The 115,343-nt window shown below is 44.6% G+C and carries 90 protein-coding genes and 3 tRNA genes (2 of these 93 cut by a window edge); 52 read left to right on the forward strand and 41 right to left on the reverse strand.

The features are described 5' to 3' along the window. On the forward strand, positions 1-1,105 hold the 3' portion of the coding sequence (locus HC752_RS01075) for an acetolactate synthase 3 large subunit (RefSeq protein ID WP_190333235.1). The gene continues 617 nt to the left of window position 1, outside the view; the window shows 1,105 of its 1,722 coding nt (coding positions 618-1,722); its start codon lies off the left edge, out of view; its stop codon occupies positions 1,103-1,105. A gap of 1 nt (position 1,106) precedes the next feature. After that, on the forward strand, positions 1,107-1,601 hold the full coding sequence (ilvN, locus tag HC752_RS01080; protein WP_190333236.1) for an acetolactate synthase small subunit: 495 nt from the start codon (positions 1,107-1,109) through the stop codon (positions 1,599-1,601). A 105-nt stretch (positions 1,602-1,706) separates the two neighbouring features. On the opposite strand, the gene HC752_RS01085 is transcribed toward ilvN, so the two are convergent. Next, positions 1,707-2,369, reverse strand: coding sequence for a GntR family transcriptional regulator (locus tag HC752_RS01085; protein ID WP_190333237.1), 663 nt, complete (start codon positions 2,367-2,369; stop codon positions 1,707-1,709). A gap of 196 nt (positions 2,370-2,565) precedes the next feature. Next, a complete protein-coding gene (gene pykF / locus HC752_RS01090) occupies positions 2,566-3,978 on the reverse strand; it encodes a pyruvate kinase PykF (RefSeq protein WP_190333238.1) in 1,413 nt (470 codons plus the stop codon). A gap of 437 nt (positions 3,979-4,415) precedes the next feature. On the opposite strand from pykF, the gene HC752_RS01095 reads away from it, so the two are divergent. Then, entirely contained in the window at positions 4,416-5,180 is a 765-nt protein-coding gene (locus HC752_RS01095; protein WP_190333239.1) for a DeoR/GlpR family DNA-binding transcription regulator, read from the forward strand. Between the two features lie 55 nt (positions 5,181-5,235). Continuing rightward, a complete protein-coding gene (gene glmS / locus HC752_RS01100) occupies positions 5,236-7,071 on the forward strand; it encodes a glutamine--fructose-6-phosphate transaminase (isomerizing) (protein WP_190333240.1) in 1,836 nt (611 codons plus the stop codon). A gap of 612 nt (positions 7,072-7,683) precedes the next feature. Here glmS and HC752_RS01105 read toward each other — a convergent pair. Beyond that, positions 7,684-8,754 carry a TRAP transporter substrate-binding protein gene (locus HC752_RS01105; protein WP_190333241.1) on the reverse strand — a complete coding sequence of 357 codons (1,071 nt, stop codon included), beginning with the start codon at positions 8,752-8,754 and terminating at the stop codon, positions 7,684-7,686. 363 nt (positions 8,755-9,117) lie between these two features. Here HC752_RS01105 and HC752_RS01110 point away from each other — a divergent pair, with 363 nt between their 5' ends. After that, positions 9,118-10,647: a hypothetical protein gene (locus HC752_RS01110; protein WP_190333242.1), complete on the forward strand. Its 1,530-nt coding sequence runs from the start codon at positions 9,118-9,120 to the stop codon at positions 10,645-10,647. A gap of 304 nt (positions 10,648-10,951) precedes the next feature. On the opposite strand, the gene HC752_RS01115 is transcribed toward HC752_RS01110, so the two are convergent. Together HC752_RS01115 and HC752_RS01120 are read right to left on the reverse strand one after the other, a co-directional pair. Continuing rightward, positions 10,952-12,100 (reverse strand): histidine decarboxylase, encoded by a 1,149-nt coding sequence (locus HC752_RS01115; RefSeq protein WP_190333243.1) that lies wholly within the window; start codon positions 12,098-12,100, stop codon positions 10,952-10,954. A gap of 182 nt (positions 12,101-12,282) precedes the next feature. Next, the gene (locus HC752_RS01120) at positions 12,283-14,082 is read right to left on the reverse strand and encodes a lysophospholipid acyltransferase family protein (protein WP_190333244.1); all 1,800 of its coding nucleotides are present in this window, start codon (positions 14,080-14,082) and stop codon (positions 12,283-12,285) included. Between the two features lie 820 nt (positions 14,083-14,902). On the opposite strand from HC752_RS01120, the gene HC752_RS01125 reads away from it, so the two are divergent. From HC752_RS01125 to HC752_RS01135, 3 genes are all read left to right on the forward strand, one after another. Next, positions 14,903-17,695 (forward strand): methyl-accepting chemotaxis protein, encoded by a 2,793-nt coding sequence (locus tag HC752_RS01125; RefSeq protein WP_190333245.1) that lies wholly within the window; start codon positions 14,903-14,905, stop codon positions 17,693-17,695. Between the two features lie 127 nt (positions 17,696-17,822). Further along, positions 17,823-19,439 carry a trypsin-like serine protease gene (locus HC752_RS01130; protein WP_190333246.1) on the forward strand — a complete coding sequence of 539 codons (1,617 nt, stop codon included), beginning with the start codon at positions 17,823-17,825 and terminating at the stop codon, positions 19,437-19,439. After that, positions 19,436-19,807, forward strand: coding sequence for a hypothetical protein (locus HC752_RS01135; protein WP_190333247.1), 372 nt, complete (start codon positions 19,436-19,438; stop codon positions 19,805-19,807). Before HC752_RS01130 ends, HC752_RS01135 begins: the two co-directional genes overlap by 4 nt. A 185-nt stretch (positions 19,808-19,992) precedes the next feature. Here HC752_RS01135 and HC752_RS01140 read toward each other — a convergent pair. The 5 genes from HC752_RS01140 to rpsU form a co-directional block, all read right to left on the reverse strand. Further along, positions 19,993-20,068: transfer RNA gene (locus HC752_RS01140), tRNA-Ile, on the reverse strand. 142 nt (positions 20,069-20,210) lie between these two features. Beyond that, positions 20,211-22,052, reverse strand: coding sequence for an RNA polymerase sigma factor RpoD (gene rpoD, locus HC752_RS01145; protein ID WP_190333248.1), 1,842 nt, complete (start codon positions 22,050-22,052; stop codon positions 20,211-20,213). A 129-nt stretch (positions 22,053-22,181) separates the two neighbouring features. Next, entirely contained in the window at positions 22,182-23,933 is a 1,752-nt protein-coding gene (gene dnaG, locus HC752_RS01150) for a DNA primase (RefSeq protein WP_190333249.1), read from the reverse strand. Between the two features lie 100 nt (positions 23,934-24,033). Further along, a complete protein-coding gene (locus HC752_RS01155; protein WP_190333250.1) occupies positions 24,034-24,477 on the reverse strand; it encodes a GatB/YqeY domain-containing protein in 444 nt (147 codons plus the stop codon). A 25-nt stretch (positions 24,478-24,502) separates the two neighbouring features. Next, a complete protein-coding gene (gene rpsU, locus HC752_RS01160) occupies positions 24,503-24,718 on the reverse strand; it encodes a 30S ribosomal protein S21 (protein WP_001145625.1) in 216 nt (71 codons plus the stop codon). Positions 24,719-24,926: 208 nt separating this feature from the next. Here rpsU and tsaD point away from each other — a divergent pair, with 208 nt between their 5' ends. After that, entirely contained in the window at positions 24,927-25,946 is a 1,020-nt protein-coding gene (gene tsaD, locus HC752_RS01165) for a tRNA (adenosine(37)-N6)-threonylcarbamoyltransferase complex transferase subunit TsaD (RefSeq protein ID WP_190333251.1), read from the forward strand. A gap of 153 nt (positions 25,947-26,099) precedes the next feature. Continuing rightward, positions 26,100-26,915, forward strand: a complete 816-nt coding sequence (locus HC752_RS01170) for an alpha/beta fold hydrolase (RefSeq protein WP_190333252.1) — start codon at positions 26,100-26,102, stop codon at positions 26,913-26,915. On the opposite strand, the gene plsY is transcribed toward HC752_RS01170, so the two are convergent. Next, the gene (gene plsY, locus HC752_RS01175) at positions 26,912-27,517 is read right to left on the reverse strand and encodes a glycerol-3-phosphate 1-O-acyltransferase PlsY (RefSeq protein ID WP_190333253.1); all 606 of its coding nucleotides are present in this window, start codon (positions 27,515-27,517) and stop codon (positions 26,912-26,914) included. The genes HC752_RS01170 and plsY overlap by 4 nt on opposite strands. Before the next feature lie 113 nt (positions 27,518-27,630). On the opposite strand from plsY, the gene folB reads away from it, so the two are divergent. Genes folB through HC752_RS01190 form a run of 3 tightly spaced genes read left to right on the forward strand, consistent with a single transcriptional unit; the run spans position 27,631 to position 29,281 of the window. Further along, complete coding sequence (gene folB / locus HC752_RS01180) at positions 27,631-27,990, forward strand: bifunctional dihydroneopterin aldolase/7,8-dihydroneopterin epimerase (RefSeq protein WP_190333254.1); 360 nt, start codon at positions 27,631-27,633, stop codon at positions 27,988-27,990. Next, positions 27,987-28,481 (forward strand): 2-amino-4-hydroxy-6-hydroxymethyldihydropteridine diphosphokinase, encoded by a 495-nt coding sequence (gene folK / locus HC752_RS01185; protein WP_190333255.1) that lies wholly within the window; start codon positions 27,987-27,989, stop codon positions 28,479-28,481. The genes folB and folK (HC752_RS01185) overlap by 4 nt, the downstream gene beginning before the upstream one ends. Further along, positions 28,478-29,281: an undecaprenyl-diphosphate phosphatase gene (locus HC752_RS01190; RefSeq protein WP_190333256.1), complete on the forward strand. Its 804-nt coding sequence runs from the start codon at positions 28,478-28,480 to the stop codon at positions 29,279-29,281. The genes folK (HC752_RS01185) and HC752_RS01190 overlap by 4 nt, the downstream gene beginning before the upstream one ends. A gap of 102 nt (positions 29,282-29,383) precedes the next feature. On the opposite strand, the gene can is transcribed toward HC752_RS01190, so the two are convergent. Further along, positions 29,384-30,049, reverse strand: a complete 666-nt coding sequence (gene can, locus HC752_RS01195; RefSeq protein WP_190333257.1) for a carbonate dehydratase — start codon at positions 30,047-30,049, stop codon at positions 29,384-29,386. 287 nt (positions 30,050-30,336) lie between these two features. Between can and HC752_RS01200 the strand changes: the two genes are divergently transcribed. The 3 genes from HC752_RS01200 to HC752_RS01210 all read left to right on the forward strand — a co-directional run bounded on the left by HC752_RS01200 (position 30,337) and on the right by HC752_RS01210 (position 33,809). Next, the gene (locus HC752_RS01200; protein ID WP_190333258.1) at positions 30,337-31,995 is read left to right on the forward strand and encodes a SulP family inorganic anion transporter; all 1,659 of its coding nucleotides are present in this window, start codon (positions 30,337-30,339) and stop codon (positions 31,993-31,995) included. Positions 31,996-32,122: 127 nt separating this feature from the next. After that, positions 32,123-33,034: an ABC transporter ATP-binding protein gene (locus HC752_RS01205; protein ID WP_190333259.1), complete on the forward strand. Its 912-nt coding sequence runs from the start codon at positions 32,123-32,125 to the stop codon at positions 33,032-33,034. Positions 33,035-33,038: 4 nt separating this feature from the next. Beyond that, positions 33,039-33,809: an ABC transporter permease gene (locus HC752_RS01210; RefSeq protein ID WP_190333260.1), complete on the forward strand. Its 771-nt coding sequence runs from the start codon at positions 33,039-33,041 to the stop codon at positions 33,807-33,809. Between the two features lie 142 nt (positions 33,810-33,951). Here HC752_RS01210 and panC read toward each other — a convergent pair whose 3' ends face one another. The 7 genes from panC to sfsA form a co-directional block, all read right to left on the reverse strand. Further along, positions 33,952-34,839 carry a pantoate--beta-alanine ligase gene (gene panC / locus HC752_RS01215; protein ID WP_190333261.1) on the reverse strand — a complete coding sequence of 296 codons (888 nt, stop codon included), beginning with the start codon at positions 34,837-34,839 and terminating at the stop codon, positions 33,952-33,954. A gap of 9 nt (positions 34,840-34,848) precedes the next feature. Further along, positions 34,849-35,643, reverse strand: a complete 795-nt coding sequence (gene panB, locus HC752_RS01220) for a 3-methyl-2-oxobutanoate hydroxymethyltransferase (RefSeq protein WP_190333262.1) — start codon at positions 35,641-35,643, stop codon at positions 34,849-34,851. Positions 35,644-35,666: 23 nt separating this feature from the next. Then, positions 35,667-36,152, reverse strand: a complete 486-nt coding sequence (gene folK / locus HC752_RS01225; RefSeq protein ID WP_190333263.1) for a 2-amino-4-hydroxy-6-hydroxymethyldihydropteridine diphosphokinase — start codon at positions 36,150-36,152, stop codon at positions 35,667-35,669. After that, positions 36,149-37,498, reverse strand: a complete 1,350-nt coding sequence (pcnB, locus tag HC752_RS01230) for a polynucleotide adenylyltransferase PcnB (RefSeq protein WP_342029446.1) — start codon at positions 37,496-37,498, stop codon at positions 36,149-36,151. Before pcnB ends, folK (HC752_RS01225) begins: the two co-directional genes overlap by 4 nt. Before the next feature lie 81 nt (positions 37,499-37,579). After that, on the reverse strand, positions 37,580-38,488 hold the full coding sequence (gluQRS, locus tag HC752_RS01235) for a tRNA glutamyl-Q(34) synthetase GluQRS (RefSeq protein WP_190333431.1): 909 nt from the start codon (positions 38,486-38,488) through the stop codon (positions 37,580-37,582). A gap of 53 nt (positions 38,489-38,541) precedes the next feature. Next, positions 38,542-38,991, reverse strand: a complete 450-nt coding sequence (dksA, locus tag HC752_RS01240) for an RNA polymerase-binding protein DksA (protein WP_190333264.1) — start codon at positions 38,989-38,991, stop codon at positions 38,542-38,544. A gap of 89 nt (positions 38,992-39,080) precedes the next feature. Then, a complete protein-coding gene (gene sfsA, locus HC752_RS01245) occupies positions 39,081-39,836 on the reverse strand; it encodes a DNA/RNA nuclease SfsA (protein ID WP_190333265.1) in 756 nt (251 codons plus the stop codon). A gap of 194 nt (positions 39,837-40,030) precedes the next feature. Between sfsA and hrpB the strand changes: the two genes are divergently transcribed. The 15 genes from hrpB (at position 40,031) to HC752_RS01320 (ending at position 59,674) form a co-directional block, all read left to right on the forward strand. Further along, entirely contained in the window at positions 40,031-42,493 is a 2,463-nt protein-coding gene (gene hrpB, locus HC752_RS01250) for an ATP-dependent helicase HrpB (RefSeq protein WP_190333266.1), read from the forward strand. Further along, positions 42,490-44,853: a penicillin-binding protein 1B gene (gene mrcB, locus HC752_RS01255; RefSeq protein WP_190333267.1), complete on the forward strand. Its 2,364-nt coding sequence runs from the start codon at positions 42,490-42,492 to the stop codon at positions 44,851-44,853. The genes hrpB and mrcB overlap by 4 nt, the downstream gene beginning before the upstream one ends. A gap of 82 nt (positions 44,854-44,935) precedes the next feature. Beyond that, on the forward strand, positions 44,936-47,218 hold the full coding sequence (locus tag HC752_RS01260; RefSeq protein WP_190333268.1) for a patatin-like phospholipase family protein: 2,283 nt from the start codon (positions 44,936-44,938) through the stop codon (positions 47,216-47,218). A gap of 249 nt (positions 47,219-47,467) precedes the next feature. Next, on the forward strand, positions 47,468-50,056 hold the full coding sequence (gene acnB, locus HC752_RS01265) for a bifunctional aconitate hydratase 2/2-methylisocitrate dehydratase (protein ID WP_190333269.1): 2,589 nt from the start codon (positions 47,468-47,470) through the stop codon (positions 50,054-50,056). 316 nt (positions 50,057-50,372) lie between these two features. Further along, positions 50,373-50,663 carry a hypothetical protein gene (locus HC752_RS01270; RefSeq protein ID WP_190333270.1) on the forward strand — a complete coding sequence of 97 codons (291 nt, stop codon included), beginning with the start codon at positions 50,373-50,375 and terminating at the stop codon, positions 50,661-50,663. 566 nt (positions 50,664-51,229) lie between these two features. Continuing rightward, entirely contained in the window at positions 51,230-51,520 is a 291-nt protein-coding gene (locus tag HC752_RS01275; protein ID WP_190333271.1) for a hypothetical protein, read from the forward strand. Positions 51,521-52,085: 565 nt separating this feature from the next. After that, on the forward strand, positions 52,086-52,376 hold the full coding sequence (locus HC752_RS01280; RefSeq protein WP_190333272.1) for a hypothetical protein: 291 nt from the start codon (positions 52,086-52,088) through the stop codon (positions 52,374-52,376). A 120-nt stretch (positions 52,377-52,496) separates the two neighbouring features. After that, on the forward strand, positions 52,497-52,634 hold the full coding sequence (locus tag HC752_RS25380) for a hypothetical protein (protein ID WP_190333273.1): 138 nt from the start codon (positions 52,497-52,499) through the stop codon (positions 52,632-52,634). A gap of 250 nt (positions 52,635-52,884) precedes the next feature. After that, a complete protein-coding gene (locus tag HC752_RS01290; RefSeq protein WP_190333274.1) occupies positions 52,885-53,178 on the forward strand; it encodes a hypothetical protein in 294 nt (97 codons plus the stop codon). A 249-nt stretch (positions 53,179-53,427) separates the two neighbouring features. Continuing rightward, positions 53,428-53,796 carry a UPF0231 family protein gene (locus tag HC752_RS01295; protein ID WP_190333275.1) on the forward strand — a complete coding sequence of 123 codons (369 nt, stop codon included), beginning with the start codon at positions 53,428-53,430 and terminating at the stop codon, positions 53,794-53,796. Positions 53,797-54,017: 221 nt separating this feature from the next. Beyond that, positions 54,018-54,356: a P-II family nitrogen regulator gene (gene glnK, locus HC752_RS01300; RefSeq protein ID WP_190333276.1), complete on the forward strand. Its 339-nt coding sequence runs from the start codon at positions 54,018-54,020 to the stop codon at positions 54,354-54,356. An 18-nt stretch (positions 54,357-54,374) separates the two neighbouring features. Further along, positions 54,375-55,604 (forward strand): ammonium transporter, encoded by a 1,230-nt coding sequence (locus HC752_RS01305; RefSeq protein ID WP_190333277.1) that lies wholly within the window; start codon positions 54,375-54,377, stop codon positions 55,602-55,604. Between the two features lie 164 nt (positions 55,605-55,768). After that, a complete protein-coding gene (locus HC752_RS01310; RefSeq protein ID WP_190333278.1) occupies positions 55,769-56,782 on the forward strand; it encodes a Fe(3+) ABC transporter substrate-binding protein in 1,014 nt (337 codons plus the stop codon). 241 nt (positions 56,783-57,023) lie between these two features. Further along, positions 57,024-58,646, forward strand: coding sequence for an ABC transporter permease (locus HC752_RS01315; RefSeq protein ID WP_190333279.1), 1,623 nt, complete (start codon positions 57,024-57,026; stop codon positions 58,644-58,646). Further along, positions 58,646-59,674, forward strand: coding sequence for an ABC transporter ATP-binding protein (locus HC752_RS01320; protein ID WP_190333280.1), 1,029 nt, complete (start codon positions 58,646-58,648; stop codon positions 59,672-59,674). Before HC752_RS01315 ends, HC752_RS01320 begins: the two co-directional genes overlap by 1 nt. A gap of 236 nt (positions 59,675-59,910) precedes the next feature. Here HC752_RS01320 and HC752_RS01325 read toward each other — a convergent pair whose 3' ends face one another. The 14 genes from HC752_RS01325 to hemL form a co-directional block, all read right to left on the reverse strand. Next, positions 59,911-61,323, reverse strand: coding sequence for a phosphoglucomutase/phosphomannomutase family protein (locus tag HC752_RS01325; protein WP_190333281.1), 1,413 nt, complete (start codon positions 61,321-61,323; stop codon positions 59,911-59,913). Positions 61,324-61,419: 96 nt separating this feature from the next. Continuing rightward, positions 61,420-63,825 (reverse strand): GH36-type glycosyl hydrolase domain-containing protein, encoded by a 2,406-nt coding sequence (locus HC752_RS01330; protein ID WP_190333282.1) that lies wholly within the window; start codon positions 63,823-63,825, stop codon positions 61,420-61,422. A gap of 84 nt (positions 63,826-63,909) precedes the next feature. Beyond that, positions 63,910-65,829, reverse strand: a complete 1,920-nt coding sequence (locus HC752_RS01335; protein ID WP_190333283.1) for a beta-N-acetylhexosaminidase — start codon at positions 65,827-65,829, stop codon at positions 63,910-63,912. A 5-nt stretch (positions 65,830-65,834) separates the two neighbouring features. After that, on the reverse strand, positions 65,835-66,719 hold the full coding sequence (locus tag HC752_RS01340; protein ID WP_190333284.1) for an N-acetylglucosamine kinase: 885 nt from the start codon (positions 66,717-66,719) through the stop codon (positions 65,835-65,837). Next, positions 66,716-68,497, reverse strand: a complete 1,782-nt coding sequence (locus tag HC752_RS01345) for a glycoside hydrolase family 9 protein (protein ID WP_190333285.1) — start codon at positions 68,495-68,497, stop codon at positions 66,716-66,718. The genes HC752_RS01340 and HC752_RS01345 overlap by 4 nt, the downstream gene beginning before the upstream one ends. A 181-nt stretch (positions 68,498-68,678) precedes the next feature. Continuing rightward, a complete protein-coding gene (locus tag HC752_RS01350; protein ID WP_190333286.1) occupies positions 68,679-69,674 on the reverse strand; it encodes an ABC transporter ATP-binding protein in 996 nt (331 codons plus the stop codon). A 44-nt stretch (positions 69,675-69,718) separates the two neighbouring features. After that, positions 69,719-70,702, reverse strand: coding sequence for an ABC transporter ATP-binding protein (locus HC752_RS01355; protein ID WP_190333287.1), 984 nt, complete (start codon positions 70,700-70,702; stop codon positions 69,719-69,721). Positions 70,703-70,704: 2 nt separating this feature from the next. Then, positions 70,705-71,730, reverse strand: a complete 1,026-nt coding sequence (locus HC752_RS01360; protein WP_190333288.1) for an ABC transporter permease — start codon at positions 71,728-71,730, stop codon at positions 70,705-70,707. A 2-nt stretch (positions 71,731-71,732) separates the two neighbouring features. Further along, entirely contained in the window at positions 71,733-72,719 is a 987-nt protein-coding gene (locus tag HC752_RS01365; RefSeq protein WP_190333289.1) for an ABC transporter permease, read from the reverse strand. 157 nt (positions 72,720-72,876) lie between these two features. Next, complete coding sequence (locus tag HC752_RS01370) at positions 72,877-74,556, reverse strand: ABC transporter substrate-binding protein (RefSeq protein ID WP_190333290.1); 1,680 nt, start codon at positions 74,554-74,556, stop codon at positions 72,877-72,879. Positions 74,557-75,451: 895 nt separating this feature from the next. Then, positions 75,452-78,829 carry an ATP-binding protein gene (locus HC752_RS01375; protein WP_190333291.1) on the reverse strand — a complete coding sequence of 1,126 codons (3,378 nt, stop codon included), beginning with the start codon at positions 78,827-78,829 and terminating at the stop codon, positions 75,452-75,454. Between the two features lie 236 nt (positions 78,830-79,065). Next, on the reverse strand, positions 79,066-80,097 hold the full coding sequence (rsmC, locus tag HC752_RS01380) for a 16S rRNA (guanine(1207)-N(2))-methyltransferase RsmC (RefSeq protein WP_190333292.1): 1,032 nt from the start codon (positions 80,095-80,097) through the stop codon (positions 79,066-79,068). A 91-nt stretch (positions 80,098-80,188) separates the two neighbouring features. Beyond that, positions 80,189-81,274, reverse strand: a complete 1,086-nt coding sequence (locus HC752_RS01385; RefSeq protein ID WP_190333293.1) for an AI-2E family transporter — start codon at positions 81,272-81,274, stop codon at positions 80,189-80,191. Positions 81,275-81,493: 219 nt separating this feature from the next. Next, a complete protein-coding gene (gene hemL, locus HC752_RS01390) occupies positions 81,494-82,786 on the reverse strand; it encodes a glutamate-1-semialdehyde 2,1-aminomutase (RefSeq protein WP_190333294.1) in 1,293 nt (430 codons plus the stop codon). Positions 82,787-83,007: 221 nt separating this feature from the next. Between hemL and erpA the strand changes: the two genes are divergently transcribed. The 3 genes from erpA (at position 83,008) to HC752_RS01405 (ending at position 87,854) form a co-directional block, all read left to right on the forward strand. Then, on the forward strand, positions 83,008-83,349 hold the full coding sequence (gene erpA, locus HC752_RS01395) for an iron-sulfur cluster insertion protein ErpA (protein ID WP_190333295.1): 342 nt from the start codon (positions 83,008-83,010) through the stop codon (positions 83,347-83,349). Between the two features lie 239 nt (positions 83,350-83,588). Next, positions 83,589-84,671 (forward strand): efflux RND transporter periplasmic adaptor subunit, encoded by a 1,083-nt coding sequence (locus HC752_RS01400; protein ID WP_190333296.1) that lies wholly within the window; start codon positions 83,589-83,591, stop codon positions 84,669-84,671. Positions 84,672-84,683: 12 nt separating this feature from the next. Beyond that, positions 84,684-87,854: an efflux RND transporter permease subunit gene (locus tag HC752_RS01405; protein WP_190333297.1), complete on the forward strand. Its 3,171-nt coding sequence runs from the start codon at positions 84,684-84,686 to the stop codon at positions 87,852-87,854. A gap of 159 nt (positions 87,855-88,013) precedes the next feature. Here the strand turns inward: HC752_RS01405 and HC752_RS01410 are convergent, their stop codons facing one another. After that, positions 88,014-89,297: a peptidoglycan DD-metalloendopeptidase family protein gene (locus HC752_RS01410; RefSeq protein ID WP_190333298.1), complete on the reverse strand. Its 1,284-nt coding sequence runs from the start codon at positions 89,295-89,297 to the stop codon at positions 88,014-88,016. A gap of 130 nt (positions 89,298-89,427) precedes the next feature. On the opposite strand from HC752_RS01410, the gene tyrS reads away from it, so the two are divergent. Continuing rightward, positions 89,428-90,633 carry a tyrosine--tRNA ligase gene (tyrS, locus tag HC752_RS01415; RefSeq protein ID WP_190333299.1) on the forward strand — a complete coding sequence of 402 codons (1,206 nt, stop codon included), beginning with the start codon at positions 89,428-89,430 and terminating at the stop codon, positions 90,631-90,633. 51 nt (positions 90,634-90,684) lie between these two features. Here the strand turns inward: tyrS and HC752_RS01420 are convergent, their stop codons facing one another. Continuing rightward, complete coding sequence (locus tag HC752_RS01420; protein WP_190333300.1) at positions 90,685-91,089, reverse strand: YbaN family protein; 405 nt, start codon at positions 91,087-91,089, stop codon at positions 90,685-90,687. A gap of 631 nt (positions 91,090-91,720) precedes the next feature. Here HC752_RS01420 and HC752_RS01425 point away from each other — a divergent pair. Beyond that, on the forward strand, positions 91,721-92,548 hold the full coding sequence (locus HC752_RS01425; RefSeq protein WP_190333301.1) for a magnesium transporter: 828 nt from the start codon (positions 91,721-91,723) through the stop codon (positions 92,546-92,548). Here the strand turns inward: HC752_RS01425 and dacB are convergent. Together dacB and HC752_RS01435 are read right to left on the reverse strand one after the other, a co-directional pair. Beyond that, entirely contained in the window at positions 92,514-93,917 is a 1,404-nt protein-coding gene (gene dacB / locus HC752_RS01430; protein WP_190333302.1) for a serine-type D-Ala-D-Ala carboxypeptidase, read from the reverse strand. The two genes, HC752_RS01425 and dacB, sit on opposite strands and share 35 nt — an antisense overlap. 109 nt (positions 93,918-94,026) lie before the next feature. Beyond that, the gene (locus HC752_RS01435; RefSeq protein WP_190333303.1) at positions 94,027-95,040 is read right to left on the reverse strand and encodes a porin; all 1,014 of its coding nucleotides are present in this window, start codon (positions 95,038-95,040) and stop codon (positions 94,027-94,029) included. Positions 95,041-95,574: 534 nt separating this feature from the next. Here HC752_RS01435 and greA point away from each other — a divergent pair. Next, positions 95,575-96,048, forward strand: coding sequence for a transcription elongation factor GreA (gene greA, locus HC752_RS01440; RefSeq protein ID WP_190333304.1), 474 nt, complete (start codon positions 95,575-95,577; stop codon positions 96,046-96,048). A 113-nt stretch (positions 96,049-96,161) separates the two neighbouring features. Here the strand turns inward: greA and yhbY are convergent, their stop codons facing one another. Beyond that, positions 96,162-96,458, reverse strand: coding sequence for a ribosome assembly RNA-binding protein YhbY (gene yhbY / locus HC752_RS01445; RefSeq protein WP_190333305.1), 297 nt, complete (start codon positions 96,456-96,458; stop codon positions 96,162-96,164). A 123-nt stretch (positions 96,459-96,581) separates the two neighbouring features. On the opposite strand from yhbY, the gene rlmE reads away from it, so the two are divergent. The 15 genes from rlmE to nlpI all read left to right on the forward strand — a co-directional run bounded on the left by rlmE (position 96,582) and on the right by nlpI (position 112,622). Then, on the forward strand, positions 96,582-97,211 hold the full coding sequence (gene rlmE / locus HC752_RS01450; RefSeq protein WP_190333306.1) for a 23S rRNA (uridine(2552)-2'-O)-methyltransferase RlmE: 630 nt from the start codon (positions 96,582-96,584) through the stop codon (positions 97,209-97,211). Between the two features lie 105 nt (positions 97,212-97,316). After that, entirely contained in the window at positions 97,317-99,254 is a 1,938-nt protein-coding gene (gene ftsH, locus HC752_RS01455) for an ATP-dependent zinc metalloprotease FtsH (protein ID WP_190333307.1), read from the forward strand. A 57-nt stretch (positions 99,255-99,311) separates the two neighbouring features. After that, positions 99,312-100,142, forward strand: a complete 831-nt coding sequence (folP, locus tag HC752_RS01460; protein WP_190333308.1) for a dihydropteroate synthase — start codon at positions 99,312-99,314, stop codon at positions 100,140-100,142. Between the two features lie 15 nt (positions 100,143-100,157). Then, on the forward strand, positions 100,158-101,498 hold the full coding sequence (gene glmM / locus HC752_RS01465) for a phosphoglucosamine mutase (RefSeq protein ID WP_190333432.1): 1,341 nt from the start codon (positions 100,158-100,160) through the stop codon (positions 101,496-101,498). Positions 101,499-101,765: 267 nt separating this feature from the next. Further along, entirely contained in the window at positions 101,766-102,110 is a 345-nt protein-coding gene (gene secG, locus HC752_RS01470; protein ID WP_190333309.1) for a preprotein translocase subunit SecG, read from the forward strand. 9 nt (positions 102,111-102,119) lie between these two features. Next, positions 102,120-102,203 (forward strand) — tRNA-Leu (locus HC752_RS01475). A gap of 56 nt (positions 102,204-102,259) precedes the next feature. Beyond that, positions 102,260-102,336 (forward strand) — tRNA-Met (locus HC752_RS01480). 234 nt (positions 102,337-102,570) lie between these two features. Continuing rightward, positions 102,571-103,026, forward strand: a complete 456-nt coding sequence (gene rimP / locus HC752_RS01485) for a ribosome maturation factor RimP (protein WP_190333310.1) — start codon at positions 102,571-102,573, stop codon at positions 103,024-103,026. Between the two features lie 18 nt (positions 103,027-103,044). Then, positions 103,045-104,532 (forward strand): transcription termination factor NusA, encoded by a 1,488-nt coding sequence (gene nusA / locus HC752_RS01490; RefSeq protein ID WP_190333311.1) that lies wholly within the window; start codon positions 103,045-103,047, stop codon positions 104,530-104,532. 21 nt (positions 104,533-104,553) lie between these two features. Next, a complete protein-coding gene (infB, locus tag HC752_RS01495) occupies positions 104,554-107,256 on the forward strand; it encodes a translation initiation factor IF-2 (RefSeq protein WP_190333312.1) in 2,703 nt (900 codons plus the stop codon). Between the two features lie 100 nt (positions 107,257-107,356). Next, on the forward strand, positions 107,357-107,752 hold the full coding sequence (gene rbfA / locus HC752_RS01500; RefSeq protein WP_190333313.1) for a 30S ribosome-binding factor RbfA: 396 nt from the start codon (positions 107,357-107,359) through the stop codon (positions 107,750-107,752). Beyond that, complete coding sequence (gene truB, locus HC752_RS01505; protein WP_190333314.1) at positions 107,752-108,696, forward strand: tRNA pseudouridine(55) synthase TruB; 945 nt, start codon at positions 107,752-107,754, stop codon at positions 108,694-108,696. Before rbfA ends, truB begins: the two co-directional genes overlap by 1 nt. A 191-nt stretch (positions 108,697-108,887) precedes the next feature. Continuing rightward, positions 108,888-109,157, forward strand: a complete 270-nt coding sequence (gene rpsO, locus HC752_RS01510; RefSeq protein ID WP_101113239.1) for a 30S ribosomal protein S15 — start codon at positions 108,888-108,890, stop codon at positions 109,155-109,157. Positions 109,158-109,427: 270 nt separating this feature from the next. Next, the gene (gene pnp / locus HC752_RS01515; RefSeq protein WP_190333315.1) at positions 109,428-111,551 is read left to right on the forward strand and encodes a polyribonucleotide nucleotidyltransferase; all 2,124 of its coding nucleotides are present in this window, start codon (positions 109,428-109,430) and stop codon (positions 111,549-111,551) included. Between the two features lie 192 nt (positions 111,552-111,743). Continuing rightward, a complete protein-coding gene (nlpI, locus tag HC752_RS01520) occupies positions 111,744-112,622 on the forward strand; it encodes a lipoprotein NlpI (protein ID WP_190333433.1) in 879 nt (292 codons plus the stop codon). Between the two features lie 56 nt (positions 112,623-112,678). On the opposite strand, the gene HC752_RS01525 is transcribed toward nlpI, so the two are convergent. The 3 genes from HC752_RS01525 to HC752_RS01535 form a co-directional block, all read right to left on the reverse strand. Beyond that, positions 112,679-113,557, reverse strand: coding sequence for a U32 family peptidase (locus HC752_RS01525; RefSeq protein ID WP_190333316.1), 879 nt, complete (start codon positions 113,555-113,557; stop codon positions 112,679-112,681). 16 nt (positions 113,558-113,573) lie between these two features. Further along, positions 113,574-114,587 carry a ubiquinone anaerobic biosynthesis protein UbiU gene (gene ubiU, locus HC752_RS01530; protein ID WP_190333317.1) on the reverse strand — a complete coding sequence of 338 codons (1,014 nt, stop codon included), beginning with the start codon at positions 114,585-114,587 and terminating at the stop codon, positions 113,574-113,576. Positions 114,588-114,733: 146 nt separating this feature from the next. Beyond that, positions 114,734-115,343, reverse strand: the 3' portion of a protein-coding gene (locus HC752_RS01535; RefSeq protein WP_190333318.1) for a sensor domain-containing protein. 1,430 nt of this gene lie beyond the right edge of the window; only the last 610 of its 2,040 coding nucleotides appear in the window; its start codon lies off the right edge, out of view; the stop codon is at positions 114,734-114,736.

Below are 115,343 nucleotides of genomic sequence, written 5' to 3' on the forward strand. Positions count from 1 at the left end.
GGCTAAGAAACCGGTATTATACATTGGTGGTGGTGCGGTGATTTCCGAGGCGCATGAGCATATCTTCAAACTTACAGAGGCATTGAATTTACCTGTAGTGAGTACGCTAATGGGGCTGGGGGCGTTTCCGGGAACACACAAAAATGCACTTGGTATGTTGGGAATGCACGGGCACTATGAAGCCAATATGGCGATGCATAACGCTGACCTTATCTTTGGTGTGGGTGTACGTTTTGATGATCGTACGACCAATAACCTTGAGAAATATTGTCCCGACGCCAAAATAATGCACATTGATATTGACCCATCTTCGATCTCTAAAAATGTGAAAGTGGATCTGCCCATTGTAGGTTCAGCAGAAAAAGTGCTGGAAACCATGGTCAAGTTGCTTGTTGAGCAAGATAAATCGAACGATGAAGCCGCGTTAAAGCAATGGTGGAGTGAGATTAAAGTATGGCAAGATAGGAACTGCCTCGCCTATGAAAAGTCACCGGAATGCATTAAGCCTCAGCAGGTCATTGAAACTCTGCACAAGCTAACAAACGGTGATGCCTATGTTGCATCAGACGTTGGTCAGCATCAAATGTTTGCTGCGCTTTACTATCCGTTTAATAAGCCCCGCCGTTGGATAAATTCTGGTGGCTTGGGAACGATGGGTTTCGGTTTACCTGCTGGAATGGGGGTTAAGTTTGCTTATCCAGATGAAGAAGTCGTTGTGGTAACGGGTGATGGCAGTATTCAGATGAATATCCAAGAGCTGTCTACAGCGCTTCAATATGGTATTCCAGTCAAAATTATTAACCTCAATAATCGATTCCTTGGCATGGTTAAGCAGTGGCAAGACATCATTTATCAAGGTCGTCATTCTAACTCCTACATGAGTTCTGTTCCCGACTTTGCTGCAATAGCAGAAGCTTATGGTCACGTTGGTATTCGTATCTCTTCTCCAGACGAACTGGAATCAGGCTTGCAGAAAGCTCTGGATATGAAAGACCGATTGGTTTTTGTCGATATCAGCGTCGATGAGACCGAACATGTATACCCAATGCAAATAAAAGGCGAGGGTATGGATAAGATGTGGCTAAGCAAAACGGAGAGAACGTAATATGAGACATATACTTTCACTACTACTGGAAAACCAGCCTGGTGCGTTGTCTCGTGTTGTGGGTTTATTTTCTCAGCGCGGATACAACATTGAATCGCTGACGGTTTCCCCTACCGATGATGAAACATTATCTCGTTTGAATATCACTACAACTTCCAGCGAAATGCAATTGGAGCAAATTCAAAAGCAATTGCACAAACTGATCGATGTTCTCAAGGTGCAAGAGGTGACTGACCTTGAACACGTAGAAAGAGAGCTCATGTTAATTAAGGTGAAGGCCGATGGCTTCGCGCGAGCAGAAGTTAAGCGAACAGCGGATATTTTCCGAGGTCAAATCGTTGATGTAACCGCCTCTCAGTACACGGTTCAAATGACAGGTACAAGTGAGAAGTTAGATGCCTTCATTAATGCTCTGGCGGAAGTAACGGAAGTGATTGAAGTTGCTCGAAGCGGTGTGGTAGGAATTGCACGAGGCAAGCATTCGCTGAAAGCGTAACCATTTAATGTCTTTTAAGAAAGCCACTTCTTTAAAGAAGTGGCTTTCTTGTTTTATAGGTCAATACAAAGCCACGAGAACCAATAGAGGGCTATTGGGAAGGGTTTATTCTTCTGGTAACACGGACTCAATTTTGCGCTGGGTATTATCCAAGTGCTTGTCCATAACTTGAAGTGCTTGTGCTTCGTTTTTCGCTAGAACCAGTTTCATTAGGTTTTCGTGCTCATCAATGTTGATGAAGGTATTTGACTCAAATTTTTCTGAGTTTAATGCGACATAACGGTAACGTTTTATTTGATTATCTAGCTCAAGGAAAAAACCATACATAGTGTGAGCATTAGAACCTTCGAGTAATGCGGTATGGAAGCGTTGATGACGTTCTTCCCATTCTGAATTGTCGAATGCATTTTCCGTGTGTTGAATACGGGAAAGTTTATGGAAAGCAGACAGAACCTCTAGTTCCCAATTCTCATCACCTTGCTGAATTGCTTTTTTAAGCAAATGAGCTGACGCAATTTTCATGCTTTCGAATAAATCCGATAGTTCACATCGAGTTACTGAAGAGACCCAGCAACCTTTTTGCGGTTCAAGTTGGACGTATTTCTTCCAAGAAAGCTGAACTAATGCTTCACGAATAGGGGAAGCTCCTACTGCATATTTGTCCTTGAGTTCCGCTACAACCAGTTTTTGACCAGGAACTAGAACGCCATTTAAGATATCTTGGCGAATCATTTTTGACACTTTGTCAGTCAGAGTGGGGCTAGACACGATATCCTCATTTGTACTTCATTGCATATTTAGTGTAGTAGGCTTTTCGTAATAAGCTCACATTTACATGTGTCTCATTTTTAACCACATACAGTTCAGTATGTTGAATAATACGTCATGCGGATTATTGGGGCAAGTTTGTTTCATAAAAAAAGAGGGCTAGGCCCTCTTTTTATCAGATGTTAACTTATTGATCTTACAGAACGTGTACAGATGCTGTGTTTGTTGTACCCGATGCAACTAGCGCACCTGATACCATCACAACGATGTCCCCTTTTTTACCAAGACCAGACTCAAGTGCCAGTTCTTTTCCACGTACATAAAATGCATCGGTATTGCTGATTTCTTCAACAACCATTGGTGTAACACCTTTAGTAAGAACAAGCTGAGCAGCTGTCTTAGTGTTCGTTGTCAGAGCAAGAATGTTAGCCGTTGGGAAGTACTTACGTACTGAACGAGCAGATTTGCCGCCTTCCGTTGCAACCACAATCAGTGGTGCCGCCAGCTTTTCTGCTGTGTCTACCGCGCCTTTACATACCGCTTCAGTGATGCGAAGGCGAGGACTGTCTAAACGAGAACCAAGCTCAGCTTCTAACGCTGAATCTGTACGGTTCGCGATTTGAGCCATGATCGTTACGGCTTCAACAGGGTATTTACCTTTCGCCGTTTCGCCAGAAAGCATCACGGCATCCGTACCATCCATGACGGCGTTGGCCACATCGCCTGCTTCCGCACGTGTAGGACGAGGGTTGTTGATCATGGAGTCAAGCATTTGAGTTGCAGTGATAACCATCTTACGAGCTCGGTTACACTTTTCGATCATCATTTTCTGAGCGAAGATGACTTCTTCTGCTGGAATTTCTACGCCTAGGTCACCACGAGCAACCATGATGCCGTCAGAAAGCTCTAGGATCTCGTCGAAGTTATCCACGCCTTCTTGGTTTTCGATCTTAGAGATGATGTGGATGTCCGCCCCACCGTTTGCGTTTAGAAGCTCACGGATTTCACGAACGTCTTCTGCTTTACGGATGAAAGATGCCGCAACAAAATCAACACCTTGCTCACAGCCGAACTTAAGATCGGCTTTGTCTTTTTCAGATAAAGCAGGAAGCTTCACGGAAACGCCAGGAAGGTTCACGCCCTTGTTTTCACCTAGAGCGCCGTTGTTCAGCACTTTACACTTAACTTCTGTTTCTGTTGTTGCGATTACTTCCATTTCGATAAGACCATCGTCTACAAGAATGGTGTTACCGACTGTCAAATCATTAGCGAAACCAGCGTAAGTCACAGCAACTTTGTCTTTGTTGCCAATCACTGTTGCGTCTGTAGTGAAAGTGAATTCTTGACCAGCTACTAGATCAACGTCGTCGCCGTTTTCTAGTTTGATAGTACGAATTTCAGGACCTTTGGTATCGAGAAGAATCGCTAATTGATTGCCAGTGTCCTTCATGACTTGACGGAAGTTGGTAATGCGGTTGCCGTGTTCTTCAAAGTCACCGTGAGAGAAGTTCAGGCGCATTACATTCATGCCTGCATCAACGAGTTCGCGTAGCTTCTCTACTGGTTCAGTTTTAGGGCCAATCGTACAAACGATTTTGGTCTTTTTCATGGAAAATACTCTCCGGTACGTATAGTTGCAATTTTAATTTGGGTGAACCAAAGGAAACGCTCATAAGAAAGAAAATGACAACATTTTCGTAAATTGTGACTTTCTGTAACTTTAGGTGTCAACACCCTTTGGTATCGCAAAATCTTTCAACAAGTTTAGTGTGTATCTGCCTAAACGATATTGATGTAAGTAAATTTTTGCTTATTTAAATCAGCCTAACTGAAATTGATTGCAAAAAAATAACGTGAATTTCTGTAATTTTTTTTCTTTTAGGGTGCGGATTCTACCACCGAATTTCGTCAATATCACGAGTCTAGGTTGTCTTAGAACAAGGTTTTGATGCAAATTGATTTATTTTTCGTTGTAAAAAAAATAGACAGTTATGTTTCAGATCGATTATATTTCTTTCATATTGAAACTTTAAATATCGATTCGAAATGTCAAAGCGAAATACACAACTCAGAAGACACGCCATTGCCAAACTGGTAGAAGAGTGTGGTGAAGTCAGTGTTGAAGATCTGTCTCATCAGTTTGAAACCTCGGAAGTCACGATAAGAAAGGATTTAGCTACGTTAGAGAAAAGTGGTCTTTTACTTCGTCGATATGGTGGTGCGATCGCGTTGCCAAAAGAATCGGTTCATGATGACTTTCAAAATAAAGTTTCAGTTCGAAAGGTTAAGTTGGCGCAGGCGGCTGCTAAATTAATAAGAGACCACAATCGAATTGTCATCGACAGTGGCAGCACGACAGGAGCATTAATTCAGCAGTTAAATGAAAAGAAAGGGCTGGTTGTCATGACCAATTCGCTCAATGTGGCCAATTCACTGAATGAGCTGGAAAGTGAACCAACGTTACTGATGACCGGGGGCACCTGGGATACGCATTCCGAATCGTTTCAGGGGCAGGTTGCTGAATCCGTTTTACGTGCCTACGACTTTGATCAGCTATTTATCGGTGCAGATGGCATTGATCTAGAGCGAGGAACAACCAGTTTTAACGAACTGTTGGGGTTGAGCAAGGTTATGGCGGAGGTGTCTCGGGAAGTCATTGTAATGGTTGAATCTGAGAAGATTGGACGAAAAATACCTAACCTTGAGCTTCCTTGGAAAGAGATTGATGTTCTTGTGACAGACGATAAGGTAAGTGCTGAGTCTGTTTCGGTCATCGAGTCCTACAACGTTAAAGTTATCCAAGTTAGCTAATTTGCTTGCTGGATCTAAAGATCCTAAAAAATACGATGAATAAATTGGAGTTTCTATGTGTGGAATTGTAGGTGCTGTTGCGCAGCGTGATGTGGCTGAAATTTTGTTACAAGGATTACAACGGTTAGAGTACCGAGGGTATGATTCGGCCGGCGTTGCGGTCATTGATGCCCATTCGAACATTCAGCGTTTACGCAAGGTTGGTAAAGTTCAGAACTTAGCAGACAGTATAGATGTGAATGCCTTTTCAGGTGGTACAGGTCTGGCTCATACACGCTGGGCAACACACGGAGAGCCTTCTGAAGCTAATGCCCATCCACACATGTCTAGTGAGCGCATAGCCGTCGTGCACAATGGGATCATTGAAAATCACCAAATACTACGAGAGACACTTCAAGCTCAGGGATATCAATTTCACTCTCAAACGGATACCGAAGTCATTGCGCATCTTGTTGATCTTGAATTGAAGCGAGCCAGTTCATTGGTTGAAGCGGTTCAATCTGCTGTTAAGCAATTGGAAGGGGCTTATGGAATGGTAGTGGCCGATCGAGAGCAGCCGGAAAGATTAGTCGTCGCACGGTCAGGCAGCCCACTGGTTATTGGTTTAGGGGTGGGGGAGAATTTTCTAGCGTCCGATCAATTGGCTTTGTTGAATGTGACGCGCCGCTTTATCTACCTTGAGGAAGGAGATGTCGCTGAAATCACGCGTCGTGATGTGAATATTTTCGATGTGGATGGAAATGCGGTCAAAAGAGAAGCAAATGAATCGTCAGTGGAACAAGATGTGGCCGATAAAGGTCAGTATCGTCACTATATGCAAAAAGAGATACACGAACAGCCCGTTGTTCTCAAAGATACTCTGGAAGGGCGAGTGACCGCGAGCTCTATTCTTCTAGAATCATTTGGCGCAAACAGTGTGGAAATGTTTAATCAAGTGGAGCATGTACAAATTGTCGCTTGTGGAACGTCATTCAATGCTGGAATGGTGGCAAAGTATTGGTGTGAATCATTGGCAAAAGTGAGCTGTGATATTGAAATTGCGTCTGAATATCGATATCGCCCATTTGTGACTCGACCTAATAGTCTTTTAATTACCATTTCTCAGTCGGGGGAAACCGCCGATACCTTGGCTGCGCTTCGCCTAGCAAAAGAGAAAGGCTATATGGCTGCGATGACCATCTGCAACGTACCGGGTTCGTCCTTGGTTCGTGAATCGGATTTTGCCTTTATGACGCGGGCAGGAGCGGAAGTTGGAGTGGCTTCAACGAAGGCATTTACAACTCAACTGGCGTCATTACTGATGTTTGTTACAGCGCTGGGCAAACAAAAAGGAACGATTGATCCGACCAAAGAAGCGGAAATCGTTAAGTCGTTAAATACTTTGCCCGTTCAGTTAGAAAATGCACTCACGAGCAATGCCGTTATTGAATCACTGGCGGAAGATTTTGCGGATAAGCATCACTCTCTATTTTTAGGGCGAGGCGAGTTTTTCCCTATTGCTGTTGAAGCGGCATTAAAGCTTAAAGAGATTTCCTATATTCATGCCGAGGCTTACGCCGCAGGTGAACTTAAGCACGGTCCTCTAGCGCTAATTGATGCAGAAATGCCAGTGATTGTCGTTGCACCAAGTAATGATTTACTGGAGAAGATAAAATCCAACATTGAAGAAGTTCGAGCGCGTGGTGGGCAATTGTATGTTTTTGCGGATGCGGATGCGGGCTTTGAAGAAAGTGATGGTCTGAAAATCGTCACCATGCCGCATGTTGATGAGGTGATTGCCCCCATTTTCTATACAGTACCCATGCAGTTGCTGTCTTACCATGTTGCCTTGATTAAGGGGACAGATGTCGATCAACCCCGTAACCTAGCGAAATCAGTGACGGTTGAATAGTGACACCTTTTTACTGGGTCGCTGACTGGGTTTCGCCAGCGACCAGTATGTTTTAGTCTAAAAAGCCAGTGCTGGTGGATTCTAGCGATCACCGTTTCTGTGCTTGAAGGAAATGCATCTTCTTTTTCTTGAATTTATTTTCTATGGGTTTTTACTTAAAAAACCAGTCATAACATTTAATGTTGAAAGTGTGGTATGACTAGCGTGGATGTGTGTCTATTATGGTTTTTTTAACGTATTTATGTATCCCAAATATAATTTATTGATTTGTTAAATTAGGGACTAAAATCTATATAAAATGGATTGCTCCTATTTTATTGTCTTTATTATTTATGCTTACTCCATGCGTATTCAGCTATCCCCCATCCCCCTTTCTTTTAATGTCCTGATATTTATAAGCTTATTCACTCGCTCAGCATTTATTGGTAATGTTATGGTTGGCTATGAAATGTTATCTAAACTTCAGCGTGACCTAGCGGCTGCGCAATATAAGTGATGTGTATTTTAACCAAGTCTAGCTCGCGATTGGTTTTTCTTTGCTATTGATATTCAACTTATTTATCGATAATAAAGGTTAAAAAAAGGAGCAACGAATGTCGCTCCTTTATGGTGTTATTCGTAGTTTATGTATGCTTTGAGAGAAATATCCGTCCAGTCTCGCATTTTTTTAAGGTAATTTGTCTGAGACTGAATGATCTCTTTGGCTAACTCATCTTTATTGGCTTGCTCTTGCAGTAATTCATCTGTGGCGTTGCGCATGGCTGCCAGTACTGAAGGTGGGAAGTCACGCACTTTGATATTTGGATATTCACTTTTCATGGTTGCCCAGCTATTGGCGTTTGCATCCATTGCTTGGGTATACATATCGAACGCCGTCACACGGAAGGCGGTTTCCAAAATGACTTGCAGATCTTTTGGAAGTGTTTCCCAGACCTTTTTATTTACAAGAAATTGAGTTTCACTTCCCGGTTCATGCCACGCAGAATAGTAGTAAGGTGCGATTTTTTGAAAGCCCATTCGGAGATCGAAAGCTGGACCGACCCATTCAAGTGCATCAATTGTCCCCCGTTCTAGCGAGGTATAAAGTTCTCCTGGTGCAATATTTGTTGGTTTTGCCCCAATTTTTGCCATAACTTCACCAGCAAAACCTGGAATTCGAATTTTCAAACCCTTGAGATCTTCTACAGAGTTGATTTCTTTTTTAAACCACCCACCCATTTGAATGTCGGAGTTGCCACCAGGGAAGGAAAGTAGGTTATGAGGGGAATACACTTTTTGCATGAGCTCCATGCCACCGCCTCGATAAAACCATGCGTATTGCTCTGTTGACACCATGCCAAATGGCATAGAAGAAAAGTACAGTGTATTAGGTACTTTACCCTTCCAGTAATAAGAGCTGGAATGCCCTAAGTCATATTGACCGGATTTGACCATATCAAAAATGCCTAAAGGGGCTTTGTGCTTATTTGCTGAATCCACTCGAATATCGAGGCGACCATTGGACATTTCCTTTGCCAATTTCGCCATATTTTGGGTGGCATCTCCAAGGATGGGTGTATTCGGTCCCCAAGTTTCCGCCAGTTTTAGTCGGTAGACTTTTTCAGCGCCATTCACGCTTAACGGTAAAGCGAGTGCAGCGACTAAGGTAATGAGGGTTTTGTGTAGACCTTGTTTTAGTTTCATTATTATTCATCCTGATGATTCATCCTACTCCATGGACGAATCAGCATAGAGACAAACAATGAAGAATAGAAATAGTAGGTTGGTTTCCCAACTGAGTGATTATGCTGTCGAGTGTTATTTTATGGGAATATTGATGTGACAAGGGTGGGAAATGTGAGTTATTCACCTAGGTTTCGTAATGTGGGTAGTCGGTTATTTGGTGCTTGAAATGATATACATATCACGCTTTCTTTTCACCTAACGTTGATTCAGTCATGACCTTTTTATTGAAAGATACAAGAGTTCTATAAAATGATTCTGCTGTTGTTTTTGAAAGTCTTTATACTCACTAGGTAAATAAGAATACGGTTAAGGAGAGACATTTTGGGGTTAGATACAGCTTATATACCAGTAGCGAAGCAGGACATCGATTTTTTTGTTGGTGATATTGTACAACAGCCGAATCTATTGGATAGCCGAATACAGTTACTTACTCAATCTAGAGAAGATATAGGGTTTCTAAGAGATAGCGTATACAGCAACATATTCGCTCAAAATGAAGAACAACCCTTTGATAAGTATTTGGGTTTCTCAGCTTGCGGCATTTTGGCTTATTTGCACCCTTATTATTATGATAGGGGGCAATCTCTTATGAACATTGCGTTTAACCATCGCAATTTTTCTGAGCCTCTTTTAGCTTTATTCGATGATTTTTCTTTGTGCTTTCCCACCGTGAAGCATTGTGGTGATTCTGGCGACGCCAACTATCGCTCTGGAGTCTACATTCGAGAAGAGAATGTTGGGGAGCTACTTCGACTGTTATCTCAAGGAGAATTAAAAGAGAGTTTAGAACTGGAGGAGCCAAATGGGTTGTTAGCTGCACTAAAATATGCTGATAAGCATCACACCGGTATTCTTGAGGTATTTGATATTCATGTTCCTATCTCTGGAGATTTTTACACCAGCACGTTTAACCTTCGGGCTGCTTATCTTAAGAATCTGGATGATGAAATCACGGAACGTGATTGTGATTATACTGGGTTCACCATAGGTATACCGGTGCCTTCTTCTAGCACTATAAGCTGTGATGATTTAGGTAAGATGGTCTATGAGTGGATGGACAATGAAAAGTTACTACCAAGACATGAAAAAGACTCGAGTTTTGATAGGAAAACCGCCGGTGAAATCAAAATGTCGATGATTTGTCAGGAACTTACACCGCTCATTATGATTGGAACAAAGCAGAATATTTTTTTACATGACTCTGATGATTATTTTGAAAAGCTAAGAGCTTCACTGTCTGAATACTTCACTCAACGAGGGGTAGAGGCTAATTTTTTCATTTCCTCTCATGATGAAAATGAAGTGCCAGAGGATATACGTTCGATCAAAAATGCGAGTGTTTTTTATAAAATGAAGCCGAGTTTTATACTAGGGAGCCACAAGTGGAGTTTCCAATTTGATGAGCAAAATGTAGACATGAAGCTTGGTTTAAAAGGAGAACTTGAAGTTGCTCTAAATGGTAGGGTAATCGATAAATTTAAGGTAAGTTTCTCAGACGTTCACAGAACAGTTTATTTTATTGATGGCAACTGGTACACCATCCGTGTCAAGAACACAAACCCAGTTGCAGGGGAGCTGGATATACAGCTTCATAAAGGACTATTCTTACAGGCTCAGTTTAAGTTTCTTCAGGGATCGGAAGTTTACTCTAAATTACACAATGGCATCTTAATGCTTGGAGAAGCGCTTACCATCTTCTTTGGCGTTATGGTTTTTATGTTTCCAAGGGCATACGTCATTCTTCCTCTATTCATGCTATTGAGCGCAATGTATAAATACAATAAGAGGCATCATTTTATGCTTCGACCAGTGTCAGTTGACATCACCGAAGATGAGGCTATTTCTGATTAGCTTATCTCTATGCTGGAGTGATCAAACTATTAATGCGTTGGTGTCTACTTATCTGTCAGCTATGTTATTGAAATATAGTGCTTTGCCTCTTTGAGGTAAGACATCTGCTTCGAGAACGGTTTATTTAGTGCCGATCTCGAAGCAGACAATAGCCTGAGTTATCCAAATCTGAGGTTAGTTAATATTCCATCCTATTGACTTGTAAAACAAAGCGTTGACCAAATCGGTATTGCTATAGCGTCGCTCTAAGTGAATGTCTCCACAATGGGTTTTAGTGATGCTAGGCTTACGCCCCAACCTTAATTTAGCTGCACATCGGCTGAAGTTTGGGAATATCTTCTGCCACATCTTCAATAAGCTGTTCTAACAAATCGGTATTATCAATCATGTGCCCTGTAATGATGAGGTGCGCATGCTTGGCGGAGTTCGCCAGCCCGTACTTACGCCACACTGCCTCTGTAGGCGTTGGAAATACCACAATCACTGAGTTGGGGTTACGCCAAGCCGCCACCCCTTTACTCTGAAGCTTCTCTACGGCGTATTCTGCTAACCTAAGGCAGCGCTTCACACGCAGTTCCTTTTCTTGCTCGGTACTGCTTTTTATTGCATGCCACATCATTAATGGAGTCAAACCATTGCGAGATCCGGTAATGGTTTTGTCGATTGCCACAATGTAATCCACGGCAACGCTAATATTTTCGACGTAAGACTTTTTGGTGAGCACGATGCCACAAGGAATCGGTGCCCCAATCATTTTATGACCAGAAACCGAAATCGAATCGATGTCATCAGAGAAGCAGTATGGTTGTGGAGTATCGACAAAAGGTAGGATCATGCCATGAAAAGCGGCATCGACATGAAGGTAGTATTCTTCCCTTTGGAAGCCTGCATTCGATAAGATGCGCTTAATTTTGACAAGATCATCCGTTGCGCCATACAGAGTTGTGCCAATATTTGCAAATATGATCGGATTGGCTTTTCCATTCGAAGCAATATGCTTTTCAAGGTCGTGATAGTCCATTTCGCCATTTGGCAGGCTTTTCACGACTCGGTGTTCGATTCTTAATAGTCGAACGATTTTGGCGACGGAGTAGTGTGTGTCTTCCGAGAAGTATAAGATGCCCTTAGGGAACATTTCACGTGCTAGGTAGCACCCGTACATGTTGCCTTCTGTACCGCCATTGGTTACGTATCCCCAAGCATCGTCAAAGGGCAATTGGAACTTATCTGCAAAATACGCCATCACTTCTTTTTCAAAGTGGAACGTATTTAATCGATAGTTTGAAGTTTCTGCCCAATCTCCACAGTTGTTAAATGAAAACTGCCAGAATGCTTCGAGCTCTTTGTAGTTAAAGTCGGCTGCAACAGGGTATCCAATATTGTTGTATTGGTGCGTTTTACAGTAATCAAAGAATTCTTGAAGCGTTTTCTGGTCTTGTGGAGATAATGACATTTATATACACCCAATTACATATCAATATACATCTAATGAAGATGCTAGCAATTGATGTTAGAGCGAACAATAAATGTAACTTGATTGACATATCTCATCTTAAGTTGGTTTTGTAAATTATTTTTTACGGCGCTTTGGTTGAACCCCAAGAATCCAATTTAATACTGATCTATTCGTGTTCGTTATACCTCATCACACTGATTAACGTTATGTTTTGTTAAGTAGCAGCGAGCTTTTTCTGCCCCCATGTATCTTGCTAATGTTTTTATTGGCACATTTCGAAGATCAACAAGAATAAGACCGTCGAGCGCGTTATTGAATGCTGGATCAACATTGAAGCTGACCAACTTTCCGTTAAGACCAAGATATTGACGCAGCAAGACGGGTAACGTTTTTCCGTCATCTATTCTTGCGATCACTCTAGAGAGAAGTTGAAGATCGCCAAGGGGCGTAAGCATGCTCGGGTTCCATCCATGGTCTTCACTTTTTAAAGGGTTAGTGGGCTTAACATAATACGCATTGGCTGAATCGTAATGGTGCATTGTCATCGTTTCAGTGAGTAACTTTCTTGTTGTACTGCTGTAATCACTACTGATGCTCACCGGACCAAAGAGATGAGTGTATTCTGGGTTTCTGTGAATGTACTCTCCTATCCCTTTCCATAACAACAATAGGGCGCTCATACTGCGCTGATAATCCTTGGCAATAACAGAGCGACCCATTTCAATGCACTTGCCAGTCTTGCTCATGTTTTGAATGAACCGGTGTTTGTATTGGAACAACGTTCGGGAATAGAGCGCATTAAGTCCCCCTTTTTGCATCAGATGATCCACAACGCCTAGGCGATATGCGCCAACTAAACACTTTTTATCGTTGTCCCAAACAAACAGGTGCAAATATTCCTGATCAAAAGCATCCAAGTCTAGAGCTCGCCCAGTACCTTCCCCAACTAGCCGGAAGTTGGCTTCCCTTAGCCGACCGATTTCATGTAAAAGGATCGGGATGCTTTTTGAGTGGCAGCAATATACGGAAAATTGATTGCTATCAAAAAGGTGCGCTTCGTCTGGTAGATTGTGTAGATCTTCCAGTAGTTCGTGTACTGGAAGTTGAGGTGCAATTGGGGTAGGCGGGCGGTACGTTGACTCGGTTTCTAATGGAGGAGAGTCATGCTTGATTGCCCTTGCTGGTTTTAAAAGGTAAGTATTTAGGCGCAGATAATTGATCAATTCAGAATCGCAAAGAGATTGAATTTCTTTGTATTGAATGGGTTCGCCAATATGGATTCCTATTTTACATTCGCGCTTGTTCAACAGCTCTCGTCCTAACATGAGCGTACGGAGTAAAGGGTGAATTTTTCCAACCATATAGAAGCGACGAGAGTTTTGACCATCAATAAAACACGGTACCGTCGTTGCTTTGCTCCTTTTGATAAGAGTGCTGACAGATCGGCTCCACTCTTTATCTTGCAAGTGTGTCTTTGTACGTTTTCTTTCTATGCGAGACACTTCCCCTGCTGGAAAAACGAGCAGTATCCCTCCATTGGTTAAGTGTCTATGTGCATTACGCAACGCTTTGAGATTCGCTTTGTGGGCTTCTCGGCCTTCAAATACATCGACACCAATGAAAAGTTTATCCAATTCTGGAACCGTTTTGAGGTACTGATTTGCCAAAATCTGAACATCGGGTCGAATGGTAAGAAGAAGCTCTGCCAATATGACCCCTTCGACACAACCAAGTGGATGGTTGGCAACCACAACCGTTGCTCCCGATTTTGGCACGCTGCCTAATGTGCCTTGCAGTAGCTGGTATCCGATCCCCAATTTCTCTAATGTGAAGCGCAAGAATTGTGCTGTATCACACCCCGCCGGACGCTGAGCATAAAATTGGTCGAGTTGTGTTAATCCTGTTGCCCATTCCGCAACGGCTTCGCCAATTCCAAATGGGGTTTTCCTTGGGATTTTGAATGGACTGCTGACTGTCATGCGAACCTCTAAATCATTATTGATAACTTAATTTTTCATTTCAACCATGTGAAATTAATGAGTTTTAATTTTTAGGCTATTGAATATTTTACTTATAAAGTTACGTGATTCGACTCACCTTATATCTACATTTTTATGAGTAGATAGCCCATATGCTATGACGAAGAAGTGACAGTTTGGCTTCGATTGCAAGTCGAATAGGTGACAATTGAGGTTAGATGTAAGCGTTAAGTCTGTTTTGGGTGATGGTTGGTCGGAAGTGCTCCCCAAAAAAGTGTATAGAAATGTAATAATGATAAATTTTGAAATGCTAAAAAATAACTCAGTCGCAAAAATCTTAACAATGCATCGCACTTATATTTGAATATGCTAATTTAGTTGTGTGGTACATGAGATAAGCCCATTACCACACTATTACAATATAATGATATCTCGCTTACTGCTGCTTGGATGGCGGGCATGTTAAGATTTCTTGCTCGCCAATTTACATCTTTTTTTCCTTATTTCCTTCTTTCTTTAGTTATCTATTTTTTATCAAAATATTAATTTTAAATATGCAAATGAAATTTAATTACATGTTTCTTTAGGCTTGGCATCTTTGCTTTTTAAATTAAAAAAATATGAGATAAAAATTTCTTAGTTAAAATATTGAGATTAAATAATTTAATTATTTTTTTGTTATTGAAATTTGGTTGTTAATTAGGGTTTTTATTTATTGATATTAATATTTTTATTGCAAGATGGTAAATATGATCTCATTATTTATATGTCGATAGAGATGTAAATGTTGGCTCAGGTAAGCATATGCAGCGGAGTGATCATGGAACGATTTATCAACAAGTTTACACTTTCAAATGTCATTATTGGCGCCCTTCTTTTTATTGGGTTAATTCCAGCTTTGATTTTAGGTTTATGGTCATCTGGCTTGGCAGAAGACGCGCTGAGAAAGCGTTCTTATGACCAGCTTGAAACGGTTCGAAGTATTAAGCAATCGCAGATCCAGAGTTTCTTTAAAGAGCGCGAAGGGGATATGGATGTACTCTCTGAAGTCGCGAATACTTTACAACTGGAAGCCTTTCGAAAGCTCAACGCTGTTAATCAGTCTCAGAAATCTCGGGTTATCGACTATTTAGATCAGTTAAAATCGGGTCTCTCTCTTCTCGCCGAATCAAAAATGGCGGAAGAAGCATTACAGATGTTTTCGCATGATTCGTATGGCGACGAAATGTGGGAATACCATGTCACCATGTTTCAAGATGAAATGAATGCCTATGTAAAACATTTTGGCTGGTATGACGTATTTATGATCACGCCAAATGGGCAAATTATATATACCAGTGCCCGTGAAAGCGATCTTGGCAAAAACGTAGACTCGAAGATGCTGGTTTATTCGGGGTTAACAAAGGCATTTCATCAAGCTGTCGATAAGAATATCGAAGAAGGTCAAATTGTTGTAGGGGATTTTACCCTTTACGAACCTTCTAATAATGAACCAGCTGGCTTCTTCCTCTCAGCTGTTAAAGACATTTCAGGTAACGTTGCTGGGTATGTCGCGCTTCAATTCCCAATCAGTAACGTTAACCGTATTGTTAGCCAGTCTCAGGGAATGGGAACGACGGGTGAAACGTATTTAGTGGGACCAGATAAGCTTATGCGTTCCGACTCCAAGCTGGATCCTAAAGAGTACTCCGTTGTTGCATCATTCAAAAATAACCGAAAAGTAGAAACCGATGCGGTAAAAATGGCGCTTAGTGGGCGTAACGGACAGGGCATTTTCAAAGACTACAACGGCAATTTGGTCTTATCTGTATGGGACATTATTCGCGTTTCAGATGAACTGAACTGGGTCATTGTGACTGAACAAGATGTTGCTGAATCGTTTGTATCCAAAGACCTTGATGGCGTGGAGTTTTATAGCAAGTACATTAAAAAATATGGTTACTATGACCTCTTTTTAATTGAACCAAACGGAGAGGTATTTTACACGGTAGCAAAGGAGCCCGACTATCAATCCAATATGCTTCATGGTGAATATTCTGATTCCAATTTAGGTAGACTGACACGGAAAATTTTGGATAACCAACAGTATAGTATTGCGGATTTTGAACCCTATGCGCCATCTAATGGAGCTCCAGCTGCGTTTATCGGTCAGCCTGTTCTAGATAGCCAAGGCAATCTCATCATGGTGGTCGCGCTTCAGTTATCGTTAGAGGCGATCAATAACGTGATGGCGCTAAGAACGGGAATGGGAGAAACAGGAGAGTCCTACTTAGTTGGGCAAGATTTTCGTATGCGTTCCGATTCGTTTTTGGATCCAGAGGGTCGAACGGTGAGCGCCTCATTTGCAGGCAATGTGCAGAATAATGGTGTTAAAACGGAAGCGACGATAGACGCATTGCAAGGCAAATCGGGAGGTAAAATCATTGAAGATTACAATGGCAATCGTGTTCTTTCCTCATTCGCGTCTTTGGATATCGGGGATTTCAAGTGGGCATTGGTTACCGAAATTGATGAATCTGAAGCCTTTTCTGCAGTGAAGTCGATTCGTACGAGTATCTGGACGTTGTTGGCTGGTACCGTCGTCCTTACCGTTGGCTTTGCCATCTATCTTGCGAATGCCATTAAGCGACCACTTGGCGGCGAACCTAAAGAAATGATTCAACTGGCTCAACAAATTGCACATGGTGATTTGACGTATCGTTTCGATCAGCAGACATCATCTGAGACGTTATATGGCGCATTGCGCGATATGTCTGAAAAGCTGACGGCGCTGATTGTTCATATTCAGCAGGCAGCAAATTCATTGTCTTCGACAGCGGAAGAAACGTCTATTGCATCAGAGCAAACTACGGCGGCAGTCAGTCATCAACATCAAGATATAGAAAGTGTTGCGACGGCGATCAACCAAATGTCGAGCACGATTGCGGATGTTGCAAGAAGTACCACAGGGGCGGCAAACGCGGCTCAAGAGGCACATGGAAAAAGCAACATAGGCCAGAAAGTATTAGTCGATAGTGAAACAGCTTTGAAGCAATTGGTTGACGATGTGAAATCCACGAATGAAAACATGATCGTGCTCAAGGGTAAGAGCGGTGAAATTGGTCATGTGCTTACAGTGATTCAAGAAATTGCCGGGCAAACCAACTTGCTCGCATTAAATGCCGCCATTGAAGCTGCGCGGGCAGGTGATGCGGGAAGAGGGTTTGCCGTCGTTGCAGATGAAGTCAGAACTCTTGCTCAGAGAACCCAAGCCTCTGCCTCGGATATTCAAACCATGATCACAGCCGTTCAGAGTGCCGCTGATTCTGCGACACGTAATATGGCGAAAAGTGAAGAACAGGCCACCATTACCGCGGAATTAGCCGATCGTACAAGACAGGCATTTATTGAGATAACAGACTCTATAGGACAAATAGATGACATGATGACGCAAGTCTCCGCTGCGTCTGAGCAGCAATCTCAAGTAACGGAGGAAGTGAACCAGAGCGTTTTACGCATCAGTGAGGCATCCACGCAAACCGCAGCCAGTGCCGAACAGCTATCTGGTGCCAGCCAAGAAGTTGCCCTATCCGCCGAAAACCTCAGTGAATACACGCATCAATTTAAGGTGTAGATTCTATGGATGGTTCCAACTTCATTAATTTTATTGTGGCAAGCGTGGTTATTTCTAGAACGCAATATGCCATTTCTGTCTCTTGTTGATAAATTCGATATGAAGATAAAAACATAGGGACAACAAAGTGAAATTAAAAAATACGGTTTTGGCTTTAGGAATCATAAGCGCATTTAATGCGGCGGCTTCTTCTGAGCTGCCAGTGAGAGTCCCAACCTCATCCTCACCGGAAAGAATTGTCGGTGGTACCAAATCCACTAAAGGTGAGTGGCCTTTTATGAGCGCACTGGTCGCTAAGGGAAAAGATGCCTATTCATCACAATCATGTGGTGGCAGCTTCCTCGGTGATCGCTATGTATTAACGGCTGCTCACTGCGTGGAGAACGTTAACCCAGAAGAGTTAGATGTAATCGTTGGGATATATGATCTTGCAAAGGAGAGTTCTCAAGGAACGAGAGTTGGTGTCCAGAGTATTTATACTCATGAGCTCTACAGTGATCCAACGAATAATTATGATGTCGCGGTTATTGAGCTCGATCAGGCAATCAACTCAGATGCTGTTTTATTGGCCGCGAACAACCAAGAACCTTTGATTGGAGAAATCGTTACGGTTATCGGTTGGGGGAATCTGCAGCCTAACAGTGACCTGAAAGGCATTTTTCCTTCGGAGTTGTACGACGTGGATTTGCCAATTGTTTCTCGTTCTACGTGCAAAGCAGCAGGTGACGATTACAGCAGTATTAATGAAGCCGCCATTTGCGCTGGCTTTAGCGATGGCGGAAAAGATTCATGCCAAGGCGACAGTGGCGGTCCATTAGTTCAAGATCTCAGTGGAACGCCGACTCAGGTGGGGATTATCAGTTGGGGTGACAGCTGTGCACAAGCGGGGAAGTATGGTGTATACACAAATGTTGCTTACTTAAATGACTGGATTACCGCTCAGATGAACGGTGTTAGTTATCGTCAGAATGTGTACTTTGGTTTTAAAGAAGTAGGAACCAAGATCCCTAAAACCGTGACGGTTAAAAACAATGAGATCACACCATTTCGTGTTTCGAGTGTCTCTTCCTCTGACCTTACCCAGGTGAGAATCATTGAGAATCAATGTGAGATGGTTGGCGATCTTCAGCAAGGCGAGAGCTGTAATGTTACTGTTGAAGTGACGGTTCCTTTAGGTAAAGGGGAGGCTGAAATTGTTGTTAACACCACTCATGCCGATAAAAGCGAACTGAAAACCACATTCCACTCCTACGGCTTGGTTGCCGCAAGTGGTGATGTGAAAAGTTTTGTAGGGCTAGGAGACGCGGTTTACGCCAATGCTTCACCATGGGAAGTCTTTTCTACTGATACGTTGAAAGCAGGGAGTACACCTAGAGGTCAAAGTTCTTTGCTACTAATCGAAAATGTAGGAAAAGGGGAACTGACTTTTGATGCCAGAGTATGGATACAGCAAGACACGGGTTACTTTAAAATGTACGTAAATGAGAACTTAATTATTGAGTTTACTGGGTACGATGAGAGTTATTACATTTCCAGTGTGAATCTGAGTCAAAACAGCAATGACATTATGTTTGTCTATGAAAGAGGAGCCATCGATTACTCATCAGATTACGATACCGTGTATCTTCAAAATATCAAACTGGTTACACCTGATTCAGGTTCTTCAGGTGGTAGTCTTTCATTCGGTTGGCTATTGTTGTTACTGCCTTTTGCCATGTTCAGAAACCGGAGAGCATACCAGTGAAAGTGATAAAGATACTACTCCTTGCAACAATTGCTTTTACTGGGCTTGTAAGCTGCGCGAGTGAGGCCACTCCACATGTGTCTGTGAATACCGTAGAAGGAAAAATTGAGCCGTTAGTGTCATCAAAGCGTTGGGAGCACTTACTGATATTTGTCGCGCAATCGACAGGGTGTACTGATGATAAAAGCTTTGAACTTCAAATAGACAAAGTGGAAGCAGGGAAAGTGAGTGCCAGCGTTATTCGAACGAAACCTGACTATTGCAGAAGAGCGCCAATGTTTGAGGAGTTTCAAATCTCGCTACCTAATGAATTAGATGATGTAGAGGTGGTCGTAATCAATCCAGAGGTTCCCCCTTCTGAAAAATAACGCGAGAAGATGACTGATTCAATCTCTATAAAAGCCATGCGACTGCATGGCTTTTTTCATTACGATAAAACTATCCTTGCTAAGTGGATATAGAAATGAATCTTCCGAGGGAAGATGTTATGAAAACAGGAAGCCAAACAGCAAAAAGCCTGAGAAGTGAAATCACTCTCAGGCTTTTCTGTATGTGGTGGCCCCTCGCAGACTTGAACTGCGGACCAATCGATTATGAGTCGACTGCTCTAACCACTGAGCTAAGGGGCCAGTAGGTGGATGATTATAGGGGAAGGCTAAGGGTGTGTCTAGATAGTGAGGGGGTAATTTATGTCTAGTTTTTGAGCACTTAGAACATTGGAAACAAAAAAGGTGAGCAAGTGCTCACCTTTTGTACATATTTGAGTTTGCATTACTCATCCAAGAAGCTACGAAGTGTTTCCGAGCGGCTTGGGTGGCGAAGCTTACGAAGTGCTTTAGCTTCAATCTGACGGATACGTTCACGTGTTACGTCAAATTGCTTACCCACTTCTTCCAGTGTGTGGTCGGTATTCATATCAATACCAAAACGCATACGAAGTACTTTTGCTTCACGAGGGGTCAGACCTGCCAGCACGTCTTTGGTGGCAACGCGCAAACTGGTTGAGGTGGCTGAATCCAAAGGAAGTTCAAGTGTTGTATCCTCAATAAAGTCACCAAGATGCGAATCTTCATCATCACCGATAGGGGTTTCCATCGAGATGGGCTCTTTCGCGATTTTAAGGACTTTACGGATCTTGTCTTCAGGCATTTGCATACGTTCTGCCAATTCTTCTGGAAGAGGTTCACGACCCATTTCCTGAAGCATTTGACGAGAGATACGGTTTAGCTTGTTGATCGTTTCAATCATGTGGACAGGGATACGAATAGTTCGTGCCTGATCAGCGATTGAACGTGTGATTGCTTGGCGAATCCACCATGTAGCGTAAGTTGAGAACTTATAACCACGACGATATTCGAACTTATCCACCGCTTTCATCAGACCGATGTTACCTTCTTGAATCAAGTCCAAGAACTGTAATCCACGGTTGGTGTATTTCTTCGCGATAGAAATAACAAGACGCAAGTTTGCTTCAACCATCTCTTTCTTCGCACGGCGGGCTTTTGCTTCACCAATAGACATGCGACGGCTGATGTCCTTGATGCTTTGAACTGGAAGAGAGGTTTCCTCTTCGATGTTCTTTAGCTTCAAGATGCAGCGGCGTATTTCTTCCTCGTTACGTTTGATCTTAGCGGCGTAGGGTTTGTCTGAAGACAGTATTTTGTCTAACCATGCTTCTGAAGATTCGTTACCAGTAAACAGAGCGACAAAAGATTTCTTTGGCATGTCACCGTATTCAACACATGCACGCATAATGAGGCGTTCTTGTGTGCGTACGCGATCCATAGAAGTGCGAAGCTCATTGACAAGGTAATCAAACTGTTTTGGAATCAAACGGAACTGACGGAAAATATCGAGCAGCTCTGTCGCCGCTTCACCCGCTAGAGCGATATCTCGGCCTTGTTCGTTGATTTCAAGTTGAAGGTTTTGGTAAGCGTTGCGTAGCTCAGAAAATTTCTCTGCGGCTAGCTCTGGGTCAATACCAGTATCTTCTTCTTCATCGTCGCCAGAGTCAGCGTCGTCTGTATCTTCGTCTTCTAGATCTTTTTCTGCAAGTTCTGAACCGATGTGTGTTGCCGTTGGTGCAGTCGTTTCTTCGTCGTTAGGATCAACAAAACCAGAAATGATGTCGGTCAGGCGCAATTCTTCAGCTTGAACTTTGTCGAACTGCTCAAGAACATAAGAAATGGTGCCAGGGTATTCGGCAACAGAACACTGAACTTGGTTAATACCATCTTCAATGCGTTTTGCAATATCGATCTCGCCTTCACGAGTCAACAGTTCTACAGTCCCCATTTCACGCATATACATGCGGACTGGGTCTGTGGTGCGACCAATTTCACTTTCTACGCTAGAAAGTGCTGCAGCTGCAGCTTCTGCTGCATCTTCATCGGTGATGTTTGTGTCATCGTTCAGGGCAAGATCATCAGCATCAGGAGCAGTTTCAACTACTTTGATACCCATATCGTTGATCATCTGAATGATGTCTTCTACCTGTTCAGAATCGACAATCTCTTGAGGTAGGTGGTCATTTACTTCGGCGTAGGTCAGATAGCCTTTTTCCTTGCCTTTAATAACAAGTAATTTTAGCTGTGACTGCGGATTTTGATCCATAGACGATATCCAACTTCAGGTCTGGTGATGAGTTTAGTTTTGCGAAATGCAAACCGCCAATTTTATCAAAAAAAATAGCTGGTGACTATGATAACTTAGCACATAATTTCACCGCTACATGGTGGTTATTTATGCCTTTAAGTCCAGCATTAGAGCGACGAGCTCTCTTTTTTCGTCGGGTGTTAGGCCGACACTTCTATCTTTCGCTTGTAGCGATTCAATTTGTTTTTCAACGCACTGGGCAATAATGTTATCCAGTGAGTCGAGGAAAATGTCTTCCTGATTATCGTCTTCGAGTGGTACTTCCCAACTGGCAAGTCTTGATAACAGTGATCCGTTTTTCTCGTTACGCCAATGCTCAAGTAGCTGGCCTGTGTTGATATTGGGATGAGAACGGCATTTATCAAGTACTTCCTCAAATAAACTTAACCCCGGTAAGTTAATGTGTCGCACACTGGTTAAATCCGGCACTAGCTCACAATAATGTGGGTTTTGCAGGAGTAGGGCGATCACTTCTCGCATGGGGGTGCGCTTGATTTCTTTATGTGGTTGAGGAGCGTTATATATGTGTTTTTTTCGTTTGACTCTATGCCCCATAAATCCAGTTAACTTATCAATTTTTTCATCTAATTCATCTTGAAACTCTGAATCAGGAATTTGATTGATTAACGCTGTTGCGAGATTACGTAGAGCTGATTTCCCTTCACTGCTCCCCAAATCGATATTGTGATGTTCGATCAAATGATCAATCAGATATCGAGATAGAGGACTAGCCTTCTTCATCTGTTCTTCAAACGCTTCCTTTCCATGTGCTCGAATGTAGCTGTCTGGATCTTCTCCATCAGGAAGAAAAAGAAACTTTAAAATATTGCCACTTTTTAAAAAGCTAAGCGCATTTTCTAAGGCTCTCCAAGCGGCTTCTCTACCCGCTCTGTCTCCGTCGTAGCAACAGATGACCGTATTGGTTTGCCTGAATAGGAGTTGCAAATGATCGCCTGTGGTGGAGGTACCCAGCGATGCGACGGAATAGTCTACGCCATATTGCGCTAAGGCAACCACGTCCATGTAGCCTTCAACCACAAGGATTTGAGGTGGCTCACGGTAGGCTTGAAGTACTTCATACAATCCATAAAGCTCTTTTCCTTTATGGAATATTGGCGTCTCTGGTGAGTTGAGATATTTCGGTGTGCCATCACCAATGACTCGACCACCAAAACCAATGACACGTCCGCGCCTATCTCGAATCGGGAACATGACTCGCCCACGAAAACGGTCATAGCGATTGCCATTATCGTTTTCGAGCAGCATGCCGCCAGTAATAAGCATGTCTTGATTGGTTTGGGATTGTCCGAAGTTTTTACGGACTAAGTCCCATTCATCGGCGACATAACCGATGCCGAACTTTTGAACGACTTCTTTTGAAAGACCGCGGTCTTTTAAGTATTCAATGGCCTGTTTGCTGTTCGACTGCTTTAATTGAGAGCGATAAAACTGAGCAATGCTGCCCATCATGTCATAAAGATTGCGCTTTTGCTCTGTGTTAGCTTTTGGAGCTGAGCTGAAGCCGCCACCGCTTCGTTGTTCTCTTGGAACATCTAATCCAAGGTAAGAAGCGAGCTCTTCAATGGTTTCAACAAACTCTAAACGTTCGTATTCCATCAAGAAGTCGATGGCATTGCCATGCGCACCGCAACCAAAACAGTGATAGAACTGTTTCTCTTGGCTGACACTGAAAGATGGGGTCTTCTCGTTATGGAAGGGGCAACAAGCACCGTAGTTCTTGCCTTTCTTTTTCAGTTTCACTCGTGCATCGACGATATCGACGATATCAAGCCGCGCGAGGAGGTCATCAATAAAAGAACGAGGGATCTGTCCTGCCATAAAAACCAGAATATTGAATCAAAGAAAAGAAGAGGCTTGCAGATACAAACAAGCCGTGCATTCCAGAGGGTAGCACGGCTTGTTGCAATTTGATTTGGGTTTAAGCCAATTTAGAGCGAACGAGTCCGCTGACTTTACCCATATCTGCGCGCCCTTGAATTTGCGGTTTTAGAACACCCATCACTTTACCCATGTCTTGCATGCCCGCAGGGTTCGATTCAGTAATAGCAGCATCAATCAATGCGGCTACTTCTTCTTCGGTTAGCGGTTGAGGCATAAAGTCCTCTAGTACCGTGATTTCAGTTCTCTCCGCGTCTGCAAGATCGTGACGACCAGCAGATTCAAATTGAGCGACTGAATCGCGACGTTGTTTAACCATTTTGGTCAGCACAGCAATAATATCGTCGTCTGACAGAGTAATCCGTTCATCGACTTCACGTTGCTTAATGGCTGATAGGGCTAAACGAATAGTGCCAAGGCGTAATTTGTCCTTGGCTTTCATCGCTAATTTTTGCTCATCTTTGAGTTTATCAATTAGAGCCATAACTTAATCCTTGTGGAGCAAGTTATTAGTACAGGCGAACGCGACGTGCGTTTTCGCGAGCTAGCTTCTTAGCGTGACGCTTTTGAGCTGCTGCTTTAGCGCGTTTGCGAACTGTAGTTGGTTTCTCATAGTGCTCACGACGACGCACTTCAGAAAGAATACCTGCTTTTTCGCAAGAGCGCTTAAAACGACGTAGAGCCACGTCGAACGGTTCGTTTTCACGTACTTTAACTACTGGCATATGCCTTTCACCTCAGGGGTTATTCGTTAATGCTGGTACCTTACCAACCCATCAGTCGTCTGAAGGGTCTTTAACCAGCTTGATCAAAAATGGTGCGGAATTTTAATCTGATCAGTTACCCTTTGTAAAGTATTATCGCCGTCAGAACTGGTTAATTTTTTTTCGTAGCGGTAAACTTGCTGCAATTCTAGCTAATACTGAGAACGTAATGCGCATTTTAGGTATAGAGACGTCCTGCGACGAAACAGGCATCGCGATTTACGATGACCATAAAGGACTTTTAAGTCACAAGCTATATAGCCAAGTGAAACTGCATGCCGACTACGGTGGCGTTGTGCCTGAGCTTGCCTCCCGAGATCACGTGAAGAAAACCATCCCACTGATCAAGGAAGCGCTAAAAGAAGCTGGCTTAACCTCAAAAGACATTGATGGCGTTGCCTACACGGCGGGTCCCGGATTAGTCGGAGCTCTGCTAGTCGGGGCTACAATTGGTCGCAGTGTCGCCTATGCATGGGGAGTGCCTGCCGTTCCTGTTCACCATATGGAGGGACACTTGCTGGCTCCAATGCTGGAAGATACCCCGCCTCCCTTTCCTTTTGTTGCTCTGCTGGTTTCTGGCGGTCATACCATGATGGTGGAAGTGAAGCGCATTGGTGAGTACCAGATTCTGGGTGAATCGATTGATGATGCAGCGGGTGAAGCGTTTGATAAAACAGCCAAGTTAATGGGGTTGGATTACCCTGGTGGTCCATTGCTTTCTCGTTTGGCGGAAAAGGGCACGCCGGGTCGTTTCAAATTCCCACGTCCGATGACTGATCGCCCTGGATTGGACATGAGTTTCTCCGGTCTAAAAACGTTCGCAGCGAATACGATAGCAGCGAATGATAACGATGAGCAAACTCGCGCCGATATTGCTTACGCGTTTCAAGAAGCGGTATGCGCTACTTTAGTGATTAAGTGCAAGCGAGCACTAGAACAAACGGGTATGAAGCGTATTGTTATTGCGGGTGGTGTGAGTGCCAATAAACAGTTGCGTGCCGATCTCGAAGCGTTAGCCAATAAAATGGGTGGGGAAGTGTATTACCCACGTACGGAGTTTTGTACCGACAATGGCGCCATGATCGCTTATGCCGGTATGCAGCGTCTCAAGAATGATGAAGTGGCAGATTTGTCGGTTTCAGCCAAACCACGTTGGCCAATTGATCAGCTAGAGCCCATTCATTCTTAGTCACTTAACATTTCATCCGTCACGACCTACCGATAAGTTGGTCGTTTCTGTCCTGTCAGTGCCCAAGTTTCCTTCAAACATAGTGTTACTTGCAAACATAATGTTACTTGCAAACATAGTGTTACTTGGGTACGCATTTTTTAAAGGAATTCTATGCCTACTTTCACTCGTCATGGTCAAACCATGCATTACCAAGATGTGGGCCAAGGCCCGGTGTTACTGTTTGGACACAGTTATCTGTGGGACAGCACTATGTGGGCACCTCAAATCGAGGTGTTGAGCCAGCAATACCGTTGCATCGTGCCAGATTTGTGGGCTCACGGTAAATCCCAAGCTTTGCCACAACAAACTTCCACGCTTCAAGATTATGCGGCAGATGTGCTGTCATTAATGGATAATTTAGACATTGGCGAGTTCAGTATTATTGGGCTGTCTGTTGGTGGAATGTGGGGGGCTGAACTGGTCACATTAGCCCCATCTCGAGTTACATCATTGGTGATCATGGATTCTTTTGTGGGGCTTGAACCCGAAATTACTCATGCTAAATATTTTGGGATGTTGGATGGTATTGCGCTCGCCCAATCGATTCCTGGACCTATCTTGGAGGCGGTCGTGCCTTTATTTTTTGCCAAAGACGCTGAAGTGGAAAATCCGGAACTGGTCGCTAATTTCCGTCAGTCACTTTCTCGCTTGCAAGGGCAAGCCGCCATTGACGTGGCTCAGGTAGGACGCGTTGTGTTTGGGCGTCGTGATCAGTTTGAAGATATCGAGAAGTTTGCTTTACCCACGCTCATTATGGTGGGAGATCAAGATAAGCCAAGACCTGTCTTTGAATCGTATTTGATGCAAGATGCCATTACAGGCAGTGAATTAACCGTTATTCCTAATGCCGGGCATATCAGTAACTTAGAACAACCAAGCTTTGTGAATGAGAAGCTGGTTAGTTTCTTAAATAAAGTCTACAGCTAAGCTTTGGAAGAGGAGGTGCGGTCGCCCACTTTGGGTTCCGTACCGTCATATAAACGCTTAATGTTTCGATGGTGACGTAAAATAATTAAACAACACAACATCGAAACAGGGAACGTGTATTCCGGCCTAAACCACCATGTATAAAGTGGTGCAATGAGTGCGGTCAAAATGGATGCCACAGAAGAATATCGGGTGAAAAAGACAGCCGTTACCCATGTTGCCATCAACATTCCCATTAAACCCAGCCCCATGGGCGCCATTGAGCCCAATGCCGTTGCAACACCTTTCCCCCCCCTGAAATGAAAAAACAGCGGATACATATGCCCTAGGCAAGCTGCGATTGCCACCATGCCCAAAATGACATCCTCGACGCCAAGGTACCAACTTAGCCATACAGGGATGGTGCCTTTGAGCATATCAATCAGCAAAACAGAGAGTGCCGCAACTTTAGAGCCACTTCGGAGTACATTGGTTGCCCCCGGATTGTGGGAGCCTGTCGTTCGAGGGTCGGGAATTCGGAATAAACGGCAAATTAAAACCGCACTAGAGATCGAGCCCAACATATAGGCAGAGATGATCATGATGAGTGCGGTGGGGGTCATGCTTGTCCTTAATTTGCCAAAAGTAATGCTGATTAGGCTGGGAAAATCGAGTATATTCTACGGGTTTTTACCTCAAATGGGTATCCGACCTGTAAAAAGACATAGGAAGAATAATGGCTTTAGATAAAGTATTCATTGAACAATTGGAAGTGATTACCACGATTGGGGTTTACGACTGGGAACAAGAAATAAAACAAAAATTGGTTCTCGATATCGAAATGGCGCACGATAACCAGCCAGCCGGAAAGAGCGATGATGTTGCTGATGCCCTCGATTATGCTCAAGTGAGTGGGGCAGTATTGGAACACATTGAGAATGGTCGATTTTTGTTGGTAGAGCGCGTAGCGGAAGAAGTTGCAGAACTGATCATGTTTAAGTTTTCCGTACCATGGGTAAGAATTCGCTTAGCGAAACCGGGGGCCGTTCCACAAGCGAAAAGTGTGGGTGTGGTGATCGAGCGAGGTCTCGTATGATCACCACCTACATAGGTGTAGGGTCAAACATAGAACCAGTGAAGCACGTCCAAGCTGCGGTGTCAGAGTTACGTCAAATCGGCGAACAATTGCGAGTTTCCACTGTCTATGAATGTGCTTCGGTTGGATTTGAAAGTCGTCCTTTCTATAACCTCGTTGTTGAGATGAAAACACCGTTAGAACTGTCTGATTTGGCGGTTAAGCTACGAGAAGCCGAAATACGTTGGGGGAGAAATCCTGACGCACAAAAGATGCAAGATCGTACGTTAGATCTGGACATCATTTTGTATGGTGATGTCGTTTCCAGTACACCATCTTTACCTCGCGAAGACATCTATAAATACGCGTTTGTTATTCAGCCTATGTATGAGCTCTGCCCTCATTTAGTGATTCCAAATGATGGAAGAACTGTCGCACAGGTTTGGCAAACAATGGATAATTTAGATTCACTGATTCCAGTGAATCCTTTAGATAGCGGTTTTAATCAATGAGTTATTTTGAAGCTTTTATGTTGGCTCTTATCCAAGGTCTAACAGAATTTCTTCCCATTTCCAGTTCTGCCCACTTAATTTTGCCTTCAGCTATTTTAGGGTGGGAAGATCAGGGCTTAGCATTTGACGTTGCCGTTCACGTAGGGACATTACTTGCGGTTGTGATTTATTTTCGCAAAGAAGTCGTCACTCTTTTTGCCGCATTGTTTGCGTCCATTTTTAAAGGCGACAGAAGCAAAGAAGCCAAACTGGCATGGATGATTGTGATTGCCACAATTCCTGCCTGCGTGTTTGGTTTGTTTATGAAGGACATCATCGAAATCTACTTGCGCAGTGCGTGGGTTATCGCAACGACAACCATCGTTTTTGCCTTGCTGTTGTGGTGGGTGGATAAAAAGGCTCCGCTGAAAAATGATGAATACGCAGCGGACTGGAAGACGTCCGTTTTCATTGGAGTATCGCAAGCCTTAGCGATGATTCCTGGGACATCGCGCTCAGGAGCAACGATCACCGCAGCGTTGTACCTTGGCTTTACTCGTGAAGCTGCCGCGCGCTTTTCATTTTTAATGTCGATTCCAATCATCACATTGGCGGGTGGCTATCTTGGTATGAAATTGGTCACCAGTGGTGAGCCTGTTCATATAGGGTTCCTGTTGACCGGTATTGTGACCTCGTTCATCAGTGCCTACATCTGTATCCACTTCTTTTTGAAACTCATTTCCAAAATGGGGATGACACCATTTGTTATCTACCGTCTGATTCTTGGTTTTGGTTTGATCGTGTTTCTATCAATGAACTAAAAAATAACTATTGAGTAATGCGTTATAGAAAAGCGGTTGGTAAGCCAACCGCTTTTTGTTGGTAATGAGGTTCGTTCAGTATTTACGCAGAAAGGATTTTGATCAGTCGTTGTTTTTGGTTTTCACGTTTAAAATTTTCGCAATAGATGCCTGATAAGACACTTCCAATGACTCTCTGCTGTGGCAACGAACGCCTAAATCGTTGAGTACGCCATCACCTATCCCGTAGATCCAGCCATGAATTTGAACGTCCTGCCCACGCTCCCACGCCGTTTGCATGATGGTAGAGTTACCCAGGTTGTAGACTTGCTCAGCAACGTTGATTTCACACAGCTTGTTTGCCCATTCTTCGCGAGGGAGGCAACCCAACCAGTTTCTGTGCTTTAGATACAAATCTCGGATATGCAGTAACCAATTATTAATCAGCCCCAGCTGAGGGTTTTCTATGGCTGCATTCACGCCACCGCAACCATAGTGTCCACAAACAATAATGTGTTTTACCTTGAGCACATCGACAGCGTACTGAACAACGGATAAACAGTTGAGATCGGTATGAATCACTTGGTTGGCGACATTGCGATGCACAAACAATTCGCCAGAAGTTAACCCCGTTAGCTGTTCGGCAGGTACACGGCTATCAGAGCAGCCTATCCAAAGATATTCGGGGTGCTGGGCTTCAGCTAGATTGATAAAAAACTCAGGTTTTTCAGACTTGATGGTTTGGGCCCAAGAAGAATTATTGTTAAATAGCTGTTTGATATCCGGCATGCGCATTTCCTTTTTATTTGCGCCACTATACACAAGCTTGACATCTCATACCTCTTTCAAATCAATGTTCTTGATGATTTTGTGACTGGTCTGATTAGCATTTTGTTAATTATCGAAATGTTTTATTACTCTTTTTTCATATCTCGTAAGCATTGATGCTAAACGTCTGCATTGGATTTATAAATTATCCGAGGTCGCATTCAGAATGACATGGTGAATTGGTCGTGTGATTTGAATCGCCCGATGGTAGAATTCGCCCGCATTTCTATTCATGCAGGAGCAATATTTTGACTGGAAATCGATTCGCGGATTGGAATCTAAAAGGGGATGTGTTTGGTGGTGTCACGACCGCTATTATCTCACTGCCACTGGCACTCGCATTTGGGGTTGCGTCTGGAGCCGGCGCTGAAGCTGGGCTTTGGGGAGCCATATTGGTTGGTTTATTTGCCGCTTTATTTGGTGGTTCATCGAGTCTGATCTCGGAACCCACGGGACCGATGACCGTTATTATGACGGCCGTATTAACCACCATGACCGCGAAATATCCGGAAAGCGGTATGGCGCTGACGTTTACCGTTGTCATGATGGCAGGCGCGTTTCAAATCATGCTTGGAACGCTCAAGTTGGGTAAATACGTTACGCTGATGCCCTACAGTGTCATATCTGGCTTTATGTCGGGCATAGGTGTGATACTCATCATTTTGCAGCTTTCTCCATTGCTTGGTCATCCTGCGCCATCGGGGGGCGTCACTGGTACACTGAGTGCCTTGCCCGAAATGGTGTCGGGAATGAAGTTCAGTGAACTGTTCCTTGGGGTGCTGACACTGAGCATCTTATTCTTCTTCCCTAAAAAATATCGTCGTTACGTTCCTGCTCAACTTGTTGCTTTGGTGGCGGTCACGCTGCTTTCCGTGCTCTTTTTCGATTTTGATAGCATTCGACGTATCGGTGAAATTCCGGCTGGTTTGCCTTCTTTTGTCATACCAACCATTAACGTTGACGTCTTTACCACCATGGTGATCGATGCATTAGTGCTGGGCACGTTAGGGTGTATTGATACCCTATTGACGGCTGTTATTGGCGACTCATTGACTCGTAAAGAGCATGACTCCGACAAAGAGCTGCGTGGTCAAGGGTTAGCCAACATGATTTCGGGCTTGTTTGGTGCATTACCTGGTGCGGGTGCAACCATGGGTACCGTGACCAATATTCAAGTTGGCGCACGATCACCTCTATCTGGTGTAATACGTGCGCTTGTCCTTGCGTTAGTGGTGCTGGTGGCGAGTGGGTTGACTGAACCGATTCCAATGGCGGTTCTGGCGGGTATTGCGGTGTATGTTGGCTTTAATATCTTAGATTGGAGTTTCATTCAGCGAGCCCACAAAGTCAGTGTGCAGGGGATGGCGATCATGTACGGTGTTATGCTCCTCACCGTGTTTGTAGACTTGATTGTGGCGGTAGGGCTTGGCGTTTTCATATCTAATATCATTATTATTGAAAGGCTGAGCCGTGAGCAGGCTCGTCAAGTAAAGGCCATCAGTGATGCGGATGAAGATGATGTGCCGTTGACGGACAGTGAGAGAAAATTGCTTGATAGCGCGAACAGCAAAGTTTTGTTCTTCTATCTGTCTGGTCCCATGATTTTCAGTGTCTCGAAGGCGATATCGCGCCAGCACAGCAGCATTTCCGATTATGAAGTGATGATTTTGGATTTGACGGATGTACCTATGATCGATGTGACGGTTGGCTTGGCGTTAGAAAATGCCATTAAAGATGCGAAAGATGCTGAGTGCGAGGTGTATTTGTTGTGTCCGAATGAACAGACTCGTCAGCAGCTTGAGAAGTTCCATGTGCTTGAATTGGTGGACGATGGCAATACGTTCTCGTTCCGTTATGAAGCTTTAAAATCGGCAGTGAAATACGTTCGAAAAGCCGAATATGAATAACCGAGTTGGAAACAACAGAGAAAAGTGCAGCCGATGAGCTGCGCTTTTTATTTGACCGATAGCCTTGAAATGTGGACACATCGTTAGCATTTCTTTTTGATTATCATTAGAAATGAGTGCGGTAAGCATGTATGCATTAGAAATAGAACAACTCAGAAAAACCTATGCAGGTGGGTTTGAGGCGTTAAAAGGCATCAGTTTGAATGTCGAGAAAGGCGACTTTTACGCACTGCTTGGTCCGAATGGGGCAGGGAAGTCCACCACCATTGGTATCATCTCGTCTCTTGTCAACAAAAGTTCAGGGAAAGTGAAAGTCTTTGGGCACGATATTGATTCACATCTTGAGTTAGCTAAGCAAAATTTAGGGTTGGTCCCGCAAGAATTTAACTTCAACCAATTTGAAACGGTTGAGCAAATTGTATTGCAGCAAGCGGGTTACTATGGCGTTAGCAAAAGCTTAGCCAAAGAACGCGCTAAAAAGTATCTGACAAAGCTTGATTTATGGGAGAAGCGTGAAGAGCGATCACGAAACCTTTCCGGAGGGATGAAGCGTCGACTGATGATTGCCAGGGCGTTGATGCACGAGCCTCAATTACTGATTTTGGATGAGCCCACAGCGGGTGTGGATATTGAATTACGGCGTTCAATGTGGGATTTCCTAAAAGAAATCAATGAACAAGGTATTACTATCATATTGACCACGCATTATTTAGAAGAGGCCGAGATGTTGTGTCGCAATATTGGCATTATCAATCGTGGTGAATTGATTGAGAACACCACGATGAAAGCGTTACTCAATAAGCTTCATGTCGAAACCTTTATTTTCGATTTAGAACATGGTGCTAAAGTGCCAGCACTTACTGGGGTTAATGCTCAGAAATTGGTGAACGATTCTTTGGAGATTGAATTAGAGAAAACAGAAGGGTTGAACCATGTATTCACTCAACTGACAGAAAGTGGTGTCCATGTGCTCTCAATGCGCAATAAAGCCAATCGACTGGAAGAGCTGTTTGTGACCATTGTAAGAGAGCAGGGGTAAGGAAATGTATCAACTGTATTGGACGGCGTTCCAAAGCCTGTTAGCAAAAGAAGTGAATCGTTTTATGCGGATCTGGATACAGACCTTGGTTCCGCCCGCCATCACGATGACGCTCTACTTCATTATATTTGGCAGCTTGATTGGATCCAGAATTGGTGAGATGGGGGGATTTTCCTACATGGAGTACATTGTTCCTGGTCTTATCATGATGTCGGTGATCACGAACTCCTATTCCAATGTCGCCTCTTCATTTTTCAGCTCAAAATTCCAAAGAAATATTGAGGAATTGTTGGTCGCCCCTGTACCTAATTATGTGATTATTGTCGGTTTCGTGATGGGAGGTGTGGTACGCGGCTTGTTGGTAGGGACAATCGTCACATTGGTTTCCCTGTTTTTTGTTGATCTGCAAGTTGAGCATTGGGGCATTATAATTGCCACCGTATTTTTGACCTCTGTTGTGTTCTCGCTTGGGGGGCTAATCAACGCGGTGTTTGCAGGTACGTTTGATGATATCTCAATTATTCCTACCTTTGTTTTAACACCATTAACTTATTTGGGTGGTGTGTTTTACTCGATCAGCTTGCTTCCAGAATTTTGGCAGGGCGTCTCTAAAATCAACCCAATTGTCTATATGGTGAATGCCTTTCGTTATGGTTTTTTAGGTGTATCGGATGTAGGCATTGCGACGTCTTTTGGGGTATTAGGTGTATTTATCATAGGATTATATGCGGTGGCACACTACGTCGTGGCGAAAGGGATTGGGTTGCGGAGTTAATCGGTAGATAGAGACTGCACCTGAAAATAGAGGTCGCACCTGAAAATAGAAATGACACCTGAAAAATAAGATAGAAAAACGGGTCGCCTGAGCGACCCATTTTTTGCTCTCGAATGAGCCTAAAGGTTAAGAGAAAAAGTGATTACGCACTTTTGTCTTCATTACTTTCTTTCGCATCATTTGTCAGTTCAAACACTTGATTGTCAATCAAGCGAGCTTTCCCTAAATATGCAGCCATTAAGATGACCGCCCGAGACGATTCATTGGTAATGGGCTGAAGCGTTTGAGCGTCTCGAATGAAAATATCGTCCGGCTGCAAATCGGCAGCACGCAGTTGATCGTTGGCATCTTCAATAATAGAGGCGTAATCATCTCGCCCACCACGAATTTGGCTGCTGATCCAACGCATGGTGCGAGCAACCACAGGAGCTCGCTGGCGTTCATCAATGGTGAGCAAAGAATTACGAGAACTCATCGCCAGTCCATCCATTTCCCGCACGGTAGGCACACCGATGATCTCAATGTCCATAGCAAGATCGGTCACCATTTGGCGGATAATGCTAAGTTGCTGGAAATCTTTTTCGCCAAAGCATGCGACGTCTGGCTGAACAATGTTGAACAACTTCGTCACAATGGTCGATACGCCTTTGAAGTGACCTGGACGAGAAGCGCCTTCAAGCATATGAGACAGCCCGGGCACTTCGACACAAGTTTGTTTATCGAGACCTTCCGGGTACATGATGTCTGGTGTCGGCGTAAATACAAACTCGACCGACTCGCCGTTTAGCTTACTCAAGTCTTCTTCAAGCGTGCGCGGATAGTTATTCAAGTCGTCTGTACGCTCAAATTGCATCGGGTTAACAAAAATACTGACCACCACAAGGTCGGCATGCTCACGAGCCTTTCGAACGAGCGTAAGGTGACCTTCGTGTAGGTTGCCCATGGTAGGAACAAAAGCAATACGACGACCATCGCGTTTGCATTGCTTGATTTGTTCTCTAAGGGAGGCAATATCAGTGAAAGCTTGCATTATATTTCCTTACTCAAAGGTGTGCTCGACACCCGGGAAAATCTGATTTTGTACATCGTCCATGTACTTCGTAATGGCTTTACGAATATCACCAGTTTCCGCTAGGAAGTTCTTAGAAAATTTTGGCATGTAGTTGGCGGCAATACCAAACATATCATGCATCACTAATATTTGACCGTCCGTATCTGGGCCGGCACCAATTCCGATCACTGGAATCGTTAAGCTTTCGGTAATGCGCTTGGCAAGAGAGGCTGGAACACATTCCAGAATCAGAAGTTGTGCTCCGGCGTTTTGGAGTGCGATCGCATCTTGCACCATTTGCTCGGCACGCTCAGCATCACGACCTTGAATTTTAAAACCGCCGAAAATATTGACAGATTGGGGCGTCAAACCAAGGTGGGCACAGACAGGGACAGAACGCTCTGTCAACATGCTGGTGGTTTCAGCGAGCCATGTTCCACCTTCAATTTTGACCATGTTTGCCCCTGCTTGCATCAGTTTCGCTGCATTTTCACAAGCTTGCTCAGGGGTCGCATAAGTCATGAAGGGCATGTCAGCCAACAGAAGGCTGTTTGGGCTTCCAGCGCGGACACAACGAGTATGGTAAGCCATATCATCAATAGTGACAGGCAATGTTGAGCTTTCACCCTGAAGTACCATACCCAATGAATCCCCAACCAAAAGCAGTGGCATTTCTTGTTCTTCAAACAATTGGGCGAAGCTGGCATCGTATGCTGTTGATGTCGCGAATTTTTGACCTTCTTGCTTCCAGGTCATTAGCGTATTTATAGTGACGTTTTTCATTTTATATCCTTATTAGGGGCAACTTACGATGACCAGATGTTGAGACCATTACGGTCAACTTGCTTCAACAATGTCTGCAGTTGCGTCCCATCAGGGAGAGTTAAACTAGGTGCGATTTCAGCGAGTGGGTAGAGAACAAATTCCCTGACCTTCATTCCGTAGTGAGGAATGGTGAGACGCTCTGAATCGATCACCTCATTGCCGAATAAGATGATATCCAAATCGAGGGTTCTTGGTCCCCATCGTTCATCTTTACGGACACGCCCTTGCTCAAGTTCAATTTTTTGAGTGCAATCGAGAAGTTCAATCGGCGTCAAACTGGTGTTTATTTCAACCACGGCATTGATGTAGTCGGGTTGATTTTTCGGGCCCATAGGCGTACTGCTGTAAAGGGATGAAGTGCTAACTAATTCAGAGTTTGGAATGTTTTTAAGCGCTTCGATTCCCTGTTTTGCCTGAGTGACCGGATCAGATAAATTGCTGCCTACAGCGATGTATACGGTAATCATTCCTGCGGCTTTCTTTTTTTGTTTCTGTACGTTTTGCGTCGGCTCTGCCCAGTATTTGAGCCACCTAATTCGTTGACCATGGCTTGGCGCATGTTGCGCCCTGCGTTTTGGTAAGTTTGCCACCATTTCGCCAATTCTTTGGTCTCACCTTGCTCAACCTCACCACGCATTTCAAGGAAATCAAAACCCGCACGGAACTTGTTCAATTCCAGTAAGCGCGTTGCTCGTTTACCATTACGTCTTGGTAAGCGCAGCTGGAGTTGCCATATCTCTCGAATGGTTGCGGTATGGCGTCTCGGTATCGCAAGGCTTCTAACTTGTTCATCTAGAATCATATTGCTGGCTTCCATGATGGCATCATAGTAAGCGAAATTGTGTTTTTCCATCAATCGGTTAGCCAGTTGATTCAGTGGGTACCAAAGTAACGCTGCGAACATGAAGGCAGGGTTAATTCGCTTACCATCTTGAATGCGCTTGTCTGTTGATTCCAACACCAGCTCAATCATTTTTTCGGTTGGGCTTTCTTGCTCTTCCGTAAATTCCCGAGCAATGTCAGGGAACAGGGGTTGGAAAAGGTCGTACTCACGTAATAAGTGGTAGGTTTCCAATCCGTAGCCTGATTGCAGCAATTTCAGCGATTCTTCAAACAACCGCGCAGCGGGGATGTCTTGGAGCAGATGCGCCAGTTCTTTGATTGGAGCGGCGGTGCCTTCGCAGATATCCATGTCCAATTTTGCGGCAAAACGAACAGCACGCAGCATTCGAACGGGATCTTCTCGATAGCGTGTTTCAGGGTCACCAATTAGGCGTATCAGTCCATCATCAAGATCATCAATACCACCGGCGTAGTCATGAATACTGTAATCGGCAATGCTGTAATACATGGCATTGACCGTGAAATCACGACGTTCTGCGTCTTCATCTATGGTGCCGTATACGTTATCACGAAGCAGCATGCCTTCTTTAGACTGCGCAGCAACGTTTTTCGCTGGTTCTTGATGATGGCCACGAAAGGTGGCAACTTCTATGATGTCTCGCCCAAACATAATGTGCGCTAGGCGGAATCGTCGACCAATTAAACGGCAGTTTCTAAATAGGTTTTTGATTTGTTCTGGTGTTGCGTTAGTCGCGATATCAAAATCTTTTGGCTGTTCACCGAGTAAAAGGTCTCGTACACCTCCACCTACCAGAAACGCATCGTATCCAGCATTATGCAGGCGATAGAGCACTTTCAGTGCGTTGTCGCTTATCTGTTTGCGAGAAATATTGTGCTCTTCTCGTGTAATAATATTCAGAGTAATTTCTCCGTTTGAGCGACTATTTTGTTGGTCTTTGCTGGTAAGAATTTTACGGCAAAAGCGAGTAACTTGACTAAAAATAGCCCACCTCTATTACGTTTGTGCTCAAAAATTGCGGCTAATAATAGCTTAGCTGCCCCTGTTTGAGAATGGGGATGTGATTTTGATCTTGTCTGGCAGCTGTTTTAGGTGCCAGTTTTCGATACCCCATTGCAGTATTTCACCTTGAGTAGCTTGCGTTAATTCTTTTTTAATATCAAAACCTAAGAAGCTCATTGCTAACAATGTTTCAGGTTTGGGATTGTCTTGGCTAATGCCCTCTGCACGATTCTGTTTTGAGAGCTTATTTCCTAAGTCATCAACGGCTAGCGGCAGGTGTAAATACTGAACTGGCGTTTTTTTGAGCATCTGATAGAGGCTGATTTGGCGACCTGTAGGTTCAATTAAGTCGGCACCGCGTACCACTTCCGTTACGCCCTGATAAATATCGTCTAATACAACCGCAAGGTTATAAGCAAATAAACCATCTCGGCGCTGAATAATAAAGTCCTCTCGCGCTAAAGAGGCAGGGATGGGGGTTGAACCGTGTCGCAAATCGTTGAACTCGGTTACGGGGTGAGTCATGGTCAGCCGCACAGCGCAAGGTGGGTTGTTGGTTAATTTTTTTGCTCTGCATGTTCCAGGATAAAAGCCACCCGCTTCTTTAATCTGTTTGCGGCTACATTCGCAGTAATAGGCCTTCCCATCTTTTAGCCACTGTTCAATTTGTGCCTGATAAGCATCGTGGCGTTGGCTTTGATAAATGACTTTGTCATCCCAAAATAGATGGTACTTTTCTAGGGTCGCAAGAATCAAACCAGCTGCGCCAATCATTTCTCTAGGCGGATCGAGATCCTCCATCCGAACTAACCACTTGCCATGTTGAGACCTAGCCTGGAAATAGCTGCCTAAAGCGGCAATCAGTGAGCCAAAATGAAGTGGACCCGATGGGGATGGGGCGAAGCGCCCTATGTAATTGGATTTGCTCATGGTATTCATCAAAAAAGGGAGCGACTTGGCTCCCTTTTATCCTTGCTTTTGCTGAGCTGATATTAGCCTTGCATTTGTCTTTCTTTCATTTCAGCAAGCGTTTTACAATCGATGCATAAATCGGCAGTTGGGCGAGCTTCTAAGCGACGGATGCCAATTTCAACACCACAAGATTCACAGAAGCCAAAATCGTCTTCTTCGATTTTATCAAGCGTCTTTTCTATTTTTTTTATCAAACGACGTTCGCGATCTCGGTTACGTAGCTCTAAGCTAAACTCTTCTTCTTGAGAAGCACGGTCAACAGGATCTGGAAAGTTTGATGCTTCGTCTTGCATATGATGTACAGTGCGATCGACCTCTTCCCTGAGCTGATTACGCCAAGCGCCTAAAATTTTTGTAAAATGAGCCATCTGTTCAGGTGACATGTACTCTTCACCTGCTTTTTCTTGGTAAGGCTCAACACCTGCAATTGCTAGGATGCCTAGCGTTTTTCTTTTGGTACTTTCTGGCATACAGCATCTCCTACTTACACCTTTTTGACTGACCAGCAGACAAATTAAGGCGGGTATCTATAGCAGAAAGAAAAGCTGGTGGCAATGACTCACAAGACTAGAGCTTTGTCATTGTGAAGATTGCAACATTTTTCATGATTGTTGATAAATTCAACACTTTGAGTCAGTTGCATTTCACGTTCAGAGAGTCTGGCTTTGTAGCACAATATCTCCACGCCACTTTCTTTCGCTTGATTTAACAGTTGTGAATATTTCGCATCTATATGGTGTGCTGAAGAGACTTTTTCAATACCGGTATGTAAAACAGTAAAAAAAAGTACGGCTCTGCTTCCATTTTTTGCGACTTCCATCAACTCGCGAAGGTGCTTTTGTCCTCGCGTTGTGACGGCATCTGGAAAATAGCCTTGTCCATTTTCCTCCAATAAAGTCACACTTTTCACTTCAATATAGCACTTCGGGCGATCTTCGCTTTCTAATAGAACATCAATACGGCTGTTTTCATTGCCGTATTTCACTTCGGTTCTTAATAAGTCGTATCCGGTTAACTCGGGGATTCGCCCCTGATTGATGGCTTCAACCACCAAAGCATTCGGTTTGGCGGTGTTGATGCAGATCAGATCGCCTTGAGCGTTTTGTGATAGCTCCCAGCTGCATGGGTATTTTCTTTTCGGATTATTGGAGGTGGAATACCAAATCGTATTGCCGGGATCGGCACAACCCGTCATTGCACCGGTATTGGCGCAGTGGATGGTGGTGACGGAACCGTCATCCAGTTCAATATCTGCCAGAAAGCGTTTGTATCTTTTGATCAGCGTGGCACGTTGTAAAGGTGAGGTAAATTCCATAAGTCGTCGTTTGGGGTTGGGTACTGTTATTATGTACAATGCTTTGGTGAGCACTCACATTATTCTAAAGTGCGTGATGTTAAAAGCGTGTGATGCTAAAAACGCATAATTAGAAAATACGCGAGTGTCATGTTTCACCTTGCATCAAGAATACGGTTTGCAGACCGAAGCCATTACAGCACAAGGATCGCCCATTGTCACAATCCTCTAAGTTACCGCTCCCAATAGAAACCGTTCTTCCTGAATTGTTGGTTGCATTAAACACACAACACCAAGTGGTGCTTAAAGCGGAACCAGGGGCAGGGAAATCAACCTACTTGCCTTTGCAACTGCTTAAGCAACACGTGGTGGAAGGCAAAATTATCATGCTGGAACCTAGGCGATTAGCAGCGAGGAACATTGCCACTTATCTTGCGAAGCAGCTGGGTGAAAAGGTGGGTGAGACCGTTGGCTACCGTGTGCGAGGGGAAAAGAGATCAAGCAAAAACACTCGATTGGAAGTGGTCACAGAAGGCATTTTAACGCGAATGATTCAGTCTGATCCCGAGCTGAATGGTGTTGCAATGATCATTTTTGATGAGTTTCATGAACGCAGTATCCACGCCGACACCAGTTTGGCTTTTTGCTTGGAGATCCAAGAGGTCTTTAGAGACGATCTCACATTGTTAGTGATGTCGGCGACCTTGGATGAAATGTCATTAAAGAAGCTCTTGCCCTCGGCGTCTTACATCGAATCGGAAGGGCGAGGTTACCCGATTGAATACCGCTATGCGCCGCTTTTGCCGAATGACAGGCTAGCCAGCGCGGTAGCAAAACAAATTCGTACTCTTCTTAATAGTGAATCCGGATCCCTCTTAGTTTTCTTGCCAGGGGCGGGGGCGATCAACCAAGTAATGGAATGGCTCGGCGAATGGGATGCTCACGTTGATGTTTTCCCGTTGTACGGTCAATTAACCTTTGCTGAGCAGCAACAGGCTATTTCCCCTCCTGAGCAAGGAAGAAGAAAAGTTGTGCTAGCAACGAATATTGCGGAAACCAGTTTGACCATTGAGGGGATTCGCATTGTTATTGACAGCGGGTTAGAGCGTTTTGCCAGCTTTCAGTTGAAAACAGGCATCACTCGATTAGAGCAGCAAAGGATTGCACAGTCCTCAGCTCATCAACGTGCTGGGCGAGCGGGCAGGCTTGAGCCTGGCATTTGCGTTCGCATGTACAGCGAACAACAGCTCCTACAGCAGCCCAAAATGCCAGAGCCTGAAATCCTTCGGAGCGATTTGTCTCCTGTGCTGCTTGAGATGCTGCAATGGGGGAGCGGAACCTTTTCCCACTCACATTGGCTTGATGTCCCGACAAAAGCCGCGGTTGTTTCAGCCAAAGAGTTGCTTAGTCAGCTTGATTTATTGAATGAATCCGGTGCGTTGTCTGACCTAGGGAAGCAGGCTCAGGCGTTGGGAACCGACCCAAGGACAGCCGCCATGTTATTAAAAGCCTATTCGAAAGGTTCAGCCTATGTTCAGTGTGCGATAACGTTAACGGCTTTGATAGAAGAGCCAGAGCGGCAAGGTGATAACGTGATGCATGCCTTGCAGCGTTTTAAAGACGGTCACCATCAAAAGCAAAAGACAGTGCAAACCAGAATGTCGAGTTTATCCTCTCGGTTGAACGTGGATATTAAAGGGCACGTTGATGAATCGCTTGCAGGTCTCTGCCTTTGTTGGGCGTACCCCGACAGAATAGCACGGCAAAGAAGGATGGGAAGTGAGCATTACTTATTGGCGAATGGTCATGGCGCGCAAGTCGATTCATTGTCTTCATTGCAGAAAAGTGAATATTTGGTCGTGGTGGATCTGATGAAAAGTCATCGTAGCGACAGCCAAATTTATCTTGCTTGTCCGCTGGATGTCGTCCCAAAACATAAAGTGAATCAAGTCACTTATGTGTATTGGGACGATAAGAAAGGGGAGCTGTTAGCAGAGGCAAGGCAGCAAATTGGTGCTATTGTGCTGGAAAGTAAACCGACCCAAGACATCACCGCACAACAAAAATCCAATGCACTGCTGGATTACATACGTGAAAGCGGCACGCATGTTCTGCCTTGGTCGGACAAATCTCAACGTCTACTTCAACGTATTCTTTGTTGTAAGACATGGCTTCCAGAAGAAGCGTGGCCTGACGTCTCAGATTCGGGCCTGATTGATAATCTGACAGAGTGGTTGTTGCCATTTATGAACGGTGTTTCTAACATGAAGACCCTAAAAAAGGTCGATATGCATCAAGCGCTCACTGCCTATTTAGGGTGGCCGTTGAACCAGAAAATCGATGAGTGGTTGCCAGAGCAATATACACTGCCTACGGGGCAAAGCCGCCAAATTGAGTACCAAGAAGGGAAGCCGCCAATGCTTTCAGTAAGAGTGCAGGAGGTGTTTGGAGAACAAGCTTCACCAACCATAGCCAATGGGCGAGTTTCAGTGGTGCTAGAGCTGCTTTCTCCGGCTCGAAGACCGATTCAAATTACGCAAGACTTGGCGGCATTTTGGCAGGGCTCGTATCACGAAGTAAAAAAAGAAATGAAAGGGCGCTACCCTAAACACCCTTGGCCGGATGATCCGGCTAACCATGTGGCGACAACGAAAACCAAACGACAGTTGAATTCATGACAGACAAAAAGAAAACGTCAGGGCGAACGACAAGAAAAACGACGGCTGAAAAGAGCGCGCCCAAAAAACACTCTCGCCAAAGTAAACCCAAAAAGAAAACGTCAAAAGGTTGGTTACGCACCCTTTGGGGACTGACGTGGAAAACAACGGTGGCCGTGTTTGCGGTGTTGGTGTTTGTCGGTATCTACCTTGATAGTGTTGTTCGCCAGAAATTTGAAGGGCAGCTATTTGATTTACCCACCGTCGTCTATGGACGAGTGTTGACGTTGAACCCCGGAAGCCCCGTGACATTACCACAGCTTCGCAAAGAGCTGGACGTACTCAACTATCGTAAAGTTCGTGCTCCTCGAAACCCAGGGGAGTACTCGTCTTCATCGACAAAAATTGAATTAATCCGTCGTGATTTCGAATTTGAAGATGGTCCAGAAGCCTCACGCCATGTGATGTTGTATTTCAATGACCAAGGTTTGGAGAGAATCCAATCGCTCGAATCCGAACGAGACATGGGCTATTTACGAATCGACCCCAAAATGCTTGGGATGCTAGAGGCAAATACGGAAGAAAACCGGCTTTTCCTTAAACGAGAGCAATTCCCTGAGGTGTTGGTCGACGCCTTATTGGTGACAGAAGACAGAGATTTTTACCAACATGAAGGCGTATCCCCGTTTGCGATTCTCCGAGCCTTGGTTGCAAATGTAAAAGCCGGCCGTACAGTGCAGGGGGGGAGCACTCTGACCCAGCAGCTCGCGAAAAACTTGTTTTTATCTCGTGAACGGACACTCTGGCGAAAAGTTCGAGAAGCTTATATCGCGCTTATATTGGATTATCGTTACAGCAAAGATGAAATCCTAGAAGCTTACCTGAATGAAGTGTACTTAGGTCAAAGCCGTGGTGAAGCCATCCATGGCTTTGGTTTGGCATCGAGATTGTACTTTGGCCAACCTTTGCAAGAGCTTCGTATTGACCAAATTGCCTTGTTGGTGGGGATGGTAAAAGGTCCCTCTTATTACAACCCAGTACGGAAACCTGAACGAGCGAAAGCGCGCCGAGATTTGGTGTTACGGTTGATGATGCAGCATGACATTCTGACGTCACATCAGTTTGACATGGCGGCCAGCCGCGACTTAGATACGCAAGATAAGCCGCAAATAGCCAGTCGCCAGCCGGCCTACTTTCAACAAGTGAGTCGTGAGTTAGCGCAAAAAGTGGGCGATGCATTTCAAAAGCAGACGGGGCTTAATGTGTTTACCTCTTTGGATCCCGTTTCGCAATTTGAGCTGGAAAAAGCCGTGAAAACCAAAATTCCTCAATTGGAGTTGCTCGCGGGGAAAGGGCTGGAGGCAGCGGGCATCGCCGTGGACAGACGAAGCGGAGAAATTCGCGCCATGGTAGGGGGTAAGCGAACGGGATACGACGGGTTTAATCGGGCGTTGAATGCGTCAAGACCCATCGGTTCTTTGGCAAAACCTGCCGTGTATCTCACTGCGCTACAAAACCCATCGGAATACACGTTAGCCACAACTTTAGACGATACGCCATTTTCTCTCAAAGGCAGTGAAGGGAGCGTGTGGTCACCCAAAAATTACGACCGAACGTTTCGCGGTGACGTGCCGTTGTATCAGGCCTTCGCGAAATCGTTAAATGTGCCCACGGTAAAACTGGGTCTGAAATTGGGTATCCCTGAAGTGATGGACACATTTGAAAAATTAGGCGTAGATAGACAGGAGATTCGTCCGGTGCCGTCGATGTTTCTTGGATCATTTTCTTTAACACCTTACCAAGTTGCTCAGATGTACCAAACGCTGACCAATTCTGGCAAAAAAGCGCCTTTGAGTGCGCTTCGAAGTGTCAAAGATTTGGATGGGAACGTCCTGTATCGTTCCATTCCAAAAGTCTCGCAGCGAGTCTCGCAACAAGCGGCTTGGTTAACGACTTATGCGATGAAGAAAGCGGTTGCTGAAGGGACGGGGCGGTTTTTGCAAGGTCAATTTAGCCGAATGATGCTCGCAGGAAAGACGGGCACCAGCAATGATACTCGTGACAGTTGGTTTGTGGGCGTCGATGGGCGTGAAGTGGTGACGCTTTGGCTTGGTCGAGATGATAACAAACCCACCAAACTAACGGGAGCAAGTGGTGCGCTGCGGGTGTACCACCAGTATTTGCAAAATCGCATTCCAGAGCCCTTAATTCTTCCGTGGCCAGCACAAATTACCACCTTAGGGTTTGCGCTTGAGCCGGGTGGAGAGTTAAAAGTCGATTGTGACAAAGCGTTCACTCTTCCTGTTTGGGATAAAAAAGGGGACGCACGTGAGGCTTGCAAAAGTGGACCGACAAAATGGCTGAGTAGCTTGTTTGACTAATAACAGTTGAGATTTAGGTTGTGGTATAGGGATATGAAATAAAGGAGTGCTTTTGTTTTTCTCTAAGTTTAATGGAATCGCAATGTTCGCTGTGATGGTGGTAACCGTAAGTACTGCGGTCTTACTGAGCCCTTTTGTTGTCGCGCAGGACACTGCTGAAGAAAAAGAGCGACCAGTTGTCGCTGTCGTTTTGGCAGGTGGCGGTGCAAAAGGCGCGGCCCATATCGGCGTGTTGAAAGCCTTAGAAGAAATGCATATTCCGGTTGATATCATTACGGGTACCAGCATGGGGGCATTTGTTGGCGGTTTGTATTCTACAGGGATGTCTGCGGATGAAATAGAGTCGTTTATTTACACAGTTGATTGGAGTAGCGGTTATCGTGATCGAGTTGACCGAGAGCATTTGTCCGTCCGCGAAAAAAACTATTTTGACCGATACCAGATCAACACAGGTTTAGGGCTACGTTGGATTGAAGTCTCTGTGCCACGTGGAGTAGTACAAGGGCAGAATATGTATAAGATCTTACGAGAGACAGCCGGAAACATTCCCCCCATGGCGTCATTCGATGAGTTAGCGGTGAAGTATCGTGCCGTCGCTACAGACATTGTTGAACTGGAACCCGTTGTATTGGACAGTGGTTATTTAACGGATGCCATGATGGCCAGTATGTCTGTTCCGGGGGCTTTACCACCATTTTCTTTAGGGGGGAGGCTGCTGGTTGATGGCGGGGTAACCAATAACATGCCCGTTGAGCTCGCGCGATCGATGGGGGCCGACTTGGTCATTGCCGTCGATATCAGTACGAACTATCAATCCGAACAAGAGCTAAAAACATTCCTCAATGTGGGGGATCAGCTCTCTAATTATATGGTTCAAAGCAGCACTCAACGGCAGGCAACCCACTTAAAAGATAAGGATGTGTTGCTCACACCGAATGTTGGCAATATGTCGACGACAGAATTTTCCCGCATGCCCGATGCGTATGAATTGGGCTACCTTGCGGCGATTGACTCTAAAGAGGCGTTAGAGCCCTTCGTGGTTTCCCCTGCTCTTTACCAAAAGTACATTTATCGAAAACAAGAAGCTCGAAAAGCCATTGATTACGGTGACGAACTCATCATTGATGATATCGTCATCAATAACAACAGCCACTATAACGAAAGCGTGCTAAAACAGTTTCTCGGTCTAGAAGTGGGTCGACGGTATGGTTTAGAAGAACTTGAAGGGCATGTTCAGCAGTTATATTCACTTAATCGTTTTGAACAGGTTCTTTATCGCTATGAAAAAGTAGACGGAAAAACCACACTACATATTGAAGTCAACGAAAAGGAGTGGGGGCCCAATTACGTTAACTTTCGCTTCTTTCTTGAAGATGATTTTCAAACAACAAGTCAATATTCCATTGGGGTAAGTACAATTTTTACAGCACTGAATGATCAAGGTGCAGAAATCCGAACCAATCTCGAAATGGGATCTGAAAAATTGATCGAGGCGGAACTCTATAGCCCAATAATGAATGAGCAGAATGTGTTTGCCAGTGCAACCATGACTTATCGGAATGAAAATAAGAAAGCGCCATTCGGGGTGGATGGGGCGGAAGACATTTCTCTTGGGGGAGTCAAAGACTATATTCCAATTAACTATGTGCAGTTTTCATCCGAGCTCGCTTTGGGTGTGAACCCCACATTTTATCAGGAATTTAAGGCTGGTATCCGGTATACCTCTGGCGAAATTTCGCTATCGACTTTGCCCACGTTATGGCAAGGATTGTTCAATCGAAAAGGCATATTTGCGCGGTATCGGTACGACACGTTTGATGATATGAATTTCCCGTCTCAAGGTAGTCTCGCACATTTTGAACTGCTGGCATCGGAAGACAATATTCAAGAGGAACAGAATAGCGACTACACCAGTGATCGTGTTAATGAAGTCGCGATAAAGTTAGGGCATTCAGAAAGCCATGAACGTCATACTTTGGTCGGGATGGCGGAATACGAAGTCACGCGAAGCCGTAATGCGTCGGTTCCGATCATGCCTAAGTCACTTGGTGGTTTTTTAAGCTTATCAGGCATCCCGGGTAAAAGCCTTATCGGTCAAAACAAGATATTCGGCAGTTTAGTGTATCGATACCGCTGGTTTGATAATAACTTTGGCCTGTTTCAGTCCCCAGTTTACTTGGGAGCATCGGTTGAATATGGCGGAGTGTGGTCTGATCCCAACATTAAAGTCAGTGAAGCGCCGATGTACGTCGCAGGCTCGCTATTTGCGGGTGTAAAATCCCCCATAGGGCCTATAATTTTAGCGTATGGGCAGACGGAGCAGAATTTCAATTCAGTATATCTGATCGTGGGAACGGCATTTTAGTTCAAGATAATTCAATCATATTCATAGAACTTTAGTCTCAAGTTGCTATGTTGGTCAAAATGATAAGATTTTAATGTTAAGTTAAATTTGCTATTCTCCACCCCACAGTTTGGCCCTATGCCGCTGTTGATTATTAAGAATCAGAATAAGACTATTCATAATAAAAGCGGCAAGGCAGCCAAGTTTTTCCAAGGATGTTTGCACCTCTTGAACATAAGGGAGGTCAAACCGCAATGAGAGGAATAAGTCGTGCTTGAAGCCTACCGTAAACATGTCGAAGAGCGTGCCGCAGAGGGAGTGGTTCCTAGACCCCTTGATGCAGAACAAGTCGCGGGACTTGTCGAATTATTAAAAAATCCGCCAGCCGGCGAAGAAGCTTTCCTTATTGATCTTCTAGAAAATCGTATTCCACCTGGTGTAGATGAAGCCGCGTATGTTAAAGCAGGTTTCCTGACCGCCATTACCAAGAATGAAGTTGTGTCTCCGTTAGTCAGTCGTGAAAAAGCGGCGGAACTTCTTGGTACGATGCAAGGTGGATACAACATTGAATCTCTGGTTTCTCTACTGGATGATGCAGATCTAGCACCAATTGCAGTAAAAGCACTTTCCCATACATTATTAATGTTTGATGCTTTTTATGACGTTGAAGAAAAAGCCAAAGCAGGGAATGCATTTGCACAACAAGTCCTTCAATCATGGGCGGATGCAGATTGGTTTATGTCGAAAGAAAAAGTGGCAGAGAAAATCACCGTTAAGGTGTTTAAAGTTACTGGTGAAACGAACACCGACGATCTGTCGCCCGCACCAGATGCATGGTCTCGTCCAGATATTCCAGTGCACGCGAAAGCGATGCTGAAGATGGAGCGTGAAGGCATCATCCCTGACGAACAGGGCAATGTTGGCCCTCTCAAGCAAATTGAAGAACTGCAAAAAGACGGCATTCCTCTGGCTTATGTTGGGGATGTTGTCGGAACGGGTTCGTCTCGTAAATCGGCGACTAACTCCGTCCTTTGGTTTATGGGAGAAGATATTCCTTTCGTACCAAACAAGCGTACTGGCGGTGTTTGTCTAGGCGGTAAGATTGCCCCAATTTTCTACAATACGATGGAAGATTCAGGTGCATTGCCTATTGAACTCGACGTTCAAGAGATGAATATGGGCGATATCATCGATATCTTCCCGTATGAAGGTGTTGTACGCAAGAATGGCGTTGAAATCTCAAGCTTTGAATTGAGCAAAGTGTTGTTGGATGAAGTGCGTGCTGGTGGTCGTATTCCATTGATCATTGGTCGTGGCTTAACTAGCCGTGCTCGTAACTCTCTTGGTCTTGCTGACTCTGATTTGTTCGCGAAGCCAGTGGAACCTTCTGTTTCGGATAAAGGTTATACGCTTGCTCAGAAGATGGTGGGTAAGGCATGTGGCGTAGAAGGTGTGCGTGCAGGTCAGTACTGTGAACCAATGATGACAACGGTGGGGTCTCAAGATACAACCGGTCCAATGACTCGTGATGAATTGAAAGATTTAGCGTGTCTTGGCTTCTCAGCAGATTTAGTGATGCAGTCATTCTGTCATACGTCGGCTTACCCGAAACCTGTTGATGTGACTACTCACCATACGTTGCCCGATTTCATCATGAACCGTGGGGGCGTATCGCTACGTCCGGGTGATGGTGTTATCCATTCATGGCTCAACCGTATGCTTCTTCCTGATACTGTTGGTACAGGTGGTGACTCACATACTCGTTTCCCTCTCGGTATTTCTTTCCCTGCGGGTTCAGGTTTGGTTGCATTTGCGGCAGCAACTGGGGTCATGCCTCTGGATATGCCTGAGTCTATTTTGGTGCGCTTTAAAGGCGACATGCAGCCAGGTATCACACTTCGAGACTTGGTGCATGCGATCCCTTACTACGCCATTCAGCAAGGTCTTTTGACGGTAGAAAAAGCGGGTAAGATCAACGAATTCTCTGGTCGTATTCTTGAAATTGAAGGTGTTGAACATCTCACCGTAGAACAAGCGTTTGAACTCTCAGACGCCTCGGCAGAGCGTTCCGCTGCGGGCTGTACGGTTAAATTGTCTCGAGAATCCATCGAAGAATACCTAAACTCTAATATCACTATGCTTAAGTGGATGATTTCAGAGGGATATGGTGACGTACGTACGATTGAGCGCCGTGTGACCGCAATGGAAGAGTGGTTGGCTAATCCTGAGTTACTGGAAGCAGACAGTGATGCAGAATATGCGCACATTATCGAAATCGACTTGGCGGATATCAGTGAGCCAATTCTTTGCGCACCAAATGATCCAGATGACGCTCGTCTTCTATCTGACGTCCAAGGTACTAAGATCGATGAGGTTTTCATTGGTTCTTGTATGACGAATATCGGACACTTCCGCGCAGCTGGTAAACTTCTTGATAAGCATAAGGGTCAGCTGGATACGCGTTTGTGGATTGCGCCACCAACGAAAATGGATCGTGATCAGCTTACAGAAGAAGGCTACTACGGTATTTATGGTCGGGCGGGCGTTCGTATTGAAACACCAGGGTGTTCTTTATGTATGGGTAACCAAGCAAGAGTGGCTGATAAAGCTACAGTAATGTCGACTTCTACGCGTAACTTCCCTAACCGCTTAGGTAATGGTGCAAATGTATACTTAGCTTCTGCTGAGTTATCTGCGGTAGGTGCTATTCTTGGTCGTATTCCTACGAAAGAAGAATATCTAGAGTACGCGAAGCAAATCGATGCAACAGCGGCAGATACATACCGTTACCTCAACTTCCATAAGATGGGGCAGTACACGGAAAAAGCAAACACGGTTATCTTCCAAGGTCCAGTATAGCAACGTAGTAACCTGCAACATTTTGATAAAACGGTCCAATGTTGGACCGTTTTTTTATTTTTTGAAAGTTCGCTATTAGAGAAATTTTATTTGTAAATTGGCTCTGGGTTCGCTTTTGGTCTCAATTTCGGTATTTATTGTTGGTGTTGCATATTCTATTGGGTCGATTTCATCTTATTTAATCTCTCTTATTTGACTTTGTATTGGAGGAGTTATAGTGCTGAATGAGGTATTAAACTGCATGCGTAAAACCGTACGCATAACTGGCGTCGACACCTGTGCATTTCTTATTATGAACAACAAAGGAAATATGGATATGAAAAAGCTACTAATCTCTCTTGTACTGACTTGCATTTCAATGGCTTCTTCAGCAACATCGCATCAATTGGAAGATACGAGCACGGTAAACCTAGAGCGCGCAAGTGCATTTGCCCACACGGTGAAACAGAACGAGATGTTTAGCCAGCCTTCTTTGACTCTTGTTAGGTCTAGTGCTGCTTCTCGTGCTTGTAATTCAATATGTCGTTCACTGAACTTTGCATGTTTAAAAAGTGGCAAAAAAACTTGTGCGATAGAGCTATCAAGCTGCAAGGCGCGCTGTTTCTAACTCCTCTGAACCAATGATAAAGGTGGCTGATTCTTTTGTGTTTAATATCCTAGAGTCAGTGACCTTTTCTATTTCTACAATATCTTCCCCATATCCGATACTCAACGTTAAGTACGTGCCTTAGCGATGCCCCCTCAGTTTGGTTGATCATTTCCATTAACTCCTTTATTGGATCGGAAGCACAGCTCTTCTCATTTCAGTTGGCTTCAAGAAGAAGTGAACGCACAAATCAGTGTGATTAACAGTGTTTTGCAAAGACTTGAGTGGGTGGTTAAAGGTCATCATCCCAATGTTGGACCGTTTTTTTATTTTTTGAAAGTTCGCTATTAGAGAAATTTTATTTGTAAATTGGCTCTGGGTTCGCTTTTGGTCTCAATTTCGGTATTGATTGTTGGTGTTGCATATTCTATTGGGTCGATTTCATCTTATTTAATCTCTCTTATTTGACTTTGTATTGGAGGAGTTATAGTGCTGATGCGGTATTGAACTGTATGCGTAAAACCGTATGCATAACTGGCGTCGACACCTGTGCATTTCTTATTATGAACAACAAAGGAAATATAGATATGAAAAAGCTACTAATCTCTCTTGTACTGACTTGCATTTCAATGGCTTCTTCAGCAACAGTACATCAAGCGGAAGATACGAGCACGGTAAACCTAGAGCGCGCAAGTGCATTTGCCCACACGATGAAACAGAACGAGATGTTTAGTCAGCCTTCTTTGACTCTTGTTAGGTCTAGTGCTTCTTCTCATGCTTGTCATGCAGTATGTAGTTCACTGCACTCTAACTGTATAAGTCGTGGCAAAAAAAGTTGCTCGGCAGAGCTAGCAGGCTGCCAGGCGAGCTGTTTCTAACTCCTCTGAACCGATGATAAAGGTGGCTGATTCTTTTGTGTTTAATATCCTAGAGTCAGTGACCTTTTCTATATCTACAATATCTTCCCCATATCCGATACTCAACGTTAAGTACGTGCCTTAGCGATGCCCCCTCAGTTTGGTTGATCATTTCCATTAACTCCTTTATTGGATCGGAAGCACAGCTCTTCTCATTTCAGTTGGCTTCAAGAATAAGTGAACGCACAAATCAGTGTGATTAACAGTGTTTTGCAAAGACTTGAGTGGGTGGTTAAAGGTCATCATCCCAATGTTGGATCGTTTTTTATTTTTTGAAAGTTCGCTATTAGAGAAATTTTATTTGTAAATTGGCTCTAGGTTCGCTTTTGGTCTCAATTTCGGTATTGATTGTTGGTGTTGCATATTCTATTGGGTTGATTTCATCTTATTTAATCTCTCTTATTTGACTTTGTACTGGAGGAGTTACAGTGCTGATGCGGTATTAAACTGCATGCGTAAAACCGTATGCATAAATGGCGTCGACACCTGTGCATTTCTTATTATGAACAACAAAGGAAATATGGATATGAAAAAGCTACTAATCTCTCTTGTACTGACTTGCATTTCAATGGCTTCTTCAGCAACACCGCATCAAGCGGAAGATACGAGCACGGTAAACTTAGAGCGCGTAAGTGCATTTGCCCAAACTTTAAAACTGAACGAAGCGTCTAGTCAGCCACTACTTGATGTTGCATTTGATGGTTCTATCGCTTGCAAAGCTAGATGCTCGTCTGTTTATGTCATTTGTAAATCTCGTGGTGAGTCAAGTAGTTCATGTATTGCAGAGAAAATAAACTGTGAAGCAAGCTGTATCTAACGATCTTACAGCTTAATGTGTAATAACCGCAAAGGTCGCTGATGTTCTCTGATGCTGAAATAGTTGGGGGTGAACAGCGACCTTTTTATCCTCTCGCAGCTCAGGTGAGTTAAATACAGCATGGGATATGAGATCGTAGGTCGTTGGCTTCAAGAAGAAGTGAACGCACAAATCAGTGTGATTAACGGTGTCTTGCAAAGACTTGAGTGGGTGGTTAAAGGTCATCATCCCAATGTTGGATCGTTTTTTATTTTTTGAAAGTTCGCTATTGGAGAAATTTTATTTGTAAATTGGCTCTAGGTTCGCTTTTAGTCTCAATTTCGGTATTGATTGTTGGTGTTGCATATTCTATTGGGTTGATTTCATCTTATTTAATCTTTCTTATTTGACTTTGTACTGGAGGAGTTACAGTGCTGATGCGGTATTAAACTGTATGCTTAAAACCGTATGCATAACTGGCGTCGACACCTGTGCATTTCTTATTATGAATAACAAAGGAAATATGGATATGAAAAAGCTACTAATCTCTCTTGTACTGACTTGCATTTCAATGGCTTCTTCAGCAACAATACATCAAGCGGAAGATACGAGCACGGTAAACCTAGAACGCGCAAGTGCATTTGCCCACACGATGAAACAGAACGAAATGTTCAGTCAGCCTTCTCTGGCTCTTGTTAAGTCTAATTCTAAGCTTCTTTGTGAAACAAAGTGTCAAGGATCTTATGGTGTCTGTATAGCTCGTACTGGCGGATCTGCGACATGCGTGGCACAGCTGGCAACCTGCCAAGCAAGATGTGCCTAATTCCTCTGAGCTAATAATAAAGGTGGCTGATTCTTTTGTGTTTAAGATCCTAGAGTCAGTGACCTTTTCTATTTCCACAATATCTTCCCCATATCCGACACTCAACGTTAAGTCAGTGCCTTAGTTACGCCCCCTCAGTTTGGCTGGTCATTTCCATTAACTCCTTTATTGGATAGGAAGCACTGTTCTTCTCATTTCAATTGGCTTAGTGGTACACTCCGCGTCTTCACGATTTTTCGAGTAAACGTCATGGACTATCAATTTACAAAGAACAGCCTGACAGGAGACTACTTAGTTAAATGCAGCATGGGGCATGAGATCGTAGGTCGTTGGCTTCAAGAAGAAGTGAACGCACAAATCAGTGTGATTAACGGTGTCTTGCAAAGACTTGAGTGGGTGGTTAAAGGTCATCATCATGAAGACAAAATCGAAGGACGGGAGATCAGTGTATTGATCAACCGTGAAGACGTGACCATTCAAGAAAACGGCTTTTCATATCAACCTGAGTGCGATGAGCCAGATATGCACATTTATGAAAGTGAGAGCTGCGCCAGTTGTGGTCTTGAAGATTTTGTCGAATTGATCAAGGCGTGGAAGGACTTTGTGACATCTTATTAACGCTCCAAATACCGCGTTTTAATGGTCCTATCCCCAAAGTAGGGAAAGGGTTGAGCTCTGCTTCAAATTCGGGAAGAGGATGCACTAACTTTGTGCATCCTCTTTTTTATTGAATCTTTGAAAGCACTTTAAATTCTTTAAAATCAGTCTATTAGCTTTTTGGCATATTCTTTGATTGTTATCTAGGTGTTAACGGATTACACCAAATTAGAGAGGACGTGATGAAATTAATCAATGCCATTATTAAGCCATTCAAACTTGACGACGTAAGGGAAGCTTTATCGGAGGTAGGTATCGAGGGGATGACGGTTAGTGAAGTGAAAGGCTTTGGTCGTCAGAAAGGACATACCGAATTATACCGAGGCGCGGAATACCAAGTGGATTTTTTGCCCAAAGTAAAATTAGAAATTGCTACCCAAGAGGATAATGTCGACCGTGTCGTAGAAGCGATTACTAAGGCTGCCCATACGGGAAAAATAGGTGACGGTAAGATTTTTGTTTATGACCTTCACCAAGCGATTCGAATTCGCACGGGTGAAATGGATTCAGAAGCACTTTAAGGAATTGAGGACTTTATTATGGAACTATCAGTAACTGTAGCCGAACTCAGATATGCACTCGACACCTTTTTCTTTCTCATTTCAGGTGCGTTGGTTATGTGGATGGCCGCTGGCTTTGCCATGCTCGAAGCGGGGCTGGTTCGCTCTAAAAATACCACCGAAATTCTGACCAAAAACATCTGTTTGTACGCGATAGCTTGCACAACGTTCTTGTTGGTTGGGTATAACCTTATGTACGTAGACAATACTGAGGGAGGGTGGTTACCATCATTCGGTGCTTTGATTGGCACTCAAGGTGAAGGTGCCGATCACTCCCTTGAGTCTGATTTCTTTTTCCAAGTCGTGTTTGTTGCAACCGCCATGTCTGTGGTATCTGGTGCGGTAGCCGAACGAATGAAGCTTTGGTCGTTTTTAATTTTTTCAGTGGTCTTAACCGCGTTTATTTACCCAATGGAAGGGTATTGGACATGGGGCGGTGGCTTTTTGTCTGAAGCGGGTTTTAGTGATTTTGCGGGTTCTGGCATCGTTCACATGGCGGGCGCAGCCGCTGCTTTAGCTGGTGTTGTATTACTTGGTGCGCGTAAAGGTAAATACGGTAAGAACGGTGAAATCTACCCAATTCCGGGGTCAAACATGCCTTTGGCGACTTTGGGTACCTTTATCTTATGGTTCGGCTGGTTTGGATTTAACGGGGGGTCTCAATTGATGGTATCGGACTTTGAAAATGCGACTGCCGTTGGTCAAATCTTCCTGAACACCAATGCGGCGGCCGCCGCGGGTGCTATTGCAGCTCTGCTTGTGTGTAAAACGACGTGGGGCAAAGCAGACTTAACCATGGTGCTAAACGGGGCGTTAGCCGGTCTAGTTGCTATCACGGCAGATCCACTTTCTCCTTCTCCACTGGTTTCAGTTGGAATCGGTGTTGCCGCAGGTGCCTTGGTAGTGTTCAGTATTGTTGCAATGGATAAAATGAAAATAGACGATCCTGTCGGGGCGATTTCAGTACACGGTGTGTGTGGTTTGTTTGGCTTAATGATGGTGCCAGTCAGTAATGCAGATACCGCTTTTTCAACACAGCTTCTTGGAGCCGCCGTGATTTTTGCTTGGGTGTTCGGAGCCAGTCTGGCGGTTTGGTATGTACTCAAAGTGACCATGGGCATACGCGTGACAGAAGAAGAAGAGCTTGAAGGGATGGATATGCACGACTGTGGCGTAGGGGCTTATCCGGAGTTTGTATCAGTGAAATAGACCTGATGCGAAACATGTCGTTACCAAAACTAATGATAAACCTGTCAAGAATGGCAGGTTTTTTTGATCTAGATACCGAATGTATCATTGTCAATGAGATTCGTTTGAATATAATAAGGCGACTGATAAATATTATCATTATGCTTTCACAAAGGACAAATACGATGAAAAAATTGCTGACCCTTTCTGCCATTGCGTGTGGTGTGGTTGCTCCTTCTGCAATGGCCGCTGAAGAAGTAAACGTATATTCTTACCGTCAGCCTTTCTTGGTTGAACCTATGTTCAAAGAGTTCACTAAAGAAACCGGTATTAAAGTCAACGTTAAGTTTGCAAAGAAAGGTTTGGCTGAAAAGCTAGCTCAAGAAGGCGAGTACAGCCCAGCAGACGTGCTTCTTACTGTAGACATCATCCGCTTAGCTGAGTTGTCGAAAAAGGGTCTAGTACAATCGGTAAACAGCGACGTAATTGAAGCGAACATTCCTGCTCAATACCAAGACGATAACAACGAGTGGTTTGGTCTTACAACGCGTACTCGTAATGTTTACTCTTCTCGTGAGCGTGTTGGCAAACTTGGTGAAGACTTCACATACGAAGACCTGGCTAAGCCACAATTTAAAGGCAAGATTTGTACTCGTAGCGGTAAGCACCCTTACAACGTTTCTCTGATCTCTTCTATGATTGCTCATAAAGGTGAAGCGGCAACAAAAACTTGGTTGGAAGGTGTAAAAGCGAACCTAGCACGTAAACCGCAAGGTAACGACCGTGCACAAGTTAAAGCGATCAAAGAAGGTCTGTGTGACGTATCTTTGGGGAACAGCTACTACCTTGGCAAGATGGTCAACGACAAAGATCAGCTAGCATGGGCTGAAGCTGTGTACATCAACTTCCCTAACCAAAATGAGGCTGGTACCCACGTTAACATCAGTGGTATGGCTATGGCTAAGTACTCGCCAAATAAAGCGAATGCTAAGAAGTTAATGGAGTTCCTAACAGAAAGCAAAGCTCAGGCTATGTACGCGGAAGTGAATTTCGAATACCCAGTTAAAGAGGGGGTTAAGCGCTCTGAGTTGGTGGCATCTTGGGGTGACTTCAAAGCAGATGCTATCTCTCTTGAAGATATTGCGGATAATCACTCTAAAGCGATCAAACTTCTAGACGAAGTGAAATTCGACCTGTAATTCGAAACTTTTGCTCAATCTATTAGGTTGAGCAAATACTTTTCAAAGCCATCATAAACAGTGTGGATAGTAGTAGCCCTAAGAGGTTGCTTACTTCTTTCATTGTTGATGATGGCTTTGTGAGTTTTTAGGGATTGAAAAGCAAAATGAGATTCGTTTTGATATACTTTCCTAAATACCGCATTTTTTAAAAGGGATATGAAGTGAACATAACTTTGTATTACTTTGAAGTCGTTGGGCAATGAAAGAAAATCATACTACTTGGAAAATCAGCAGCTGGAGTGTTGCTGGGCTGTTGGCATTACCAATAATTGCCATTTTTTATATGTCCATCGGTCCGTCGGAAATCTTTCCGCATCTGATGAACACCGTCTTGCCTATTTATATTACCAATACCATTCAGCTTGTCGCTGGTGTTATGCTGCTTTCGATTTTATTGGGCGTACCCAGCGCATGGCTCATGGCAATGTGCAAGCTACCTTCTGAAAAAATTCTGCAATGGGCATTGGTGCTTCCGCTAGCGATGCCCAGTTATATTGTTGCTTACGTTTATACCGACTGGTTTGATTTCCCTGGTCCTATTCAGAAGTTGCTGAGAAACATCACTGGGTGGGGACCGGGTGAATATTGGTTTCCTGATATTCGAACGCTGACGGGCGCCATTATTGTATTGGCATTGGTCCTATACCCTTATGTCTACCTTTTAGGGCGTGCTGCCTTTATGGAGCAGAATGTCTCGTTACTTCAATCCGCTCGTTTGCTCAAATGCTCGCCTATCACGAGCTTCTTTCGCATTTCCATGCCATTAGCTAGGCCTTCCATTGCGGTTGGGCTTTCACTCGTCGCGATGGAAACGATTGGGGATTTTGGTACAGTGAACTACTTTGCGGTGCATACACTAACGACGGCCGTTTATGATACATGGCTTGATCATTCAGAATTGCCCGCTGCCGCTAAGATATCTTCTATCATGTTAATGGTGGTGATCTTGCTGATCAGTGCTGAACGATACAGTCGCCGTAGACAAAAGCTATTTCAAACGCATTTTAATAGTCATGAAGATGTGAGATACGAACTTCAAGGTTGGAAGAAATGGGCTGCTCTGGCATGGTGTTGGGGGCTGGTCTCTGTCGCCTTCATTTTACCGCTTCTTCAACTGTGTTCTTACGCGTACACCTATTTTGCTCAAAGCTGGACGGAAGAGTTTCGTCAATATTCCTTGAATAGCTTAAAAGTGTCGCTCACTGCCGCCGTATTTGGTGTGGCTGTCGCGTTAATCGTTAATTTCTGCCAGCGAGTGAACCCAGGAAAAAACAGTGTTATGTCGATGCGTTTGTCTTCAATGGGCTATGCGGTGCCAGGCACGGTGCTTGCGATTGGGGTAATGACCTTTGTGAACACGGTAGAGCACGGCATTAACGACGTTGCAAAATGGATGGAGCTGACCCCTCCGGGGCTGTTGTTGTCTGGCTCTATGTTTGCGCTTATTTTTGCCATGGTGGTTCGATTTTCGGCTGTTGCGATAGGTAGCGTGGAAAGCAGCATGAGTAAAATATCGCCTTCTCTGGACATGGCGACACGCACGATGGGTTGCAATGCCAACGAAATGCTTAGGAAAGTCCATCTTCCATTGGTGAGACGTGGTGCACTTATTGCGGGGTTACTTGTCTTTATTGAGTGCATGAAAGAGCTGAATGCGTCCTTGCTTCTGCGTCCTTTTAATTTTGAAACACTGGCAACGTATGTGTTTAACTATGCGTCAGATGAACAACTTGAATTAGCAGCCATGCCGGCTGTTCTGTTGGTGCTTGTGGGACTTATCCCCTTGATTATGGTTAACCGTTCATTGGAGCAAAATCACTGATGAGTTGTGCATTAACAATTGAAAATCTGACATGTCAGTACCAAACACAGACTGTGTTGGAATCTTTATCTTTGACCGTTGAACACGGTGAAATTGTGTGTTTGTTGGGGGCAAGTGGTTGCGGTAAAACGACATTGCTTAAAGCCATAGCAGGTTTGCTTCCATTGGCTAGCGGGACGATGACGCTTAACTGTCAAACCATTGATAATGGTATAGATTGGGTACCACCAGAAAAGCGCAATATTGGCATGATTTTCCAAGACTATGCCTTGTTCCCTCATTTGACTGTGGAACAAAATGTCGGCTTTGGACTGCGCACGAGTAATGAAGCAGAAAAAGCGAGTAAGGTAGCAGAAATGCTCAAACTCGTTAAATTGGATGAATATGGTGATCGCTTTCCTCATCAGCTGTCTGGTGGACAACAGCAGCGTGTCGCGATTGCCCGATCACTGGCATACAACCCCGATCTGTTATTGCTAGACGAACCGTTTTCAAATATCGATACGCAAGTCCGTCATGAGTTGATCCGAGAAATACGTAAGATCTTTAAAGCTCAAGGCGTAACAGCCATCTTTGTTACGCATAGCCGTGAAGAAGCGTTTGCCTTCTCTGATAAGATGGCAGTGATGAATAACGGTGTCATTGAGCAATTTGGCAGTGCATCTGAGTTGTACTATCAGCCCTCCAGTAAGTTCGTTGCGGATTTCCTTGGTGGAGGCAGTTATTTACCTGCGAAGCGCCTGTCGAATGATCAATTTGATACCGCGTTTGGTGTCTTAGGGGCTTTAGCTCAGTCGGAAATTCGTATGGATCAAGAATGTGAGCTACTGTTACGCCCTCAGCATGTAAAGGTCAGTGCAGACAACGAAAGCAGCATTCATATTCTCGAACAGCAATTTATGGGGGATCACTGTCGCTACGTCATTGAGGCTAATGGCACACGCTTGATCGCCAGTTCTTCCGAAGCATTAGATATCAATCAAAAAGTGAATGTTCAGATAGAATCTGATGGTGTGCTGGCATTTTAGTGATATCCCGCTCTTCAATCTAGAAAGCAGAAAGCAGAAAGCAGAAAGCAGAAAGCAGAAAGCAGAAAGCAGAGAATAGAAACAAAAAAGATAAAGCCCAGCAATTGCTGGGCTTTGTTTTAGGAACTATAAGGGTATATACCACCATCGATTGATTGGTGAACACCGAGCCGTGACTAGCGATTCGATGCGTCCAAAGTATCTTAAAGAAGAATTGTGGCAATTGTTCTTTAGGATTAGAGCGACAAGAACTCTTTGACCAACGCAACGGTGGCTTCAGCGGTGTCTTTGTCTTTCATTTCAGAGAAGATACGAAGCAAAGGCTCTGTACCTGAGAATCTTGCAATCACCCAGCCACCGTTTTTAAAGTAAACCTTAGCGCCATCTTCATAGCTGACTTTTTCAATTTCAAATTCAAACTCAGGAAGCTGCTTCTCAACATAAATCTTGTTGTAAAGCGCGTCTTTCTGGCTTGGTTTAAATGTGCAATCGCCTTCCGCAGTATAGGCATAGCCATATTGACTGTAGATCTCATCCAGTAATTCAGACAGTTTCTTGCCCGTTACACTGATCATTTCAACCAAAAGGCTGGAGGCAAACACGCCGTCTTTGCCTTTGATGTGACCACGAATGGTCAAACCGCCGGAGCTTTCACCACCAATCAAGGAATCATCGGCTTCCATTTGAGAGCTGATGTGTTTAAAACCTACTGGTACTTCAAAGGATTTTTCGCCGTTGGCTTCTGCAATTTTATCGAGAAGGTGAGTGGTTGCGATGTTACGTACCACCGATCCTTTCCAACCTTTGTATTTCAGCAGGTAGTAGTACAACAGAATCAGTACTTCATTAGGGTGAATGAAGTTACCTTTTTCATCAATAATCCCCAAGCGGTCAGCGTCGCCATCCGTACCGATACCAATGTCGTACCCTTCAGCAGCAACCAAATGTTTTAATCGATAAAGTGTGGCTGCACTTGGAGAAGGCATAAGCCCACCAAAATCTGGGTTTTTGCCATCGTTGATCACATCGACATCACAACGACCGTTGATCAGTACGGTTTGCAGTGCATTCTTTGCCACACCGAACATTGGGTCGATCAACACACGTAAGTTGGCTTTTTTGATCGCGTCGATATCAATGAAGTTAATGATCGAGTCTACGAACTCGTTCATTGGGTTGATTTCGATGATGGTCTTGTCGGCTACGGCTTGCTCAAAGTCTGTGCTTTTGACTTGATCAAGCGTGAGCGTTGAGATCTGATCTTCAATTTTTTGCGTGATGATCTCGTCTGCGTCACGACCGCCTTCAATGAAGACTTTTATGCCATTGTAATCGGCAGGGTTGTGCGATGCTGTAATGCAAGCTGAGTAGGCACAGCCCATCTCTTTTGCTTTAAACATCACGATGGGAGTAGGAACAAACTTGTTGATAAAACTGACGGTGATGCCATTGGCGGCAAGCACTTCTGCAAACCAACTGCCAGCTTTATCCGATAGGAAACGTCTGTCGTAACCCACAACGAAACCTTGGTTCTCTACTTTTTCGTTTAACATGATATTGGCTACAGCTTGAGCCACCAGACGGACGTTGTCCTTGGTGAACTCTTCGCCGATAAAGGCGCGCCAGCCACCTGTACCGAACTTAATCATATTAAAATCCTATTTCTCTCTGCGGTTCGCAATGAACCAAAAATAAAAGGGTGGGAGAACGCTCTCCCACCAAAAAATTACCCAAAAACAAGTTCGTTATCCAAGAACAACCACGACGTCGTTGATGCTGCCTTGGGCTTGTATTGGGACTATGCCGTTTACCGCTTCACCATTCACCGTAATAGATTTCACGCCTTTGCTGACGGAATCTGGGTTTTGTACTTTAATGTTGTACGTTGCACCACGCCATTGACGCGTCACTTCAAATCCCGGCCACTCGGTTGGGATACAAGGATCAATGCTTAAGCCTTCAAATCCTGCACGTACGCCAAGAATAAAGTTGGTTACAGCGAAATATGCCCAGCCAGATGTCCCCGTCAACCAAGGGTGGTTTGCACGACCATGATCTTGGTGGTCACGACCCATAATGAACTGAACGTAGGAGTAAGGTTCTGCAACACGCTTTTCGATGTTCTCATTTTGGTTGTATGGATTCAGCGCATCGAAGAACTTCATTGCACGGTCGCCACGGCCCAATTTTGCTTCTGCGACCCACGCCCAAGGGTTCGGGTGAGAGAAAATCGCTCCGTTTTCTTTCACGCCTTGATAAACGCGAGTAACAAAACCGATGTCGTCGTTTGGCGTTGCAAAAGATGGTGCGTTTAAGTGCAGGCCGTATTCAGAGAAAAGGTTCTCATCAACTGCATCCATGGCTTTTTCGCCGCGTTCTTGAGATACCGCGCCAGACAGTACCGCTAACGTGTTGGACTCTAGGTGAACGCGTCCTTCTGTTTGCTGCGCCGTACCAATTTTTTCGCCATTCTTTGTTAGGCCACGGATGTACCATCCGCCTTCTTCGTCCCAAAGGTGTGTTTCACACGCTTCACGCACGTTCGCTGCCATTTCTGTGTACTTCGCCACATCGTCATCGTTGCCACGGTATTTCGCGAGGTCGATAAATTCTTGCAGTGCCCAGAAATGAAGGAAGGACACCATAGAAGACTCGCCGCCGCCTAGGTTTAGACAGTCGTTCCAGTCTGCACGCAGACCTTTACAAATACCCGTTTGCCCAACGTATTTGGCAGAGAAATCCAGAGCGGCTTTCATGTGATCGTAAACAGAAGCTTCACCACCGTCTGCGTATGGAATGCTTTCGTCAAAGAAACTTTCTTCGCCCGTTTCCATCACGTACTTACAGATCGTAGGAACCAACCATAAGTGATCGTCTGAGCAGGTGTCTTCGATGCCATGGATCTTGTCTTCATCGGAAGGGGTGGGTACCACCGTCGGAGATTTCGAAGGTTTCACGTCGGCTTTTTCAGGATCGAACCAATCTGGATCAAATAGGTGTAAACCGTAGCCTGCTTTCACCTGCCCACGAAGAAGATCAACGAGACGCTTGCGGGTCATCTTGGCATTGGAATGAGGCACGGAAATGGCGTCTTGCGCGGTATCACGGTAACCCAAACCAGTACGCCCCCCGACTTCAATAAAGGAAGCGAAGCGAGACCAAACCACGCACGTTTCGGCTTGGTATAGTGTCCAAGCGTTGATCATGGTGTCCAAACCTTCGTTTGGTGACTTCACCTGGAACTTGGCACAACGCTCATCCCAGTGTGCTTTAATGCCATTAAACGCGGCATCCACTTCATTCAGATCTTGGTACTTCTCGCGCAGGCGCTCGCCGTTGCCTTTACCAATACCTAGAATGTAGGCAAAACGCACTTCTTCACCCGGCTGGATTGTGAATTGCTTGTGCAATGAACCGCAGTGGTTGTAACAAGTTTGCGCGGTGTTAGAACATTTGCCGTTCTCAACGGCGATTGGGTTGGCTTCGTCTCGGTACGCACCTAAGAAGCTGTCGCGCTGACCGTCGTACGAATCAGGGCTGAACGTAGAAGCGAGGTAGTAGAAGCCTTCAAAGTCGCTTGTGTTGTAGTATAAGTCGTACTCAATCACACCCTCTTTGTATGCCGTACCAGCCGAGTACAGAGACATCTGGTGGTTTTGGTTATCCGATTGGATGTGGCTGAATGAGAACTCAACAAAGGAAAATGCACTAATAGTACGAGGTTTGTCTGAGGTGTTTTTGATGACCACATCCCAGATTTCTGCGTCTTCGCCTTTGGGGACAAACAACGTTTTGGTTGCAGTAATACCCGCGTATTCACACTTGAATTTTGAGTAAGAAAGACCGTGACGAATTTCGTAGCTCGCTTCATCTAGGCTTTTTGCCACTGGCTGCCATGAAATTGACCAGTAATCGCCTGTTTCATCGTCGCGCAGGTAAACATAATGTCCAGGGCGGTCAAATGCCGCATTGGGACGAAACTTAGTAACACGGTTGTATTCTGGTGAGTTGTAGAATGAGTAACCGCCTGCGTTATGAGAAATCACAGTACAGAACTTTTCCGTGCCCAAGTAGTTTGTCCATGGCGCTGGTACGTCTGGACGCGTAATGACATATTCACGATTATCGTTATCGAAATAGCCGTATTTCATGGTTCTTTCCTTTTAAACAAACTGCGAAGGGTTGCAGTAAAAAAACGAGTAATTTCGTCGTCTAAGCCGTTGCTTGACGCAATATCAATCTTGCCAAGGCGAGCGGTAATTCACGCCCAAGCGTTGCCAGTGAGGCAGATGTCCTTTCAATCTGGACAAGTAGTCCAGCCAATCTCGTTGTTTGGCGTTGCTCCAACTGACTTCCGCCAAGGCAGAAATGCGTGGGAACACCATGTATTCAAGGCGAGATGGGGTCGAGATTTTTTCACACCATAAAGCGCATTGGATGCCCCAGATTCTTTGCCGAATAGGGTCGTCATCGGCAACGTCACTTAAGGGTTCATAGTGGTAAGCCAATTCAAGAGGGATGGGATTGGCCCAATCTACGCCAGGTTCTTCTGGCGCGTAGTCTTGTGTCATGTCGAGGTACGTGGTTTGTGCAGGTTGAAGCACGACGTCGAACCCGTCTTTTGCGCATTCCAAGGCCGCTTCTTCGTTCAGCCAAGAGTAAATCACCGTCTCTTTAGAGACTTTGTTGCCGTGTTTCGCTTCTTCCCAGCCCAACATGCGCTTGCCGAGAGACTTCAGTGTTTTTTCAGCGTGGCGCAATAGATGCCCTTGCAGCTCTTTGGCATCGTTGTAGCCCAATTCTTCCATCATTGCTTGGCAGCGTGGGCTTTTGGTCCAAACATTCTTCGGTACTTCATCTGCACCAATGTGAACGTAAGGCGAGGGGAACAGACCTGAAACTTCGGTTAGCACGGTATCCAAAAATTGGTAAGTGCCGTCAATGGCAGGAGAGAGCACATTGTCGGCGTAATTTTGAATGCTCAAATATTCGGATTGGTCTTCTTTATCGACCAAGAGCTCAGGCAACGCTTTAATGGCTGCGCGACAGTGACCAGGGATGTCAATTTCAGGGATCACCGTAATGGCGCGTTTCGCCGCGTATTCAATGACTTCTTTTATGTCTTCTTGCGTGTAGAAACCGTCATATTGCGTCGCTAAATGGCTGTATTGAGCATCATTTGCCGTCCCCGGTCCGCGTTTTGCGCCGATGTCGGTTAACTCAGGAAAAGCTTTGATTTCGATACGCCAGCCTTCGTCATCGGTGAGGTGCCAATGGAAGTAGTTAAATTTGTAGTAGGCAAGATGGTTAATCAGCTTCTTAACCTGTTCAACGCTATGAAAATGCCTTGCGCAATCGAGCATCATTCCGCGGTAGCTGTATCTTGGGTTGTCTTTAATGAGCAAACACGGGATGTGAGTATTGACTTGCTTCGCGGAGATCAGTTGCATCAAAGACGCGCAGGCATGCATAAAACCAGAACGAGACCCCGATTCTAAGGTGATCAATTGCTCTTGTACGTCAAGTTTGTAATGCCCTTTATCAAGCGTAGGGTTGCTTTTAAAGATAATGTTTCCATTCTCATTTCGTGGCAGATGGAGATTCGTCGTTTGAGAGAGTTCTTGTCTCAGCCACTCCGTTGCTTCTTGTGCTAAAGATGATGACGCTGAAATGCCGGTTGCCTGAGTGAGCACGAATGTTCCATTTTGCTGCGTGATGCTGCTTGGTACGGGAATTAATGCGATGTCTGCCGCGTCTACTTGTGGGATGTTTTCCCGTTTTTTGTACGGAGACAAAAGCACAATGGGCGTAATATCGACGGACACGCTTTTCGATGCTTCACCTTGCTTGATTTCAAGGTAGGCGTCATCAATACCGTCGGAAAGATAGCGAAATGGGAATGTATTGGTAGAAAACTCGATAAAGTAGTGATGGTTGGCTGCAAGCGCCTCGGGATGCTGAGGCGTTAGAATACAGTGGCTACCCACTTGCTTTACATTTCCTTGGCTTAAGGTATCGGTAAGAATGTATCGATCGAATGAAAAATGCAGTGCCCAAGATGAGATATCCAGATCACTCAAATTATGCAGAGTAAGACCAAAACGAGCGACGCCATTTTGTTCTGAAAGTACAGCCAGATCGACACGATAATTCATAAATACTACCTCAGAGTAAATAGGTTGTGCTCTGGTTTGCCAGCCATCATGATGCCGCCTTCGATGGCATCGTGCTTAGGTGTCACAATCCAGTGTTGTACAGGGGGGGATAGCCATTGGACGATGCGTTCGCCAATGCTGCCCATTAAAGCAATACGTTCTGCGCCCCTTTTGTTCAATGCCACTAAGAACATTTCAATATCGGAAGCGGTTTGCTTGAGCATTTTTATGCCCAGTGCATCGCCTTGGTAGGCATGCTCGAAAATCGCTGGGGAAAATTGACCGTAATCACGTGGTTTTGCGGTTTTAGACCAAGTAACAATGTTGTCTATGTTGTTATCGAAGTGGTTCATGACATGTTGAGAGAGCGGTGTTCTTGCCACGATCCCATCTTCTGCCAATAACACCTGTTGAATGAGGTGTAACCCCATAACAGCGCCGCCGCCTTGATCCGAGATAGGAAACTCCCGACCGCCCACAACATGCTGTTCACCGTCTTGCAGTAAAATACCGCAAGAGCCTGTTCCGGCAATCATAATGGCGCCATTCTCACCATCGTGAGCGCCCAAGCATGCACCATAAGCGTCAGTATTCAGTACGACACTGGCAAAAGGGTGTGGCAGTGCCATAAATTCTTGCCAGAAGGATTCTTGCTCTGCGCCAGCCAATGCCATACCAAGGTGCATGTTATTTAAGTCGGCATCAGACAGCCCCCCCTGCTGAGCAGCGTCTTTTACTGCGGCAATAATGGCGTCCATGGCTAATTGGACACCTAACATGATGTTCGCGCTTCCACTTTTGGCTTCGCCGAGTGTTTCGCCTTGTTCATTTCTAATGCGAGCACGACACGAGGTGCCGCCGCCGTCGATACCGACAAAATACTGGGTCATTCGTTTGAATCCTGAGGTTGACTGGCATTTTGTGTTTGAGCTGAAAACTGCGCCATGATGGCGAGTAAGTACCAAGCGCCATGTGGGATCCATTGTTCGCCCCAGCGCCAGTTTTGAAGCATGTTGTCTTTCTGTTCTTCTGGATTGAAAGCGATGTCTTCTTCGTCGTCAAACCCACCGGTTATGCCGTTGCAAATGCCACCTTTAGCATTATAAAAGCCATGTTGCGGTAAATAATTGGGGTTGTTTTTTCCATGCCCATCTAGCATGCACATGTCATAGGGGTTGAGACCAACGATCCAGTCGAGACAGCGCTGAGCGTATGTTTGTGCTTTGGTTTGCAACGATTCTGACAAATAAGGTTTTGCAAGATAAACCATGCTTGAAAGGGAACCTAAGCGAGCATTTTCGCCCTGCCACCAATACCCAGATTCGTTTTCTTGAGCGATGAAGAACGCATCTCGTTTGACACCGTTAACGGACTTGACGTATTGGCGAGGGTAACCAAATGGGTTTGCCACGCACTGGGTGATGTTGAGTTCGAATTCAACCGCTTGATTGACGACTTCTTGAATTTTGACGATTTGCGAGTCGCGTTTTTCAATGGATAAATATTCACAAAGGGCGATAACGGGCAAGCCCGCTTCTGCCGCGTGATAATATGGGCGATTGCCGTCCTCTGTTGCAGCCCAATAATGCTCAAAACGTGCGTCGGTAAGTTGACGCAGTGATAAGCGATTCGCCCACATTTGAGCTTCCGACAGGTAGCATTGTTCGCCAGTTGAACGATACAACTCAACACAGGCCATCAATGCGCAATACTCATCAATAATGTTCTCTTCACCATCATTGAGGTAGCGAGTATTGTACTCCTTTAAGTGCCAATAGCCTTTTTCTGCCGCTTGCAGGTAATATTCTTGCGAAAACTCCCCACACACATCAAGCCGAGAAGCCGACGCTAGAGCCGCGATTGCCATTCCGCCACCTTGACGAAAACCAGCATGGTAATCACCTTTCTTGTGACCGTCTTGCGTTTCGTAGGCACAAATTTCCCGTTGCTTTATGTCTTTGCTCCATTTGTCAAAGACCGTCATGTAAAAGAAACCCTCCGGGTGTTGCATGCGGGCTAAGAAGTCGGCACCAAATAGTGCTTCTTCAGTTAGCCTCACCCGAGAATATGCTGCAAAGTCAGAGCGCTCCTCCACTAACTCTAAGCTTTTCAACATATTCCATACGACCATTGGAGTTTGTTGAGGGTTTAAAAAATTGGCATAAGACAGGTGGCTCAAATATTTACTGACATCACCTGACGCATCGTACCAACCCCCTCGAACATCGACCGTTTTGTCGGAGTTCAGAAGAGGGATTGTGCGATCTTGTTTTTCGTAAATCCCACCACAACGTTGGGATTTAAAATAATGAAGGACATCCGAGAAGGTGGTGTGCATCAACACACCTTCACGAATATCGAAGGGAGAAGATTGCAACTCGTTGACTTGCAATACGAAGCGACCAGATTCCGAAAACTCAGAAAAATCGATTTCGCAAAATAGCCCTTGATGCCAGTGAGCGACCTGGGTGGCTTCACCAATTCGGAATGAAGCCACGATGTCTTCAGAGCTGGTGTTTTCAGAGCTGATGTCTTTAGAACCAATGTCTTCAGAGCCAGCCCTGACCAGCAGAGCCAAGCTATCTTTTTCGAGTGCTTCATTAACACAAAGCACTGCGTACTTAGCACCTGAAGTCTCATAGCCTATCTGGTTAGTTAAGAGTTGCATTGGGTTCTCCCGTAAAGTAAATCAGTGAGGCACAAATCGGTGCCTCAAATATGTGTGCCGCTTGCTTCCTAATGAAGCGTCGTACTGCTTAATTTTCGTATAACTTAGATTTCGTATAACTTAGGTTTCGTACTTAGCTTTTGAGTAACTTAGTTGTTGAATAAACTAGTTGTTGAATAACTTAGTTTTCATATAGATAACAACGTACAAAGTGATTGTCTGACAACTGAGTCACGCTTGGTAATTGCTCTCGGCATTTATCGGAAGCGTGGGTACAGCGCCCAGCAAACGGGCAACCCGTTGACTCTGGTGTCCAAAGAGGAATGTCCCCTTTGTTGCCTTTCAGTTTTTCATGGATCGATTTCTTTGGATCCGGTACGGCTGATACTAAGAGTTGAGTGTAAGGATGCTGAGGATCGTGAATGATCGCTTCCGTATCTCCCCACTCAACCATATGACCTACATACATCACGGCTAAGTCTTCAGCAATGTAACGCGCTGTTGCGATGTCGTGAGTGATGTAAAGCAGTGACATCTGCTTTTCAAACTTCATTTCTTCCATCAGGTTTAATACACCCGCACGGATAGACACATCTAGCATAGAGGTTGGCTCATCAGCCAAAACGACCTCTGCTCCGACGGCTATGTTTCGTGCTAGATTAACGCGCTGGCGTTGACCACCCGAAAGTTGGTGAGGGAATTTTTCTGCCGTTTCTTTTGGCGGAATAAGCCCCACTTGCTCAAGAAGATCGTATACGCGCTCTTCGAGCTCTTTTTTATTGCCTGATGTGATTTTCTTATGAATCAACAATGGGCGCGCAATGTGGTGGAAGATATTATGCGTAGGGTTCAATGATCCAAATGGGTCTTGCCATACCATCTGAACACCTTCACGGTAATGCATCATGTCCTTTCGGCTATTGATTCTTTGAATGTCACGACCTTTGTATTCGATAACGCCTGCTGTTGGGGCGTACATTTTCGCGATCATTTTTGCGGTTGTGGATTTTCCTGAACCAGACTCTCCGACCACCGATAGACCGCGGCTTTTATACATTTTGAATGACACGTCGTTAATGGCACGCATCATGGGTTGGTTTAAGGAATTACTGTTGATAGGGAAGTCTTTTACGACATTCTTACCTTCAACCAGCAGTTGACCAAAATCTTTGCTCATAATTGTCTCCAGTTTCTCTTTTCGCTTTTTATTTTTTGTTGGCTCTATGCTTTGGCCATCGCGATTGGTTGTCCATATAAATGGCAGTTAGAGAAGCGGTTTGGTTCTATTTGACGCAGTGATGTTGCGTGAGTCATACATGCTTCGTGTACGCGGTCGCAACGCGCTTGGAATCGGCAGCCCTGTGGGATTTCTAGTAAGTTCAATGGGTTGCCAGGAATGCCAGTTAACTTGGTTTTTGGACCCGTTAATGGAGGGAAGGAGCTTCCCAGCCCTTTTGTATATGGGTGATACGGGCTTTCCAATATTTCTTTAGAAGGAGCTACTTCAATCAGTTCACCGGAATACATGATGCCAATGCGGTCGGAAAATTCGACCATCAAGGAGAGATCATGTGTGATGAATAGAATGGAGAAACCAAATTCTTCTTTTAATGCGTAGATCTTTTGCAGGATTTCTCGCTGTACTACCACATCCAGTGCGGTCGTTGGCTCATCCATAATGATCATTTTAGGGTTTAGCGCTAATGCGATCGCGATAACCAGTCTCTGACGCATACCGCCTGAGAATTGGTGCGGATAATCACTTAGACGGCTAGGGTGGATATCAACAATTTCCAGTAGCCCTTCTGCTCGACGGACAGCTTGCTCACGTGTCATGTTCGTATGGCGCATGATGACATCGCAGAACTGCTCTTCCATGGTGAGGACAGGGTTGAGGGCGTTCATCGCACTCTGGAATACCATGGACATTTCACTCCAGCGGAACGATTGCATACGCTCGTCGCTGTACTGCAGGATATCTTCACCATTGAAGATCACCTGACCACCTGTAATGAATGCGGGTGGCTTATGAAGTCGCATCAGTGAGAAAGCAACGGTGGACTTTCCACAGCCTGACTCACCAGCCAGTCCGAATACTTCCCCTTTACCTATGTCAAAACTTACGTGGTTACAAGCGCGGACATCGCCCGCGTCTGTAATGTAGTCCACGCATAAATCTCTTACAGAAATGAGTGGCTCAGTCATAATTACTTGTCTCCGCTCCAAAGTGCATTTTGTGGTGGTAGTTCTGGCTGACGTTCTTTTTGGTCTTGAGCGTTGAGTTTTTTCCAACGCTTCATGCCTTTGTGAGAACGCAGTTGCGGGTTAGCAATTTCGTCTACCGCGAAGTTAAGCAGTGCAAGACCGGTAACAAGCAGCGTCAATGCCATACATGGAGCAACAAGTTCCCACCAAGCGCCAATCAGCATTGATGAAGAAGTTTGCACGTTGTAAAGCATGATGCCCCAACTGATGGTGCTTGGGTCGCCAAGACCGAGGAACGAGATTGTGGCTTCCATCATGATGGCGTACATCACTGAGCCGATGAAGCTAGCACCTACGATTGGGATAAGATTTGGCAAGATTTCAACGAAGATGATTCTCCAAGAAGATTCACCCAAGACCTCTGCCGCTTTAACAAACTCTTTCTCGCGCAGTGCCAATGTTTGTGAGCGGATAACCCTTGCTCCCCAAGCCCAGGAGGTACACCCCACTATGATGGCAATGGTTAACGGCCCTGCCTCACCAATAAACGCCGCCAGTACAAACAAGAGTGGGTATTGCGGAATAACGAGCATGATATTCATTGCGGCAGTCAGAATGTCATCGACTCGACCCCCAAAGTAACCTGCTGAGATACCAATGATAGTGGCAAGGAAACACACGGTAATACCCGCACCAAAGCCGACTGAAAGTGATACGCGAGCACCGTAAGCTAGCTGAGACCATACGTCACGTCCCATGCGCGTTGTCCCTAAAACATGCTCTGCTTTTTTAGACATCAGCAGAGTTCGACGGTCTGTTGCTAAGTTTTCTGCAACCCATCCATCAGGACTGTTTTGAGCGGCCTTTACCACGAAACCAGGGTATTCATGAGGTTTACCTGTACGCTTATCTGGTGCGTGTTTTGTAATCATCGGTGCTGCTAAAGCCATGAATAAGAACAGGCTAAGAATAATGACACCAATCATTGCAACTGGGTTACCCCAAACTAATTTAGCGAAACCTTTCATGATTATTTGCCTCCCTTACGTAGGCGTGGGTCAAGAACCACATACAACATGTCTGCAACCAGGTTAAAGAACAACATAAACAGGGTCATAATGAGTAGTTGTCCCTGAAGTACTTGGTAATCACGAGCGTGAATAGCGTTAAATAACACTGAGCCAAGACCAGGGTAGTTAAAGATGATTTCGATGATAAGCTGACCACCGATCGCCATGCCAAGAGACATAGAAAGGGCTGTCACACTCGGAAGTAGGGCGTTACGGGCTGCATAGTTGAACACCACTCGGTTTTCACTTAGACCCTTGCCTTTCGCCATGGTGATGTAATCTTCAGCCAACAAGTTGATCATGTTGTTACGCATGTTCACCAAAAAGCCACCGATTTGTACAACGGACGCACAGAATAAAGGAAGAATGGCGTGATAAGCGGCGTCTTTATAAAATTCCCAGCTCGTCCATTCAGGTAATGTCCCTGCTGTGTAGGCGTACCCCGTAGGGAACCACTTAAGACCAATCGCAAAGGTAAACAAAGCCAGCATCGCAATAACAACCTGCGGTACAGCCTGAATGATCAACATACCTGGAGTGATAAAGGTGTCGTAACGGCTACCACGTTTCCAAGCCGCGAAAATACCTAATATAGAGCCGATCGAAAAGGATAGAACAACGGCAGTACCGGCTAGGAATAGTGACCAGCCAAACGCGCTACCCAGCAGCTCGTTTACACTGAGAGGGTAGAACTGAATTGACGTGCCCAGTTCCCAACTTAGGATGTTTTTCATGTAGGCAAAATACTGCACCCAAATTGGACCATCCACAAAGCCCAGTAGTTGTTTCATTGCTTCAATACGCTCAGGGGTTACCTGAACCGAAGCGTTAGCGAACATCATGGTAACAGGGTCACCTGGCATTGCTCGCGGAATGATGAAGTTCAAAGTGGCTGCAACTAACAGCGCAATAAAGTAAAACGACAAACGTCTTAAAAAATATCCCATAACTTATACCTTACTCACCCAGATTTTTTACCTGATCCTGGTTTCAGGACGCCCTATTTGGAACGAAAAACCCCCTGACGACGAGCGCCATACCTTAAACAACTAGGGAGAGGGTTTAGAGAGCGGTGCACGGAATGCGCACCGCAAAGTTTATTGCTTACTTAACTGGTTTTAGGTCCAGTACGTGAAGCAGACGCTCAGGGATACCGGCCCATACATTTGGACGTCCCTTCGGATTCTTCTCACTCCACCAACCTGTGAAACGAGTTGTGTTGTATTGGTACATGTAAGCACCAGACATCACAGGAATCGTTACTTGGTTAGAGGCGATGATTTGTTGAATACCATGAGCGATTTCAAGTTGCTCGTTTTTGTTTGCCGTCTTGTAGAAGCTGTCTAGAAGTGAATCTAGCTTGCTGTCTTTGAAGTAGTGCATTGCAAAACGAGGCATACCAGCACCTTCTTGAAGGTTTGAGTTGTACGCACTGTTCCAGTATATGTACGGGTCTGCACCGTGGAAGTAGTTTGTGTATGCAACGTCGTAAGTACCTTCCAGCATCGCTTGGTTGTACACTGAGAAGTCAGGAGTACGTGCACGTGCTTTGATGCCAACTTCTTGAAGCTGCTCAACCGCTAACTGTACTGTGTTGTTAAAGTCTGTCCAACCGTTTGGAGACTGAACCAACAACTCAAAAGATTTGCCCGATGGCGTGTCAACGAAACCATCGTTGTTTACGTCTTTGAAGCCCGCTTTATTCAGAAGTGCTTTAGCACCATCAACATTGTACGTGTTGTAGACCTTGTACTTGTTGTGCGTCTTTTCATCAGACCATGCTTCAAACGCATAACCTAGACCAGATGCAAAGTCATTGACCGTACCGCCACCGTAAAACGCGATGTCGATGATCGTTTGACGGTCTAGAGCCATAGAGAATGCACGGCGGAAGTCGACGTTAGTCAGTGCTTCGTTTTTCGCGGCATCTGGGTTCTTGAAGTTTACAACAAACGCCTGAGTGCCTGATGGCGGGTACCAGTAGTGGTGTTTAGGGCTTGCTGCTGCGTAAGTACGGTCGATGTCTGGAATGAACGAAGAAGTCCAGTCTAGTTCGCTGTTAACAACTTTACCTAAGAATTGGTCGTTGTTGGCGATTTGAGGAACACGTAGACAGTCCACCTCTAGGTTATCGTTATCCCAGTATTGTGGGTTACGACATTGAACGTAAAGCTGAGGTGTGAAAGTCGCAATTTCTGTGAATGGACCTGAACCCACAGGGTTTTCGTTCATAAAGGTTGTTGGGTCTTCAACTTTAGACCAAATGTGCTCAGGTACGATAGAAACTTTAGCAATTTCGTAAGGTACGTTTGAGTTCGCTTCGGTCAAACGGAAGCGTACTTTGTATTCGTCGATTTTCTCAACATTCGCAACCCAGTTGTTTGTACCATGCTGGTCAAGAGCGGGGGTTTTCTTCACAAGGTCGAAAGAGAATATCACGTCGTCTGCAGTGAACTTTTCACCATCCGACCATTTCACACCTTTACGAATGTCAAAAGTTACGCTCATTAGGTCGTCAGACATTTTAAAGTCTTCAGCCAAACGCATAACTGGCGTGTTGCCGTGCATTTCGTTAAACACAACCAAAGGCTCGTACAGGAAGTCCCAAGTGGTGTGAAGGTGAGTGGCACCCAAGAACGGGTTGAAGTTACGAACGAACGTGGTGAACTCTTTCGGGTGAATAGTCAGTTCACTACGCTCTGCAGCTGAAACTACTGGAGCGACGGCAGTTGCTGCAGCAACTACTGCGACTGCTAGCGCTGTCTTTTTAATATTGGCAAGCATAGCTGTTCCTTACTCATTGCTTTTATTTCACTAAATGGATGTGAATGTCATCAATTGATAAACACTCGCCGGGGCTATCCCAACATCCGCCAACTTCGACAGTGGAAAGAAGTTGGGTGGCCTATAGCCTTCGGTCAGGGCTAAGAAAACACCTTGCAGAGTCAATGGTCAAACAGGGTGTCCGTTAAAAACGTCAAAACGGCATTTAACTACGTCATAAACGTCAAAATTAGGTTTGCTGTGTGTTTTTTAGTCAAAATTTACAGTGTGATCAATATCTAATTAAGAGGGGGGGTAATCTTAATTTGTTAGTGATTACTAACCCCTTGCTACTTGTTGCGTTGGGCTTTTTTCAGTGACCTCTCTTTAAAGAGATCTTACTCACTATCTGATTTTTACGTTAATTTACATCGAAGAAATTATTCTGACAATTTGTTGTGACTGGCTTCTCAAAGACGTAACAAAACAAAGGATTTACCTGAAAATTCGTAAAAATAACGAAATATAAAGCCATTCAGTGTCGTGATTTCAGGGTTATTTTAAACAGTGAAATAACGGAATCTGACTCACGGGATAAAAACAAATCGTATTGTACAAAACCGCCTTACATTCATTAGGTCGTCAGATTCGTATAAAGGAATCGGTAGGCTGGATATGGTACAAACATGGTTTTCAAATCGGCTTCTGTGTGATGTTTGCACCGTTTAAGAGGATTCGCTTCCTGATTTCAATCAAGTGTGATGAGGTCAGTAGAATGGCTTCTATAGGTCATCAATGCTACTGAATGTGGATAGGGTAGGAAGGGGCTGTGGCGCTGAAAGGGTGAAGCATGATGACAATAAAAAAGGCTTCTTACTCGAAGCCTTTGTTTGCTTTAATCGCCTTGCTGCCTGTGTTACGACGTTAAGAGCTTTTGCAGTTTATCTCTTAGTGTAATCAGCTTTTCACGTTGGCTACTCGGGGTATGGCAATGCTCTAATATGAACTCAATAGAGTTTATGACGGTTCGCCATCTTGGCGTTTTTGGCAGTGTTTCCACTCTCAAATACTTGTCGAGCGTTCGGGTTTGAAGTGTGCTTCTGTCTAGATAGACACGCCATAGTCCACTTTGCTCCGCGAAAGAGAACTTCGTCTGACCCGTTTCAGACTCCCAGTAATCGATGGCTGTCGTCATTGAATCGACGAGAATTTCTCTCATCAGCTCTTGTTTATCCCCGCCACGCCCCGATACTTTGTCGGCGATGCGCGTAAATTCGCCACCTAGCTCTTTTAGCTGTTGCAGCTTGCCCTTATCTCCTTCAAACGCATAGCTCGACAACGCTTCTACGGCGGTTTCTAGGTTGTTAATTCTGGTGGCATTTAAGCCACCACCAACATTGAATATATACATATAGTGGATATCGGATCCTTCAGGGAGTTTTAGCACGTCTGCAGAGATGTGGTCGCGCCGATCATCGATGTATACATCAATACCCCCACAGAAATGATCTTGCTGAAGGTTTAGATATTTAGGGGCGATGACCTCATCGCCATTCGACCGTTTAAGTTGCTCTTGTGTTCGCTTAAACAGCTTTGCCGCGGCTTCGTTAGCGAAACGAATTCTACCATCGTCTCGAAGGCAAAGGATGGCTTCAGGAGCTGACTCTAATTGCTCAAGCAGCCTACCTTGCGTTTCAAGCAAGTTTGCCTCGACAAGTGCACGTTGTTTTAATTCAGCTTGCAGTTTGTCGTTCTCAATTCTTCTAAGTTCTGCTTTACTTGCCGCGAGGTGAGCTTTAATTCGTGATGCAAGTTCTAACTTGTTGAATGGTTTAGTGAGATAGTCATTAGCACCACTGTCAAAGCCTTTGATTCTGTCATTAGTTTGGCTTAAAGCCGTGAGCATGATGATGGGGAGCTCTGAGTGGTCATAGCTTAATCTGAGTTGTTCACATACTTGATAACCGCTTAACCCTGGCATCATAACGTCTAAAAGGAGCAGTTCAGGTTTCTCTTGCTGTACAGATTCTAAGACCTCAGTACCGTCTTTCGCTGTTTTTACTCTGTAGCCTTCCATTTTGAGGAAACTGTCTAGAATCTGTAGGTTCACTGGTTCGTCATCCGCAACAACAATCAGTGGACCATCTGGATTCTCAGGGAGTGAATTCTCATCCAGCTTAGCGCTGTCAGGTGCCTGAAAATGGCTTTGTGTACCTAGCTGTTTGGAGGTGGAAATTTCTTCTTCAGAGGCGAGAGGTAACGAGAAACTGAATGTGGTTCCCACCAAAGGTTGGCTGCTGACATACAGCGTCCCCCCCATCAGTTCGATTAACTGACGGCTGATCGATAATCCTAGTCCAGCTCCTTGCCGATAGCGACTAGAGTCTTGGCCAGCTTGAATCAAGGGTTCGAATATATGTTCCAGTTGTTCTGCTGGAATACCTTGCCCCGTATCGACGACTTGCACCCTAAGCTTCTCGTCGAGTACGGTAGCGGAAATCACAATTTTGCCTTCAGATGTGTACTTAATGGCATTGCCGATCAGGTTGTAAAGTACTTGCTCAATGCGTTGTGGATCGGCGGAAACCAAAGGGAGATCCATTGGAACTTGATTGATGATCCTGATGGATTTATTGCCCAGTAAGTGTTGGGATAGTTCTAAAACAAGCCGAGTTGATGAGGATAAGTTTACTGCTGAAGCTTGAATATCTAAGCTACCATAGCGCATCTTATGGTAATCGAGTAAATCATCAACCAACGTTGCCAGCCTTTGACCACTGTTGATGATGATATCCAATTGATGTTTTTGATTGGCTGGGATCGGACCATTTGCGCCACTGATTAGAGCTTCGGCAATACCAACCATTCCGTGTAATGGTGTTCTCAATTCGTGAGAAGTCGTTGCGAGAAACTCATCTTTTAACTTATTGGCAAGCTGCAATTCATCATTTTGGTTTTGAATTATCTTCAAGTGTGTTTCTAGTTCTTCATTCTGGGATTTTATGGTTAGAATCTTTTCACGTATGGAGCGCTGCATGCGCTGAAAGCTGACGCCTAATCTGCCTATTTCATCTTTACGTTTTGTCTCAAACATCACTTCATCTAGGTCTCCAGCAGACACGCGTTCCGCAGACCAAGTGAGTTTGAGAAGAGGAGAGGTAATAAAATTGGACAGATAATGTGAACAAATGACCACCAAGATGATCGCGATGAACATGGTCACCACAAACACTTTCTCAAGTTGTTGGATCCGCGCAAACGCTTCTGCTTCTGTGCGCTCGGCAACTAATGCCCATTCGATGTTTTGAATTTTAATGTTTGTGTATGCGGCAATGATCTTTTCACCAGAGGTGTTTACAAATGTTGTTACCGACGTTTGATCGCTTAATGCGAGGTTGATGACCTCGGCACTTTCGTCAATTTCTTCTTGAGATACGTTAAAAATGCGCGCCGCTTTGTCATTACCGACTAAGAAAGCTTTGATTGTTTTGCTTGTCGCTGCATCTTCAAACAAAGACAAAAGTTTGGTACTTGGTAGGCGAAACAGCGCATAACTGTGCAGGTATTCATGTTGAAGAATAGGGGCGGCAAACCATGCGACATGTTCATTGCCCTCTAAAGCAAAGTCCGACATGGCAATAGGGGTAATATCTTGGTTATCTTTGTGCTTTTTCACTTTTTCTTTTAATGCACTAAAGGTTTTCCCAAGGTTGCTTTCACTGTATTTTCCAGTGATTAGGTTAGTGCCGTAGTTGTCGTATTTATTTAGGGAATAGACGACATTACCATCCATATCAACCAATAAAATATCGTCAAAATCACTGCGTTTAAGCAAATCGACATAGCGGCGGTGATAGCGTTTGTGCATTAACCGATAGCGCTCACTGCCTTGATAGTCCTCGGACTCTGGTAGAATCGAGGTTTTTATTTGATCGCCAGAACCTGGTATGTAACGTTGCTGTGCATAGCTTCGAGCTTGTTCAATGGTTTCGCCTAAGTTATTAAAAGCATTGATTAAACCGTAGAATCTTCCTCCACTATTATACGCTAGCTCAGAACGGACAAAGCCCATCACTTCAGACTCTTTGGCTTCGAAGTAATCAAGCAGCTGTTGTTTTTTTGTGTCTCGAACTGAAAGTAGGTGAGACGTACTTTGTTCTTGTAAGTCTTTACTGTGAGACTGTAAAAAAAACAGCGCGATCATCGTCAGTGGCGTGATGCTCAAAACGAGAAATGCCACCATTAATGTGTGCTGAAGACGTTTAAATTTTTGTTTTTTATTAGGTTTAAACATAAGTGTCGTTTAAAAAAGCCTATGAACAACTTAAGCCGTTTTCATGGACTACGACGAAAACGACAAAAAGGGAAATGACGATTTTAACGTTTATACGAGGTTTTTTTTCTTAATCAAGTAAGTGCCATATAAATCGTGGTCAGTAACGCAAAAATTGGGAGAAGCCAAGCAACCGTCGCAACAGCATAGCACTGAAAGTCGCTGCCAGCTTGGGAGAGTAGGCTGGCAGATAAATCCTAGCGGTTATGCTTTACTGCTTGGTAAATAGCGAACTTTGTTGTTTTTTCCGCTAATTCGCAGTGACCAAATGCTTTCTCAATGATGGGAGGATACTTTAGAAAGCTATTGGCTACGAGATGTAGTGTCCCGTTTCGATTCAAGTAGTCGGGGGCTTGAGCCAATAATGTTTCTGTCGCACTGTAGCTAGTATCTAAGCCGGCATGAAACGGCGGATTGGAGATCAAGAAATCATAGGAATCCTTCACATCTGAATACACGTCAGTTGCAAAGACATGACCTTCAATATGGTTAGCGGCAAGTGTCGCTTTGGAGGAGGCCACGGCGAGTGCGCTGACATCGCACATAGACAAGTTTATATTAGGGAACTGATTCGCCATCGCCGCGCCAATGACGCCTGCACCACACCCGAAATCGAGCACTTTTCCAGCCAAGCTAGGAAGCGTTTTCAATAGCAATAGAGTACCAAGATCACACTCACCGTGGCTAAACACACCAGGTAAACTTTTTACCGTTAAATCCGCTCCGCCAATGCTGATTGAATAGCTTTTGTACCATTGTTGGATATTAAATTCAGCAGGCTCTTTGGTGCATTGCCCCCAATAAAACGAGCAGCGGCGTGCTGAATCGTATTTCTTGATAACCCCATAAGGTTTAAAAAATTTTTCTATACTTTTGATGCCGGAACGGTTTTCTCCAATCACGACAATTTCGGTATCGACACCCAATTTGCTCATCAGCATTGCCAACAAATATTCGGCTTCGGCTTTTGCTTTTGGCCAATAGAGCAATATAAGATCGGCGTGGCTTGGCGCTGTAAATTCCGCACCAAAAAAACGTTGAATTGAGTTGTGGTTTTCAAGTTGGCGGTAGTAACCATAATGGGTCGTAAATACGGAAACACTTTCACAGCTCTTGGCGAGTTCTAAAGGAAACAGGTCTTCTGCTTCGCCCGCAACCAATACGTGTTTGCCATTAAAATATTCCAGATTTCGCTCTGCAATTTGACTAGGAGCGGTAAATGCCGACATGAAAGGATCTCAATAAGAAAAATATGGTCGGATTCTCGCACAATCCGACCATAGCTTGAAGTGCCTAAGAAGCAATTAAAATCAACAGACGCTAACTGTTGTCTTGTTTATTCAAGAAGGTTTGAAATTCTTCTTCGTAAATAGTGAACAACACCATGGTGACGGCAAAAATGAGCGGACCGTAGATGAGACCTATTAACCCAAAGAGCTGGATGCCTCCTAATAGGGAGAAAAAAATCATCAATGTATTCATTCCAGCACTGCCCTGCATTAGCAGTGGTCGTAATATGTTATCGATAGAACCAACGATGACGACGCTCCATATGCTTAAGAAAATTGCCCAACCTGTATCACCAGTAACGAAGAGATAAATCGCAGCAGGTATCCAAATCAAGGCGGTGCCAACAAGTGGGATAAAAGAAGCAAACCCCATCATTGTTCCCCAAAATAGCCCAGGGAACCCCGCAAGCCACATCCCAATCCCCCCGGCCAAACCTTGGGCTATTGCAGTTAGAAATGACCCTAACACTGCCGACTTTGATACTTTTTCAATTTCTTCAAGCAGACGATCTTCTTGACTACGAGAAAGAGGAAGTATGTGGCGGATAGCTTTAATGATTTTGTCGTGATCTCTTAGTAGGAAGAAAAGCACAAACAGCATTAAGAAGAAATCCATTAAGAAGTTGGTCGCATCCCCAAGGACTTTGGCGCTGAATGCCACTAACTGTGAACCAAATTGAGAGACAAATTCTGCGACACGTTGATCTATTTGCTGCGGGTCAATGGTATCAAAAGGCAGATACTCATTAATAAAACCGAGTACTTTGATCACAAATGGGTGCGACGTCGCTTCTTGAATGCCACCGTGCGTTAGCCAGTAATAGGCACTTTGAGAAAACCCCGATCCTTGTTGAACGATGGCAGCAAAGACGGCTAATAAAGGCAGAACAATGATGACAGTGAGTAGCACGCAAGATAGGACAGAGACGGTGTTTTTGTAGTTTGGCATTCTACCCTCTAACCACTCATGCACAGGGAACATCAGCAGAGATATAATGAAAGCCAAAATAATCGAATTAATGTAGGGTTGGACAAGCAAGTAACACGCATAGCCCGCAGCGAGAAGCGCGAGTATTAGTACCCAGTGGCTGGAAGATAACTTGAGTTTGTCTGACACGGTATTGCCCCTAATATGATTTTGTCTCTGAGTTATAATGGCGTCAATACAATCGGTTATCAACAAAAGATGAGTGTTTAACTTTTAGTCGGTGTTTTTTTGTAGTCGGTATTTCGCGGAAAGAAAACAGAGGTCTGTAATTCCAACATGTATTCGCGGCTTGATTGATCAAAAGAAGGGCAGTCTCGACTGCCCAGAATAACGGTTGGAACTTAAGGGCTAAGCCTCAGAAGCAAGAATTGCAAAGCAGCGGTCTGCCGCTTCCAACGTCGCATTAATTTCTTTACTGCCGTGCGCCAAAGAAGTGAAACTTGCTTCAAATGCCGAAGGGGCAAGATACACACCGTGATCGAGCATAAGGTGGAAGAATCGTTTAAAACGCTCAATATCGCATTTTGTAACGTCTTCATAGCTGGTAATACTCGTCTGATCGGTAAAGAAGAAACCAAACATCCCCCCCACTTGATTTACAACTAAAGGGATGCCATTTTTATCGGCTAATTCTTTAAAGCCATCGGCCAATTGCTTGGTCACATCGGCTAAGCGCTGCTCATTGCCTTCGCACATCAGCTCCTGCAAACACGCATAGCCGGCGGCCATTGCTACGGGGTTCCCAGAAAGGGTGCCCGCTTGATACACAGGGCCTGTTGGCGCAATGTGTTGCATCACTTCTTTCTTGCCGCCAAATGCCCCTACAGGCATACCACCGCCAATCACTTTGCCTAGTGTCGTTAAATCTGGCTGAATGTTGTAATAAGCTTGAGCGCCGCCTAGTGCAACACGGAACCCTGTCATGACTTCATCAAAAATCAGTAACGCACCTTCTTGATCGCAGATGCTACGTAAACCCTCATGAAAGCCTTCGACAGGCGGGATACAGTTCATATTGCCGGCAACCGGTTCTACAATAATGCAGGCGATTTCCCCTTTGTTTGCAGCAAACAGCTCTTTTACCGACTCCAAGTCGTTAAAAGTCGCGGTAAGAGTATATTTCGCAAAATCCGCAGGGACACCAGGAGAGCTCGGCTGGCCTAGGGTCAGTGCTCCTGAGCCTGCTTTTACCAGTAGACTATCGGCATGACCATGGTAGCAACCCTCGAATTTTAGGATTTTGTCTCGACCTGTGTAGCCACGAGCTAATCGAATCGCACTCATCGTGGCTTCTGTTCCTGAGCTCACCATGCGAAGTTGCTCCATGGAGGGAACCAATGCAGACACCAGTTCTGCCATTTTGATTTCCATCTCTGTTGGCGCACCAAAACTGAGACCGCGATTCGCTGCCTCTACAACGGCGTCACGTACAGCAACATGGTTGTGCCCAAGAATCATCGGCCCCCATGAACCAACATAATCGATATAAGCTTTACCATCGGCATCAAAGATAAGTGCGCCGTCAGCTCGTTCTATAAATAGCGGTGAGCCACCGACACCATTAAAAGCGCGTACAGGGGAGTTAACGCCTCCTGGAATAATGTTTTGCGCTTTTTGATACAGCTCAGCTGATTTGGTCATGGAGAAATCCTTATTTAAGTTGAACGCACGCATTGTAACGGTAACCGTAGGTTTTGCATTATCCAATTTAAAGTTTTGTGCGACTTAAGGTCGAAATAGGTAATACTTGAACAAAATAGGCAATACTTGAACGTAACAGTCAGGTATTAGATAATCACCGGATATTCGAAATTTTAATAAGTCGGCGTATTGATGAAATAAGCCGCGTGAGAGAGGTCGTTGTGAGCGAAGTAAATGTACCCTTGTCCTTTTCAGATACGGCGGCAGCACGTGTAAAAATCCTAATTTCTGAAGAAGAAAATCCAGAACTGAAGCTGCGTGTTTATATCACAGGAGGTGGTTGCAGTGGTTTTCAGTACGGATTTACGTTTGATGAATCTGTTAATGAGGGGGATACCATTATCGAAAATGATGGTGTTGTTCTTGTTGTTGATCCAATGAGCCTGCAGTATTTGGTGGGCGGTATTGTCGATTATACTGAAGGTTTAGAAGGCAGTCGCTTCTTCGTGAACAATCCTAACGCAACGACAACATGCGGCTGTGGTTCTTCTTTTAGCGTGTAGTCTCAGTTTCACTCCCCCTTAAAGCAATAGAAACCCAGTAACTTACTGGGTTTTTCATTTTTTTGTGATATTGGATGCAAAACGTTGGTCGGTACGCGGTATTGTTTCCGTATACTTGGTTAGCATTGGGTCATTCAATGTTAATCTGAACTTAAGGTTGCTCAGATATAATCCCCGTCTAAATTGAGTCTTTTACGTTAGGAAGTCGTATAAGACAAAAAATATAACAAGGAATTTGTATGCCAGTTGCAAGAACTCATGGCTTTTTCTCTCAACGCCCTTGGCTAGTTTCCCTCATACTCGTTACAGCTCTTACCGTTTGGCTTGGTCTTGGCATGCTAAGAGCGGAAGAGACTCCACAAAGCGATAAGCAGGAAGCAGCGGTTCCACTCGCAAAGGTTGTTGTTGATCGTTTCATTGCTCAACCCACCGCCAAAAATATTAACCTTTATGGTCGTACCGCACCAAACCGTGAAGCCACTCTCAGTGCAGAAATCGCTGGGAAAATTATTGCGCTTAAAGCCAGTAAAGGTGAATTTGTCAAAAAAGGGCAAGTGATTGCCCAAATAGACAAAGCAGACTTGGATATTCGGCTAGAGAAAGCCAAAGCTCTGCTTACCGTGAAAGAGAAAGAGTTTAAAGCAGCCAACTCTCTGAAACAAAGGGGGCTGCAAGGTGAGGTTGCTTACAGCAATGCTCAGGCTTCTTTAACCGATGCTCGCGCCAGCGTTCGAAACGCACAACTTGCACTGGAAAAGACAGAAGTTGAAGCGCCTTTCACTGGATTTATCGAAGACTTGATGATTGAAGTGGGTGACTTCGTTGGCGTTGGAGAGTCTATTGCCACCGTATTGGATTTATCCACTCTTGTTGTTAAAGCCGACGTAAGCGAACGCCATATCCAGCAATTGAAATTGAAACAGCCAGCGTCTGTTCGGCTGATAACGGATGAACAAGTGGAAGGTCGTATACGATATATTTCCCGTGTTTCATCGCAGGCAACCAACACCTTTACTATTGAGATTGAAATTCCCAATCGAGATCAGGTGATCTCTGCTGGGGTCAGTGCGGAAGTGGACCTTAAATTGGAAACTCAACTCGCGGTGAAAGTCACGCCTGCTATGTTAGCACTCGATGAATCCGGGAATTTAGGGGTGAAAACGGTGCAAGAGAAAAACATTGTTAAGTTTGTTCCCATTCAATTGGTTAAAGCCGAGCAAGATGGTGTTTGGCTGACTGGGCTGGGCAGTCAAGCGGATATCATTACGGTAGGGCATGGGTTCGTCCGTGATGGCGATTCCGTGATTGCTATTCGCCAATAAGAGGGCTGTATTATGTATTCCGTAATTGATGCCGCACTCTCACGTAGCCGCACCATGCTCACTTTGTTGCTCTTGATTTTGATTGCAGGGGCGATGACTTATCAAACGATTCCCAAAGAATCCAGCCCAGATATTACTATTCCTATCATTTATGTTTCTGTCGGGTACCAAGGGATTTCGCCTGGAGATTCAGAACGACTGCTTGTCCGACCTATTGAGCAGGAACTGCGTTCAATTGAAGGGGTAAAAGAGATGAATTCCACCGCATCAGAAGGTCATGCTTCTGTCATGTTGGAATTCAATGTTGGTGTCGATCTTAATAAAGCAATGGCTGACGTCCGTGAAGCGGTCGATTTAGCAAAAGCTAAGTTGCCAGCAGGCAGTGACGAACCCACAGTGAACGAAGTAACCTTGGCTTCCGAGCAGCCGATTTTATCCGTTGTACTGTACGGGACAGTGCCGGAGCGGACTATTGTTCAGATTGGTCGCCAGATACGAGATAAGTTAGAAGGTTTCCGTCAGGTTCTTGAAGTGGATATTGCAGGTGATCGCGATGATGTTGTTGAAATCATAGTCGATCCTCTACTGATGGAAAGTTATGGTCTTGATCAAGGCGATATCTATAACCTGATTGCTCAAAATAACAAGGTCGTTGCTGCAGGGTTTGTGGATACAGGGTATGGTCGATTCTCTGTTAAAGTTCCTTCTGTTTTTGATTCTTTAAAAGACGTTTTAGAGTTGCCCGTCAAAGTCGATGGCAAACAAGTTGTCACGTTTGGTGATATTGCAATCGTAAGGCGCGCATTTCGAGATCCAGAAAGCTACGCCCGACTTGATGGTGAGTCGGCTGTGGTACTCGATGTGAAGAAACGAGCGGGCGAAAACATCATTGAAACCGTTGATCTGGTTAAGTTGGTTCTAGAAGAGGCACAGAATCGAGAAGACTGGCCATCGAACCTGCTAGTCAAATATACTTGGGATGAGTCGAAGGATGTGAAGATCATGCTTAACGATCTTCAAAATAACATTCTGTCTGCGATCATTCTTGTTGTTATTGTGATCATTGCCATTCTCGGCACTCGAACAGCGTTTTTGGTGGGGGTTTCGATTCCTGGTTCATTTCTTACTGGTTTGCTGGTCCTCGCGATATTTGGTTTGACGGTAAACATTGTCGTGCTTTTCTCGTTGATCATGGCGGTTGGTATGCTGGTGGATGGCGCTATTGTCGTGACCGAGTTTGCTGACAGAAGAATGCAAGAAGGGGTGGATAAGAAAGAGGCCTATCGAGATGCGGCAAAACGAATGGCATGGCCGATTACCGCCTCTACCGCAACCACGCTTGCGGCATTTGCTCCTTTACTCTTCTGGCCCGATACCACGGGCGAGTTCATGAAGTATCTACCGCTGACCTTGATTGCAACGTTAAGTGCGTCTTTAGTCATGGCACTTTTGTTTGTTCCAGTTCTTGGGGGGCTGTTAGGTAAACAGCAGTACGTTTCTCCCGCTAAGCAGAAAGAAATGGTGGCTTTGCATGATGGCGACTTTGAAAAAGCGACAGGCTTAACCAAGGCATATTATAAAACGCTATCCGTCGCGATTAAGCATCCTCTTAAAATCTTATTTTCTGCAATCTTACTAGCCGTTGCCGTTGGCTTTGCTTATGGTAAAGCGGGTCTAGGTGCTGAATTCTTTCCAGAAGTGGATCCCCCTTTCTTTACCGTCAAAGTGCGTTCTTACGGCGATTTATCCTTACGTGAAAAAGACACCATCATGCGTGAGGTTGAAGCCGTTGTTTTAGGGCACGATGAATTTGAAAGTGTCTACACCAAAACGGGCGGAGAAGACGAAATAGGGCAGATCCAAATTACCCCCATAGATTGGCAGTATCGCCGTAAAGTCAAAATCATCATCGACGAATTGCGTGAAGTGACAGACAAGTTTGCAGGGGTGGAAATTGAATATAAATTCCCAGACGCAGGTCCTCCAGTAGAAAACGACTTAGTGATCGAGATGTCTTCAAGCCTGCCTGATAACTTGGATGAAGCCGCGAAAATAGTCCGTCACTGGGCAGATTCATACCCAGCGTTCACGAACTTGAATGACACATCAAGCAAAGAAGGTATTGATTGGCAAATCGACATTCGACGCGATGACGCTTCTCGCTTTGCGGCAGACGCCACTTTGGTGGGCAACACCGTTCAGTTTGTAACAAACGGCTTGAAAATTGGTGACTACCTTCCAGATGACTCTAATGAAGAAGTGGATATTCTGGTGCGATTCCCTGAAGACAAGCGAGATATTGGTCGGTTTGATCAACTAAGAGTCAAAACTCAGATGGGGTTAGTACCACTGACCAATTTTGCAGAAATTAAGCCGTATCAAAAGCAAGATACGATCAAGCGTCTTGATGGGTATCGCATCATCAACATCATGGCAGACATGAAAGACGGAGATGAATACAACTTAGCGAATGAGCTGCCTAACATTGAAAAAGCGTTGGCAGAGCTGGATCTTCCCGCCGGCGTGGAATACAAGATCCGCGGGCAAAATGAAGAACAAGAAAACTCTTCTGCATTTTTGATAAAGGCTTTTCTGGTTGCTTTGGCCGTTATGGCGTTGATTCTTATTACTCAGTTCAACAGCTTCTATCAAGCATTTTTGATTTTAAGCGCGGTGTTGTTTTCTACCGTTGGCGTTTTTCTCGGTTTGTTGATTTTCCAAAGACCATTTGGGGTGATCATGTCGGGAATTGGTGTTATAGCATTGGCGGGGATTGTCGTGAATAACAACATTGTGCTCATCGATACATACAATCAGCTGAGAAAGCGTGGTTTAGATAAGACCAATGCAATATTACGTACGGGGGTACAGCGCCTTCGCCCAGTGATGTTAACTACTGTGACGACCATCCTAGGTTTGTTACCAATGGTCTTGGAAATGAATATTGATCTTATCAATCAGAAGATAGAGTTTGGTGCGCCAAGTACTCAGTGGTGGTCTCAGTTAGCAACTGCCGTTGCTGGTGGTCTGGCATTTGCGACGGTATTAACACTGGTTTTGACCCCTTGCTTACTTATGCTTGAGAGAGAACCTAAAGCAGAAGTTAAATCAGATGAAAAAACAAAACTTGAAAAGTCAGAATCAGAAAAACCAGAATTGGAACTGGTAAACGAAGCGTCCTGATTTCTCTTTATATTCACGCTTGGGAATGAAAAAAACGCTAGCTGAGAATCACTGAGCTAGCGTTTTTGTTTGTGTGTAAATTTTTGTTAGTGCGTAAGTTTTTGTTAGTGCGTAAGTTTTTGTTTGTAGGTAAAGAGAAAACTGCAAACGTTGGCTTTCTTAAGGTTGTAAAAGCACTTGGTACTTCTCAAGCTGTTTTAGGCGAAGCTTGGAGTTCGCTATGAAGGTTTGCTTGGCTTTCCCTTTTAATGATTTTGACTCGGGTAGATTAACTGTCCGCGGGTTTTTGTGCACACCATTTACCAAGAATTCGTAGTGAAGATGGGCACCAGTTACTCTACCAGTGCTACCTAATGTGCCAACGGTTTGCCCTTGCTTCACTCTTTGTCCCGTTTTCACCTTACGTTTGCTCATGTGCAAGTATTTCGTTATGTATGTATTACTATGGCGAATAAAGACGTAATTACCATTGAATTTGTTATAACCGGACTTTTCAACAACACCATCCCCAGCCGCCCAAATAGGCGTGCCGACAGGAGCAACATAATCGGTTCCTCTATGTGCACGTACTTTACCTGTTACGGGGTGTAGCCGGCGAGGGTTGAAGTTGGAACTGACATAACGGAAGTTGATTGGAGAGCGAAGAAACGCTTTCTTCATTGCGCGGCCATCTTGATCGTAATAATTGCCGGTATCCTTGTCACGAATCGCTTTGAATGTATCGCCTTGGTTGGTAAAGACAGCAGCAATGATATTACCTCGTCCAATTTTTTCACCTTCCACTATTTTTTCTTCGTAAAGAACTTGAAAATTATCGCCTTTACGAATGTCTAGAGCAAAGTCGATATCCCAGCCAAATATGCCAGCCAGTTCCATGATCTGATTCGCATTCAAGCCTGCGGTAATGCCTGCATTCCAAAAATTCGAAGTGATTTCAGCTTCGGCATAATTGTACTGTATATCAACTTCTTTCTTGTTCAGCCGAGAGGAATACCCATTTGCAGTGCGTGTAATGCTGAATGTTTCGAAGGCGTTTATCTGACGATTCAAATGAACCAACTCATTACTTTCATCAAAGCCAAATTTTAACGTGTCTCCTGGGCGTAAACGTGATAGCTGCTGATTGATTTCTTTATTGCTGCTTATCAGGTTTTGCAAGAGTCGAGGTGTCAATCCTATACGGCTAAACAGTACCGCCGCGCTTTCACCAGAACGTACTTTATGGGTTTCCCAACGAATCAGTGAAAGAGTTTGAGGTTCGTAACTGGGGGTTAAGTTTGTACCATCAATCGGGACTGGATAGGCCTTGCCCACCTTCAAGGTCTGAGTGCTCGGCTTGAGCTCACTGGCATCTGGAAGAAGAAACGCAGCGATGATGACAATCGCAGAAAAGAAGGGTATCCATACTCGGTGCAACGGAGAAAGACGTGCGAATTTAGACATCGGAATCCATTTATTGGTTTAATGATATAAAAAAGACAATTACTGAGTCTAACTGGTTTCAAAACGGAGCGCTATTCAAGTAAGATGGCGCAATATCAAATTTTTGCCAAATCTGTGGGAGTGAACAAGAATGGCGAGTATTGAAGCAGCACTGGCGGAAATTAAGCGCGGTGTCGAAGAGCTTATTCCAGAAGAAGAATTGATTGAAAAGTTAAAGGAAGGGCGCCCTTTACGTATTAAATTAGGTGCGGATCCAACAGCACCAGACATCCATCTTGGCCATACGGTTATTTTTAATAAGCTACGTGCATTTCAGGATTTAGGTCATGAAGTGACGTTCCTTATTGGTGATTTTACTGCCATGGTGGGCGATCCTACTGGAAAAAATAACACTCGTCCGCCGCTTAGCCGTGAAGACGTTCTTCGTAACGCTGAAACGTATAAAGAGCAAGTATTCAAAATCCTTGATCCAGCAAAAACCAAGATTCAATTTAACTCCGAATGGTTATCTGAATTGGGTGCGGAAGGTATGATTCGTTTGGCTGCAAACCAAACGGTAGCACGTATGCTAGAGCGCGACGACTTTAAGAAACGTTACGCTGGTGGTCAGCCTATTGCCATTCACGAATTCATGTATCCATTGCTTCAAGGCTGGGATTCAGTTGCAATGGAAACGGATGTTGAACTGGGAGGGACAGACCAGAAGTTTAACCTCCTCATGGGGCGTGAGCTGCAAAAATCTCATGGTCAAAAACCACAGGCTGTTTTAATGATGCCTTTATTGGTGGGTTTGGATGGTGAGAAGAAGATGTCCAAATCGGCGAATAACTACATTGGTATCAGCGAAGCGCCAAGTGAAATGTTTGGTAAAATCATGTCGATCTCTGATGATTTGATGTGGAGTTACTATGAATTGTTGTCTTTCCGACCATTAGGCGAAGTTGAACAATTCAAAAATGATATCGCGAATGGTAAAAATCCACGTGACATCAAAATTCTATTGGCTAAAGAAATCATTGCTCGCTTCCACTCCGAAGCCGATGCCGACGCCGCTGAGCAAGAATTCATAAACCGTTTCCAGAAAGGCGCAATGCCTGAAGAAATGCCTGAATTTGAATTTGATGCTGGATTGCCAATTACAAACTTGCTTAGAGATGCGGGATTAGTTAATTCAACTTCAGATGCGATGCGTATGATTAAACAAGGCGCAGCCAAAATAGATGGTGAGAAAATCGCAGACAACAAACTTGTACCCGCAGTCGGCACTGCCGTTTATCAAGTGGGTAAACGCAAATTTGCGCGCGTAACAATAAATGCGAGTAATAATTCAGTATAACTGACTGTTTTTATAAAGCCCTGATGGTTCAGGGCTTTTTGTCTATTGAGGTTAATCGGGTATATAGCTTTTAAAGCGCGCAATAAACCACGTTTCAAAGATAAGTAAAGATATTACGCCGTATTGCCAGTGAGTCCCCCACGCAAGCCAATACAATACCGCCCCCATAGATAACCAGATAACGACTAAAGATTGGATTTTCTCTGCTTTTGTTAACCCTTGATTGTTCTTCAACCGCCTAGAAATAGGACCTAAATATTTATTTTGAAGCAACCAGTTTTGAAAGTTTTCCGATGTTGCCCCAAAGCAATAAAGTGAAACCAGTAAAAATGGAACGGTGGGCAGTAAAGGAATAAATACCCCTATAAAAGCGAGCACAACCGTGAGCCACCCTAAGGCTATGAGGAAAAGGCGCTTTCCGTTTGATATTGGCGTATTTGTGTGCACTTTTTCCATGTAAATCCAAGTTAGTGTGTATAAAAGCCTTGTCTATCTGCTGGAAGTATAGACCACTTAATAAGTTGATCGGCATTCTAATTTCAATGTTAATGATAATCAATATCAATACGATGTACCGTTGTTCAATTGGTTATAAGGGTCTTATCGATGCAACTAATGGGTTGGCATTTTTGTCGATATTTAAGGGATTAAAGCCCTTTTTATGCCATTTGAATTGATATTGAACATGGTAAGATACTCGTTGCCATCGCGCAGTAGGTAGGAGTCTATCCTGAGCAATGCCGACTCCCCTCCAAATAGCCGAGGATAAAAATAACTGTGTTGTTCTGGAATCGCTCTACGACTTCAAACTTCTATTTATCTCCCTTCCACTCGAGAGTCAGACTGTCTATGACCGGAAGCTGAATTCTAGGATCGTTTGTTGCTCATGCATAAAATCCACTGGCCTTTGACAATCGATATACCCAAGTAACCTCGCCCTTGGGAGCTTATCTTGTGGTTCATTTCATCGTCAAAGGACATGCAAAGGGATCGTATTTACACAACCTTCTAGAAGTGAAGCAGAAGATACACTCTGAATCCTGTACCTTGAGACCGCTTGGGAATATAGCTAATCGGGAGATTCGCAATGACCATCATAAAAAGTAATTTATTGTCTGAAGCAAAAATGAGTTCTGTATTCACGGTGTTCAAGCAATATGAACCTGAACACCAGCTCTACTTGCTCTCCATTATGCCTTTGGGAGAAGCGAGCGCAATTCTTATGCAATACCCAGTAAGGCAAGTTCAGCACTTTATTGAGCAACTAGAGAAAGGTGGTCATGATTTACGGGCACGACATTACGCAAATCAGCTTGGTCTTATTCACTCTGAGAGAGGTATCGGTCAAGCGTACTTGTCTACCAGTGTGTTTGAGCATTTTAAGCAGCGTGTAGGGTGGATCATTGGATTAGCGCTGTTAGGGATCGTTTCAGGGTTGATCATTGCTCAGTATGAGGACACGTTAAGCCAACTAGTATTGTTGGCGATTTACATGCCCGTCATTGCGGCAGCAGGAGGGAATACAGGATCTCAAGCTGCCACCCTCGTCATTCGAGCACTTGCGACAAAAGAAATAAGAAAGAGGCAGTGGGTGCAGGTTCTTTGGAAAGAAAGCCGTGTCTCGCTCTTGTTAGCATTGGTTGTCGCGTTGGTGATTGTTATCCGCATCATGCTTTTTAGCGGAAATGCGAATACGTCGAGCTTTGAGTTGGAATTGATCGCGATTGCAGTGGCAGTGGCTTTGTTTATCCAGGTGACCATATCCACCACATTAGGTGGGGTATTGCCCATTGCTGCGCGCGCGTGTCGGCTGGATCCCGCCGTGTTAGTGAGTCCAGTATTGGCTTCAATTGTCGATATTTCAGGAATGTGGATCTATTTCACGGTAGTGAACTATTTTCTAGGCTTGAGTTAACTAAGTCTAGATAGAATTGTTTTTCAAATTGAACAATAGGGGCGATGACCTTTGGTGTATCGTCCTTTTTTATTGGGTGATAATCAGTAATAAACTGGACAAACAACGATGTTGGTTTGTTTTCTTCGTCTAAAACATATCCTGCCATGTTGTAGCTGCCATACAGTGAGCCACTTTTAGCCGAAATCCGACCTGCTATAGGTTGTTTTTGCATGCTCTTGCGATATTTTAGCGTGCCAGATTGCCCAGAAACAGGAAGGAGCTCAATTAAGCCCAGCTCTGCATTATGCTTCCAGATGTATTTCAGCACCTTTTCCATGTCAGAGCTGGTTAAACGGTTATTCCGTGAAAGCCCCGAGCCATCTTCCAGTTTCGTATGTTCTAAATTGATACCCGCTCGCGTATAAAGAATCTGCTTGATGGCTTCTGTACCATTCGAAAAACTGCCTGGCTGATAATAAAAACGAGCGCCCATTGTTTTGGTTAAATTATCGGCAATAAGGTTGTCTGACTTGCGCAACATTCTTTTGAGTAATTCCGGCAGTGCTTCTGATTGATGCGTCGCAACAATGATCCCTTTTTGGGTTTCAGTTTTGCTAGAGATAGACCCCGTTACGTTGACACCATTTTTCGCTAAGATGCGCTGAACAATGGTCGATGCATAAAGAGAAGTATCTTGTACTGCAAATTTAAGAGGCAGTGGTTTCTCTCTTTCTTGCATACACCCAGAAAGCTGGTATTGATTCCCCTCAGATGTTATCAGCTCCAATTGGCATCGTTTAGATTTTACCGCTACCTTGTTCAAGCTCAGAGCATCGGTTGTGACACTGATGGGCTGATGGGCAGGGACAAATACTGATGTAGTTTGATTGGGTTGGGACGAAATGGACGCTTGTACGCAGTTATTGTCCAGTGTGATTGCACTGGCGGGAGCACTATAACAGACACCTAATATATCCCAAGGCCAACCCACTGCGCGCTCATACCCTCTAAAAGCACTGTTGTCTAAAATCACATTGTTGACAGTGGTAATACCTTGTTGTGTCAGCTGTTGGGTAAGAGCGGTTAGGTGCTCAGTTTTTAATTCAGGGTCGCCACTGAATCGAATGATTAGGTTTTGATCTTGAATTTCAAAATGCGTTTCGAAGCGAAAATCATCGCCTAATTCCAGTTTTGCAGCCAGTGCCGTCAGAATTTTTAACGTGCTGGCAGGAGGAAAAAACTGTTCACTGTTTTCCTTTAATGCATACCTCCCAAAGCTGTCAGACACCAGAAGGGAGTACCTCGAACCATAGGGAAGTGAGTCCACGGGAGTGTATGCTAAAGATTGGAAACTGATTAGAGAAAACAGGAATATTAGTGTTCGCATAATATGGAGTTAAAGATGCATATCGGTTGTTAGTGTAACAAATAATGAGCAAAAAAAAACGTCCACCCGAAGGTGAACGCTTTATCATTCATTTCAGCTAAAAGCGAAATTAGAAATCGTAACGTAGGCCAAGTACAGCTTCGTTTTGACGTTCAAGCTTGCTATGACCGTCAGATCCTTTCAACAAGTTGAAGTTGTAAGATACGTATGAACGGAAGTTGTCGTTGAAGAAATACGTTGCATCTACAGCGACGTTGTCAGCTGCTACTTGCTTGTCACCGTTACCTTCTTTAGCATCTAGACGGTTGTAAGTTGTCGTGAACTTAGCTTGACCCATAGTATAAGCACCCGCTAGCTCGTAACCGTTACCTTTAGTGCTGTCACCTGTCGCTGGTTTAGCTTTAGTATTGGTGTAAAGACCTGCAACGTAGAATGCATCAAACTCGTAAGAAGCACCAAGCATAAACTCTTTGTTGTCTACTTTGGTATCACCGTCATTCTCATCTTGAGATGCGTAAGCTGCTGTTAAGCGTGCGCCTGTGTCACCGATTGAGTAGATACCAGAAAGAGCGTAGCCACCGTTGTTGTCATTTACCCAAGAAGACTCGTCTGAGTTTGGCGTAGTTGCAGAGCTAAGTGTGTAGTTTGCACGAGCTTCGAAATCACCAAATGTACCAGCATACGCGATAGAGCGATCTGGACGGTCTGCAGCATTCACTTTTGGTGCAGCGGTGCCACCGTGGTAAGCCATAATATCGGTGAAGTCTGTAACAGCTTGTAGAGAGCCTCTAACTGTACCAAAAGTTACTTCTCCGAAGTTGCCGCCGATACCAGCAAATGCGTAACGGTGCTCAACAAAATCGTTGTCGCCACCTTCGTTGTATGCTTTGAACTCACCTTCGTAGAAACCTAGACCGTATAGCTCGTCAGTGATCTGAGTTTTACCTAAGAAGTTTAGACGTACGCGAGATTTGTCTTCTACTTTTTTGTCTTTAAGAGAAAGACGAGCTTCAACACGACCACCCATTTCAAGAGAAGCGTTGTCGTTTTTCGCGATTTCAGCAGCGGTAGCGCCAGTGCTAGCAGCCGCAGCTACAGCTAGAGCAATTAGTTTTTTATTCATTGCTTTCTAAGTCCTAGTTTAGTCCGTAAATATAAGCAGGTAGGTTGTTTTCCTGCCCACTTAGGGATGCGTATAACATCATGCAGATATTTGCGTGATTTCATTCGCCTTTATTAAGGTGAGGAATTTGTACCCTTAAAGTTCAGTTTGCTGTTAGTAAAATGATATAAAATCAAATAATGAACATTGTTTTTTTAGATCTTATGTTACTTATATTCTTTATTAAACAAGGATTTGTGATTTTGTTTGTTTTTTTTCTCAATCGATTTTTTTATATTTTTTTATGTGGATTATGTTTAATTTGTCAGGTGGTTATAAGTGCGGTGATTAGGTGAGGTTGGAGAAAAGGCGTCAATTTAAGGTTTTGTGACCCACAACTTTTGAAATGCGTGACCTTGTCAAAAAGTTTGATTACACTAATTGAAAAGTGAACTATTTGCCCCGCCTCATACTCGTTCCTTGGGTAGGAGAGGGGTTTTGTTGTCTGAAGATTCTGGCAAATACATTAAGTTCAGATATCTGTTGAGGTATAAGATGGAAAAAGTTCCAATGACTGTTCGTGGTGAGCAGAAACTACGCGAAGAACTGGAAACGTTGATGAAACGTCGCCCATTGATTTCTGAAGCAATTGCAGAAGCTCGTGAGCTAGGCGATCTCAAAGAAAACGCAGAGTACCACGCGGCTCGTGAAGAGCAGGGCATTTGTGAAGCTCAGATTCGTGATATTGAATACAAGCTGTCGGTTGCTCAAGTTATTGATGTCACTAAGATGGAAAATACGGGCAAAGTAATCTTTGGTACCACCGTAACTTTGGTCGACATTGATACTGACCAAGAAAGCACATATCAAATTGTTGGCGAAGATGAAGCAGAGATTAAAGCAGGCAAAATTTCTGTAAGCTCACCGATTGCTCGTGGCTTAATTGGTAAAGTTGAAGGTGAAGAAGTGACCATTACAACTCCTGGTGGCATCAAAGATTACGATATCGCTAAAGTTGAATACATATAAAAATACCGTTGATTTAGCTATATAACAGTTGATTTAACTCTATAGAAGAACAAAAAAAGGTCGCTGATGCGACCTTTTTAATTGAAGCAATAAACGGCTTCAAGGGCAATCCGTTACTTGCGAGGAATTTCGATTTTGCGTTTCTCTGACTGACGGTACAGAACCAGTACTTTACCAATGGTTTGTACTTTTTCAGCTTTAGTCTCACGCACGATGGCATCAATAATGAGAACTTTCGTTTCCCTGTCTTCAGAGGCAATTTTTACTTTGATGAGTTCGTGGTGGTCTAGAGCCAGTTCAATTTCAGCAAGTACGGCTTCGGTCAATCCATTGGCACCCATAAGTACTACAGGTTTTAAACTGTGAGCTAGGCCTTTCAAATACTGCTTTTGTTTGGTGCTTAGGTTCATTGTGTACCCAATTTTCTTTAATATAAGGGTTGAAAACCGCCATTTTAACGCCATCTATCCCTGAAGACTATAATTTCTACCATACTTATTTGGTGGATGGTCATCCAAGCAATTAGGAATCGAATGAGTAAACAGAAACACTCAGCCAGCTCTGGTCGCTGGTTGAAAGAGCATTTCGATGATAAATACGTAAATGAAGCAAAGAAGAAAGGTTATCGTTCACGTGCTATCTTCAAAATTGAAGAAATTCAAGACAAAGATAAGCTATTGAAACCCGGAATGACCGTTGTCGATCTTGGTGCTGCGCCTGGTGGTTGGTCTCAATACGCCGCCAAGCACGTAGGACAAGAAGGACAGGTCATAGCTTGTGACATTTTACCTATGGATTCGATCGCTGGGGTTGCCTTTTTGCAAGGTGATTTCCGTGAAGATGCTGTTCTTGAAGCACTTCTAGAGCGAATTCAACCAGATATGGTTGATGTTGTTATGTCAGATATGGCGCCGAATATGGCCGGTAACCTTTCGGTAGACCAACCTAGAGCTATGTATTTGGTAGAGCTCGCGTTGGATATGTGTCGACAAGTTCTGGCTCCCAATGGTAGTTTCGTAGTTAAGGTATTTCAGGGCGAAGGCTTTGAACAATACGTTAAAGATGTGCGAGACATGTTTAAGACCGTAAAAATAAGAAAGCCTGACTCTTCTAGAGCACGTTCAAGAGAAGTCTATATTGTAGCGACTGGTTACAAAGGCTAGCTTACGTTTACAAAGAGCAATTTAACACTATAGCTACAGCGTATAAACTGTAGTACCCTACCTTTAATTACAATTAGTTATCGAGAGGCTGACACCTTGAGTGACATGGCAAAAAATTTAATTTTGTGGCTGGTAATCGCCGTAGTCTTGATGTCGGTTTTCCAGAGCTTTGGCCCTGGAGAAAATAGCGGCAGAACAGTGGATTACACCACATTTGTACAAGAAGTTGGCCAAGGCCAGATTCGAGAAGCTCAATTCAAAGACAGAGAAATCACGTACTATCGTCGTGACAACACTCGTTATGTGACTTACATGCCAGTGTACGACAGTAAGCTGCTTGATGATTTGATTAACAAGAATGTGAAAGTTGCTGGTACTCCGCCCGAAGAGCAGAGCCTGCTTGGTACCATTTTTATTTCTTGGTTCCCAATGATCTTACTAATTGGTGTGTGGATTTTCTTCATGCGTCAAATGCAAGGCGGCGGTGGTAAAGGCGCCATGTCTTTCGGTAAGAGCAAAGCTCGCATGATGAGTGAAGAACAAATCAAAACGACTTTTTCTGATGTTGCTGGCTGTGATGAAGCAAAAGAAGATGTGAAAGAGTTAGTTGATTACTTACGTGACCCAAGCCGCTTCCAAAAGCTGGGTGGTAAGATTCCAACGGGTGTTTTGATGGTGGGACCTCCCGGTACGGGTAAAACCTTGCTTGCTAAAGCCATTGCTGGTGAAGCCAAAGTACCGTTCTTTACCATTTCAGGTTCAGACTTCGTTGAAATGTTTGTTGGTGTTGGTGCATCTCGTGTGCGTGACATGTTCGAGCAAGCGAAGAAAGCAGCACCTTGTATTATTTTTATCGATGAAATCGATGCTGTAGGTCGTCAACGTGGCGCAGGTGTTGGTGGTGGTCACGATGAGCGTGAACAAACACTAAACCAAATGCTGGTTGAAATGGATGGTTTTGAAGGGAATGAAGGCATCATTGTTATCGCTGCGACTAACCGACCAGATGTTCTTGACCCTGCATTGCTTCGACCTGGTCGTTTCGACCGTCAAGTTGTCGTAGGTCTTCCTGATGTACGTGGTCGTGAGCAGATATTGAAAGTTCACATGCGTAAAGTACCTCTAGCTGGAGACGTTGAGCCTTCACTCATTGCGCGTGGTACACCTGGCTTCTCTGGTGCAGATTTAGCGAACCTAGTTAACGAAGCAGCACTATTTGCAGCTCGTGGAAACAAACGCAACGTATCAATGGTTGAGTTTGAACTTGCTAAAGATAAAATCATGATGGGGGCGGAACGCCGTTCAATGGTAATGTCTGAGGACATCAAAGAGTCCACGGCATACCACGAAGCGGGACACGCCATTGTCGGGCGCCTTGTTCCTGAACACGATCCTGTATATAAAGTGTCTATCATTCCACGTGGTCGTGCGTTGGGTGTCACGATGTACTTACCAGAAAGCGATCGTGTGAGTATGTCTCGCCAACATCTAGAGTCGATGATCTCAAGTTTGTACGGTGGTCGTCTAGCAGAAGAGCTTATCTATGGCTCTGATAAAGTTTCTACCGGCGCTTCAAACGACATTGAACGAGCGACAGACATTGCTCGCAAAATGGTGACTCAATGGGGTTTCTCAGACAAACTGGGTCCTTTGCTTTACGCAGAAGATGAAGGCGAGGTATTCCTAGGTCGCAGTGTGACCCAAACGAAACATGTTTCAAACGATACCGCAAAACTTATCGATGATGAGGTTCGTAGTATTATTGACCGTAACTATGATCGTGCTAGGGTTATTCTTGAAGCAAATATGGATATCATGCATTCGATGAAAGATGCACTGATGAAATATGAAACAATCGATGCAGGTCAGATTGACGATCTCATGGAGCGAAAAGCAGACATCCGTGAGCCAGCAGGTTGGGGCGATCAATCTCGTGCTCAAGAAGAGTCAAACAACGAGAAGAAAGCGCAGCCTAATAAAGAAGAAAAAGATGAAAATCCTTCCATTTCTTCTAATGAAAATGCTGATAAAAACGTTGAATAAAGAATAGTTTAAAGCAAACCCCGAGGAAACTCGGGGTTTTTCTGTTTCTAGGTAGTCATGTTTATACGATCCAATAATAAAGAACTAAATTTAAGTAGCCCTCATATCATGGGGATATTGAATGTAACACCCGACTCATTTTCTGATGGTGGTCAGTTCAACGGCATTGATGATGCCTTAAATCAAGCCCGCTCAATGATATCGGCTGGAGCAACCATTATTGATATTGGTGGGGAATCTACTCGACCAGGTGCACCCGACGTTACGCTAGAAGAAGAAATAAAACGTGTGATTCCCGTAATAAAAGCCTTAAGAGCGGAATCAGATGTGTGGATATCTATTGATACCAGCAAAGCTGAAGTAATGCGACAAGCTACCATAGCTGGCGCAGATATAATCAATGATGTTAGGGCGCTCCAGGAGCCAGGTGCTTTACAAGCGGCTGCCCAAGCTAAAGTGCCCGTATGTCTGATGCATATGCAGGGTCAACCTAAAACCATGCAAGAGAATCCCAAATATCAAGATTTATTGGAAGATATCGATGGATTCTTAGCGGAACGAATTTCTGCTTGCGAAAGCGCAGGAATACAACGCGAACAATTGATTTTGGATCCAGGGTTTGGATTCGGTAAAACGATAGAACACAATTATCATTTGCTGGCAAATTTGGATAAGTTCCATCGTTTTGGGTTGCCTATTCTTGCTGGGATGTCTCGTAAGTCAATGATATTTAAGGTTCTAGAAAAAGAGCCTAAAGAGTGCCTGATTGGTAGCGTCACATGTGCGAGCATTTCAGCACTGAAAGGTGCTCATATTATTCGTGTCCACGATGTAGTGGAAACCGTTGAAGCGATAAAAATTATCAATACAATCGGTGCAAACCAATAAAAATTATTAGGAAATATTATGTCTAAAAGGCGCTATTTTGGCACGGACGGTGTACGTGGAAAAGTAGGACAATACCCCATTACTCCCGACTTCGTATTAAAGCTTGGCTGGGCTGCTGGTCGTGTACTTGCAAAGCAAGGCACAAAAAAAGTAATCATCGGTAAAGATACGCGTATATCTGGCTACATGTTGGAATCTGCGCTTGAAGCCGGTCTGGCGGCAGCAGGATTGAAAGCGACGTTTACAGGACCAATGCCTACACCCGCAGTGGCTTATCTGACTCAAACATTTCGTGCTGAAGCTGGGATTGTGATTTCCGCATCCCACAATCCTTACTATGACAATGGCATCAAATTTTTCTCCTCTGAGGGTACAAAGCTGCCAGATGATATCGAACTTGCTATTGAAGCTGAGTTAGATAAAGAGCTTGAGTGTGTAGAATCCGCGCAGTTGGGTAAAGCTTCTCGATTGCATGATGCGGCGGGTCGTTACATTGAATTTTGTAAAAGCACATTTCCAAATGAATTGAATTTAGCCAGTCAAAAGATCGTGGTGGATTGCGCTCATGGTGCAACTTACCATATTGCGCCTAGTGTGTTTAAGGAGCTTGGTGCAGAAGTCATCGCAATCGGTATCGAACCGAATGGCACAAATATCAATGATGAAGTCGGTGCGACCGATGTTCGTGCATTGCAAAAAAGAGTGATTGAGGAACAAGCAAATCTAGGTTTAGCCTTCGATGGTGATGGTGATCGCATCATTATGGTTGATGAGTTTGGAAATAAGGTTGATGGTGATCAGATTGCTTACATTATCGCACGTGACGCACTCCGCCGTGGTGAGTTAAAAGGTGGTGTAGTTGGTACATTGATGACGAATCTTGGTATGGAGAACGGTCTTAAGCAGTTAGGGATTCCATTTGTGCGAGCGGCAGTTGGTGACCGTTATGTAATGGAACAGCTACTCGCGAAAGGCTGGAAGATTGGTGCTGAAAATTCAGGTCATGTGATTTTATTGGATAAGGTAACGACAGGTGATGCCATCGTTGCTGCACTTCAAGTTTTAGCGTCTGTAGTTGGTAGTGAAATGACGTTGAGTGAACTGACTCAAGGTATGACGCTTTATCCTCAAGTATTGGAGAATGTTCGATTTAGTGGTGAATCAAATCCTCTTGATGCGCAAATGGTAAAAGACGCAGTGGTTAAGGTGGAGGCCAAGTTAGGTGAAAAAGGTCGAGTACTTCTGAGAAAGTCCGGTACAGAACCTCTTCTTCGTGTCATGGTAGAAGGTGAGGATGCGGAACTGGTTCAACAATCAGCACTTGATATAGTGGATGCGGTAAAAGCAAGCTGCTAATCGAAATAATATACAAGCCAAAGTTTCGCTTTGGCTTGACGACTCTAAATCAAGTTAGTGTTTATGGTTAAGCTTCTTTTTTTAGCGCTTTGCTAATATTTTGACCACTTAAACCCTAAGCTTTACAATTTAGTGAATTTTTACTTGTCAGCGTAAAAGGCATTCGATAGTATTGCTCCGCCTTCGAAAGGGAGGTGCGCTAGCTTTGTCTCTGTGCTTATTCAGTACGACGGCGCTGGCTCAACAATTTGGAACATAGGTGGAAGAATGTTTACAGTTCTACTTGTGATTTACCTGTTGGCAGCGGTTGGTGTTATTGGCCTAGTGTTGATTCAACAAGGTAAAGGCGCAGATATGGGAGCTTCGTTCGGAGCTGGCGGTTCAAACACAGTGTTTGGCGCGAGTGGCTCAGGAAATTTCCTAACCCGAACAACAGCAGTTTTTGCGATAGTATTTTTTATCGTTAGTTTGGTTCTTGGTCGTATGTCTACAAACAGTGGTGATACAGAAAGCATTCTAGCGAACCCAGGTCAGGCTGCATCATTTATTGAGCAACCGGCTGATGTAACGAGTGAAATTCCTGCCGAAAGTGGCGACGAAATTCCTCAATAAAGAATTTATGCCGAGATGGTGAAATTGGTAGACACGCTAGCATGAGGTGCTAGTGCCTTTGGTGTGAGGGTTCGAGTCCCTCTCTCGGCACCATAAGTTCTGCAAGCTTGTAAATTACTGCCTTGGGCGTATAATGCTCAGCAGTCGGACGCGGGGTGGAGCAGCTTGGTAGCTCGTCGGGCTCATAACCCGAAGGTCGTCGGTTCAAATCCGGCCCCCGCAACCAATCTTTAACAAGTGATGTTGTTAAAGTTGGATGCAAGTTTGAGCAGTTTTAAATAACTGCGAGCTGAACAAAGTAATGTTCAGCTATATCAGGGTCCAGCAACAAAAACCCCGACTAATCGGGGTTTTTTGTTATTTGTATTTTGTACTGTGCAAAATATGAGTAATGCTTGGCTATTTGATAGGGCTATTAGCCCTTTTTTTGTTTCTAAAGTGGTTATCTAAGGGTGATTTCATGACGGGTTTGGAAAGACAACTGACAGAAATGCTGGGCGCGCCAGTGGCGGCTTCTGGTTATGAGTTGGTTGGATTGGAGTTCATCCGTGCTGGTGAGCATTCAACATTGCGTATTTATATTGATCATGAGAATGGCATCAATGTCGATGACTGTGCAGAAGTAAGTCATCAGGTTAGCGCTGTGCTCGATGTTGAAGACCCTATTTCTGTCGCTTATAACCTTGAGGTGTCTTCACCAGGTTTAGAAAGACCACTTTTTAAAGCAGAACATTATCAGCAGTTTATAGGTCACGAGGTCAGCCTTGTCTTGAAAATGGCTATGGGCAACCGTCGTAAGTGGAAAGGTGTGATCGAAAACGTTGAAGGTGAAACGATCACAATCACAGTGGACAATGCGAAAGAAGAGTTTGCACTAAGCAACATTTCCAAAGCTAACCTGATCCCTAAGTTTTAAGTCTTAAGAGGCTAGAGAATGAACAGAGAAATTTTAGCGGTAGTAGAAGCTGTTTCTAATGAGAAGGCGGTTCCTCGTGAGCGTATTTTTGAAGCTCTAGAAATCGCATTAGCTACGGCAACTAAAAAGAAATACGAGATTGAAATTGATGTTCGTGTTGCGATTGACCGCAAAACGGGTAATTTCGACACTTACCGCCGTTGGTTGGTTGTGGAAGAAGTAGAGAACCCAACTAAAGAAATTTCACTGGAAGCAGCGCAGTACGATGACGAAGAAATGGAACTGGGTAGCTTTGTCGAAGATGATATTGAGTCTGTAACGTTCGATCGTATTACCACTCAAACTGCTAAGCAAGTTATTGTACAGAAGGTACGTGAAGCTGAGCGTGCACAAATTGTTGAGCAGTTCATTGATAATGAAGGTGATCTGATTACTGGCGCGGTTAAAAAAGTAAACCGTGAGACTGTTGTACTTGATCTCGGCAACAATGCTGAAGCTGTCATTTTACGTGACGACCAGCTTCCCCGTGAAAACTTCCGTCCAGGTGACCGTGTTCGTGGTCTGCTGTACAAAGTTGCTCCTGAAGCTCGTGGTTTTCAACTTTTTGTCACTCGTTCGAAGCCTGAAATGTTGTCTGAACTTTTCCGAGTGGAAGTGCCTGAGATTGCTGAAGAGCTGATCGAATTGAAGGCTGCTGCACGTGATCCTGGTTCACGTGCAAAAATAGCGGTGAAAACAAATGACCGACGTATTGACCCTGTCGGTGCGTGTGTTGGTATGCGTGGTGCACGTGTACAAGCGGTATCGGGCGAGTTGGGCGGTGAGCGTATCGATATCGTACTTTGGGACGATAATCCAGCTCAATTCGTAATCAACGCAATGGCTCCTGCTGATGTTGCTTCTATCATCGTTGATGAGGACGCACATTCCATGGATATTGCTGTAGAAGCGGATAACTTAGCTCAAGCTATTGGTCGTAATGGTCAAAACGTACGTCTAGCGTCTCAACTTTCTGGTTGGGAACTGAATGTAATGACAGTGGAAGACTTAGAAAAGAAACACCAAGAAGAATCTGGTGCAGCTATCGAAAACTTCATGAAGTACCTCGATATCGAGCAAGATTTTGCAGAAATGCTCGTTGAAGAAGGTTTCTCAACGCTAGAAGAAGTGGCTTATGTACCAGTGAATGAACTTCTAGAGGTTGATGGTCTAAACGAAGAGCTTGTAGAAGAATTACGCCAACGTGCGAAAGATGCCCTCACAACGATCGCCTTGGCGAAAGAAGAGTCATTTGATGGTCTTGAGCCAGCGGAAGACCTACTTGCTCTAGAAGGTTTAGAGCGTGAAATGGCATTTAAACTTGCAGCGAAAGGTGTCATAACACTTGAAGATCTAGCTGACCAAGGCATTGACGAGCTGGAAGGCATTGAAGACCTAACTGAAGAGCGCGCGGGTGAGCTAATTATGGCTGCACGTAATATCTGTTGGTTTGGTGACGAAGAATAAATTCAGCAAGGAGGAAGTGGCATGACAGAATTAACGGTTAAAGCACTGAGTGATGAGATTGGTACGCCAGTTGACCGCTTGATTGAGCAACTTGCTGATGCTGGAATGAAAAAAACGGGCATAGACACCGTTTCCGACGATGAGAAGCAAAAGCTTCTCACTCATTTGAAAAAAGAGCATGGTGATACCTCAGGAGACTCTGAGCCAACTCGCTTAACTCTCCAGCGTAAAACTCGCAGCACTTTAAGTGTGAATGCGGGTGGCGGTAAGAGTAAAAATGTTCAAGTAGAGGTGCGTAAAAAGCGCACGTACGTAAAACGCAGTGCAATCGATGAAGAAGCCAAGCGAGAAGCTGAGGAAGCAGCTAAACGTGAAGCTGAGGAGCTAGCGAAGCGTGATGCGGAAGAGCTAGCTAAACGTGAAGCTGCAGAGAAAGCACAACGCGAAGCGGATGAAAAAGCGAAACGAGAAGCTGGGGAAGCAGTGAAACGTGAAGCAGAAGATAAAGCTAAGCGCGTACAAGCTGATAAGGCTAAGAAAGACATGAACACAAAGAGTGCGGAAGTAAGTTCGCAAGCAAAAAAAGAAGCTGATGAGCTGAAACGTCGTCAGGAAGAAGAAGCGCAACGTAAAGCAGAAGCTGAAGCGGCGAAGCTGGTTGAAGAGGCTCGCAAATTGGCTGAAGAAAATGCAGCACGTTGGTCTGAAGCAGAGAAGAAAGAAAAAGTGATGGAAGAAGGTGACTATCACGTTACAACTTCTACTTTTGCTCGTGAGGCTGAAGATGCAGCTGATCAAAGCGAAGAAAAGGCTCGTCGTCGTAAGAAGAAGCCTTCTGCGAACAATGAAGACAAAGGCGGCAACAATCGAAATGGTAACCGAAATCAACGTGGTCGCGGTGGTAGGAAAGGCAAGCTTGCTAAGCCTACTTCAATGCAACATGGCTTTGATAAGAGCGCATCAGTGGCGAAATCTGATGTTGTAGTTGGTGAAACCATTGTGCTTTCTGAACTGGCAAACAAAATGTCAGTAAAAGCAACCGAAGTCATTAAAGTGATGATGAAGATGGGGGCCATGGCAACCATTAACCAAGTAATTGACCAAGAAACGGCTCAGCTTGTTGCTGAGGAAATGGGTCACAAAGTTATCTTGCGTAAAGAAAATGAATTGGAAGAAGCCGTGTTGTCTGATCGTGACAACAGTGCTGAAGCGGTACCACGAGCTCCAGTTGTGACCATCATGGGGCACGTTGACCATGGTAAAACATCCACACTGGATTACATTCGTAAAGCCCACGTAGCCTCGGGTGAGGCGGGGGGGATTACCCAGCATATTGGTGCTTACCATGTAGAAACTGACAACGGTATGATTACCTTCCTCGATACTCCGGGACACGCAGCATTTACCGCTATGCGTGCACGTGGTGCTCAGGCAACAGATATCGTTGTTCTTGTTGTGGCAGCGGACGATGGTGTCATGCCTCAAACCATCGAAGCCATCCAGCACGCTAAAGCGGCGGATGTTCCATTGATTGTTGCTGTAAACAAGATCGATAAAGAAGACGCAAACCCAGACAACGTTAAAAACGAGCTGGCTCAATACGATGTTATTCCTGAAGAGTGGGGCGGTGAAAACATGTTTGTTCACATCTCTGCAAAGCAAGGCACGAACATCGACGGTCTTCTTGAGACGATTCTTCTGCAATCTGAAGTTCTTGAGCTTACAGCGGTTGAAGAAGGCATGGCTTCAGGTGTGGTTGTAGAATCTCGCCTCGATAAAGGTCGTGGTCCTGTTGCGACGGTCCTAGTGCAATCGGGTACATTAAACAAAGGCGATATCGTTCTTTGTGGTCAAGAATACGGTCGAGTTCGTGCAATGCGCGATGAGAACGGGCACGAAATCACAACGGCTGGTCCTTCTATTCCTGTTGAAATATTGGGTCTGTCTGGCGTTCCTGCTTCTGGTGATGAAGCCACGGTTGTACGTGATGAACGTAAGGCGCGTGAAGTAGCGAACTACCGTCAAGGTAAATTCCGCGAAGTGAAACTGGCTCGTCAGCAGAAAGCGAAACTTGAGAACATGTTTGCGAACATGTCTGCGGGTGAAGTGGCTGAGCTTAATGTTGTGCTTAAAGCGGATGTACAGGGTTCTGTTGAAGCGATTGCTGATTCATTACGTAAACTGTCTACTGAAGAAGTTAAAGTGAACATCGTTGGTTCTGGTGTTGGTGGTATTACTGAAACGGATGCAGTACTGGCAGCGGCTTCTAATGCCATCATTCTGGGCTTTAATGTACGTGCGGACGCTTCTGCTCGCCGCACGGTTGAAACTGAAAACTTAGATCTTCGTTACTACTCAATCATTTACCAATTGATTGATGAAGTAAAACAAGCAATGGGCGGTATGCTTGCCCCAGAATTCAAGCAAGAGATCATTGGTCTTGCTGAAGTGCGTGACGTGTTTAAATCACCAAAACTGGGCGCAATTGCTGGTTGTATGGTTACTGAAGGTCTTATCAAGCGTAATAACCCAATCCGCGTTCTTCGTGACAATGTCGTTATCTATGAAGGTGAGCTAGAATCTCTACGCCGCTTCAAAGACGACGTTCAAGAAGTTAAGAACGGCTATGAATGTGGTATTGGCGTTAAGAACTACAACGATGTTCGCGTAGGCGACCAAATTGAAGTATTTGAAATCGTTGAAGTGAAGCGTACTCTAGACTGATAGACAAAATTGCCTCGTTTATATTGAGATAAACGGCAAAGGTTGTTGAATACACCATGGGGGGCGTTTGCCCCCCATTCTTTCTATAGTGAGAAAAGAAATGTCAAAAGAATTTAGCCGCACGCAACGCGTGTCGCAGCAACTACAAAAAGAGCTAGCCCTTATTCTACAGCGTGAAGTTCGTGACTCTCGTATTGGGATGGTGACGATTTCTGATGTAGAGGTTTCTCGTGATCTCGCCTACGCCAAAGTTTTTGTGACTTTTTTATGTGTTGGAGAGCAAACGCCTGAAAGTAGCCTTGCGGCACTAAAGGAGCATGAAGTTCAGATTCGAATGATGCTGGGTAAGCGTATTCGTTTACGTTTGACTCCTGAAGTACGGTTTACTTACGACAATACCCTTGTTGAAGGGATGCGTATGTCTAACTTAGTGAGTGAAGTCGTTAGCAAAGATCAGCAGAAGAAAGAAGAAGCTGGTCGAGGAGACGATGAGTAATGGGGCGTCGTCGTAAAGGTCGTCCGGTTAATGGCGTCGTATTGCTTGATAAGCCCACGGGGATTTCCTCTAATGATGCATTACAGAAAGTAAAACGAATATACTTCGCTGAAAAAGCAGGTCATACCGGTGCTTTGGATCCATTAGCAACGGGGATGTTACCGATTTGTTTGGGGGAGGCGACTAAGTTTTCTCAGTTTCTTCTCGATTCAGACAAGCGATACGTTGTCATTGCCAAGCTTGGCGAGCGTACGAATACCTCCGACTCTGATGGTGAAGTGGTAGAAACTCGTGAAGTGCACGTAACTGAAAAGCAGCTTTTAGACTGTATTGAACGGTTCAAAGGCACGACAGATCAAATTCCTTCAATGTTTTCAGCATTGAAGTATCAAGGTCGTCCGCTTTATGAATATGCACGTGAAGGTATCGACGTACCACGTGAATCTCGCAAAATCACGGTTTATTCTATTCAGCTACTTCGCTTTGAAGGTGATGAAGTGGAAATGGCGATCCACTGTTCAAAAGGGACATATATTCGAACTATTACTGACGATCTAGGTGAAATGTTGGGATGTGGTGCGCACGTCACTTACCTTCGTCGTACAGGTGTAGCAAACTATCCCTATGAGCGTATGGTCACGTTAGAACAGCTGAATGAGCTGCTAGAGCATGCGAATGATCAGGGGTTGCCACCCAAAGACTTATTAGATGCTCTGTTGCTCCCAATGGATACTGCCGTAGAGGCTTTGCCTGAAGTCAATTTAAATGCCGAATTGACGGACATGGTTCAACATGGTCAACCTGTACAGGTGTTTGGTGCACCGATTGAAGGTACGGTGAGAATGACCAGTGGTGATGAAAAGCTCTTTATTGGTGTCGGTGACATTGATGATAACGGCAAAGTGGCTCCAAAACGTTTAGTGGTTTTTCGCGACGAAGAATAATTTGCGTGAGTGGGATGCATTCGAGAAAGCTCAATCCGTTCTATAATTAGCCAAAGCATCGTTGCTTCAGTTTTGTTTCTTAGAGCGCTTGTGTTTACCTTTTGCACCCCGTATAATTCGCGCTTCGCGTGTCGGCTGAATCAGAGATTGGCTGGCGCAGTTTTATACTTAACTCTTACTAGGAGAGAAATATGTCTCTGAATGCAGAAACTAAAGCAGCAATCGTTGCTGATTACGCACAATCTGAAGGCGACACTGGTTCACCAGAAGTACAAGTAGCACTACTGACGGCTTCCATCAACCACCTACAAGGTCACTTCAAATCACACAAGCAAGACCACCACAGCCGTCGCGGTCTGCTACGCATGGTTTCTCGTCGTCGTAAGCTTCTAGACTACCTTAAAGGTAAAAACCTAGAGCGTTACCAAGACCTAATCAAACGTCTAGGCCTACGTCGCTAAGATCAGTTTGTCTGAAAAAGGAGCTTTGGCTCCTTTTTTTACGCCTATTGTTTGGTTATAAGACATTTCCGATTAAGTAGTTTATACTACTGCGGATTTGGCTTTTGCCAGTCACACAAAGCAGCTTTACAGTCACCGATGTCGACCATAAAGGTCGCGACTAATGAAAGGACTCTTCCTTAGTTTACTTTCATTAGTCGCGATTGGTAAGGCGCTGTTGTGTTTACTCTAAGACAACATCTTTGAAACTTTCAAAGTTAAGGAAATTACGTGAATCCAATCGTAAAAACGTTTCAGTACGGTAACCACACCGTGACTCTTGAAACAGGTGTAGTGGCGCGTCAAGCGACTGCAGCTGTTATGGTTAATATGGACGATACGGCAGTGTTTGTCTCTGTTGTTGGTAAAAAAGAAGCGGTAGAAGGTCAAGACTTCTTCCCACTAACCGTTAACTATCAAGAGCGTACTTATGCAGCGGGTAAAATCCCTGGTGGTTTTTTCAAGCGTGAAGGTCGTCCTTCTGAAGGTGAAACGCTAACGGCTCGTCTAATCGATCGTCCTATCCGTCCTCTATTCCCTGATGCGTTCAAGAACGAAGTTCAAGTTATTGCGACAGTGATGTCTGTAAACCCAGACGTTCAGCCTGATATGGTCACAATGATCGGTACCTCGGCGGCTCTTGCTATCTCTGGCATTCCTTTTAACGGTCCTATCGGTGCTGCACGTGTCGGTCATATCGATGGTCAATTGGTATTGAACCCAAGCAACACTGAGCTAGAAAACTCTAAGCTTGACCTAGTCGTCGCGGGTACTGACAACGCAGTACTTATGGTGGAATCTGAAGCCGACAACCTAACTGAAGAAGAAATGCTTTCTGCGGTTGTGTTCGGTCACGATCAACAACAAGTTGTGATCAATGCCATTAAAGAGTTCGCGGCTGAAGTAGCGACTCCTGCGTGGGAGTGGGAAGCACCTGCAGTTAATACTGAGCTTAAGGCTCGTGTTGCTGAACTGGCGGAATCTCGCCTAGCAGACGCTTACCAAATCACTGAAAAAATGGCGCGTTACGAGCAAGTTGGCGCTATTAAGAACGACGTCGTTGAAGCATTGCTTGGACAAGACGAAGAATTAGACGAGCGCGAAATTCGCGGCATGCTTGGTTCTCTGGAGAAGAGCGTTGTACGTAGTCGTATCATTGCGGGCAACCCACGCATTGATGGTCGTGAGAAAGATATGGTTCGTGCGCTGGATGTACGTACTGGTATTCTTCCTCGTACTCACGGTTCTTCACTGTTTACTCGTGGTGAAACACAGGCGATCGTGACTGCAACTCTAGGTACGCAGCGTGATGCTCAAATCATTGATGAGTTAACAGGTGAGCGTAAAGATCACTTCTTGTTGCACTACAACTTCCCTCCTTACTGTGTAGGTGAAACGGGTTTTGTTGGTTCTCCTAAACGTCGTGAAATCGGTCACGGTAAATTGGCTAAACGTGGTATTGCCGCTGTAATGCCATCAATAGAAGAATTCCCATATACAGTACGTGTGGTATCTGAAATCACAGAATCAAACGGCTCGTCTTCAATGGCGTCAGTATGTGGTACCTCTCTAGCCCTTATGGATGCAGGTGTTCCAATTAAAGCCTCTGTTGCGGGTATCGCAATGGGTCTTGTGAAAGAAGGCGACGATTTTGTTGTTCTTTCAGACATCCTTGGTGACGAAGACCACCTTGGTGACATGGACTTTAAAGTAGCAGGTACTAACGAAGGTATCACTGCGCTTCAAATGGACATCAAAATCGAAGGTATCACAAAAGAAATCATGCAAATCGCACTTAACCAAGCACAAGGGGCACGTAAGCACATCTTGTCTGTAATGGATAAAGCGATTTCTGGTGCTCGTGATGATATTTCTGAGTTTGCTCCTCGTATCCACACGATGAAGATCAGCTCTGACAAGATCAAAGACGTTATCGGTAAAGGTGGCGCTGTTATCCGTGCTCTAACGGAAGAAACGGGCACCACTATCGAAATTGAAGATGATGGCACAATCAAGATTGCAGCGACGGAAGGTACTGCCGCGAAAGAAGCGATTCGCCGTATCGAAGAAATCACAGCTGAAGTTGAAGTGGGTGCTATCTATACTGGTAAAGTCACTCGCATCGTTGATTTTGGTGCGTTTGTTGCGGTATTAGGTGGTAAAGAAGGTTTGGTTCACATTTCTCAAATCGCAGATAAGCGCATCGAGAAAGTGGCTGACCACCTATCAGAAGGTCAAGAAGTTCAAGTTAAAGTGCTTGAAATTGACCGCCAGAACCGTATTCGTCTAAGTATGAAAGAAGCGGTTGAAAAGACAGAAGAACCAGCATCAAATGAGCAGCCAAGCGCGGAATAACGTGCGAGGCATACGCATTTGAGATAAAGCGTGTTATAAAGGGGAGCTAAGGCTCCCCTTTATGTTTTTGGGGCAGGGAAAAGCTTCATTTTCTGACATTGCCACAATATTTATTTTGTGTATATCGCTACTATAACGATAATCTTGGATTGAAGCGAAATAAGGAGAAACAGTTTGGCGAAATGGTTAAACATGGTCGGAGTCATTTCAACCCTAATACTCACTGGGTGTGCTTCCAACCAAAACCAATGGCTATACCCACCGATGGCGGTGCCGTTACAGCCGAGCATTCAACAGGAAGTGCAGATTGCAAGGTTGACACAGCTATTGCAAAGGCAAGATCTGAAAGAAGAAGTGCGAGCCAAAATGTTCTACGAACGCGGTAATTATTACGACAGCGTCGGTTTACGTGATTTAGCCCGTTTGGACTTTGAACGTTCCTTAAACTTGAACCCTCGTCAGCCAGATGTCTACAACCTGCTGGGTGTGTACTTTACAGAGAAACGAGAATTCGATACTGCTTACGATTCATTTGACTCAACGTTAGAACTCGATCCTGCTAATCAATATGCCGTAAGAAACCGCTCTATTGCTTTGTATTATGGTGGTCGCTACGAGTTAGCCTTGGAAGGGATGACAGCACACTATAATGATGACCCTGATGATCCTTTCCGTGCGCTTTGGCTGTATCTGATTGAACGAGAAATCAATGCCGACGTAGCAAAAGAAAAACTGCTGAATCGCTACGATAAACGGGGTGAGCGATGGGGGTGGTTGATGGTCGCGCTAATGCTGGATCAGATTTCAGAAGAGCGAGCTCTAAAAGCCATAGTAAACGCAACCAATGACAACGAACTTTTGTCCCAACGTTTAACTGAAACGTACTTCTATCTGGCAAAACGTTATCAGTTGCAAGGTGACTATGGCAATGCTATATCACTGTATAAATTGGCACTCTCATTCAATGTTTATGAATACGTTGAACACCGATACTCTTATATGGAGTTAGGCAACATCTACAGTGAGCTGAAAGCGGAGAGAGATAACGCGACGAAAGACACGGAAATCTAGAAAAAAGAGAGCCGCCTATATAAGGCGGTTTTTTTGTTCTCGTGGCTGGTTGACACTCACTCAGTAACGGTATTAAGGCCCGCTATTTGATGCCAATATCCATTGCAATCACGGTTTGAGAGTATGGTGGGATGCGCCCCATCTTCGTTGTTTTTAAACGCTGATAGCTGTTGGAAGGTCTCTGTTCCGAGAGGACTTAGGCGGATAACATCCACGTTATTGCGCATACTCGCTATATCGTTGATTAAGTTGTAGCAATAACCGGATTGTGTTTGAATTCCGTTTAAAGTGAAGACTTCTTGACCTTCTTGGCTGCTGACTTTTAACCCGTTTGGGTATCGAATACAGCAAGTTTCGCATTCGTCTTTAGGGCGATCTTCCGCTCGAGCGGTAAAACAACGGGCGGAGTACGCAAGCGGCAAGTAACCGTAACCAAACACTTCGACTTCAAATTGGTTTCGAATGCCTAATTCATCACACTGCATGAGCAAGTGGTTTAGCCAATCGTGCGATAACTCCACAGGCATGCACCAGCGCGTCATGCCTTGTTTTAGGAAAAGGTTTAATGTTTGCGCATTGTATGCATTCACCGCGGGACCAACAGTAAAGGGAACCCTTTTTTCAAAAGCCAGTTGAATGGCGGAAACATCATTCGCTTCAACAGCAAACTCGCCGTTGTCGATGTATCGTTTCATGATGCTGACTTCACTTGGGGCTTCGAGTAATGCCATAGTGGAAATAACCACTTGCTTGCCACAAGCACTAAGCTCTTTTGCGAGCATAAGCCAGTCCTTAAGTTTCACCTCTCTTCGCTTTGAGCAAACGCTTTCGCCTAAATAGACAATATCCGCCTCGGAAGATTTTGCGTGATGGTAAAATGTTTCCACATCATGCTTTGGCCAGAAATAGAGGAGTGGACCTAATGCGTATTTCATCTTTCTCAACTCCAGATTACTGCCATTTTCTGTGGTAGGCACCCAGTGTGGTTTGTGTGCCTTCAGAAATGTTTGCTAGTGTACTATTCCAAGCGTCCTCAACTTGATAATGCTCAGGTGAGGCTTGGTAACGATCTATTGCCGCACGCCAGGTTTTTGTGACTTGCTCTACATAGGCGGGGCTACGTTGGCGACCCTCAATTTTCACGGAGGCGACGTTAGCTGCGAACAGTTCAGGCAGTAAAGATAGCGTGTTTAAGCTCGTGGGTTCTTCCAGCGCATGATAGCGTTTTTGTTTTCCATCGATCAGCGCATCGAATCGACCTTTACATAGAGTCGGATAGCCTGCATTTTCCCCTTTGGCGTAGCGGTCGATGAGTATGTCATTTAAACGAGACTCTAAACCCATATTGGTTTCCTTCCAGCGGACGTACTTGGCAGGTGAGCAAGCGCCAACCGTGTTGGGTGATTCCCCTGTCATGTAAGAGGAAAGGTAGCATCGCCCCTCCGACATGATGCAAAGGCTGCCAAATGCAAAGACTTCCAGCTCAACATTATTGTTCATGTTACGAGCCAACTGCTTGACTTGATGAATAGACAATACGCGAGGCAAAACGACTCGTTTTACATTAAAGTTTTGATGGTAGAAGTCGATCGAGGCAACATTGGTCGCCGAAGCCTGCACGGAGAGGTGTAACTCCAGATGAGGGTATTTTGTCGCAGCGTAATCGAGCACTGCAATGTCGGCCACAATTAAGGCATCAATGCCCAACTGAGCGGCAGTGTCTACTGCGGTTGTCCACCTTTCAAACCCATTCGGATGAGCGAAGGTATTCAAGGCGACATGAATCTTTTTATTGTTGTCGTGCACGTACTGAACGGCTTTTTCCAGTTTCTTTCCAGTGAAATTCAGACCAGCGAAATGTCGGGCATTGGTGTCGTCTTTGAACCCGATATAAACCGCATCCGCACCACAGTCGATGGCGGTTTTGAGAGCCGGTAAATTGCCCGCCGGACAGAGGAGTTCCATACACTCGTTACCTTTCATGGTTATTGTCAGTAACAGAGCATTTTAGGGAGGTTTTACAATTGGAAATTTGATGTGGGGCAGTTTTTGCTCAGTTTAGCGCGTCCCTAATCAGTATCGGAGCGCACTCAGGTCTGGTGTAAGAGGGATTAGTTTTTATGACGGCGATTTTGAACCAACAATTCTTCAATTTCTTGTTTGGGTTGCGGGCGATAAAAGTGATAGCCTTGAATGGAATGGCAATTGAGGTTTGACAGTAAAGTCGCTTGCTGCGTTGTTTCGACCCCTTCAGCCACCACAACCAAGTTCAATGATTTACCCAAGTTGATGATGTTTTCAATCACTGTGAGCTGTTTGGGCAATGTATCGAGATCGGTAATGAAAGCTCGGTCTATTTTTAACTCATCGAGAGGGAAACGTGCCAAATAGGATAGAGAAGAATACCCCGTACCAAAGTCATCAATAGAAAGAGCAAAGCCAAGTTTTTTGATGGCATTGAGCATCTGAAGGGTGTGATCACTGTCGCTCATCACGGCACTTTCAGTTAACTCAAAAGTGATGCAGCTAGGGTCGAGCTCCGTCGTGCTAAGCAGCTTTTCCATGTAGTCGATAAGTTTTGGGTTACCAAATTGCTCAGGAGAAAGGTTAATCGCAACCCGACCCGGCAAAATACCCTGCATCTTCCAACGTTTTACGGTTGAAAAGACTTCACGCATGACTACTCGTCCAAGGTGTTCTATCAAACCGGCTTTTTCTGCC

It is taken from the genome of Vibrio sp. S9_S30 (assembly GCF_014694455.1).
Taxonomy (GTDB): Bacteria; Pseudomonadota; Gammaproteobacteria; order Enterobacterales; family Vibrionaceae; genus Vibrio.

Excerpts from the sequence above, each read along its gene's own strand:
- ilvN (WP_190333236.1), top strand. The coding sequence starts at position 1,107 with ATGAGACATATACTTTCACTACTACTGGAAAACCAGCCTGGTGCGTTG.
- pykF (WP_190333238.1), bottom strand. The coding sequence starts at position 3,978 with ATGAAAAAGACCAAAATCGTTTGTACGATTGGCCCTAAAACTGAACCA.
- HC752_RS01095 (WP_190333239.1), top strand. The coding sequence starts at position 4,416 with ATGTCAAAGCGAAATACACAACTCAGAAGACACGCCATTGCCAAACTG.
- glmS (WP_190333240.1), top strand. The coding sequence starts at position 5,236 with ATGTGTGGAATTGTAGGTGCTGTTGCGCAGCGTGATGTGGCTGAAATT.
- HC752_RS01105 (WP_190333241.1), bottom strand. The coding sequence starts at position 8,754 with ATGAAACTAAAACAAGGTCTACACAAAACCCTCATTACCTTAGTCGCT.
- HC752_RS01115 (WP_190333243.1), bottom strand. The coding sequence starts at position 12,100 with ATGTCATTATCTCCACAAGACCAGAAAACGCTTCAAGAATTCTTTGAT.
- HC752_RS01120 (WP_190333244.1), bottom strand. The coding sequence starts at position 14,082 with ATGACAGTCAGCAGTCCATTCAAAATCCCAAGGAAAACCCCATTTGGA.
- HC752_RS01125 (WP_190333245.1), top strand. The coding sequence starts at position 14,903 with ATGGAACGATTTATCAACAAGTTTACACTTTCAAATGTCATTATTGGC.
- rpoD (WP_190333248.1), bottom strand. The coding sequence starts at position 22,052 with ATGGATCAAAATCCGCAGTCACAGCTAAAATTACTTGTTATTAAAGGC.
- dnaG (WP_190333249.1), bottom strand. The coding sequence starts at position 23,933 with ATGGCAGGACAGATCCCTCGTTCTTTTATTGATGACCTCCTCGCGCGG.
- HC752_RS01155 (WP_190333250.1), bottom strand. The coding sequence starts at position 24,477 with ATGGCTCTAATTGATAAACTCAAAGATGAGCAAAAATTAGCGATGAAA.
- rpsU (WP_001145625.1), bottom strand. The coding sequence starts at position 24,718 with ATGCCAGTAGTTAAAGTACGTGAAAACGAACCGTTCGACGTGGCTCTA.
- tsaD (WP_190333251.1), top strand. The coding sequence starts at position 24,927 with ATGCGCATTTTAGGTATAGAGACGTCCTGCGACGAAACAGGCATCGCG.
- HC752_RS01170 (WP_190333252.1), top strand. The coding sequence starts at position 26,100 with ATGCCTACTTTCACTCGTCATGGTCAAACCATGCATTACCAAGATGTG.
- plsY (WP_190333253.1), bottom strand. The coding sequence starts at position 27,517 with ATGACCCCCACCGCACTCATCATGATCATCTCTGCCTATATGTTGGGC.
- folB (WP_190333254.1), top strand. The coding sequence starts at position 27,631 with ATGGCTTTAGATAAAGTATTCATTGAACAATTGGAAGTGATTACCACG.
- folK (WP_190333255.1), top strand. The coding sequence starts at position 27,987 with ATGATCACCACCTACATAGGTGTAGGGTCAAACATAGAACCAGTGAAG.
- HC752_RS01190 (WP_190333256.1), top strand. The coding sequence starts at position 28,478 with ATGAGTTATTTTGAAGCTTTTATGTTGGCTCTTATCCAAGGTCTAACA.
- can (WP_190333257.1), bottom strand. The coding sequence starts at position 30,049 with ATGCCGGATATCAAACAGCTATTTAACAATAATTCTTCTTGGGCCCAA.
- HC752_RS01205 (WP_190333259.1), top strand. The coding sequence starts at position 32,123 with ATGTATGCATTAGAAATAGAACAACTCAGAAAAACCTATGCAGGTGGG.
- HC752_RS01210 (WP_190333260.1), top strand. The coding sequence starts at position 33,039 with ATGTATCAACTGTATTGGACGGCGTTCCAAAGCCTGTTAGCAAAAGAA.
- panC (WP_190333261.1), bottom strand. The coding sequence starts at position 34,839 with ATGCAAGCTTTCACTGATATTGCCTCCCTTAGAGAACAAATCAAGCAA.
- panB (WP_190333262.1), bottom strand. The coding sequence starts at position 35,643 with ATGAAAAACGTCACTATAAATACGCTAATGACCTGGAAGCAAGAAGGT.
- folK (WP_190333263.1), bottom strand. The coding sequence starts at position 36,152 with ATGATTACCGTATACATCGCTGTAGGCAGCAATTTATCTGATCCGGTC.
- gluQRS (WP_190333431.1), bottom strand. The coding sequence starts at position 38,488 with ATGAATACCATGAGCAAATCCAATTACATAGGGCGCTTCGCCCCATCC.
- dksA (WP_190333264.1), bottom strand. The coding sequence starts at position 38,991 with ATGCCAGAAAGTACCAAAAGAAAAACGCTAGGCATCCTAGCAATTGCA.
- sfsA (WP_190333265.1), bottom strand. The coding sequence starts at position 39,836 with ATGGAATTTACCTCACCTTTACAACGTGCCACGCTGATCAAAAGATAC.
- mrcB (WP_190333267.1), top strand. The coding sequence starts at position 42,490 with ATGACAGACAAAAAGAAAACGTCAGGGCGAACGACAAGAAAAACGACG.
- HC752_RS01260 (WP_190333268.1), top strand. The coding sequence starts at position 44,936 with ATGTTCGCTGTGATGGTGGTAACCGTAAGTACTGCGGTCTTACTGAGC.
- HC752_RS01270 (WP_190333270.1), top strand. The coding sequence starts at position 50,373 with ATGAAAAAGCTACTAATCTCTCTTGTACTGACTTGCATTTCAATGGCT.
- HC752_RS01275 (WP_190333271.1), top strand. The coding sequence starts at position 51,230 with ATGAAAAAGCTACTAATCTCTCTTGTACTGACTTGCATTTCAATGGCT.
- HC752_RS01280 (WP_190333272.1), top strand. The coding sequence starts at position 52,086 with ATGAAAAAGCTACTAATCTCTCTTGTACTGACTTGCATTTCAATGGCT.
- HC752_RS25380 (WP_190333273.1), top strand. The coding sequence starts at position 52,497 with ATGGGATATGAGATCGTAGGTCGTTGGCTTCAAGAAGAAGTGAACGCA.
- HC752_RS01290 (WP_190333274.1), top strand. The coding sequence starts at position 52,885 with ATGAAAAAGCTACTAATCTCTCTTGTACTGACTTGCATTTCAATGGCT.
- HC752_RS01295 (WP_190333275.1), top strand. The coding sequence starts at position 53,428 with ATGGACTATCAATTTACAAAGAACAGCCTGACAGGAGACTACTTAGTT.
- glnK (WP_190333276.1), top strand. The coding sequence starts at position 54,018 with ATGAAATTAATCAATGCCATTATTAAGCCATTCAAACTTGACGACGTA.
- HC752_RS01305 (WP_190333277.1), top strand. The coding sequence starts at position 54,375 with ATGGAACTATCAGTAACTGTAGCCGAACTCAGATATGCACTCGACACC.
- HC752_RS01310 (WP_190333278.1), top strand. The coding sequence starts at position 55,769 with ATGAAAAAATTGCTGACCCTTTCTGCCATTGCGTGTGGTGTGGTTGCT.
- HC752_RS01315 (WP_190333279.1), top strand. The coding sequence starts at position 57,024 with ATGAAAGAAAATCATACTACTTGGAAAATCAGCAGCTGGAGTGTTGCT.
- HC752_RS01320 (WP_190333280.1), top strand. The coding sequence starts at position 58,646 with ATGAGTTGTGCATTAACAATTGAAAATCTGACATGTCAGTACCAAACA.
- HC752_RS01325 (WP_190333281.1), bottom strand. The coding sequence starts at position 61,323 with ATGATTAAGTTCGGTACAGGTGGCTGGCGCGCCTTTATCGGCGAAGAG.
- HC752_RS01330 (WP_190333282.1), bottom strand. The coding sequence starts at position 63,825 with ATGAAATACGGCTATTTCGATAACGATAATCGTGAATATGTCATTACG.
- HC752_RS01335 (WP_190333283.1), bottom strand. The coding sequence starts at position 65,829 with ATGAATTATCGTGTCGATCTGGCTGTACTTTCAGAACAAAATGGCGTC.
- HC752_RS01340 (WP_190333284.1), bottom strand. The coding sequence starts at position 66,719 with ATGACCCAGTATTTTGTCGGTATCGACGGCGGCGGCACCTCGTGTCGT.
- HC752_RS01345 (WP_190333285.1), bottom strand. The coding sequence starts at position 68,497 with ATGCAACTCTTAACTAACCAGATAGGCTATGAGACTTCAGGTGCTAAG.
- HC752_RS01350 (WP_190333286.1), bottom strand. The coding sequence starts at position 69,674 with ATGAGCAAAGATTTTGGTCAACTGCTGGTTGAAGGTAAGAATGTCGTA.
- HC752_RS01355 (WP_190333287.1), bottom strand. The coding sequence starts at position 70,702 with ATGACTGAGCCACTCATTTCTGTAAGAGATTTATGCGTGGACTACATT.
- HC752_RS01360 (WP_190333288.1), bottom strand. The coding sequence starts at position 71,730 with ATGAAAGGTTTCGCTAAATTAGTTTGGGGTAACCCAGTTGCAATGATT.
- HC752_RS01365 (WP_190333289.1), bottom strand. The coding sequence starts at position 72,719 with ATGGGATATTTTTTAAGACGTTTGTCGTTTTACTTTATTGCGCTGTTA.
- HC752_RS01370 (WP_190333290.1), bottom strand. The coding sequence starts at position 74,556 with ATGCTTGCCAATATTAAAAAGACAGCGCTAGCAGTCGCAGTAGTTGCT.
- HC752_RS01375 (WP_190333291.1), bottom strand. The coding sequence starts at position 78,829 with ATGTTTAAACCTAATAAAAAACAAAAATTTAAACGTCTTCAGCACACA.
- rsmC (WP_190333292.1), bottom strand. The coding sequence starts at position 80,097 with ATGTCGGCATTTACCGCTCCTAGTCAAATTGCAGAGCGAAATCTGGAA.
- hemL (WP_190333294.1), bottom strand. The coding sequence starts at position 82,786 with ATGACCAAATCAGCTGAGCTGTATCAAAAAGCGCAAAACATTATTCCA.
- HC752_RS01400 (WP_190333296.1), top strand. The coding sequence starts at position 83,589 with ATGCCAGTTGCAAGAACTCATGGCTTTTTCTCTCAACGCCCTTGGCTA.
- HC752_RS01405 (WP_190333297.1), top strand. The coding sequence starts at position 84,684 with ATGTATTCCGTAATTGATGCCGCACTCTCACGTAGCCGCACCATGCTC.
- HC752_RS01410 (WP_190333298.1), bottom strand. The coding sequence starts at position 89,297 with ATGTCTAAATTCGCACGTCTTTCTCCGTTGCACCGAGTATGGATACCC.
- tyrS (WP_190333299.1), top strand. The coding sequence starts at position 89,428 with ATGGCGAGTATTGAAGCAGCACTGGCGGAAATTAAGCGCGGTGTCGAA.
- HC752_RS01420 (WP_190333300.1), bottom strand. The coding sequence starts at position 91,089 with ATGGAAAAAGTGCACACAAATACGCCAATATCAAACGGAAAGCGCCTT.
- HC752_RS01425 (WP_190333301.1), top strand. The coding sequence starts at position 91,721 with ATGACCATCATAAAAAGTAATTTATTGTCTGAAGCAAAAATGAGTTCT.
- dacB (WP_190333302.1), bottom strand. The coding sequence starts at position 93,917 with ATGCGAACACTAATATTCCTGTTTTCTCTAATCAGTTTCCAATCTTTA.
- HC752_RS01435 (WP_190333303.1), bottom strand. The coding sequence starts at position 95,040 with ATGAATAAAAAACTAATTGCTCTAGCTGTAGCTGCGGCTGCTAGCACT.
- greA (WP_190333304.1), top strand. The coding sequence starts at position 95,575 with ATGGAAAAAGTTCCAATGACTGTTCGTGGTGAGCAGAAACTACGCGAA.
- yhbY (WP_190333305.1), bottom strand. The coding sequence starts at position 96,458 with ATGAACCTAAGCACCAAACAAAAGCAGTATTTGAAAGGCCTAGCTCAC.
- rlmE (WP_190333306.1), top strand. The coding sequence starts at position 96,582 with ATGAGTAAACAGAAACACTCAGCCAGCTCTGGTCGCTGGTTGAAAGAG.
- ftsH (WP_190333307.1), top strand. The coding sequence starts at position 97,317 with ATGGCAAAAAATTTAATTTTGTGGCTGGTAATCGCCGTAGTCTTGATG.
- folP (WP_190333308.1), top strand. The coding sequence starts at position 99,312 with ATGTTTATACGATCCAATAATAAAGAACTAAATTTAAGTAGCCCTCAT.
- secG (WP_190333309.1), top strand. The coding sequence starts at position 101,766 with ATGTTTACAGTTCTACTTGTGATTTACCTGTTGGCAGCGGTTGGTGTT.
- rimP (WP_190333310.1), top strand. The coding sequence starts at position 102,571 with ATGACGGGTTTGGAAAGACAACTGACAGAAATGCTGGGCGCGCCAGTG.
- nusA (WP_190333311.1), top strand. The coding sequence starts at position 103,045 with ATGAACAGAGAAATTTTAGCGGTAGTAGAAGCTGTTTCTAATGAGAAG.
- infB (WP_190333312.1), top strand. The coding sequence starts at position 104,554 with ATGACAGAATTAACGGTTAAAGCACTGAGTGATGAGATTGGTACGCCA.
- rbfA (WP_190333313.1), top strand. The coding sequence starts at position 107,357 with ATGTCAAAAGAATTTAGCCGCACGCAACGCGTGTCGCAGCAACTACAA.
- truB (WP_190333314.1), top strand. The coding sequence starts at position 107,752 with ATGGGGCGTCGTCGTAAAGGTCGTCCGGTTAATGGCGTCGTATTGCTT.
- rpsO (WP_101113239.1), top strand. The coding sequence starts at position 108,888 with ATGTCTCTGAATGCAGAAACTAAAGCAGCAATCGTTGCTGATTACGCA.
- nlpI (WP_190333433.1), top strand. The coding sequence starts at position 111,744 with ATGGTCGGAGTCATTTCAACCCTAATACTCACTGGGTGTGCTTCCAAC.
- HC752_RS01525 (WP_190333316.1), bottom strand. The coding sequence starts at position 113,557 with ATGAAATACGCATTAGGTCCACTCCTCTATTTCTGGCCAAAGCATGAT.
- ubiU (WP_190333317.1), bottom strand. The coding sequence starts at position 114,587 with ATGGAACTCCTCTGTCCGGCGGGCAATTTACCGGCTCTCAAAACCGCC.